Source organism: Leclercia sp. LTM14, from assembly GCF_023736175.1.
GTDB classification, from domain to species: domain Bacteria; phylum Pseudomonadota; class Gammaproteobacteria; order Enterobacterales; family Enterobacteriaceae; genus Enterobacter; species Enterobacter barmai.
This window is the reverse complement of record NZ_JAIKTT010000002.1, coordinates 457,145-571,062: the sequence shown is the minus strand read 5'-3', so window position 1 is coordinate 571,062 and position 113,918 is coordinate 457,145. Positions and strand designations below refer to the sequence as shown.

105 protein-coding genes, 4 pseudogenes and 1 riboswitch (1 of these 110 cut by a window edge) are annotated in these 113,918 nt (G+C 57.6%); of the genes and pseudogenes, 44 read left to right on the top strand and 65 right to left on the bottom strand.

Annotation, left to right across the window (positions count from 1 at the left end; translation table 11 throughout):
- Window positions 1–197, top strand: the end of a protein-coding gene (locus K5I40_RS07175; protein ID WP_138368827.1) for an MFS transporter. The gene continues 970 nt to the left of window position 1, outside the view; 197 of the gene's 1,167 nt are visible here — the last part of the coding sequence; its start codon lies beyond the left edge, outside the window; it ends in the stop codon at window positions 195–197.
- A gap of 38 nt (window positions 198–235) precedes the next feature.
- Here the strand turns inward: K5I40_RS07175 and sodB are convergent, their stop codons facing one another.
- Window positions 236–817: a superoxide dismutase [Fe] gene (gene sodB, locus K5I40_RS07170; RefSeq protein WP_223074178.1), complete on the bottom strand. Its 582-nt coding sequence runs from the start codon at window positions 815–817 to the stop codon at window positions 236–238.
- Window positions 818–939: 122 nt separating this feature from the next.
- Window positions 940–1,761: a C40 family peptidase gene (locus K5I40_RS07165; RefSeq protein ID WP_251931008.1), complete on the bottom strand. Its 822-nt coding sequence runs from the start codon at window positions 1,759–1,761 to the stop codon at window positions 940–942.
- A gap of 337 nt (window positions 1,762–2,098) precedes the next feature.
- Between K5I40_RS07165 and grxD the strand changes: the two genes are divergently transcribed.
- Window positions 2,099–2,446 (top strand): monothiol glutaredoxin 4, encoded by a 348-nt coding sequence (grxD, locus tag K5I40_RS07160; protein ID WP_032617810.1) that lies wholly within the window; start codon window positions 2,099–2,101, stop codon window positions 2,444–2,446.
- A gap of 45 nt (window positions 2,447–2,491) precedes the next feature.
- On the opposite strand, the gene rnt is transcribed toward grxD, so the two are convergent.
- The 5 genes from rnt to eptA all read right to left on the bottom strand — a co-directional run bounded on the left by rnt (window position 2,492) and on the right by eptA (window position 7,147).
- Window positions 2,492–3,142, bottom strand: a complete 651-nt coding sequence (rnt, locus tag K5I40_RS07155; RefSeq protein ID WP_138368829.1) for a ribonuclease T — start codon at window positions 3,140–3,142, stop codon at window positions 2,492–2,494.
- Between the two features lie 96 nt (window positions 3,143–3,238).
- Window positions 3,239–3,646, bottom strand: coding sequence for a lactoylglutathione lyase (gene gloA, locus K5I40_RS07150; RefSeq protein WP_138368830.1), 408 nt, complete (start codon window positions 3,644–3,646; stop codon window positions 3,239–3,241).
- 83 nt (window positions 3,647–3,729) lie between these two features.
- Complete coding sequence (locus K5I40_RS07145) at window positions 3,730–4,827, bottom strand: alkene reductase (protein ID WP_223074177.1); 1,098 nt, start codon at window positions 4,825–4,827, stop codon at window positions 3,730–3,732.
- 53 nt (window positions 4,828–4,880) lie between these two features.
- Window positions 4,881–5,480, bottom strand: coding sequence for a TetR/AcrR family transcriptional regulator (locus tag K5I40_RS07140; protein WP_039029296.1), 600 nt, complete (start codon window positions 5,478–5,480; stop codon window positions 4,881–4,883).
- A gap of 38 nt (window positions 5,481–5,518) precedes the next feature.
- Entirely contained in the window at window positions 5,519–7,147 is a 1,629-nt protein-coding gene (gene eptA / locus K5I40_RS07135; protein ID WP_223074347.1) for a phosphoethanolamine transferase EptA, read from the bottom strand.
- 149 nt (window positions 7,148–7,296) lie between these two features.
- Between eptA and K5I40_RS07130 the strand changes: the two are divergent.
- The 3 genes and pseudogenes from K5I40_RS07130 (at window position 7,297) to sodC (ending at window position 9,075) form a co-directional block, all read left to right on the top strand.
- A pseudogene (locus tag K5I40_RS07130) lies at window positions 7,297–7,532 on the top strand (DUF1289 domain-containing protein).
- Between the two features lie 48 nt (window positions 7,533–7,580).
- A complete protein-coding gene (locus K5I40_RS07125) occupies window positions 7,581–8,477 on the top strand; it encodes an aldo/keto reductase family oxidoreductase (protein ID WP_223074175.1) in 897 nt (298 codons plus the stop codon).
- 79 nt (window positions 8,478–8,556) lie between these two features.
- Entirely contained in the window at window positions 8,557–9,075 is a 519-nt protein-coding gene (gene sodC, locus K5I40_RS07120) for a superoxide dismutase [Cu-Zn] SodC (protein WP_139564881.1), read from the top strand.
- On the opposite strand, the gene K5I40_RS07115 is transcribed toward sodC, so the two are convergent.
- Genes K5I40_RS07115 through K5I40_RS07105 form a run of 3 tightly spaced genes read right to left on the bottom strand, consistent with a single transcriptional unit; the run spans window position 9,054 to window position 12,171 of the window.
- Complete coding sequence (locus K5I40_RS07115) at window positions 9,054–11,072, bottom strand: FUSC family protein (protein WP_138368834.1); 2,019 nt, start codon at window positions 11,070–11,072, stop codon at window positions 9,054–9,056. The genes sodC and K5I40_RS07115 overlap by 22 nt on opposite strands.
- Complete coding sequence (locus K5I40_RS07110; RefSeq protein ID WP_223074174.1) at window positions 11,069–11,926, bottom strand: HlyD family secretion protein; 858 nt, start codon at window positions 11,924–11,926, stop codon at window positions 11,069–11,071. Before K5I40_RS07110 ends, K5I40_RS07115 begins: the two co-directional genes overlap by 4 nt.
- Before the next feature lie 8 nt (window positions 11,927–11,934).
- The gene (locus tag K5I40_RS07105) at window positions 11,935–12,171 is read right to left on the bottom strand and encodes a DUF1656 domain-containing protein (protein ID WP_039029149.1); all 237 of its coding nucleotides are present in this window, start codon (window positions 12,169–12,171) and stop codon (window positions 11,935–11,937) included.
- A gap of 188 nt (window positions 12,172–12,359) precedes the next feature.
- On the opposite strand from K5I40_RS07105, the gene slyA reads away from it, so the two are divergent.
- On the top strand, window positions 12,360–12,800 hold the full coding sequence (gene slyA / locus K5I40_RS07100) for a transcriptional regulator SlyA (protein WP_223074173.1): 441 nt from the start codon (window positions 12,360–12,362) through the stop codon (window positions 12,798–12,800).
- Between the two features lie 36 nt (window positions 12,801–12,836).
- Here the strand turns inward: slyA and K5I40_RS07095 are convergent, their stop codons facing one another.
- Window positions 12,837–14,195: a GGDEF domain-containing protein gene (locus tag K5I40_RS07095; RefSeq protein ID WP_223074172.1), complete on the bottom strand. Its 1,359-nt coding sequence runs from the start codon at window positions 14,193–14,195 to the stop codon at window positions 12,837–12,839.
- 189 nt (window positions 14,196–14,384) lie between these two features.
- The gene (gene slyB, locus K5I40_RS07090) at window positions 14,385–14,852 is read right to left on the bottom strand and encodes an outer membrane lipoprotein SlyB (protein WP_039029152.1); all 468 of its coding nucleotides are present in this window, start codon (window positions 14,850–14,852) and stop codon (window positions 14,385–14,387) included.
- A gap of 285 nt (window positions 14,853–15,137) precedes the next feature.
- Here slyB and anmK point away from each other — a divergent pair, with 285 nt between their 5' ends.
- The 5 genes from anmK to pdxY all read left to right on the top strand — a co-directional run bounded on the left by anmK (window position 15,138) and on the right by pdxY (window position 19,720).
- The gene (gene anmK / locus K5I40_RS07085) at window positions 15,138–16,262 is read left to right on the top strand and encodes an anhydro-N-acetylmuramic acid kinase (RefSeq protein WP_139564884.1); all 1,125 of its coding nucleotides are present in this window, start codon (window positions 15,138–15,140) and stop codon (window positions 16,260–16,262) included.
- A gap of 95 nt (window positions 16,263–16,357) precedes the next feature.
- A complete protein-coding gene (gene mliC, locus K5I40_RS07080) occupies window positions 16,358–16,681 on the top strand; it encodes a C-type lysozyme inhibitor (protein WP_039029154.1) in 324 nt (107 codons plus the stop codon).
- Window positions 16,682–16,738: 57 nt separating this feature from the next.
- Window positions 16,739–17,395, top strand: a complete 657-nt coding sequence (gene pdxH, locus K5I40_RS07075; RefSeq protein ID WP_223074171.1) for a pyridoxamine 5'-phosphate oxidase — start codon at window positions 16,739–16,741, stop codon at window positions 17,393–17,395.
- Window positions 17,396–17,521: 126 nt separating this feature from the next.
- Window positions 17,522–18,796: a tyrosine--tRNA ligase gene (tyrS, locus tag K5I40_RS07070; protein WP_039029156.1), complete on the top strand. Its 1,275-nt coding sequence runs from the start codon at window positions 17,522–17,524 to the stop codon at window positions 18,794–18,796.
- Between the two features lie 63 nt (window positions 18,797–18,859).
- The gene (gene pdxY, locus K5I40_RS07065) at window positions 18,860–19,720 is read left to right on the top strand and encodes a pyridoxal kinase PdxY (RefSeq protein ID WP_139564886.1); all 861 of its coding nucleotides are present in this window, start codon (window positions 18,860–18,862) and stop codon (window positions 19,718–19,720) included.
- Between the two features lie 84 nt (window positions 19,721–19,804).
- Here pdxY and gstA read toward each other — a convergent pair whose 3' ends face one another.
- The 12 genes from gstA to blr form a co-directional block, all read right to left on the bottom strand.
- Window positions 19,805–20,410, bottom strand: a complete 606-nt coding sequence (gene gstA / locus K5I40_RS07060) for a glutathione transferase GstA (RefSeq protein WP_039029158.1) — start codon at window positions 20,408–20,410, stop codon at window positions 19,805–19,807.
- Between the two features lie 108 nt (window positions 20,411–20,518).
- The gene (gene dtpA, locus K5I40_RS07055) at window positions 20,519–22,027 is read right to left on the bottom strand and encodes a dipeptide/tripeptide permease DtpA (protein WP_039029159.1); all 1,509 of its coding nucleotides are present in this window, start codon (window positions 22,025–22,027) and stop codon (window positions 20,519–20,521) included.
- Between the two features lie 614 nt (window positions 22,028–22,641).
- On the bottom strand, window positions 22,642–23,277 hold the full coding sequence (gene nth / locus K5I40_RS07050; protein WP_039029160.1) for an endonuclease III: 636 nt from the start codon (window positions 23,275–23,277) through the stop codon (window positions 22,642–22,644).
- A complete protein-coding gene (locus K5I40_RS07045) occupies window positions 23,277–23,960 on the bottom strand; it encodes an electron transport complex subunit E (protein WP_039029161.1) in 684 nt (227 codons plus the stop codon). The genes nth and K5I40_RS07045 overlap by 1 nt, the downstream gene beginning before the upstream one ends.
- A 2-nt stretch (window positions 23,961–23,962) precedes the next feature.
- Window positions 23,963–24,583, bottom strand: a complete 621-nt coding sequence (rsxG, locus tag K5I40_RS07040; protein ID WP_223074170.1) for an electron transport complex subunit RsxG — start codon at window positions 24,581–24,583, stop codon at window positions 23,963–23,965.
- A 10-nt stretch (window positions 24,584–24,593) separates the two neighbouring features.
- The gene (gene rsxD / locus K5I40_RS07035; protein WP_039029163.1) at window positions 24,594–25,646 is read right to left on the bottom strand and encodes an electron transport complex subunit RsxD; all 1,053 of its coding nucleotides are present in this window, start codon (window positions 25,644–25,646) and stop codon (window positions 24,594–24,596) included.
- Window positions 25,647–27,764, bottom strand: a complete 2,118-nt coding sequence (gene rsxC, locus K5I40_RS07030) for an electron transport complex subunit RsxC (RefSeq protein WP_223074169.1) — start codon at window positions 27,762–27,764, stop codon at window positions 25,647–25,649. It lies immediately after the preceding gene.
- Entirely contained in the window at window positions 27,757–28,335 is a 579-nt protein-coding gene (rsxB, locus tag K5I40_RS07025) for an electron transport complex subunit RsxB (RefSeq protein ID WP_039029165.1), read from the bottom strand. The genes rsxC and rsxB overlap by 8 nt, the downstream gene beginning before the upstream one ends.
- Window positions 28,335–28,916 carry an electron transport complex subunit RsxA gene (gene rsxA, locus K5I40_RS07020; protein ID WP_039029166.1) on the bottom strand — a complete coding sequence of 194 codons (582 nt, stop codon included), beginning with the start codon at window positions 28,914–28,916 and terminating at the stop codon, window positions 28,335–28,337. Before rsxA ends, rsxB begins: the two co-directional genes overlap by 1 nt.
- 76 nt (window positions 28,917–28,992) lie before the next feature.
- The gene (locus K5I40_RS07015; protein WP_223074168.1) at window positions 28,993–29,433 is read right to left on the bottom strand and encodes a DUF2569 domain-containing protein; all 441 of its coding nucleotides are present in this window, start codon (window positions 29,431–29,433) and stop codon (window positions 28,993–28,995) included.
- A gap of 83 nt (window positions 29,434–29,516) precedes the next feature.
- Entirely contained in the window at window positions 29,517–29,732 is a 216-nt protein-coding gene (ydgT, locus tag K5I40_RS07010; RefSeq protein ID WP_039029168.1) for a transcription modulator YdgT, read from the bottom strand.
- Between the two features lie 202 nt (window positions 29,733–29,934).
- On the bottom strand, window positions 29,935–30,093 hold the full coding sequence (blr, locus tag K5I40_RS07005) for a division septum protein Blr (protein WP_171029932.1): 159 nt from the start codon (window positions 30,091–30,093) through the stop codon (window positions 29,935–29,937).
- Window positions 30,094–30,337: 244 nt separating this feature from the next.
- On the opposite strand from blr, the gene K5I40_RS07000 reads away from it, so the two are divergent.
- Window positions 30,338–31,378 carry an oxidoreductase gene (locus tag K5I40_RS07000; RefSeq protein WP_138368844.1) on the top strand — a complete coding sequence of 347 codons (1,041 nt, stop codon included), beginning with the start codon at window positions 30,338–30,340 and terminating at the stop codon, window positions 31,376–31,378.
- A gap of 31 nt (window positions 31,379–31,409) precedes the next feature.
- Here K5I40_RS07000 and add read toward each other — a convergent pair whose 3' ends face one another.
- From add to malX, 3 genes are all read right to left on the bottom strand, one after another.
- Entirely contained in the window at window positions 31,410–32,411 is a 1,002-nt protein-coding gene (gene add / locus K5I40_RS06995) for an adenosine deaminase (protein ID WP_223074167.1), read from the bottom strand.
- A 96-nt stretch (window positions 32,412–32,507) separates the two neighbouring features.
- Window positions 32,508–33,680 carry a MalY/PatB family protein gene (locus tag K5I40_RS06990; RefSeq protein WP_223074166.1) on the bottom strand — a complete coding sequence of 391 codons (1,173 nt, stop codon included), beginning with the start codon at window positions 33,678–33,680 and terminating at the stop codon, window positions 32,508–32,510.
- 46 nt (window positions 33,681–33,726) lie between these two features.
- Window positions 33,727–35,319: a maltose/glucose-specific PTS transporter subunit IIBC gene (malX, locus tag K5I40_RS06985; protein WP_138368847.1), complete on the bottom strand. Its 1,593-nt coding sequence runs from the start codon at window positions 35,317–35,319 to the stop codon at window positions 33,727–33,729.
- A 178-nt stretch (window positions 35,320–35,497) separates the two neighbouring features.
- Between malX and K5I40_RS06980 the strand changes: the two genes are divergently transcribed.
- Window positions 35,498–36,526, top strand: a complete 1,029-nt coding sequence (locus K5I40_RS06980) for a Mal regulon transcriptional regulator MalI (RefSeq protein ID WP_039029174.1) — start codon at window positions 35,498–35,500, stop codon at window positions 36,524–36,526.
- A gap of 8 nt (window positions 36,527–36,534) precedes the next feature.
- Here the strand turns inward: K5I40_RS06980 and K5I40_RS06975 are convergent, their stop codons facing one another.
- Complete coding sequence (locus tag K5I40_RS06975; RefSeq protein ID WP_223074165.1) at window positions 36,535–37,425, bottom strand: LysR family transcriptional regulator; 891 nt, start codon at window positions 37,423–37,425, stop codon at window positions 36,535–36,537.
- A gap of 117 nt (window positions 37,426–37,542) precedes the next feature.
- On the opposite strand from K5I40_RS06975, the gene K5I40_RS06970 reads away from it, so the two are divergent.
- Window positions 37,543–38,514, top strand: a complete 972-nt coding sequence (locus K5I40_RS06970) for an MBL fold metallo-hydrolase (protein WP_251929573.1) — start codon at window positions 37,543–37,545, stop codon at window positions 38,512–38,514.
- A gap of 15 nt (window positions 38,515–38,529) precedes the next feature.
- Window positions 38,530–39,384 (top strand): alpha/beta fold hydrolase, encoded by an 855-nt coding sequence (locus K5I40_RS06965; protein WP_223074163.1) that lies wholly within the window; start codon window positions 38,530–38,532, stop codon window positions 39,382–39,384.
- A 38-nt stretch (window positions 39,385–39,422) separates the two neighbouring features.
- Here K5I40_RS06965 and K5I40_RS06960 read toward each other — a convergent pair whose 3' ends face one another.
- Both K5I40_RS06960 and manA read right to left on the bottom strand, forming a co-directional pair.
- Window positions 39,423–40,985: a YdgA family protein gene (locus K5I40_RS06960; RefSeq protein ID WP_138368850.1), complete on the bottom strand. Its 1,563-nt coding sequence runs from the start codon at window positions 40,983–40,985 to the stop codon at window positions 39,423–39,425.
- A 101-nt stretch (window positions 40,986–41,086) separates the two neighbouring features.
- Window positions 41,087–42,259, bottom strand: coding sequence for a mannose-6-phosphate isomerase (gene manA, locus K5I40_RS06955; protein ID WP_039029179.1), 1,173 nt, complete (start codon window positions 42,257–42,259; stop codon window positions 41,087–41,089).
- A 199-nt stretch (window positions 42,260–42,458) separates the two neighbouring features.
- On the opposite strand from manA, the gene fumA reads away from it, so the two are divergent.
- The gene (gene fumA, locus K5I40_RS06950) at window positions 42,459–44,105 is read left to right on the top strand and encodes a class I fumarate hydratase FumA (protein WP_223074162.1); all 1,647 of its coding nucleotides are present in this window, start codon (window positions 42,459–42,461) and stop codon (window positions 44,103–44,105) included.
- Window positions 44,106–44,299: 194 nt separating this feature from the next.
- A complete protein-coding gene (gene fumC / locus K5I40_RS06945; RefSeq protein ID WP_138368852.1) occupies window positions 44,300–45,694 on the top strand; it encodes a class II fumarate hydratase in 1,395 nt (464 codons plus the stop codon).
- Here the strand turns inward: fumC and tus are convergent, their stop codons facing one another.
- The 6 genes from tus to rstA form a co-directional block, all read right to left on the bottom strand.
- Window positions 45,695–46,624 (bottom strand): DNA replication terminus site-binding protein, encoded by a 930-nt coding sequence (gene tus, locus K5I40_RS06940; protein ID WP_223074161.1) that lies wholly within the window; start codon window positions 46,622–46,624, stop codon window positions 45,695–45,697. It abuts the gene before it with no gap.
- 73 nt (window positions 46,625–46,697) lie between these two features.
- Complete coding sequence (rstB, locus tag K5I40_RS06935) at window positions 46,698–48,002, bottom strand: two-component system sensor histidine kinase RstB (RefSeq protein ID WP_309487354.1); 1,305 nt, start codon at window positions 48,000–48,002, stop codon at window positions 46,698–46,700.
- Between the two features lie 72 nt (window positions 48,003–48,074).
- Window positions 48,075–48,845 (bottom strand): ABC transporter ATP-binding protein, encoded by a 771-nt coding sequence (locus K5I40_RS06930; protein WP_039029184.1) that lies wholly within the window; start codon window positions 48,843–48,845, stop codon window positions 48,075–48,077.
- A complete protein-coding gene (locus K5I40_RS06925; protein ID WP_223074346.1) occupies window positions 48,842–49,888 on the bottom strand; it encodes an iron ABC transporter permease in 1,047 nt (348 codons plus the stop codon). The genes K5I40_RS06930 and K5I40_RS06925 overlap by 4 nt, the downstream gene beginning before the upstream one ends.
- A gap of 2 nt (window positions 49,889–49,890) precedes the next feature.
- Window positions 49,891–50,886, bottom strand: a complete 996-nt coding sequence (locus tag K5I40_RS06920) for an ABC transporter substrate-binding protein (RefSeq protein WP_223074345.1) — start codon at window positions 50,884–50,886, stop codon at window positions 49,891–49,893.
- 139 nt (window positions 50,887–51,025) lie between these two features.
- Window positions 51,026–51,742, bottom strand: a complete 717-nt coding sequence (gene rstA / locus K5I40_RS06915) for a two-component system response regulator RstA (RefSeq protein ID WP_039029186.1) — start codon at window positions 51,740–51,742, stop codon at window positions 51,026–51,028.
- A 128-nt stretch (window positions 51,743–51,870) separates the two neighbouring features.
- On the opposite strand from rstA, the gene K5I40_RS06910 reads away from it, so the two are divergent.
- Complete coding sequence (locus tag K5I40_RS06910; RefSeq protein ID WP_223074159.1) at window positions 51,871–52,206, top strand: GlpM family protein; 336 nt, start codon at window positions 51,871–51,873, stop codon at window positions 52,204–52,206.
- Here the strand turns inward: K5I40_RS06910 and folM are convergent.
- The 3 genes from folM to ydgH all read right to left on the bottom strand — a co-directional run bounded on the left by folM (window position 52,203) and on the right by ydgH (window position 55,487).
- The gene (gene folM, locus K5I40_RS06905; RefSeq protein ID WP_138368855.1) at window positions 52,203–52,925 is read right to left on the bottom strand and encodes a dihydromonapterin reductase; all 723 of its coding nucleotides are present in this window, start codon (window positions 52,923–52,925) and stop codon (window positions 52,203–52,205) included. The genes K5I40_RS06910 and folM overlap by 4 nt on opposite strands.
- 39 nt (window positions 52,926–52,964) lie before the next feature.
- Window positions 52,965–54,347, bottom strand: coding sequence for an amino acid permease (locus tag K5I40_RS06900; protein WP_039029189.1), 1,383 nt, complete (start codon window positions 54,345–54,347; stop codon window positions 52,965–52,967).
- Window positions 54,348–54,533: 186 nt separating this feature from the next.
- Window positions 54,534–55,487: a DUF1471 family protein YdgH gene (gene ydgH, locus K5I40_RS06895; protein WP_039029190.1), complete on the bottom strand. Its 954-nt coding sequence runs from the start codon at window positions 55,485–55,487 to the stop codon at window positions 54,534–54,536.
- Between the two features lie 536 nt (window positions 55,488–56,023).
- Here ydgH and pntA point away from each other — a divergent pair.
- The 3 genes from pntA to K5I40_RS06880 all read left to right on the top strand — a co-directional run bounded on the left by pntA (window position 56,024) and on the right by K5I40_RS06880 (window position 60,185).
- On the top strand, window positions 56,024–57,553 hold the full coding sequence (gene pntA, locus K5I40_RS06890) for a Re/Si-specific NAD(P)(+) transhydrogenase subunit alpha (RefSeq protein ID WP_039029191.1): 1,530 nt from the start codon (window positions 56,024–56,026) through the stop codon (window positions 57,551–57,553).
- 10 nt (window positions 57,554–57,563) lie between these two features.
- Entirely contained in the window at window positions 57,564–58,952 is a 1,389-nt protein-coding gene (gene pntB, locus K5I40_RS06885; RefSeq protein ID WP_039029192.1) for a Re/Si-specific NAD(P)(+) transhydrogenase subunit beta, read from the top strand.
- 114 nt (window positions 58,953–59,066) lie between these two features.
- On the top strand, window positions 59,067–60,185 hold the full coding sequence (locus K5I40_RS06880) for a mechanosensitive ion channel family protein (protein WP_223074158.1): 1,119 nt from the start codon (window positions 59,067–59,069) through the stop codon (window positions 60,183–60,185).
- 33 nt (window positions 60,186–60,218) lie between these two features.
- Here the strand turns inward: K5I40_RS06880 and uspE are convergent, their stop codons facing one another.
- From uspE to K5I40_RS06850, 6 genes are all read right to left on the bottom strand, one after another.
- Window positions 60,219–61,169: a universal stress protein UspE gene (uspE, locus tag K5I40_RS06875; RefSeq protein WP_039029194.1), complete on the bottom strand. Its 951-nt coding sequence runs from the start codon at window positions 61,167–61,169 to the stop codon at window positions 60,219–60,221.
- Between the two features lie 137 nt (window positions 61,170–61,306).
- A complete protein-coding gene (fnr, locus tag K5I40_RS06870) occupies window positions 61,307–62,059 on the bottom strand; it encodes a fumarate/nitrate reduction transcriptional regulator Fnr (protein ID WP_032617879.1) in 753 nt (250 codons plus the stop codon).
- Between the two features lie 182 nt (window positions 62,060–62,241).
- Window positions 62,242–62,757, bottom strand: a complete 516-nt coding sequence (gene ogt / locus K5I40_RS06865; RefSeq protein WP_139564950.1) for a methylated-DNA--[protein]-cysteine S-methyltransferase — start codon at window positions 62,755–62,757, stop codon at window positions 62,242–62,244.
- 10 nt (window positions 62,758–62,767) lie between these two features.
- Window positions 62,768–64,294 (bottom strand): p-aminobenzoyl-glutamate transporter, encoded by a 1,527-nt coding sequence (abgT, locus tag K5I40_RS06860; protein ID WP_223074157.1) that lies wholly within the window; start codon window positions 64,292–64,294, stop codon window positions 62,768–62,770.
- 39 nt (window positions 64,295–64,333) lie between these two features.
- Window positions 64,334–65,779, bottom strand: a complete 1,446-nt coding sequence (locus K5I40_RS06855; protein ID WP_223074156.1) for a M20 family metallopeptidase — start codon at window positions 65,777–65,779, stop codon at window positions 64,334–64,336.
- Window positions 65,779–67,089: a M20 family metallo-hydrolase gene (locus tag K5I40_RS06850; RefSeq protein WP_223074155.1), complete on the bottom strand. Its 1,311-nt coding sequence runs from the start codon at window positions 67,087–67,089 to the stop codon at window positions 65,779–65,781. Before K5I40_RS06850 ends, K5I40_RS06855 begins: the two co-directional genes overlap by 1 nt.
- A gap of 174 nt (window positions 67,090–67,263) precedes the next feature.
- On the opposite strand from K5I40_RS06850, the gene K5I40_RS06845 reads away from it, so the two are divergent.
- From K5I40_RS06845 to K5I40_RS06835, 3 genes are all read left to right on the top strand, one after another.
- The gene (locus K5I40_RS06845) at window positions 67,264–68,172 is read left to right on the top strand and encodes a LysR family transcriptional regulator (RefSeq protein ID WP_138368862.1); all 909 of its coding nucleotides are present in this window, start codon (window positions 67,264–67,266) and stop codon (window positions 68,170–68,172) included.
- Between the two features lie 356 nt (window positions 68,173–68,528).
- Window positions 68,529–69,092: a DNA endonuclease SmrA gene (gene smrA, locus K5I40_RS06840; RefSeq protein WP_223074154.1), complete on the top strand. Its 564-nt coding sequence runs from the start codon at window positions 68,529–68,531 to the stop codon at window positions 69,090–69,092.
- A gap of 12 nt (window positions 69,093–69,104) precedes the next feature.
- Window positions 69,105–70,049 carry a zinc-dependent alcohol dehydrogenase family protein gene (locus K5I40_RS06835; protein WP_223074153.1) on the top strand — a complete coding sequence of 315 codons (945 nt, stop codon included), beginning with the start codon at window positions 69,105–69,107 and terminating at the stop codon, window positions 70,047–70,049.
- A gap of 3 nt (window positions 70,050–70,052) precedes the next feature.
- On the opposite strand, the gene K5I40_RS06830 is transcribed toward K5I40_RS06835, so the two are convergent.
- Window positions 70,053–71,090: an AI-2E family transporter gene (locus K5I40_RS06830; RefSeq protein ID WP_039029202.1), complete on the bottom strand. Its 1,038-nt coding sequence runs from the start codon at window positions 71,088–71,090 to the stop codon at window positions 70,053–70,055.
- A 419-nt stretch (window positions 71,091–71,509) separates the two neighbouring features.
- Here K5I40_RS06830 and mdtJ point away from each other — a divergent pair, with 419 nt between their 5' ends.
- The 3 genes from mdtJ to K5I40_RS06815 all read left to right on the top strand — a co-directional run bounded on the left by mdtJ (window position 71,510) and on the right by K5I40_RS06815 (window position 74,437).
- The gene (gene mdtJ, locus K5I40_RS06825) at window positions 71,510–71,872 is read left to right on the top strand and encodes a multidrug/spermidine efflux SMR transporter subunit MdtJ (RefSeq protein ID WP_039029203.1); all 363 of its coding nucleotides are present in this window, start codon (window positions 71,510–71,512) and stop codon (window positions 71,870–71,872) included.
- Window positions 71,859–72,188, top strand: coding sequence for a multidrug/spermidine efflux SMR transporter subunit MdtI (mdtI, locus tag K5I40_RS06820; RefSeq protein WP_223074152.1), 330 nt, complete (start codon window positions 71,859–71,861; stop codon window positions 72,186–72,188). Before mdtJ ends, mdtI begins: the two co-directional genes overlap by 14 nt.
- 86 nt (window positions 72,189–72,274) lie before the next feature.
- Entirely contained in the window at window positions 72,275–74,437 is a 2,163-nt protein-coding gene (locus K5I40_RS06815; RefSeq protein WP_223074151.1) for a bifunctional diguanylate cyclase/phosphodiesterase, read from the top strand.
- A gap of 1 nt (window position 74,438) precedes the next feature.
- Here the strand turns inward: K5I40_RS06815 and K5I40_RS06810 are convergent, their stop codons facing one another.
- The 4 genes from K5I40_RS06810 to K5I40_RS06795 form a co-directional block, all read right to left on the bottom strand.
- Entirely contained in the window at window positions 74,439–75,260 is an 822-nt protein-coding gene (locus K5I40_RS06810) for a serine protease (RefSeq protein WP_039029206.1), read from the bottom strand.
- A gap of 280 nt (window positions 75,261–75,540) precedes the next feature.
- Window positions 75,541–75,861: an acid resistance repetitive basic protein Asr gene (gene asr / locus K5I40_RS06805; RefSeq protein ID WP_223074344.1), complete on the bottom strand. Its 321-nt coding sequence runs from the start codon at window positions 75,859–75,861 to the stop codon at window positions 75,541–75,543.
- 148 nt (window positions 75,862–76,009) lie between these two features.
- Window positions 76,010–77,494 carry a carboxypeptidase M32 gene (locus K5I40_RS06800; protein WP_223074150.1) on the bottom strand — a complete coding sequence of 495 codons (1,485 nt, stop codon included), beginning with the start codon at window positions 77,492–77,494 and terminating at the stop codon, window positions 76,010–76,012.
- Between the two features lie 208 nt (window positions 77,495–77,702).
- The gene (locus K5I40_RS06795) at window positions 77,703–78,956 is read right to left on the bottom strand and encodes an MFS transporter (RefSeq protein ID WP_223074149.1); all 1,254 of its coding nucleotides are present in this window, start codon (window positions 78,954–78,956) and stop codon (window positions 77,703–77,705) included.
- A gap of 122 nt (window positions 78,957–79,078) precedes the next feature.
- On the opposite strand from K5I40_RS06795, the gene K5I40_RS06790 reads away from it, so the two are divergent.
- The 3 genes and pseudogenes from K5I40_RS06790 (at window position 79,079) to bioD (ending at window position 82,145) form a co-directional block, all read left to right on the top strand.
- Window positions 79,079–79,978 (top strand): LysR family transcriptional regulator, encoded by a 900-nt coding sequence (locus K5I40_RS06790; RefSeq protein ID WP_223074148.1) that lies wholly within the window; start codon window positions 79,079–79,081, stop codon window positions 79,976–79,978.
- A gap of 126 nt (window positions 79,979–80,104) precedes the next feature.
- Window positions 80,105–81,323 (top strand): annotated as a pseudogene (gene mlc, locus K5I40_RS06785) (sugar metabolism global transcriptional regulator Mlc).
- A 126-nt stretch (window positions 81,324–81,449) separates the two neighbouring features.
- A complete protein-coding gene (gene bioD / locus K5I40_RS06780; protein ID WP_139564962.1) occupies window positions 81,450–82,145 on the top strand; it encodes a dethiobiotin synthase in 696 nt (231 codons plus the stop codon).
- Here bioD and clcB read toward each other — a convergent pair.
- The 7 genes from clcB to K5I40_RS06745 form a co-directional block, all read right to left on the bottom strand.
- Window positions 82,080–83,390 carry a voltage-gated ClC-type chloride channel ClcB gene (gene clcB, locus K5I40_RS06775; RefSeq protein ID WP_223074146.1) on the bottom strand — a complete coding sequence of 437 codons (1,311 nt, stop codon included), beginning with the start codon at window positions 83,388–83,390 and terminating at the stop codon, window positions 82,080–82,082. The genes bioD and clcB overlap by 66 nt on opposite strands.
- Window positions 83,391–83,481: 91 nt before the next feature.
- A complete protein-coding gene (gene osmV, locus K5I40_RS06770; protein ID WP_223074145.1) occupies window positions 83,482–84,630 on the bottom strand; it encodes an osmoprotectant ABC transporter ATP-binding protein OsmV in 1,149 nt (382 codons plus the stop codon).
- The gene (gene osmW, locus K5I40_RS06765) at window positions 84,630–85,277 is read right to left on the bottom strand and encodes an osmoprotectant ABC transporter permease OsmW (protein WP_039029215.1); all 648 of its coding nucleotides are present in this window, start codon (window positions 85,275–85,277) and stop codon (window positions 84,630–84,632) included. The genes osmV and osmW overlap by 1 nt, the downstream gene beginning before the upstream one ends.
- A 9-nt stretch (window positions 85,278–85,286) precedes the next feature.
- Complete coding sequence (osmX, locus tag K5I40_RS06760; RefSeq protein ID WP_039029216.1) at window positions 85,287–86,186, bottom strand: osmoprotectant ABC transporter substrate-binding protein OsmX; 900 nt, start codon at window positions 86,184–86,186, stop codon at window positions 85,287–85,289.
- A gap of 18 nt (window positions 86,187–86,204) precedes the next feature.
- Window positions 86,205–86,915: an osmoprotectant ABC transporter permease OsmY gene (gene osmY, locus K5I40_RS06755; RefSeq protein WP_039029217.1), complete on the bottom strand. Its 711-nt coding sequence runs from the start codon at window positions 86,913–86,915 to the stop codon at window positions 86,205–86,207.
- Window positions 86,916–87,174: 259 nt separating this feature from the next.
- Window positions 87,175–87,918: a YoaK family protein gene (locus K5I40_RS06750; protein ID WP_138368874.1), complete on the bottom strand. Its 744-nt coding sequence runs from the start codon at window positions 87,916–87,918 to the stop codon at window positions 87,175–87,177.
- A 169-nt stretch (window positions 87,919–88,087) separates the two neighbouring features.
- Entirely contained in the window at window positions 88,088–88,711 is a 624-nt protein-coding gene (locus tag K5I40_RS06745) for a glutathione S-transferase family protein (protein WP_039029219.1), read from the bottom strand.
- A 114-nt stretch (window positions 88,712–88,825) separates the two neighbouring features.
- On the opposite strand from K5I40_RS06745, the gene K5I40_RS06740 reads away from it, so the two are divergent.
- The gene (locus tag K5I40_RS06740; protein ID WP_039029220.1) at window positions 88,826–89,047 is read left to right on the top strand and encodes a hypothetical protein; all 222 of its coding nucleotides are present in this window, start codon (window positions 88,826–88,828) and stop codon (window positions 89,045–89,047) included.
- A gap of 79 nt (window positions 89,048–89,126) precedes the next feature.
- Window positions 89,127–89,630, top strand: coding sequence for a DUF1543 domain-containing protein (locus tag K5I40_RS06735; RefSeq protein ID WP_223074144.1), 504 nt, complete (start codon window positions 89,127–89,129; stop codon window positions 89,628–89,630).
- 124 nt (window positions 89,631–89,754) lie between these two features.
- Here K5I40_RS06735 and K5I40_RS06730 read toward each other — a convergent pair whose 3' ends face one another.
- Window positions 89,755–90,666, bottom strand: coding sequence for a LysR family transcriptional regulator (locus tag K5I40_RS06730; protein WP_223074143.1), 912 nt, complete (start codon window positions 90,664–90,666; stop codon window positions 89,755–89,757).
- Between the two features lie 162 nt (window positions 90,667–90,828).
- Between K5I40_RS06730 and K5I40_RS06725 the strand changes: the two genes are divergently transcribed.
- Window positions 90,829–91,926, top strand: a complete 1,098-nt coding sequence (locus K5I40_RS06725) for an NADH:flavin oxidoreductase (RefSeq protein WP_223074142.1) — start codon at window positions 90,829–90,831, stop codon at window positions 91,924–91,926.
- Window positions 91,927–91,961: 35 nt separating this feature from the next.
- On the opposite strand, the gene K5I40_RS06720 is transcribed toward K5I40_RS06725, so the two are convergent.
- Both K5I40_RS06720 and K5I40_RS06715 read right to left on the bottom strand, forming a co-directional pair.
- A complete protein-coding gene (locus K5I40_RS06720) occupies window positions 91,962–93,149 on the bottom strand; it encodes an MFS transporter (protein WP_223074141.1) in 1,188 nt (395 codons plus the stop codon).
- Between the two features lie 48 nt (window positions 93,150–93,197).
- Window positions 93,198–94,331, bottom strand: coding sequence for an alpha/beta hydrolase (locus K5I40_RS06715; protein WP_139564969.1), 1,134 nt, complete (start codon window positions 94,329–94,331; stop codon window positions 93,198–93,200).
- Between the two features lie 112 nt (window positions 94,332–94,443).
- Here K5I40_RS06715 and K5I40_RS06710 point away from each other — a divergent pair, with 112 nt between their 5' ends.
- From K5I40_RS06710 to K5I40_RS06700, 3 genes are all read left to right on the top strand, one after another.
- Window positions 94,444–95,328: a LysR family transcriptional regulator gene (locus K5I40_RS06710; RefSeq protein WP_223074343.1), complete on the top strand. Its 885-nt coding sequence runs from the start codon at window positions 94,444–94,446 to the stop codon at window positions 95,326–95,328.
- Between the two features lie 471 nt (window positions 95,329–95,799).
- Window positions 95,800–96,036 (top strand): ParD-like family protein, encoded by a 237-nt coding sequence (locus K5I40_RS06705; RefSeq protein ID WP_039029299.1) that lies wholly within the window; start codon window positions 95,800–95,802, stop codon window positions 96,034–96,036.
- Window positions 96,005–96,334: a type II toxin-antitoxin system RelE/ParE family toxin gene (locus K5I40_RS06700; protein WP_039029226.1), complete on the top strand. Its 330-nt coding sequence runs from the start codon at window positions 96,005–96,007 to the stop codon at window positions 96,332–96,334. The genes K5I40_RS06705 and K5I40_RS06700 overlap by 32 nt, the downstream gene beginning before the upstream one ends.
- Before the next feature lie 85 nt (window positions 96,335–96,419).
- On the opposite strand, the gene K5I40_RS06695 is transcribed toward K5I40_RS06700, so the two are convergent.
- From K5I40_RS06695 to K5I40_RS06685, 3 genes are all read right to left on the bottom strand, one after another.
- Window positions 96,420–96,659 (bottom strand): DinI family protein, encoded by a 240-nt coding sequence (locus tag K5I40_RS06695; RefSeq protein WP_039029227.1) that lies wholly within the window; start codon window positions 96,657–96,659, stop codon window positions 96,420–96,422.
- A 97-nt stretch (window positions 96,660–96,756) separates the two neighbouring features.
- A complete protein-coding gene (locus K5I40_RS06690; RefSeq protein WP_223074140.1) occupies window positions 96,757–97,545 on the bottom strand; it encodes a phosphotransferase family protein in 789 nt (262 codons plus the stop codon).
- A gap of 114 nt (window positions 97,546–97,659) precedes the next feature.
- Window positions 97,660–99,849 (bottom strand): TonB-dependent siderophore receptor, encoded by a 2,190-nt coding sequence (locus tag K5I40_RS06685; RefSeq protein WP_223074139.1) that lies wholly within the window; start codon window positions 99,847–99,849, stop codon window positions 97,660–97,662.
- Between the two features lie 364 nt (window positions 99,850–100,213).
- Here K5I40_RS06685 and K5I40_RS06680 point away from each other — a divergent pair, with 364 nt between their 5' ends.
- From K5I40_RS06680 to atzF, 8 genes and pseudogenes are all read left to right on the top strand, one after another.
- Window positions 100,214–100,804 carry a DUF4142 domain-containing protein gene (locus K5I40_RS06680; RefSeq protein WP_039029230.1) on the top strand — a complete coding sequence of 197 codons (591 nt, stop codon included), beginning with the start codon at window positions 100,214–100,216 and terminating at the stop codon, window positions 100,802–100,804.
- A gap of 194 nt (window positions 100,805–100,998) precedes the next feature.
- A riboswitch (guanidine-I (ykkC/yxkD leader) is annotated at window positions 100,999–101,097 on the top strand.
- Window positions 101,098–101,153: 56 nt separating this feature from the next.
- On the top strand, window positions 101,154–102,212 hold the full coding sequence (locus tag K5I40_RS06675; protein ID WP_039029231.1) for a putative urea ABC transporter substrate-binding protein: 1,059 nt from the start codon (window positions 101,154–101,156) through the stop codon (window positions 102,210–102,212).
- 17 nt (window positions 102,213–102,229) lie between these two features.
- Window positions 102,230–103,045 (top strand): ABC transporter permease, encoded by an 816-nt coding sequence (locus K5I40_RS06670; RefSeq protein ID WP_039029232.1) that lies wholly within the window; start codon window positions 102,230–102,232, stop codon window positions 103,043–103,045.
- Window positions 103,042–103,817 (top strand): annotated as a pseudogene (locus tag K5I40_RS06665) (ABC transporter ATP-binding protein). Before K5I40_RS06670 ends, K5I40_RS06665 begins: the two are co-directional and overlap by 4 nt.
- Before the next feature lie 4 nt (window positions 103,818–103,821).
- On the top strand, window positions 103,822–104,532 hold the full coding sequence (locus K5I40_RS06660) for an urea amidolyase associated protein UAAP1 (RefSeq protein WP_223074137.1): 711 nt from the start codon (window positions 103,822–103,824) through the stop codon (window positions 104,530–104,532).
- Between the two features lie 11 nt (window positions 104,533–104,543).
- A pseudogene (locus K5I40_RS06655) lies at window positions 104,544–105,175 on the top strand (urea amidolyase associated protein UAAP2).
- 152 nt (window positions 105,176–105,327) lie between these two features.
- On the top strand, window positions 105,328–108,930 hold the full coding sequence (uca, locus tag K5I40_RS06650) for an urea carboxylase (RefSeq protein ID WP_223074135.1): 3,603 nt from the start codon (window positions 105,328–105,330) through the stop codon (window positions 108,928–108,930).
- Window positions 108,927–110,726, top strand: coding sequence for an allophanate hydrolase (atzF, locus tag K5I40_RS06645; RefSeq protein WP_223074134.1), 1,800 nt, complete (start codon window positions 108,927–108,929; stop codon window positions 110,724–110,726). Before uca ends, atzF begins: the two co-directional genes overlap by 4 nt.
- Before the next feature lie 12 nt (window positions 110,727–110,738).
- On the opposite strand, the gene dmsD is transcribed toward atzF, so the two are convergent.
- The gene (dmsD, locus tag K5I40_RS06640; protein ID WP_223074133.1) at window positions 110,739–111,338 is read right to left on the bottom strand and encodes a Tat proofreading chaperone DmsD; all 600 of its coding nucleotides are present in this window, start codon (window positions 111,336–111,338) and stop codon (window positions 110,739–110,741) included.
- A 45-nt stretch (window positions 111,339–111,383) separates the two neighbouring features.
- A complete protein-coding gene (ynfE, locus tag K5I40_RS06635; RefSeq protein WP_223074132.1) occupies window positions 111,384–113,813 on the bottom strand; it encodes a selenate/tellurate reductase subunit YnfE in 2,430 nt (809 codons plus the stop codon).
- Between the last annotated feature and the right edge of the window lie 105 nt (window positions 113,814–113,918).

The following is a 113,918-nucleotide window of genomic DNA, read 5'->3' as shown; positions in this document are numbered from 1 at the left end:
GGTTATCCTCTTCCGTGAATATCGGGGCGTTTAACCTCGGGAATGCGCTGGGGGCGGCGGCCGGTGGGGCGGTGATCTCGGGCGGACTGGGTTACAGCTTCGTTCCGGTGATGGGGGCCATCATTGCGGCGCTGGGGCTTTTGCTGGTGCTGACTGCCGACAGAAAACAACCTGATCCGGTGTGTGCTACCGAATAAAACAGAAAAGCAGAAGGCCAGGCCTTCTGCTTTTTTCGTTATGCCGCGAAGTTCTTCGCAACAAACGCCCAGTTTACCAGCGCCCAGAAATGCTCAAGATAGTTCGGGCGCGCATTGCGGTAATCGATGTAGTAGGCGTGCTCCCAGACGTCCACCGTTAACAGCGGGGAGGCGTTGCTGGTCAACGGCGTGCCCGCGTTGGAGGTGGAAACGATCGCCAATTTGCCGTCCGCCTCTTTTACCAGCCAGGTCCAGCCTGCGCCAAAGTTCTTCACCGCCGCGTCGGTAAACTTCGCCTTAAACTCTGCAAAGCTGCCGAAGGTAGCGGTGATGGCATCTGCCAGTTCACCGGTCGGTTCGCCACCGGCCTGTGGTGCCAGGCAGTGCCAGTAGAAGGTGTGGTTCCATACCTGTGCGGCGTTGTTAAACACGCCGCCTTCGGAGCTGCGCACGATCTCTTCCAGGGTTTTCCCTTCAAAGGCGGTACCGGCGATCAGGTTGTTCAGGTTGGTGACGTAGGTCTGGTGGTGTTTGCCGTAGTGGTATTCCAGGGTCTCCGCAGAAATATGCGGGGCCAGGGCGTCTTTTGCATACGGTAATGCAGGTAATTCAAACGACATTGCTTCTCTCCTTATTATAGTGATCCATTCAATAACCATATTGAATGTAAGGGTAGAGTAGCAAATTGAAAGGGTATGCAAAAGAGGAACTTACCCCGCTGGCGATCCAGCGGGGCAGGGGATTAACGCAGGGTGTTGGCTTTCATCACGCGGCGCGCGCCGACGTAATGGCGCTGCCAGTAGTCTTCGCTCAGGGAGGTGATCTGAATGTCCTGGCCGGTACGCGGGGACTGGATAAATTTGCCGTTGCCCACGTAAACGCCCACGTGGTCGGCGGTGCCGCGACCCCGGGTGCGGAAGAAGACCAGATCGCCACTTTCGAGCTCACCGCGATCGACCGGAGAGGCGTCACGCAGGTGGTACATTTCGTTCGCGGTGCGCGGAATACGGAATTTAACCAGGTCTTTATAGGCGTAATAAACCAGGCCGCTGCAGTCGAAACCGGTACGCGGCGAGGAACCGCCCCAGCGATAGGGTTTACCAATCTGGCCCATTAGTTTATTTAACGCCGTTTTTTGCGCCTTTTGCACCCGGACTTTATGCGCTTCAGCAAGGGTCGTGGTTTTGCTGGTTTTGACGCACTGCGTTTTGCGTCCTTTACGGGTGGTGCATTTTTCTGTCACAGCGCGGGAGGCGGTTTGCGTGGTGCGGGTGGCGCTGCGGGAGGAATTTTTGCTTTTCTTGCTGGAGGTGGCTGGCTGTGTTTTAGCGAGGCTACTTTTTTTGCTGCTGCTCTTTTTGCTGGTAGTGCTTTTTTTCGTGCTCTCTTTTTTGCTGGTTTTGCTGGTGCTGCTTTTTTTCTTAGGTTCGGTTGCTTTCGCCAGATGCGTTTTATGGGCGGCAGAAGGCCGCGCCTGCTCTGAGGCGTTTGCCACCGGCGTGAAGGTGAGAGATGAAAACAGCAAAGCACAGAGCGTGATCGAGAATTTATTTATTCGCGCCACTGGGCATTCCCCTGGTAATCGCAGGATATAAATAACCCTGCGTATGATTTACAAAACTCGTCGATTCTAATCTATAAAAAGGCCCGACGTTAATAAACTTTTTGCATCTAAAACTGTGTTTCGTTAGCAAGTGCAAAAATATCAGAATTTCACAGGGGCATTCTGTACATTAGCTGTGCAAAACCGCAGCTAATCTCGCGATAAGGTATGTTGTGAATGCATCTTTAAAGGACGCGCGGTAAAATCATAAAGGTGACGAAAATGTTATTTTCCGTAGTCGGCCTGAAACGCTACAATGTCAGACTATTGCCGTAACAGAAGTAAAAGGAAGCAAAACATGAGCACTACTATTGAAAAAATTCAGCAACAAATCGCTGAAAACCCGATCCTGCTGTACATGAAAGGTTCTCCGAAACTGCCAAGCTGCGGTTTCTCCGCTCAGGCGGTCCAGGCGCTGTCTGCCTGTGGCGAACGTTTTGCTTACGTTGATATTCTGCAGAACCCGGATATCCGCGCTGAGCTGCCAAAATACGCTAACTGGCCGACCTTCCCGCAGCTGTGGGTTGACGGTGAACTGGTTGGCGGTTGCGACATCCTGATTGAGATGTATCAGCGCGGCGAACTGCAACAGCTGATCAAAGAGACGGCTGCGAAATACAAATCAGAAGAGCCAGGCGCCGAGTAATTCCGCGTCCCGGTAAATACAAAAGCGACCCTGCGGTCGCTTTTTTTATGCGTTGTTTTCGGCGTCCGGTAGCGGCCAGCCGCCAAGGCGTTTCCAGCGGTTAACGATTTCACAAAACAGCTCCGCCGTCCGCTCGGTGTCATAAAGCGCCGAATGCGCCTGGGTACCGTCAAAATCGATACCGGCGGTAATACAGGCTTTAGAGAGGACGGTCTGCCCCAGCGCCAGTCCGCTTAAGGCGGCGGTATCGAAGGTCACAAACGGATGGAACGGGTTGCGCTTGAGCGACGCGCGCTCGGCGGCAGCCATCATAAAGCTGTGATCGAAGGTGGCATTGTGCGCCACCATGATCGCGCGGTTACAGTTCTGGTCTTTCATTCCCTTGCGCACCATTTTGAAGATGGCATGCAGCGCGTCATATTCACTCACTGCCCCACGCAGCGGGTTATGGGGATCGATGCCATTAAACGCCAGCGCCTCAGGCTGCAGGTTCGCCCCTTCGAAAGGTTCGACGTGGAAGTGCAGCGTGGAGTCCTGCAGCAAATTGCCCTGTTCATCCATTTTCAACGTGATGGCGGCAATTTCCAGCAGCGCATCGGTTTTGGCATTAAATCCAGCGGTTTCGACATCTATCACGACAGGATAAAAACCACGAAAACGGTCGCACAGACCGGTAAGTTGAGCGTTATCGGACATCTGGATCTCTTACAAGGGGAAAAAAGCAGTGCGCATTATGGCAAATTTCGCAATGAGATGCAGTAAAACAACGGGCGCATTGCGCGCCCGTTACAATCAGTTGCCCAGACCGCGACCGGCGTCTTTGGCTTCAATCAGTTCGATTTTGTAACCGTCCGGATCTTCAACGAAGGCAATCACCGTGGTGCCGCCCTTAACCGGACCCGCTTCACGGGTGACGTTGCCGCCGTTGCTGCGAATGCGCTCGCAGGCTTCTGCGGCGTTATCCACTTCCAGCGCAATGTGACCGTAGGCGGTACCCAGCTCGTAGCTATCCACACCCCAGTTGTAGGTGAGTTCGATAACCGCTTCTTCGCTCTCTTCGCCGTAACCCACGAAGGCGAGGGAGTATTTGTACTCCGGGTTTTCGCTGGTGCGCAGCAGGGACATGCCCAGCACGTTGGTGTAAAACTCGATGGAACGTTGCAGATCGCCAACGCGCAGCATGGTGTGAAGTAGGCGCATATTATCCTCTTAGCTTTTTATCATCTTGAACAGAAACGATGTTTTAGTATAGCGGCGAATTGTCGCCGCTATCAATGAAGGGATTATAAAGAGGGATAATCGGTATAACCTTCCGCACCGCCACCGTAGAAGCTCTCCGGACGCTGCGGGTTCAGCTCGGCTTTGTGCTTCAGGCGGGCCACCAGATCCGGGTTGGCGATGTAGGCGCGACCAAAGGCCACGGCATCAATCAGCCCTTTGTTGATCAGATCTTCGGCTTTCTCCGGCGTGTACGCGCCCGCACCAATGATCACACCCGGGAAGCGGTCACGTACTTTCTGGCGGAACGCATCCGAGTAAGGTTCGCCACCGGCCCAGTCCGGCTCGGACATGTGCAGATAGGCGATGCCGCGTTTGGCCAGCTCTTCGATCAGGTACAGGGCGTCGGCTTCTTCGTTCGGGCCGTTGTCCACGTTCTGGAAAGAGCCAATCGGCGAGACGCGGATCCCGATGCGATCTGCGCTCCACTCTTTCGAGACGGCATCAACCACTTCCAGCACCAGACGGGCGCGGTTCTCAACGCTGCCGCCGTACTGGTCGGTACGCTGGTTAGAAGACGGCGACAGGAACTGGTGCAGCAGATAGCCGTGGGCAGAGTGCAGCTCAACCAGGTCGAAACCGGCTTCGCGGGCATTGGCTACCGCCTGGCGGAAATCGTTAACGATCCCCGGGATTTCGTCCAGCTCCAGTGCGCGCGGGGTGGTGGTATCCACACGGGTCGCATTGCCGTTTTCGTCACGCAGAGAGGTGCGGGTACCGGCGTTCAGGGCAGAGGCAGACACCGGCGCCTGACCGCCAGGCTGAAGGCTGCTGTGGGAGATGCGGCCGGTGTGCCACAGCTGCACCGCGATGCGGCCATCTTCGGCATGCACGCCGTCGGTAATTTTCTTCCAGGCGGCGATCTGCTCCGGGCTGTGCAGGCCAGGTGCGCCAGCATAGCCTTTGGCCTGGGCAGAGATCTGCGTGGCTTCAGAGATGATCAGGCCCGAGCTGACGCGCTGGCGATAGTATTCGCCCATCAGTGGGGTCGGGATGTCGCCCGGCTCAATGCTGCGCAGACGGGTGAGGGGGGCCATAAAGACACGGTTGGGTGCTTCGATCGCGCCCACTTTGAGCGGGGTAAATAATTTTTCGGCTGACATAGTGACTCCTGAGTAGACCGGTCGTCTAGTGATTCGATAAATAAAAACGCCTGTTAATTGCCAGGCGTAGCAATGATGTTCTTAACATGATCCAGCGCGCTCTCCAGCGGCAGCGCGCTGCGGGACATTTTGGCCTGCAGGTTGGCACCCAACCACAGGGAATAAAGTACCTGCGCCTGGGTGAGCGGTTCGCCGATGAAGGTCAGGGATTTTTCTTCCCGCCCCTTCGCCAGCGCCTGCGCCAGCAGGGTGATAACACCCGTGGCCCCTTTATCCATCGCCGTGCGCATATCTTCAGAGAGATCGCACACTTCGGCAGAAAGTTTCACCGTCAGGCAGCCGCTGATAATGCCCTGCGCGCAGAACTGGGTCAGCGTCTCCTGATAATAAGCCAGAACACGATCGCGACAGTTGCCCTTGCCGCTGGCGAAATGGCTGGCCAGACGCTGATGGTAGCCCGCATAGTGGCGCTCCAGCAGGGCCACGCCAAACGCCTCTTTGGAGCGGAAGTAGTGATAAAACGACCCCTTCGGCACATCGGCGGTTTTCAGCAGCTCGCTCAGACCCATCCCGGTAAACCCGCGGTGCATGCAAAGACGCTCGCCGGTCGCAAGGAGATGTTCGCGTGTATCGTGTTCAGTATGCTTGTTCATGTCGTCAATGTAGTAGACCAATCGGTCTAATGCAAGCCTTATGTTCGACGACAGTGGGTAAGCAGATCCATTTGCGGCTGATAAACCGAGGTCTGGATATTCATCATCCCCAGCACCGTGGAGAAGAGGTTGTCCTGCGACACCGCCTCTTTCGCCGCCTGGTCGCGCAGGCACTGCTCGTCCACGCCAAAGTTCTTTTTATAATCCTGCGACAGCCAGAACATAAACGGAATGTGCGTCTGCTGTTCCGGGGCCAGCATGTACGGCGTGCCGTGCAGATAGAGTCCGTTTTCCCCCAGCGATTCGCCGTGATCCGAGAGATAGACCAGCGCCGTATTCATCGTCGCCTGGCGCGCTTTCAGGGCGTCGATAGTTTTACTCAGCACGCTGTCGGTATACAGAATGGTGTTGTCATAGGTGTTTATCAGCGCCTGATGATCGCAGTCCTGGATCTGGTTGGTGTCGCAGGTCGGGGTGAATTTGCGGTACTGCTCCGGATAGCGCTCGTAGTAGGCCGGACCGTGGCTGCCCATCAGGTGGATCACCAGCACCGTATCCTGCTTCAGGCCATCAAGGGTGTCGTTCAGCCGATAAAGGTTAACGTCATCAATGCAGGATTTGTCCTTACAGAACTGATCCAGCTTCCACTGCGTCATATCGGTGTGCGGGATGCGATTACAGGCACCTTTACACCCGCCGTCGTTATCCCGCCACAGCAGGTTGACCCCGGCGTGGCCCAGCACATCCAGCAGCCCTTCCTGATGATGGGCAAGGTCGGCATCGTATTTTTTGCGCGGCATGCCCGAGAACATGCAGGGCACGGAGACGGCGGTTTCGGTACCGCAGGAGGAGGCCTGCGGGAAGTTAATCACGTTCTGCTTTTCAAGTTCAGGATTGGTATCGCGACCATAGCCGTTAAGGGAGTAGTTTTCCGCCCTGGAGGCTTCACCGACCACCAGCACCAGCACGGTCTTTTTCTGCTGCGCCATCAGCATCGGGCCTTTACGCGCGTCTTCACCGAGACGGATTAAGGTCTGGTCGCCTGCGAACCAGCGCGCCTTGCTGTACTTGGCGATGGCGCTGACGTAGTTGGCTGGCGTCACCATTTTGACGATGCCTTTGTTATTGCGAAACAGCGAGGCGTAGTCCTTATAGAAGACCGCCGCCACCAGAATAATCACCACCAGGCTTGCGAGGATAGCCGCCACGCGCATCAACAGCGTCTGCCACCACTTACCCGGACGGATGCGGATCATCGCCAGCACGACGGCAGGCACCAGACCGGCGACGGCCAGCCACAGCAGCAGCTGAGGCGTGATCAGCGCCGTCGCTTCCTGGGAGTTGGTCTCGAAGACGTTGACCATCATATTCTGGTCAATCACCGCCCCGTAGGTAAACATAAACCAGGTCGCCGCCGCGCAGCCGAGGGTGAGCACCACCAGCAGCGGTTTGCGGATCAACGGGATGTTCAGAATGCTGAAAACGATAACCCAGCCGCAGAACAGCACCAGCGGCACGGTAAGGGCGAAAAGAAAATCATGCAGCCGGGCCGGGGAGATCACCTGCCAGCTGCGGTGAATAAAGAGGGCGTTTAACAGGGTAAACAGGAGTGCGCAGCCCAGCGTAAATTTCGTATCGTTACACTGTAACTTTTTGAGGGTCAGCATCATCATTAAAACCAGGGATTATTTTGATGAGGCGAGTATAAAGAGCGAAGATTAGTGAAACCTTAATGCCACAATTCTGTGGTTGACCTCTTGCGTAACCCCGGCTTAAGGTCTTCACTTTACTAAATCTTGGGTCCGGGGAGGTGGGTGTGGCTGAACAACTGGAGTTCTTTCCTGTCCAGAGCCCGTGCCGGGGTATTTGCCAGTCGGACGAGCGCGGATTTTGTCGCGGCTGTATGCGCAGCCGGGAAGAGCGCTTTAACTGGCAGTCCATGAGCGACGCCCAGAAACAGGAGATCCTTCGCCTGTGCCGCCAGCGTCTTTTGCGCAAATTGCCAAACAAGCCCCCGAAGCCGAAGAACCGCAGCAGCCCTCACTGTTTTAGCCCCGTAAACGCGTATACTCTCCGCAGATTTTTTTAAAGGAAATAACTATGGTTCAGCGTATTACCCTTGCCCCGCAGGGCCCGGAGTTTTCCCGCTTTGTGATGGGCTACTGGCGTCTGATGGACTGGAACATGCCCGCCCAACAGCTGGCGAGCTTTATTGAAGAGCATCTGGATCTGGGGATCACTACCGTCGATCACGCCGATATTTATGGCGGCTACCAGTGTGAAGCGGCCTTCGGCGAGGCGATGAAGCTCTCCCCGGCGCTGCGCCAGCGGATGGAGATCGTCACCAAGTGCGGGATCGCCACCACCGCGAAGTCAGAGCATGCCCTCGGCCACTATATTACCGACCGCGACCACATTGTTCGCAGCGCCGAGCAGTCTCTCACCCATCTGGCGACCGATTACCTTGACCTGCTGTTGATCCACCGTCCCGACCCGCTGATGGATGCCGATGAGGTTGCTGAAGCCTTCCTCGCCCTGCATCAGAGCGGCAAGGTGCGCCACTTTGGCGTTTCTAACTTTACCCCGGCCCAGTTCGCGCTGCTGCAGTCGCGTCTGCCGTTTACGCTCGCGACCAACCAGGTTGAGATTTCGCCGGTTTATCAGCCGCTGCTGCTGGACGGCACCCTCGATCAGCTGCAGCAGCTGCGCATCCGCCCGATGGCCTGGTCCTGCCTCGGCGGTGGACGTCTGTTCAACGATGAATCCTTCCAGCCGCTGCGCGATGAGCTGGCGCAGGTGGCTCAGGAGCTGAACGCCGAAACCATCGAGCAGGTAGTGTACGCGTGGATTTTACGCCTGCCATCCCAGCCGCTGCCGATCATCGGTTCCGGCAAAATCGAGCGCGTGCGTTCGGCGCTGGCGGCAGAGCAGCTGAACATGACCCGTCAGCAGTGGTTCCGCATCCGTAAAGCCGCGCTGGGTTACGACGTGCCGTAATTCTCTATTTATCTGACTTTCCGGTTAAAACCTTGCCCCTGGTATAAACTTAAGGGGCAAAAATAACCAAGGAGGTCATATGAAGCGATTTACTCTGGCAGTGTTAACGCTGGTGGTGTGCGCAGGTGCGCAGGCCGCCAGCGAAGAAGTCAAGATGAACCTCGTCACCTCTCAGGGGATCGGCCAGTCCATCGGGACGGTGAAAATCACCGAAACCGATAAAGGGCTGGAGTTTTCCCCGGATCTCAAAGCCCTCCCGCCGGGCGAACACGGTTATCACGTCCACGCCAAAGGTTCCTGCGAACCCGCTATGAAAGACGGCAAACCCTCCGCCGCTGAGGCCGCAGGCGGCCACCTCGATCCTCATAACACCGGTAAACATGAAGGGCCGGAGGGCATGGGCCACTTAGGCGATCTCCCCGCGCTGGTGGTGAATAACGACGGTAAAGCCACCGACCCGGTCGTCGCCCCGCGCCTCAAAAAGCTGGATGAGGTGAAGGGCAAGGCGCTGATGATCCACGTCGGCGGCGATAATATGTCGGATCAGCCAAAACCGCTTGGCGGTGGCGGGGCGCGTTACGCCTGCGGGGTGATCTGATCGCTCAGGGTGCCCGGCGCGGGCGCCTGTTCCAGCTGGGATAGCGAGCAGTGCAGTCGCCAGATCAGGGCTGCCAGCTCCTGCCCGGCCGGTTGCGGATGATGGGCCAGGGCATCACAGATGCGCTGAAGCTCGTCCAGGGTGGTGGCAAGGGGGCGCTGCTGGACGCCGCGCTCGCTCATGATGTCACGCAGCAGCGATACCGCGACGTCACGCACCCGGGAGAGCGGATCTGAGCGTGTCTCCCAGTCGCGAAGCTGCCAGACCACGTGGCTGCAGTTGAGCAATACCACGCCCCAGCGCAGCAGCCAGCGTCGCGCGAGCGCGTCCTGGCTGGTATTGAGCTGGTTCACATGGTGATAGACCAGCGATTCGTATCCATTCTCGCTCAGCCGCGGCCTGCGGCTGAGCTGATCGACAAATCCCCGCCGCAGCTCCCGGATGTGACGACGGCTTTTCCGCGCGTCCGATCCCGGGCGCAGCACCGCGAAGGCCAGCCACGTCAGCCCCACGCCCAGAATTTTTGCCAGGTCGTCATTGAGGAAATCGGCAAAGTCATACACCGGCGGGTTGGTCACCGAAATAAATGACCCCATAAACACAATCAGCTGACCCCACAGACCGGCCATGGCGGGCATCTGCTGCTTCAGCAGCTGCATGGTGGTCAGGAGCGGGAACAGAAACAGCAGGAACAACCACAGATCCGAGATCTGCACCATCAGGCCAAACTTAACCACAAAGCTGAACAGCGACAGCAGAACCAGGGTACGCAGCAGCAGGGTGAGCGAGTTAAAAGGCGAGGCCGCCACCGAATAGAGCACGCTGCTGATCGCCGCCAGGGTCAGGGCCGCTCCCCCGGCATCCCACTGGGCGGCAATGGTCCAGGCCCCCACCAGACTCAGGGCGCAGAAGGTGCGAAAGCCGCTCCACAGCGCTTCAAGATTATCGGTATGGCGCGCCAGCGCCGGACTGCGGGGCACCGCAAACTCGGTAATCGGGGTAGCCGTTTCCACAGCTTTAATCCAGCGGCTGCTGCGCAAATAGAGGCGGCTAAAGTAAATCAACCGCTGCCAGAAGGCGCGATGGCGGTAATCGTCGCTATTTTCCGGCCTGAGCGGGGCGATAATCCGCGCCACGGTATAGAAGTCGGACTCTGGCCGGGCAAGGGCGGCGAGCAGCTGGTCGATGACCTCACGGGTGTGGGCGGGCGGGTTGGGCCAGTTCAACAGCATGCGGCGCAGGCTTGAGATGGCGCTGGTCATCCGCAGCTGCTGGTGAAGAAGATAGTTGAGCAGGGCATTCTGGCGGCGAAAACGGTAGTGGCTCCAGAAGGCCTGAATGCGCAGCAGGTTCATGGTCAGGATCTGGGCGATCACCTTCTCATGGGCCAGGCGAATGGCATCGTTGCTCTCGGGCTGCCACAGCAGGCTGGCGTGCTCCAGAAGCCTGCTGTGCATGGTTTTCAGGGCGGTAATCAGGGCGGTGCCGTCGGAGGTGCTGGGGAGGATCATCATCATCACCCCGCCGCTGAGAATACCGATAATAACTTCGCACACCCGGGCCTGGGCGATATCCCACAGCTGGGTGGTGTCGAGGATATCGATGACCGGGAAGGCGATGATCGCCGCGGTATAACCGGCAAGCTGGAAGGCGTAGGCGACGTTGTTGGTGAAATGGGCGCAGGCCCAGGTACAGACGGCGAGCCAGGCCGCCATGCTGAACAGAAACAGCCAGGGATCGTTGAGCGTATGCCCGGCAATAATCAGCGCCGCCGTTGCGCCAAGCAGGCTGCCCGCCACGCGGCCGAGACTTTTACTGATTACGCCGCCGACGGTCGGGAAGCTGACCACCGCCGCCGAGGTCATCGCCCAGTAGGGTTCATCCAGGTTGAGACAGTAGGCGACGGTCAGGGCCAGGCACATCGCTATCCCGTTGCGCAGGGCATAGCGCCACTGCGCCGGGGACGCTTTAAGCCACGGCAGGTTGTGCCAGTTCACGGCGCGGTGCCGATGGAAACGGTGCAGGTGGTGCCGGAGACTAGGGTCAGGTCCGCTGGCAGCTGGTCAAAAGCGATGCGCACCGGGATGCGCTGCGCCAGCCGCACCCACGGGATATTAGGCTTCACGTCCGGCACCAGGCCAGAGTCGGTCTCCACGCTCTGATCGTAGATGGCGCGGCCGATACTGGATACGTGACCCTGTAACCTTTGCGAACCGCTGTAGAGCACAATCCGCGCCGGCGCGCCCTCACGAATATGCCGGAGCTTGGTCTCTTCGAAATAGCCCACCACGTAAAAGGAGTGGCTATCGACCAGGGCAAACACCGGCTGGCCGGTGGTGGCATAATCGCCCACGCGGGTGGAGAGATTGGTCACCCAGCCGTCTACCGGGGCTTTAACCACCGTCTGGGTCAGCTGCCACTGGGCCTGTTTGAGGGTTGCTTCGGCTACCGCCACGCTGGCCTGCATCGCCTTGACGTTGATGTTGGCGGTATCCAGATCTTCTGCGGAGATATATTTTTGCGACAGATGGCGGCGACGGTTGGCTTCGTTATTGGCTTTTGCCTGGTCGGACTGGGCTTTTGCCAGCTGGGCTTCGGCGTTCAGCACCGCAATATGGTAAGGCGTCTCATCAATCTGAAACAGCACCTCACCCGCATGCACAAACTGATTATCTTTAATCTTAAGAGTGGTAATGGTGCCGGAGACCTGGGGCGTTACGCTGACCTGTTCGGCGCGCACTTTTCCGTCCCGGGTCCAGGGTGACTGCATGTAATAGTTCCAGAGCCACCAGCCGGCGATCAGCGCCAGGGCCAGAACCAGTAATGATGAAAAATATTTAATTGTTTTCATAATGTTAGTCACCACACAATCAACAGAACCAGTCCCAGGCATACTGCCAGGACAAACAGTGAAAGATCCATCAGCATGGGATGCCAGATTTCACCGGAATAGATCCAGTCGCGCAGCAAGCGGTGGGTGACAAGCCAGAGAACAAAACCCAGCATCACCGCTTTAAACAGGGGAGGAAAGTAAACCGAGGCACCCACTATCAGATCCTGAAGCGGTAACCCCGTGGCGTTAAGCGTGAAATTCACGTGCCGGTTCCTTTGCAAATGGGGTAGTGGCCAAAAAGCGCGGCCGCATAACGCGCTGGGGCGTCATAACAAAGTGTAAAACAGACTGTCGTCAAGGTTGAATGCAGTATTGCATTTGTTTTGGCAATATAAATGCTGCACACTATTCTAAAATCAGTATAATAACTTAGCAAGCTAATTATAAGGAGATGAAATTGGAATCGCCATTAGGTTCTGATCTGGCCAGGTTAGTACGCATCTGGCGTGCTCTGATTGACCATCGCCTGAAACCTCTGGAATTGACACAGACGCATTGGGTCACGCTGCATAACATTCATCAGCTGCCGCCCGACCAGTCACAGATCCAACTGGCAAAAGCGATAGGCATCGAGCAGCCTTCACTGGTACGTACGCTCGATCAACTGGAAGAGAAGGGGCTGATTTCACGCCAGACCTGTGCCAGCGATCGTCGTGCCAAGCGGATTAAACTCACTGAAAAAGCGACCCCCATCATCACAGAGATGGAGGCGGTTATCAGCAAAACGCGCGGTGAAATCCTCAGTGGGATCTCACCTGATGAACTGGAACTGCTGATTACGCTGGTTGCCCGGCTCGAGCACAATATCAATGAGCTACAGTCCCGCGACTGACCTTTAAAAAAGCCTTGCTGATGCAAGGCTTTTTCTTTACCCAAACACCACCACCCGGTTACGCCCGGTCTCTTTCGCCTCGTACATCGCCTTGTCTGCGCACCCGACGCACTCTTCAGCGCTGATTTTCGACGTGGCGGTAAACACCCCCATACTGATGGTGATGGGCTCGGGAAGCTGCCCGTCGGTACTGGCTTTATCAAAGCTGCTCAGTTTTAAGCGGATCCGCTCTGCCACCTGGCGTGCCGCCTCGGGAGGCGTATGGGTTAACAGCAGGACAAACTCCTCTCCGCCGATGCGTGCCGCAACGTCCTGCGGCCGAACCGAATCCATCAGCAGCTGAGCGACAAACTGCAACACCTTATCTCCCTGCAGGTGCCCGTAGCAGTCGTTGATGCGCTTAAAACGATCGAGATCGCTGACGATAACCGAGACCGGCTCCGTCGGTTTTACCGTGCGCAGGGCGTGATTGAGGGTGTCATAAAAATAGCTGCGATTATAAAGCCGCGTCAGCGGATCGCGAATGGAGTTCTGATAAGACTGCTGATACTTCAGATGCGACTCGCGATAAAGATTAAAGACGTCATACAGCAGAACGAAAATAATCAGCAGCGTGGCGACGGCTTCAAATAACCGGGCGCGATACCAGGAGAGATCTTCCGCGTGCCCACCTAAAAACAGCATCGCAAGCGTGGCGATATAACAGATACATAAGAAGTTACCGCCAATCCAGAACAGGTTACGCACCCGCGTAATACTCATCAGGGTTGCTAATGAAATAACCCAGAGCGCAATAAGCGTGATGTTCGTTGGCTTTTTCCACAGCAACATATATTGCCGGGTTTCATTGTCAACCAGGTCTAATGTTAATAAAGGCGAGTTGCTGGAATAGAGCCAGGCCAGGATCAATATCAGAGCCGTGAAAATAAACATCCCGGAAATGACTGCCACATGGAAAGTGCGTGACAGCGAACGGTTGCGGAGAGCGAAAAGCACGGCCGAGACGATAAACAGCACGGCCATCAGCAGATGGCGGAACGTAAAGTAGATCATGGCGTCGTTGTAGTTAACGACGTCAAACTGATACAGATCCAGCCAGGCCGGGTAACTGGAAAGAGTGCCCACCATCAGCAGAGCCGAACCGGCGAAGGCGAATGAAAAGGCCATCAGATATAACCGCATCCTGTCACACCAGTATTTCATCGCCATAAAACTGGCAATGAAAAGGTGGAATACCAGTAAAAAGATGGTGAGCATGGGAAACAAAAGCGGTGAAAACGAGGGGATCTTTTCCACCAGTTCATTAAACAGAGAATGTAAGATCCCGATGACAATAAAACAGCCCACAAAGAACTGAACATACTTGTTCTTAATATAATGATTTATCGCAAGCATATATAACTTTAAAATTAAAAATATCGAAGGATTTGCGAATAGTCTCATATGCGCAGGTGTAATACTTTGCGCAGGAACAAGAGATGGAAGTATTAAATATAAGTGCGGTGAATGTATTAAGTGAATATATTCACGTGAGTGCTACTAAAAGAGAACGGACGTGGTCAGGAGACCACGTCCATAACGTTATTAACGCGGAGAAACGGTAACCTGGCTGCCGTTGCTGGCCAGGACTACGCGTTGACCTGCCGCGAATCGGGTGTTGCCCTGCTTCTGGACCACCATAATGGTGCTGCCGTCGTCCTTGCGGATCTCCAGCTCAACGCCCTGGGATTTGTTCATCGCACCCTGGACGCCCTGACCTGCAACACCACCGGCTACGGCACCCGCAGCGGTTGCCAGAGAACGGCCTGTGCCGCCACCGACGGTGTTACCGAGGAAACCACCCAGTACCGCACCACCCAGTGCGCCGATCACGTTGTTCTCGTCACCGCCCTGAATCTGTACCGGGCGCGTGTTCACGATGGTGCCATAAGTGACATTCTGAACCTGTTTCGCCTCAGAGGCACTGTACACATCCCCGGAAAGGGAACTGTCATTCACACAGCCAGCCAGAGTAAATCCAACTAACGAAACGGCCAGTACACGTAAAATCATTTGAATCTCCTGTTCACCAAAAACGCTCTTTGAGCATCCGTTATGGCTAAATTATATGGCATCAATAGCCATAAATCCTATCTTTGCTCAAACACAATCAGAATGATACTCGAAACTCAATCAACCATAGCTATACAAGCGACGATATCACCCTGCGGGCGATGCGGATAATTCCTGGAATGATGCCCGGCGCCAGCTATTGTTAAAAAGTATTAGTCCGCCGTAGCATTGATAATCGGTTTATGGTGGAGTGAGTCATCAGCCCATACGGATAAAGGAAAACGGATGAAATCGGGTCGCTACATTGGCGTAATGTCAGGAACCAGTCTGGATGGTGTGGATGTCGTTCTTGCGGCAATAGATGAGAATATGGTGGCGCAGCAGGCAAGCCTCAGCTGGCCTATTCCTCAGCACATGAAACAAGCGATCCTGAATATCTGTCAGGGCCAACAGCTGACGCTGTCGCAGCTGGGGCAGCTGGATACGCAGCTGGGACGCCTGTTCGGTGATGCCGTGCAGGCGTTGATGGATCAGGAGAACCTGCGCCCTCAGGATGTCGTGGCGATCGGCTGTCACGGGCAAACGGTCTGGCATGAGCCGGGCGGCGAGGCCCCTCATACCCTGCAGATTGGCGATAACAACCAGATCGTCGCCAAAACTGGCGTGACGGTGGTAGGGGATTTCCGCCGCCGCGACATCGCGCTTGGCGGGCAGGGCGCGCCGCTGGTTCCCGCGTTCCACCATGCGCTGCTGGCGCATCCGACGGAGCGCCGCATGGTGCTGAACATCGGCGGCATCGCCAATCTCTCCTTATTGATCCCCGGCCAGCCGGTGCGCGGTTTCGACACCGGGCCGGGCAATATGCTGATGGACGCCTGGATCTGGCGTCAGGCGGGCAAACCCTACGATAAAGATGCCCAGTGGGCCTGCAGCGGCAAGGTCATTATCCCGCTGCTGCAAAGCATGCTGTGCGATCCCTATTTTGCCGCACCGGCGCCGAAAAGCACCGGCCGCGAATACTTCAACTACGGCTGGCTCGAACGTCAACTGGCGAACTTCCCGGGCCTGGCTCCTGAGGACGTGCAGGCCACGCTGGCGGAGCTCACTGCCGTTTCGGTGTCGGAACAGGTGTTGCTCAGCGGCGGCTGCGAGCGTCTGCTGGTGTGCGGCGGCGGCGGCCGTAACCCGCTGGTGATGACGCGCCTCGCCGGCCTGCTGCCGGGTACGGAAGTGACCACCACCGACAAGGCGGGGATCAGCGGTGACGATATGGAAGCGCTGGCCTTCGCCTGGCTGGCGTGGCGCACCGTGGCTGGGCTGCCGGGGAACTTACCCTCAGTGACCGGTGCCCGTGAAGCCAGCGTCTTAGGTGCTGTTTTTCCAGCGAATCCGCGGCAAAATCAGAGTTAACCGAATTTCGCTTAAGCACGCCGTGGGTAAAAATACCGAAAAAAACGGGAGGGCGTTCGCGCCCTCCGGGACCAAAAAGTCTTCGGAATTTACCCATGAAAAAACTGCTTCTTGCTTTTACCCCCTTCCTGCTGGCGAGCTGTAGCGTCTACAACCAGTTCGTCGAGCGCATGCAAACCGACACCCTGGCCTATCAGTGTGAAGAAAAACCGCTCACCGTTAAGCTCAATAATCCGCGCCAGGAAGTCAGCTTCGTCTATGACAATAAGCTGCTGACGCTGAAGCAGGGAATGTCGGCCTCCGGTACCCGTTACAGCGACGGGGTGTATGTCTTCTGGTCGAAAGGCGACAGTGCGACGGTATACAAGCGCGATCGCATCGTGCTGAACAATTGTCAGATCGAAAATCCGAAGCGTTGAGATTTTGCAGGGGGCGGCGCACAATAGCGTCACCCATTGTCAACGTCAGCTAACGCCATGTCAGATAACGATGAATTGCAGAAAATCGCGCACCTCCGGCGCGAATACACCAAAGGCGGCCTGCGTCGCCAGGATCTCCCCGCCGAGCCGCTGGTGCTGTTTGAACACTGGCTGAAACAGGCCTGTGAAGCAAAGCTGGCCGATCCGACCGCGATGGTGGTCGCCACCGTCGATGAAAAGGGTCAACCCTACCAGCGCATTGTCCTGCTCAAGCATTACGACGATAAAGGACTGGTGTTTTACACCAACCTCGGCAGCCGCAAAGCGCAGCACCTCGAACGCAACCCGCGTATCAGTCTGCTCTTCCCGTGGCATATGCTGGAGCGTCAGGTGATGGTCACTGGCACCGTTGAGCGTCTCTCCACGCTTGAGGTGGTGAAGTATTTCCACAGCCGACCGCGCGACAGCCAGATTGGCGCCTGGGTCTCTAAACAGTCGAGCCGCATCTCTGCCCGCGGTGTGCTGGAAAGCAAGTTCCTCGAGCTGAAACAGAAATTCCAGCAGGGCGAAGTGCCGCTGCCGAGCTTCTGGGGCGGTTTCCGCGTCCAGGTCCAGCAGATGGAGTTCTGGCAGGGCGGTGAACATCGACTCCACGACCGCTTTTTATACCAGCGCGATAACGATGCCTGGAAAATCGATCGTCTGGCACCTTAATCCCCGAAATTTGTTCTCTTAAGCGCTGGTACAACGGGTGTCAGCGCTTTATTCTATGTACCTTTCGCGTCTGGCGAAAAGTCGTGTACCGGCAAAGGTGCAGTCGTTTTATACATGGAGAATTTGATGGCAAGCAGTAACTTGATTAAACAATTGCAAGAGCGGGGGCTGGTAGCCCAGGTGACGGACGAGGAAGCGTTAGCAGAGCGACTGGCGCAAGGCCCGATCGCGCTCTATTGCGGCTTCGATCCTACCGCTGACAGCTTGCATTTGGGGCATCTGGTTCCTTTGTTATGCCTGAAACGCTTCCAGCTGGCAGGCCATAAGCCTGTGGCACTGGTCGGCGGCGCAACGGGTCTGATTGGCGACCCGAGCTTCAAAGCCGCTGAGCGTAAACTGAATACGGCAGACACCGTGCAGGAGTGGGTGGCAAAAATCCGCAAACAGGTTGCCCCATTCCTCGACTTCGACTGTGGTGAGAACTCAGCGATTGCCGCGAACAACTACGACTGGTTTGGCGGCATGAACGTGCTGACCTTCCTGCGTGATATCGGCAAGCACTTCTCCGTTAACCAGATGATCAACAAAGAAGCGGTGAAGCAGCGTCTGAACCGTGACGATCAGGGCATCTCTTTTACCGAGTTCTCCTACAACCTGCTGCAGGGTTATGACTTCGCCTGTCTGAACGAACTGCACGGCGTTGCCCTGCAGATTGGCGGCTCTGACCAGTGGGGTAACATCACCTCTGGGATCGATCTGACCCGTCGTCTGCACCAGAACCAGGTCTTTGGTCTCACCGTTCCGCTGATCACCAAAGCAGACGGTACAAAGTTCGGTAAAACTGAAGGCGGCGCGGTATGGCTCGATCCGAAGAAAACCAGCCCGTACAAGTTCTACCAGTTCTGGATCAACACCGCGGATGCTGACGTCTATCGCTTCCTGAAGTTCTTCACCTTTATGGACATCGACGCGATCAATGCCCTGGAAGAAGAAGACAAGAACAGCGGCAAAGCCCCACGCGCCCAGTACGTGCTGGCAGATGAAGTGACGAAGCTGGTTCACGGTGAAGAGGGCCTGGCAGCGGCGAAGCGTATCACCGCCAGCCTGTTTAACGGCACCTTAAGCGATCTGAGCGAAGAAGACTTCGAACAGCTGGCGCAGGATGGTGTGCCGATGGTTGAGATGGACAAAGGCGCCGATCTGATGCAGGCCCTGGTGGATTCTGAGCTGCAGCCGTCCCGCGGTCAGGCGCGTAAAACCATCGCCTCGAACGCCATCACCATCAACGGTGAAAAACAGTCTGACCCGGAGTACATCTTCACCGACAGCGATCGTCTGTTTGGTCGTTATACCTTACTGCGTCGCGGCAAGAAGAATTACTGTCTGGTTTGCTGGAAATAATCATAAAAGCACAGGGGCGTGGGAAACCACGCCCCTTTATTTTTTCAGGGTTGTGGTAAGAACATGAAGAATATCCTCGCCATCCAGTCCCACGTTGTCTTTGGGCATGCTGGCAACAGCGCCGCTGAGTTTCCGATGCGTCGTCTCGGGGCCAACGTCTGGCCGTTAAACACCGTTCAGTTTTCCAACCATACGCAATACGGCAAGTGGACCGGTTGCGTGATGCCGCCCGCCCATCTTACGGAGATTGTTCAGGGCATCGCCGATATCGACAAACTGAAAACCTGCGATGCCGTGCTGAGCGGCTACCTGGGTTCTGCAGAGCAGGGCGAGCATATTCTCGGTATCGTCCGCCAGGTGAAGGCGGCGAACCCGGCGGCGAAATACTTCTGTGACCCGGTGATGGGCCATCCGGAAAAGGGCTGTATCGTGGCGCCGGGCGTGGCGGAGTTCCACGTGCGTCACGCCTTACCGGCCAGCGACATTATCGCCCCGAACCTTATCGAGCTGGAGATCCTCTGCGAGCACCCGGTGAACAGCGTGGAAGAGGCCGTGGCGGCGTCCCGCGAACTGATTGCGATGGGGCCTGAGATCGTGCTGGTGAAGCATCTGGCCCGCGCCGGATTAAGCCCGGATCGCTTCGAGATGCTGCTGGTAACCAAAGATGAAGCCTGGCACATCAGCCGTCCGCTGGTGGATTTCGGCAGCCGCCAGCCGGTAGGCGTAGGCGATGTCACCAGCGGTCTGCTGCTGGTGAAACTGCTGCAGGGTGCAACGGTGCGTGATGCGCTGGAGCACGTCACGGCGGCGGTGTATGAGATTATGATCGCCACAAAAGAGATGCAGGAGTACGAACTGCAGGTGGTGGCCGCCCAGGATCGTATCGCGAAGCCAGAACACGTCTTTAGCGCAACTCAGCTGTAACATCAATGCCCGGCGGCGCTAGCGCTTGCCGGGCCTACAAAGCTCGTAGGCCGGGTTAGCGCTAGCGCCACCCGGCAACAAAACTTACTTCAACCCTTCAGCTTCCAGCGCTGCCGCCACGGCAGGACGCTCCGCCATACGCTGCATATAAGCGTCAATATGGCTTAACCCTTCCATGTTCAGCTTCACGGCGCGTGCCCAGCGCAGGACGGTAAACAGATACGCATCGGCGATGGTAAAGCGCTGACCGCAGATCCACTGTTCATCTTTCAGTGATTCGTTGACGTACTGCAGCTTTTTCTCCAGCAGGGCGCGGACGGTCGGCTTGTACTCTTCCGGGGTATCCGGGCGGAACAGCGGGGTAAAGCCCTTGTGCAGTTCGGTGGCAATGTAGTTCATCCACTCAATAGTCTTATAGCGGGCAATGCTGCCGGTAGGGGCCAGCAGCTGGCGGTCTGCCACGCTGTCGGCGAGGTATTGCATGATGGCAACCCCTTCGGTCAGCAGGGTACCGTCTTCCAGCAGCAGGGCCGGAACCTGGCCTTTAGGATTCACCGCGAAAAAATCATCGCCGTTTTCCAGACGCTTTTTCATCAGATCAACACCGTTAAGGGTGAAGTCTTTACCGCTCTCGCGCAGCGTAATATGGGAGGCAAGAGAGCAGGCGCCTGGTTTATAGAACAGTTTCATCGGTCACTCCTGTTTACGTAGGTTTACTCTATGTTAGTGCGCCACAAGGTAAAAAAAAAGCCGCTAACGCACAGTTAGCGGCTTCCGTTCAGTCGTTTCCCGATGACATTACGCGGTGGCGGTTTTGCTCGCTTTAGCGGTAGTGTCGTCGTCCTGAGTCATGCGGTTCAGTTTCGGCGCAGTCAGCATCATCAGCGCAGCGATGACCGCGGTGGCGATACCAATCTGCAGGAACACGTCGCCGTAGACATGCAGGGACTGCAGCGGATCGGTCACGTCAGATGGCACGGCCATCAGGTTCGCGATTTTACCGGCGATGATGGCAGCACCGGCAGTGGTCAGGAACCAGCTACCCATGATGAAGCCCATCAGACGCTGTGGAACCAGCTGTGCAACCATCGCGAGGCCCAGACCGGAGATCATCAGCTCACCGATAGACTGCAGCGCGTAGCTCAGGATCAGCCAGTTAACGGAGACGATACCCGCGTCGCTGGCGAACTTCGCACCCAGCGGCAGTACGAGGAACGCACCAGAGCACAGCACCATACCGACAGCAAACTTGTGCGGCATTGGCAGGCGGTCGCCCATCTTGTTGTAGATAGCAGCCAGAATCGGGCTACCAATCATGATCCAGAACGGGTTCAGGGCCTGGAACTGCTCAGGTTCGAACGCGATACCCAGGATAGAGTGCTCAACGTTACGGATCGCGAAGAAGTTCAGAGAAGTCGGCATCTGGCTGTAGAGCACGAAGAAGACAATGGCTTCAACCATCAGGATGAAGGCAACGATCATCTTACGGCGCGCGGCGCCCTGCATAGAGAAAGCTTCTTTCGCGAAGATGCAGACGATACCCAGCGCAACCACGCCCAGCACCGCACGTGCGATACCCTGGTTGTGCAGCAGCCAGGTCGCAATAGCAACCAGCACCACAACACCGACGATAGTTGCCAGCAGTTTGCCTTTCTGCACCGGGGCAAAGTCAGGTTTTGAACCGTAGTCTTTAACCCAGCTGCGGCAGAACAGGAAGTTCACCACGGTGATCAGCATACCGACGAAGCTCAGGGCAAACGCCACGCTCCAGCCGAATTTCGCTGCCAGCCACGGGGTTGCCAGCATAGAGAAGAAGGAACCGATGTTGATGGACATGTAGTACATGGTGAATGCACCGTCCAGACGTGGGTCATCTTTCTTATAGCAGGTAGAAAGCAGGGAGGACGGGTTCGCTTTGAACAGGCCGTTACCGACCGCGATGGTCGCCATACCCATATACACCACGCCGGCATCGTGACCGGACCATGCCACCAGACCATAACCGATAGCCAGAACGATGGCGCCCAGCAGGATGACACGTTTGGTACCCAGCACTTTATCGCCCAGCCAGCCGCCAATCGCGACCAGACCGTACACCAGAGCACTGAAGGAAGAGAACAGCGTGATGGAATCGGCTTCGGACATACCCAGTTGTTTAACCAGGTAAACCGCCATGATCCCTTGCAGACCGTAGTAACCAAAACGCTCCCACAGCTCAATAGAGAAAATGAGATAGAACGATTTCGGTTGTTTGAAAGCGTTAAGACTTACGCTCTCTTCAGCTGGTTTATTGTTTGCAGTAGACACATATACCTCTTTTTTTACATCCCATATTAACGGGGGTGTTCACAGCGTGATGACCGTAGTCCATCCGCTTTATAGTTATAGTGGGAGGGGAAACGGCGGGTAATGTTCACTATCCTGACCCATCTGGCAAGGTGTTTGTAATAGTCTGTTACATTTAACTCTTGCCCTATAATGCGCCAGAAACCTAAATGTTATTTAGCGTTAAATTTTACCGTTGCGTTGAAACTGGTTTTTTTCACTGTCAGTAAGGGGAAAAAATCGCCATGTGGCGATATGTTCTGCTGTAAAAGGTGTTAAGCAGTGATATGGCCTGCATTCTGAAAAATACCCGGACATATCTACGGGCATAAAGGGGATAATTCTTGATGCTGTAAGGCCTTGATAGCCTTTTTGACACATAAAATTAACAGCGTGTGAACAGGGTGATCGAGATCACATTTATATAGAAAATTTCGCTGACGAAAAAACAATTAACCTGTTTGATTGTTATATGGCCGCACAATGCGCGAAGCATGCACTTTAGCTCAGCTGGAAAAACTGCAAAAGGCGGGAGTAAAAGATAGTCATGCTTAGTGTAAGAGATTTACATCATGAAAAACCGTCGGATGACGGTTTCAGGCATCGGTTTTCTCTTTATATTCACAGAGATCTTCAATAATACAGGAGCCACAGCGGGGCTTGCGCGCAATGCAGGTGTAACGCCCGTGCAGGATCAGCCAGTGATGGCAGTCGACCTTAAATTCCGCCGGAACCACCTTCAGCAGCTTATCTTCAACCTGCTCCACGTTTTTGCCCGGGGCGAAATTCGTCCGGTTGCAGACGCGGAAGATGTGGGTATCCACGGCAATGGTCGGCCAGCCAAAGGCGGTATTCAGCACCACGTTGGCGGTTTTGCGGCCCACGCCGGGCAGGGCTTCCAGCGCGGCGCGATCTTCCGGTACTTCGCCGCCGTGCAGCTCAATCAGCATCCGGCAGGTTTTAATCACGTTCTCGGCTTTGCTGTTAAACAGGCCGATGGTCTTGATGTACGACTTTACCCCCTCGACGCCCAGCTCCAGCATCGCCTGGGGCGTGTTGGCTACGGGGTAGAGCTTGGCGGTGGCTTTGTTCACGCTCACGTCCGTAGCCTGCGCGGAGAGCAGGACCGCGATCAGCAGTTCAAACGGCGAGGTGAAGTTCAGTTCGGTCGTCGGGTGCGGGTTGTTATCCCGCAGGCGCTGCAAAATAGTTAAACGCTTCTCTTTGTTCATCAGGCCTTCTCAGGGATCCCTTCCTCTGCGCTGCGTGCAGCAGCGCGGCGTTTGCGTTTCTCATCAATCAGGTATTTCACCGCCAGCATCATGCCGAGGCCAATAAACGCGCCTGGAGGCAGCATCGCCAGCAGGAACGGCGTATCGGTGTGGAACACTTCAATGCGCAGGGCTTTGGCCCAGCCGCCCAGCAGCGCGTCCGCGCCGTCGAACAGGGTGCCGTTGCCGAGGATTTCGCGCATCGAGCCCAGCACGAACATCGCCCCGGTTGCCCCCATCCCGATGGCAAAGCCATCAAGGGCTGAAATCAGCGGATCGTTTTTCACCGCAAAGGCTTCGGCGCGTCCCACCACAATACAGTTGGTCACGATCAGCGGGATAAAAATCCCCAGCGACTGATAGAGGCCAAAGGCGTAGGCGTTGATCAGCATCTGCACGACGCTCACCACCGAGGCGATGATCATCACGTAGATCGGAATACGAATTTCTGACGGCGTCCAGCGGCGCAGGGCAGAGATCGACAGATTGGTCAGGGTCAGCACCAGCGTGGTGGCAAGGCCCAGACCCAGGGCGTTGGTGGCGGTCGAAGTGACGGCCAGCAGCGGACACATCCCCAGCAGCTGCACCAGGGCGGAGTTGTTCTTCCACAGCCCCTGGACAATAACCTCTTTAACCTGGCTCATGATCACTCCTCACAGGCGGGCAGATTGTTAATTTGCGCAGGCAGCGTTTGCGCGTAGACGCCCGCGCGCTTAACGGCATTCACCACCGCTCGCGGGGTAATGGTCGCACCGGTAAACTGATCGAATTCGCCGCCATCTTTTTTCACTGCAAACGCCGGATCGTCAATACCGTGGATGGTTTTACCAGCGAAATGCAAAATCCAGTCGCTTAAGCGGGTTTCGATTTTATCCCCAAGCCCTGGCGTTTCGTGATGCTGAGTCACGCGCGTGCCCAGCACGGTGCCGGAGAAATCGGTGCCGACCAGCAGCTGAATAGCGCCAGAGTAACCGTCCGGGGCCGTCGCTTCCATCACCACGCCGACCGGGGTATCGCCTTTACGGGCAATGTAAATACGGTGAGTGCCTTTGCCCAGCGCCGGAGCCTGAACAAGGTAGCAGCTCTTCTGCAGTTCGTTATCGTACAAATCGGCCGGAATAACCTGATCAAACAGCGCCTTCTGCTGACGAGCTGCCTGCTCATCAATGGTGGATTTGGTTAACCCGTTGACCAGCGCGGTCAGGCCAGTCAGCACCGCTGCGAAGATCGCCAGCGTCACGCCGTGTTTTTGCATCGTTTTTAACATGACGTATTCCTTAGCGATGGCCGTACACGCGCGGACGAGTGTAGTAGTCGATGAGCGGGACGGTAATGTTCGCCAGCAGCACGGCGAAGGCCACGCCGTCCGGGTAACCGCCAAAGCTGCGGATCAGCCATACCAGCAGACCGGCCAGCGCACCAAAAATCAGGCGACCACGGTTCGTGGTGGAGGCCGTCACCGGGTCGGTCAGAATAAAGAACGCACCCAGCATGGTGGCACCAGAGAGCAGATGGATCTGCGGCGAAGCCAGCGACTCAGGCGAGAACGCCCAGCCCAGCCCGGAACAGACCGCCAGAGTGACCAGGAAGCTCACCGGGATATGCCAGCGGATCGCTTTCTGCCACAGCAGAAACAGCCCGCCCGCCAGATAAGCGAGGTTAACCCACTGCCAGCCTGCGCCCGCCAGCACGCCGCTGTAAATCGGGTACTGCAGGATCTGCTCCACGCTATGACCCGCGTGCAGGGAGGTTTTGAAGGTATCGAGCGGTGTTGCCTGGCTGATACCATCCACGCCCATGCGCAGGCTGTTCATATCAGCGCCGCTGGCGGTATGGCCAGAGAAGATCACCTGCACGGCATCCATAAAACCTGGCACCGTTGCGGCGATGTCATGCGGCGGCAGCCAACTGGTCATCTGCACCGGGAAGGAGATCAGCAGCACCACGTAGCCAATCATCGCCGGGTTAAAGGGGTTGTGCCCCAGGCCGCCATACAGCTGCTTGGCGATGATCACCGCAAATACGGTGCCGAGCACCACCATCCACCAGGGGGCGAAGGGGGGAATACTGATAGCCAGCAGCAGACCGGTAAGCAGGGCGGAGTTGTCCGCCAGAATTTTGCTTACCGCCATTTTACGCAGCTTAAGCACCAGCGCTTCAGCCGCCAGGGCGCTGACACAGCCGAGGATAATTTGCAGCAGCGTACCCCAGCCGAAAAACCAGAACTGAACGGCAATGCCCGGCAGCGCGGCCAGGCAAACCAGCATCATAATGCGCGATGTCTGGCGCTGGTTATGGGTATAAGGGGAGCTTGCGATTCTGAAAACCATTTAATCCTCGTTAACTGCCTGCTGTGCGGCTTTCTTCGCCTGGACGCGCGCGATGGCGGCAGCAACTGCCGCCTTGCGTGGATCGTCATTGGCTGCCGGTTCTTCTTCCTGCTGCGCCGCCTTGCGTGCTTTGGCACGAGCGATGGCCGCCTCGACCGCGGCTTTACGCGGATCGACAGGGGATTTTTCTTCCGGGGTCGTTTCCGGCTGCGCCGCTTTACGGGCTTTCGCACGGGCAATCGCCGCTTCGACCGCGGCTTTGCGCGGGTCGACCGGCGTCTGTTCGATCTGAATGTCGTCCGGCTGCGCCGCTTTGCGGGCTTTCGCGCGGGCAATCGCCGCTTCGACCGCGGCTTTACGTGGATCGACCGGAGCCGGTTCGGCCTGGCTTTCTTCCGGCTGGGCCGCTTTGCGGGCTTTGGCGCGGGCAATCGCCGCTTCCACCGCCGCTTTACGCGGATCGGCTTCCGGCTGCGCTGCGGCTGCCTGGGCTTTTTCTGCCTGCCGCGCCCGGGCCTCGGCTTTACGCGCTTCGCGGGCGGCAATCATCTCGCTGTTATCCGGGCGCTGACCTGCCGGGATCACTACATCTTCGGTAGCGGTGGCTTTCTTCTCGCGCACGCGGGCCAGGGCGGCGTTGATGGCGTCCTGATCTTTCGCCGCAGGCTGAACCGCGGCTTTCTTGTGGCGCTCCTCGCGGGCGGCTTTCTCACGCTCAAGACGCTGCTGGCGCGCTTCAAAACGTGCTTTGGCTTCGGCAGCACGCTTCTCTTCCTGGGCGATGGCGTAAATTTCGGCTTTCTCGACGCGGAAATACTGCACCAGCGGAATATTGCTCGGACAAACCCAGGCGCAGGCACCGCACTCGATACAGTCGGCCAGGTTGTGGGATTTTGCTTTGTCGTGGATCTGCCCTTTGCTGTACCAGTACAGCTGCTGGGGCAGCAGATCTGCCGGACAGGCGTCGGCGCAGGCACTACAGCGAATGCAGCCTTTCTCTTCCTGCTCTTCGCCCATTTCGCTGGCGGACGGTGCAAGCAGGCAGTTGGTAATTTTCACGACCGGGACATCGAGCCACGGCAGGGTAAAGCCCATCAGCGGCCCGCCCATGATCACCATCTGCTCAGCGCTCGGGCAGAAACCGGCCTGATCGAGCAGGTGGCGGACAGGAGTGCCGAGACGCGCCCAGACGTTGCCCGGACGGCTGACGGCTTCACCGGTGAGGGTGACGACGCGCTCGGTGAGCGGTTCGCCGTCAATGACCGCACGTTTCACGGCATAGGCGGTGCCGACGTTCTGCATCAGCACGCCGATATCAGACGAACGACCGCCGTGGGGAACCTGCTTGCCGGTTAAGATCTGGGTCAGCTGCTTCGCACCGCCGGAAGGGTATTTGGTCGGGATGACGCGCAGGCTGATGTCGTGGCTACCTGCCAGCACCGCACGCAGCATGGAGATGGCCTGCGGCTTGTTATCTTCGATGCCGATCAGGACTTCCTGCGGCTGCAGAATGTGCGCGAGGATACGAATACCCTCGACGATCTGCGCCGCGCAGTCCTGCATCAGACGATCGTCCGCCGTAATGTAGGGTTCGCACTCGGCGGCGTTGATGATCAGGGTCTTAATCTTATCGCCGCCGCCCTGCAGTTTGTTGCCGGTCGGGAAGCCTGCGCCGCCCAGACCGGCGACGCCGGACTGATGGATGCGGGCGATCAGTTCTTCCCGGCTGTGGCTGCGGTAGTCGCTCCAGCCGTCGCGCTCGATCCAGCGATCTTCGCCATCGGCTTCAATCACGATGCACATTTCAGACAGCGCGGAAGGGTGGGCCACCGTATGGGGGGCAATCGCCACCACGGTGCCGGAGGTCGGGGCATGTACAGGCAGCATACGCCCGCGCCCGAAGGTCAGGGGCTGGCCGCGTAACACGCTGTCGCCAGGCTTCACGCACAGCTCACCCTCAGCGCCGATGTGCTGTTTCAGGGGGATAATAAAACGGTTGGCCAGCGGGATCTGGCGCAGCGGCGTGCCGCTGGACTGGGTTTTCATCTCCGGCGGGTGAATACCGCCGTCGAAATCCCAGATCTTCTCTTTTCTGAAGGCAGAAAATAACTTAAGCATGTTGTTCCACAGGAATAATGCGCACCGGAATGGTCTGAAGATCCCATTTCCAGCTGTCAGTTGTGGTTGCTACCGGGCGTAACTCAATGCACTGGGTCGGGCAGGGGGCAACACAGAGGTTACAGCCGGTACACAGATCTTCCATCACGGTATGCATGGCGCGCGTGGCGCCCACGATGGCATCCACCGGGCAGGCCTGAATACATTTGGTGCAGCCGATGCAGTTGGGCTCATCAATCACCGCCAGCATGCGCACCGGCTCCTGGGCGCTCTCGTCACCGTCGACCGGCTGGGGTTCCACGTTCAGCAGTCCGGCAATTTTGAGCATTACCGCTTCGCCGCCAGGGGCACAGCGGTTAATTTTCTCGCCGCCGGTGCCCACCGCCTCGGCGTAAGGGCGACAGCCAGGGTAGCCGCACTGCCCGCACTGGCTTTGCGGCAGCAGCTCATCAATTTTTTCGACAACCGGATCGTCCTCTACCGCAAAGCGGCGTGAGGCGTAACCGAGAATAACGCCAAACAGCAGTCCCAGAACGCCGAGGACAGCAATGGCAATCCAGATTGCATTCATTACAGCTTCACCAGACCACTAAAGCCCATAAAGGCCAGAGACATAAGACCGGCGGTAACCAGCGCGATGGCGTTACCGCGAAACGGTGCCGGGATATCGGCCGCCACCAGGCGTTCGCGGATCGCCGCAAACAGCACCATCACCAGCGAGAAGCCGACCGCGGCGGAAAAGCCGTACAGCGCCGACTGCAGGAAATTGTGCCCAAGGTTAATGTTGAGCAGCGCCACGCCGAGCACCGCACAGTTGGTGGTGATCAGCGGCAGGAAGATGCCGAGCAGGCGGTAGAGCGCCGGGCTGGTTTTACGCACCACCATTTCGGTGAACTGCACCACCACAGCGATAACCAGAATAAAGGCCAGCGTGCGCAGATAGGTCAGACCAAGGGGGATTAAGATCCAGGTATCTACCCACCAGGCGCAGATCGAGGCCAGGGTCAGCACGAAGGTGGTTGCCAGCCCCATCCCCATCGCCGTTTCCAGCTTTTTGGAGACGCCCATAAACGGGCACAGGCCAAGGAACTTCACGAGAACGAAGTTGTTTACCAGCACCGTGCCGACAAAGAGCAGTAAGTAATCGGTCATTATTTAGCCTGACATAAAAAAGCCGCCTATTATCGGATAAACCGCCGCAGGCGACAACAGGTTAACTGTAAGGTTATTACGGGTTCACAAAGGTGTTCTTCACGCGTGCCGAGCGCTTAAAGTAGGGCACAAACAGCGCGGTCACCAGCAGTGGGAAGAGAAGTTGTCTCAGCGCCAGCGCATCGGATACCGGCGAAAAAGCGAAGGCCTTCACGGCCAGCAATACGGAGACAAGCAGCCAGATAATATAGTGCTTAGGCACACTGCGGCGGCGTTTGAAAAACGCAATGGTCAGCCACAGCGTGTAGTACCACATGGCAATCGCGAAGGCGAAGGAAATAAACCACATGACAATAGCAGTCGTATTTTGCGCACCAAGCGTCTTTAACGCGTGCGGCGTAATTAACGCAGTAGAGTAAAGTACCAGGGCCAGCGAGGCACTTAATAATGCAACCAGCAGCCAGGCAAGCGGAGCAAGTAACCAGCCGCCAATTGTTTCTCCAGCCGTAGTGGTCATGTTCTCTCCCGAAGTCATTAAAGCGCGAACCGCAAATTAGCAGGGGCGAGAGTATATAACATTTCCGGGGAATGAGTATCCTTTTAGAGCACGTAACGCCACACTGACTTAGGCACTTCGCCGACGTTGAACAGGCGTCCACCAGAGACCAGCTCTGCGCGACGGTGATCGGCGGCGCGGTACATGCTGATAATCTCCTGATTATCATTCAGGGTATAATTCAGGTGATCAAAGAGCTTTTCCAGACTTTCAAGGGAATTAATTTTGCGAAACTTTAATAAATAGTCCTGAACTGTCATTTTAATAATTTTCCATATACGAGTGAGTAATACCAAAGGAGTAATTCGGTCGAATAATAAACGGTTCAAATAAGACGTAAACATTTTGCAGAAACGCATCGGCAAAATTAAGAATATTCTTTGCTGACGAAATCAGGCGTCGGCCGACGCCTGGCGAAGAAGGGTAACGCTGTTCATGACGGCTGGCAATAAGCAACTGACATCATATGTCACTATTTTTGATCAGTGCATGAGGCTTGGCTTGATTGACCGTATTCACCGGTTCTGGCGGCTGGTAGTTATCAATATGGCTGGCAATGCCCAGCAATATCACCGACACGCCCAGCACAATCCACCCTGCTAACTCGATAATTCGATTAATTATTGTCGTCATGATTCGTTATTTGTTTTATCCATAAATACAGATCCAGAATTTTACAGCGCGCTATGCCTTCCGGCAAGCGCTTTGCATTGATGTTTTACGATTGTATTCAGCGAGTTATAAATGTTAATCAGAAATTACTGATTGCTTGTGTTGCTTTAAAGCGAGGAGTGCCAGATTAATCTATTGTGAGGTGAGAAGAGATAGTGTGAAATATGAGTGTCAAAAGATGAGAGGCGATTTCATGAGCGACAAAATCCGTGTTGGATTAATAGGTTATGGTTATGCGAGTAAAACGTTTCACGCCCCGCTGATTGATGGCACTCCGGGGATGGAGCTGGCAGCAATTTCCAGCAGCGATGCGACAAAAGTCCACGCCGACTGGCCAAACGTGCCGGTGGTTTCCGAGCCGAAGCATCTTTTTAACGATCCGACTATCGATCTGATCGTCATCCCGACGCCGAACGACACCCACTTCCCGCTGGCGAAAGCGGCCCTGGAAGCAGGCAAGCATGTGGTCGTGGATAAACCGTTCACCGTGACGTTGTCACAGGCGCGCGAGCTGGATGCGCTGGCGAAAAGCCTGGGTAAACTGCTCTCCGTGTTCCACAACCGTCGTTGGGACAGCGATTTCCTCACCGTTAAGGCATTGATTGCCGACGGCTCCCTCGGAGAAGTGGCATTCTTTGAATCCCATTTCGACCGTTTCCGTCCCCAGGTGCGTAACCGCTGGCGTGAGCAGGCGGGCCCGGGCAGCGGCATCTGGTACGATCTGGCTCCGCATCTTCTCGACCAGGCCGTCAACCTGTTCGGACTGCCGGTGAGCCTTAATGTCGATCTCGCCCAGCTGCGCCCTGGTGCGCAGGCGACGGACTATTTCCATGCGGTGCTGAGCTACCCGCAGCGTCGCGTTGTGCTGCACGGCACCATGGTGGCCGCGGCGGAATCCGCGCGTTACATCGTCCACGGCACCCGCGGCAGCTATGTGAAGTTTGGTCTCGACCCGCAGGAAGATCGTCTGAAGAACGGCGAACGTCTGCCGCAGGAGGACTGGGGTTACGACATGCGTGATGGTGTGCTGACCCGCGTCGAAGGCGAAGAACTCGTGGAAGAGACCTGGCTGACGCTGCCGGGCAACTATCCGGCCTATTACGCCGGTATTCGCGATGCGCTGAACGGCGACGGGGAAAACCCGGTTCCGGCCAGTCAGGCGATTCAGATTATGGAGCTGATTGAGCTGGGTATCGAGTCGGCGAAACATCGCGCGACTCTCTGTCTGGCATAAAAAACAACGCCCGGCAGTGCCGGGCGTTTTCTTATCCGCGTGCGACCTTGTCGCGCAGCGCCTGCTTCTCGGCCGGCGTTAAAAATGCCATCTCCAGCCCGTTGATCTGCGCCTGGCGGATCTGCTCCCGGCTCAATCCTGCCAGCGAGGCAGCCACGTTGTACTCATGAATGATATCCACACCCTGAACCGCCGGATCGTCGGTGTTCAAGGACGCCAGTACCCCATGCTCGAGGAGGGTTTTCAGCGGATGGTGCGCCAGCGTCGCCACGGTGCTGGTCTGAATGTTGGAGGTTAAACAGGATTCGATCCCGATGCGCTGTTCGGCGAGGAAATCCATCAGAGCCCTGTCTTCCACCGCCTTCACGCCGTGACCGATTCGCTCGGCACCCAGCTCACGAATAGCCTGCCAGATGCTCTCCGGGCCCGCCGCTTCACCGGCATGCACGGTGATGTGCCAGCCAGCATCACGGGCGCGGTTGAAGTGGGAAAGGAACAGGCTGCCCGGGAAGCCCAGCTCATCGCCGGCCAGATCCACCGCGGTAATACCGTCCCGGTGCGCCAGCAGGGCTTCAAGCTCCTGCAGGCAGGCGGCTTCGCCGAAGGTGCGGCTCATGATCCCGATCAGACGCGCTTCAACGTTAAAGGTTTGGCACCCTTCGCGAACCCCTGCGATCACCGCTTCTACCACACCGTCGACCGGCAAGTTATGGGTCATCGCCATATAGCCTGGGGAGAAACGCAGCTCGACGTAGTGCAGACCGTTGCGCGCGGCATCTTCGATATTTTCAAAGGCGACGCGACGGCAGGCGTCCAGCGAGGCGAGAACTTTTACCCCCCAGTCGAGTTTGCTCAAAAAGCTGACCAGATCCGGCTCGTTTTCCGTAACCTGCACATGGGGGATCAGTGTCTCCAGGGTTTGTGCGGGCAGGGTTAAATTATACTGACGACCAAGGTCCAGAATGGTCTGGGCGCGGATGTTGCCGTCAAGGTGGCGGTGAACGTCAGTTAGCGGGAGGGTGGTATCAATCATGGTCGCACTCTTTATTAGTAGAAGTGCGACACATTATAAAAACAAAACCGATGATAAAGCTATTTGCGCAAGATAAATATCCGTTGCGCAACAAAATCACCGCAGGGCGTTGATCCCGGCAATCAGGCGTTCGACGCCTTGCTCCAGCTTGCTGCGCGGGCATCCGGCGTTAAGGCGGATAAAACCGTTACCCTCTTCGCCGTAAATATAGCCCGGCATAATCGCCACCTTTTGCTGCTCAATCAGCACCTTTTGCAGCGCCTTGTCATCAATGTTGAGCGGGCGGAGATCGACCCACGCCAGATAGGTCGCTTCCGGCGGCTGCCAGTTTAACGCGGGGAAGGCGGCGTTGAGCCTGTCGGCAACATACTGCAAGTTGGCCTCCAGATACCCGCGCAGCGCATCCAGCCAGGCCTCACCCTGCTCATAAGCGGCAATGTGCGCCACCAGTGCCAGCACCGACGGCGAAGAGAGCCCGTCGCGCCCCTTCAGCGCCTGTAAATACGCCGTGCGGCTGGCCTCGTCGCCAATAAGCCCGTAAGCCCCGGTAAGGGCAGGAATGTTAAAGCTCTTGGAGCCCGAGGTCAGCAGGGCCCATTTGCTGCGCGCCACCTCGCACCACGGGGTATGCCGGTGGTTGCCCAAGACCATATCCATATGGATCTCATCGCTGATCACCGCTACGCCGTGACGCGCGCACAGATCCGCCATGGTGTTCAGCTCATCCCGGGTCCAGACCTTGCCGGTGGGGTTGTGCGGGCTGCAAAGCAGTAAAACAGTGTTCTGCGGCTGGGCCAGCACCGCTTCCAGTTCCGCCATGTCGCACTGCCATCCCGCAGGCGTTTTATGCAGGCCAACGGAGACCACCTGACGCTGATTGCCCGCCACGGCATTGTAAAACGCGTCGTAGGCCGGGGTGTGGATCACCACGCCGTCGCCGGGCGCTGACCACTGGCGGATCAGCTCCGACACCATATAGATCACCGACGGGCCGTAGACGATGGCGTTGGTGTCGATGGTGCTGTTAAAGCGCTGGCGGAACCAGTGTGCCACCGCGGCAAGGAATTCGTCGTTTTTCCAGCGGCTGTAGCCAAACACCCCGTGGCCGATGCGCGATTGCATGGCCTCGATGATGCAGGGGGCGGTGGCGAAGTCCATATCCGAGATGGTAAAGGGCAGCAGATCGGCGGCGCCGAAGCGGTCCGCAATGTAATCCCACTGGGTACACCAGGTGCCGTGACGATCCACGACGGCTGAAAAATCAAACATAACGTGTCCTTAAAAGAAAACCCCCTCAGGTGAGGGGGCTGAGGCATCAGGCTTCTACTGTTCGCATCAGGGTCGCCAGCTCATCTTTCACTGACTGTACCTGCGGGCCGATCACCACCTGCAAATTGTGCTGGTTAAGCTGCACTACGCCGATGGCGCGGTTGGCCTTCAGGGCGTTGGTATCCACTTTGGACATATCCGCCACCGACAGACGCAGACGGGTGATGCAGTTGTCCAGCGAGGTAATATTATCCGCACCGCCCAGCGCCGCGAGGATTGCCGGGGTATTGTAGCCGGATTTGCCGGTGACGCCTGCCACGGCCTGTTCCACGCTTGCCGCGTTATCAATATCGCGTCCCGGCGTTTTCAGGTTAAAGCGGGTGATGGCGAAGCGGAAGATGCCGTAGTACACCGCAAACCAGATAGCGGCCACTACCGGTACCAGATACCACTTGGTCGACAGGCCATGAAGAATACCGAACACCACGAAGTCGATCACGTTGCCGTCGGTGTTGCCGATGGTAACGCCCAGCACCGCCATGGTGGTGAAGCCCAGACCGGTCAGCACGGCGTGAATCAGATACAGCACCGGTGCCACGAACAGGAACAGGAACTCGATCGGCTCGGTGGTGCCGCCTACCACGCAGGCGATAACGCCGGAGATCAGCAGGCCTTTAATCTTATGACGGTTTTCCGGACGGGCGCAGTGGTACATTGCCAGCGCCGCACCCGGCAGGCCGCCGAGGAAGGCAGGCATTTTACCCTGGGAGAGGAAGCGGGTGGCGCTCTCCGAGAAGCCGTGGGTGGTCGGGCAGCTCAGCTGCGCCTGGAAGATGGTCAGCGCGCCGCTCACATCGTGACCGCATACATCCATGGTGCCGCCCGCTTCGGTGAAGCGGATCAGGGCGACAAGAATATGCTGGAGTCCAAACGGCAGCAGCAGGCGTTCCCCGGTGCCGAAGATCATCGGACCGAAATCCCCCGCGCTGTTAATGATACGGCCAATGCCGGTAATGCCCATGGCAAAGACAGGCCAAATCAGCGGAATGATCAGACCAAACAGACCCATTACCACGAGGGTGATAATCGGCACAAAGCGGGTACCGCCGAAGAAGGCCAGCGCGTCCGGCAGGCGGATATTGTGGAAACGCTCGTGCAGCATCCAGATAATCACCCCTGCGATCACCGCTCCGAGGATCCCGGTATCAATAGACTGAATACCAATTACGCTCTGAATGTTGTTGGCTTTGAGCACCGCCGCGTCGGTGGTCGGCAGAATACCTTTCGCGGTCAGCCAGAAGTTGACCGCCAGGTTCATCACCGCATAGCCAACGAAGCCGGCAAACGCCGCCACGCCTTTGTTCTCGCGCGCCAGCCCCAGCGGGATAGCGATACAGAACATCACCGGCAGGAAGCTAAAGGCAAAGGAGCCGACCTTGCTCATCCAGATGAAGATCGCCTGCAGCACGGGGTTCCCCAGCGCCGGGATCAGGGTAACGACATCGTGACTGCTGAGCGAACTGCCGATCCCCAGCATGATCCCGCAGAAGGAGAGCAGAGCCACGGGCAGCATAAAGGTTTTACCCAGTTGCTGGAAAAACTCCCACAGCGAGATTTTTTGTGCTGCTTTCGCCGTCATAAAACGACTCCTTTATTGTTAAAATAAGTTTACCTGTCTCAGTGCTGCGAGAAGATAAAACGTTTTATCAAAGTTTAGTGCGCGCTAAATCACATTCTCAGGCTTTGGCAGAGAGTATAAAGATAACGTATTGATAAAACGTTTTAGCGATCTCATTATCAGGGAGTCACGCCACCACATGGCTGTAGCGAAAAAGATCACCATCAACGACGTCGCGCTGGCGGCGGGGGTTTCCGTCAGCACGGTTTCACTGGTTCTGAGCGGTAAAGGACGCATCTCTCCCGCAACGGGCCAGCGCGTCAACGAGGCGGTTGAGCAACTCGGTTTTGTCCGCAACCGCCAGGCATCCGCCCTGCGGGGTGGGCAAAGCGGGGTGATTGGCCTGATCGTCCGCGACCTCACGTCGCCGTTTTATGCTGAGCTCACCGCAGGCCTGACGGAAGCGCTGGAAGCCCAGGGGCGGATGGTCTTTTTGCTGGCCGGCGGGCGCGAGGCCGACCAGCTGCTCCAGCGTCTCGACATGCTGCTGACGCAAGGGGTGGATGGCGTGATTGTCGCCGGAGCCTCCGGGGTGAGTAATGAGCTGTGCGAGCGGGCCGCACAGAAGGGCGTTCCGCTGGTGTTTGCCTCCCGCGCCAGCTATCTGGACGAAGCGGATACCCTGCGCCCGGACAACATGCAGGCGGCACAAATGCTGACCGAACATCTTATTCATCGCGGCCATCAGCGCATTGCCTGGCTGGGCGGGCAAAGCTCGTCCCTGACCCGCGCCGAACGGGTGGGCGGCTACTGCGCGACCTTGATTAAATACGGGCTGCCGTTCCACAGCGAGTGGGTGGTGGAGTGCGGCTCCAGCCAGAAGCAGGCGGCAGAGGCGATAAATGCACTGCTGCGCGCCAGCCCGACCATCAGCGCCGTGATCTGCTACAACGACGTCATCGCCATGGGGGCCTGGTTTGGCCTGATCCGTGCCGGACGGCAAAGTGGGGAAGGCGGAGTTGAAACTTTCTTTGGTCATCAGGTGGCGCTCGGCGCCTTTGCGGATGTGTCAGAGAACGCGCTGGACGATCTGCCCATCGTCTGGGCGACCACGCCCGCGCGCGAAATGGGCTACACCCTGGCAGACCGCATTATGCAGCGCATCGAGAAATCCGACGTGCAGGCCGGGCACCAGATCGTTTCAGCCCGGCTGGTGACGGTGAAATAGCGTTACGCTTATGGCGTGAGCGGGTTAATCGCCAGCCGCGCCTCAAGGGCTTCAACAAACTTACGTACCTTCACCGGGATCAGTCGCGACGTCGGGTAGACGGCCCAGACGGCCAGGGCCTCCGGTTGGGCATCCTCCAGTACAATCCGCTCAAGCTGGCCCTGCGCCAGGGCGGGCTCAACGTACCAGCGGGAGAGGTTGGCGATGCCCATTCCCCCCAGACACGCCTCAAAGATCGCCTCAATGGAGTTCGCCGAAAATCGCCCGGATACCTTCTGTTTGCTGCGCTGCCCGCTCTCGTCAAACGTCCAGTGGGTAGTATCGGAGGTGGTTAAGCAGCTGTGCGTCGCCAGATCGCTGAGGGTTTTCGGATAGCCGTTCGCCGCCAGATACTCAGCGCTGGCGCACAAATCGCGGGGATTATCACAGAGGCGATGCGCCACCAGACGGTTGTCCCGCAGCGGGGCGATACGTAACGCCACGTCGATTCCTCTGGCGACAATATCAACCTGCTCATCGGTGGCGAGCAGATCCACCTGCAGGGCAGGATGCTGGCGCATAAAGTCGGGCAGCATCGGGGCGATGATCTTCCGCCCAAACGCGGCCGAGGCGGTGATGCGCAGCCGCCCGGTAAGGTGGGTGCCGTCAGGAAACAGATCGGCAAGAGCATTGGTTTTGTCCTCCAGCAGCGCCTGGGCATGGGGCAAAAATACCGCGCCGTCGCTGGTGGGGGAAAGGGAGCGCGTGGTGCGATGCACCAGCCTTACCCCAAGCTCCGCCTCCAGATTATTGAGGCACCGCGAAGCCGCCATGGCGCTCATCGACAGCCGACGCGCGGCGCCCGCCAGACTGCCCGCTTTGATCGCTTCCACGAACACTTCTACCTCTTCCAGTCTCATTATCTCGATTCTCGTTATGCTGGCCTATCAAATTACACATCTACACTAATTGTCGTTATAGCGCCATAGTCACTTCACATTCAGATTAACGGTGAATTCGGAGTGAAGATGAAAAAGATGACCGCAGTTTTAGCCCTCAGCAGCCTGTTTGTGGCCAGCGCCGTCCTGGCTGATGCGCCCGCCCAGATTAAACAGCAGGTGCCGGGATATTACCGCCTGGCTGTCGGAGCCTATGAAGTCACGGCGCTGTTCGACGGCTACAACGATCTCTCGCCCTCCTTATTAAAAGGGCTGTCGGCCAGCAAAATACGCGAGCTGCTGGCGCAACATAAGATTGATGCCGAGCGCATGCCCACCTCATTCAACGCTTTTCTGATCAATACCGGGAAACATCTGGTGATGATTGACAGCGGGGCGGGCCACTGTGTACCGCAAACCGCCGGACAGCTGATCCCCAATATGACGGCGTCCGGGTATCGCCCCGAGCAGGTTGACACCATCTTCCTGACCCACCTTCACCTGGACCATGTGTGCGGTCTGAGCGATGCCGCCGGTAAAGCGCTGTTCCCCAATGCCACGGTTTACGTGCCGCAGGGGGAAGCCGACTACTGGCTGGATCCGGCGAAAGAAGCCAGTGCCCCGGCGAATGCGAAGGAGTATTTCGCCATCGCCCGGGACGCCCTGGCAGCCTATAAAGCGGCCGGACTGCTGAAAACCTTTGTGCCGCCCGCCTCGCCCATTCCGGAGGTCCAGACCGCCTATGCCATTGGCCATACCCCTGGCAGCACCCTCTACCGCTTTGCCTCAGAAGGGAAGGCCGTTAACTTCATTGGCGATCTGATCCATGCGCCCGCCGTGCAGTTCCCGCACCCTGAAGTGACGATTCGCTTTGACGTAGACGCGAAGAAAGCCTCCGCGTCCCGTGAAAAAGAATTTAACGCCCTGGCGAAAGATGGCGAGTGGCTGGCGGCGGCGCATCTGGCCTTCCCGGGGATCGGCCAGCTCTCCACAATCCCGCAGGGTTACAGCTGGAATCCGGCGAACTACGGCCCCTGGCAGCGTGCGGCCGATGTACCACTGCTGAAATAAGGCGAGGGAATAAAGATGAAAAGTTATACCGTTATGGCAAACGGCATCCGTCAGTTTGTGGTTGAGGAGGGCGAAGGCGCCCCGGTTATCCTGCTGCACGGTTTTCCGGAAACCAATTACGCCTGGCGCTATCAGATCCCCGTTCTGTCAAAACACTACCGGGTAATCGCTCCGGATTTGCGTGGCTACGGGGAAACCGATAAACCTGCCTCCGGCTACGATAAACGCAATATGGCGCGGGATATTCGGGAGCTGATGCGCGCGCTGGGGCTGGAAAAAGTGGTGCTGGTGGGGCACGACCGTGGGGCGCGGGTCGCAACCCGCTTTGCGAAAGATTATCCGGAGCTGGTGGACCGTCTGGTGGTGATGGATAACGTTCCGACGCGTATCGTTGCGCGCGATTTAAATGCCTCCATCGCCCGGGCGTACTGGTTCTTCCTGTTCCACCTGGTGCCCGATCTGCCGGAAGCCCTGATTGCCGGTCGGGAGCATATCTGGCTGCGTCACTTCTTCTCGGACTGGACCTTTGATCCCTCAACCATCAGCGGCGAGGCATTTGATACCTATGTCCGGGCGTATCAGGCCCCCGGAGCCGTGCGCGGGGCCATGGCGGATTATCGCGCTAACGCGGAGGATGTGGCGCAGGATCTTGCCGACGCTGACGTCAAAATTGCCTGCCCGGTGATGTCGCTGTGGGGCAATGATTTCCACGCCGTCGGAAAGCTGTTCGATATGCAAAGCGTCTGGGCGGAAATGGCGGACGATCTCAGGGCGTATGCCATTGAGGAGTGCGGTCATCTGCCGCAGGAAGAGCAGCCGGAGAAGGTCAATGCCCTGCTGCTGGATTTCCTTACCGGCTGGAAAGGATAAGCGGCAATAAAAAACCCCTCCGAAGAGGGGTTAAACCGTTACTGCTGAGGAACAGCAGGTGCTGCCGGAGCGGCCGGAGCTGGCGGTACTGCTGGTGCCGCAGGCTCGGCCGGTGGCGCCAGGTTCAGGGCCGGTACGCCGAACATGCCAACGAACTCCTCCAGCGGCATTTTCTGACCGTTCAGCGTCACCTGACCATTGCTGTACTGCAGGCTGGTGCTGATGACGTTATCTTCCACGGTGGTGATGCGGAACATCTGTCCCATCGCCGCCAGGCCTTTCACCTGCTGGCTGGCCAGCTTCCCGGCGTCATCCTCGTTGTAGCCTTCCAGCTTCGCAATCTGGGTCATGAACTCGGTCGCCATGTCCATTGGGATGGTCAGCTTGCTCTCCAGCGATTTCACGCTGCGATCCACTTCCTGGGCCAGGGTCTGGGCTTCACCCGTCGCGGTGGCCGGATCTTTCATGAAGAGCGAGAGGTTAAAGTTGGTTTCGCCTTTGCTGTTTTTCCAGCTCAGCGGGGCGAGAGTGATTACCGGCTCGCCTTTAAGCAGGATCGGCAGATTGCCGAAGAACGCCTCGGCCACTTTCTGCTGGTAGAGCGCCGGGTTATTGGTCATCAGTTCTTTATCCGCCAGCAGCGCCTGGCTCTGGGCGCGGTACTGTTGGCTGAACTGGTGCCACGCCTGACCGTCGATATTGCCGATTTTCAGCGTCAGCTTGCCGGTACCCAGGTCCTGATTCTGCACTTTCAGGCTCTTCAGGCTGTAATCCAGCTGGCTGTTGATGCTCTTGCCATCTTTAGACAGATCCGCAGTCGCTTTCAGATCCGTGCCTTCCAGCACCGCCATCTCTTTGCCTTCGATGGCGATAGCCATTTTATCCAGGGTCAGTTTCTGATCGCCGATGCGTTCGTCAAAGCTGGTCAGACGGCTGTTGCCATCGATGTTCAGGTTATTGAAGGTCAGCTGGACTTTCTGATCGTACTCGTTCACCGCGTGGACCAGGCCGCTTGCCGCTTCGCCTTTCAGCGTGACGTTTTTGCCGTCGCGATCGGCATCAAGCTGGAAGTTGCCGCCGCTGAACGCCACTTTCTCGTCGCCATTCTCGTAATTCAGCGCTTTCAGGGCGATATCGGAACGGGTATCACCGGCATAGCTGATGCGGGTATTGATTTCGAACGGCGACTCATTCTTAGCCAGATCGAACAGCGGCTTAGAGGCTTCGTTGTTGACCAGGGTCGATTTCACCGAGGCCATAGAAGGGATCAGGTTGAACTTTTTCAGCTGGGCCAGCGGGAACGGGCCGTGGTCAACCTCTTCGTTCAGCACCAGGCTTTGACCCGGCTGCAGCCACGGATTTGTGCTGCCAGCAACCGGCTTAACGACCATCTGCAAATGGCTGCTGAACACGCCGCGCTGATAATCCTGATAGCTCAGCTCCAGCCCGGCTTCCGGTGCGGTACGCTTAAGCTCACCGTTCGCCTGCGCCACCATCTCTGACAGACGACTCTCCAGCTGTTTCCCTGTGTACCAGGCCGCGCCCGTCCAGACCAGCCCTAAAGCAACAATAACGCCTGCAGCTACAACCGATTTTTTCATCGTGATTATCCCTAAAATGAAACCGAGCGGTGAAAACCGCCCGGTGAGGTCATAAGATTACCAATAGCTTAGCAATAATTGTTAAAAAATTCAGCGGTTCACTAAAGCTTGTTGAAAACCCGCGCCAGACGACCCACGCCGCTGACGCTGACCGGAGAGTCATTCGCCGCAATAAAGGCTGACTCGCCAGGCTTCAGCACCAGGCGCTCGTCACCCTTGCTCAGCACGGCTTCGCCCTCAACGCAGAACAGAATGGCCGCGCTCTGCTGGGCGATACGGGTCTCGTCGCTGCCGAGGTCATGCAGCGAGAAAGCAAAGTCATCCACCGGGATCGGGAAGTCCAGCTCTGCGCCGTTTTTCACCGGTTGGGTAAGCAACTCAGCGGCCGGTTTGGCGACGAATTTGACGTTAGCCACCAGTTCAGGAATGTCGATGTATTTTGGCGTCAGCCCCGCACGCAGGACGTTATCGGAGTTCGCCATCACCTCCAGTGCCACGCCTTTAAGATAGGCGTGCGGCGTTTCGGCAAACAGGAACATCGCTTCGCCCGGCTCCAGTTTCACCACGTTCAGCAGCAGCGGAGAGAAGAGACCGCTGTCGTCCGGGTAAAATTCTGAAATGACGCGAATAGTCTCCCAGGGTTCCCCTTTCTGGCTGTTGAGGGCCGCTTTCAGCACCGCCAGGGCGCGAGATTTTTCGTCGCCCTGCATATTGAGCAGGCTGGCGAAGAGGTGGCTCAGGCGATCGGCATCCGGTTTTTCGAGGAAGTGGGCGATGGCGCTGTGCGCCCCGGCGACCGGCTGCAGCAGGGAGACGATCTCAGAGAACTCGCGGAAGGCGTTCATTGCCAGGAACGGAGTCAGGGCAAAAACCAGTTCCGGTTTGTGGTTGGGATCTTTGTAGTTACGCTCGGCGGCATCCAGCGGAATACCGGCCGCGTTCTCTTTCGCAAAGCCCTCTTCGGAGGCCTGCTTGTTCGGGTGAACCTGAATGGAGAGCGGTTGATCGGCGCAAAGCACCTTGAAGAGGAATGGCAGTTCGCCAAAACGTTCGGCGACGGCACCGCCCAACAGCGTGGTTTTATCGGCATCAATAACCTCACGCAGGGAACGCACGCCCCGGGCATCTTCAATTTTTGAGCTGCTCTTCGGGTGCGCCCCCATCCACAATTCTGCCATCGGCAGGTTGTCCGGGTTGGCGATACCGTAGAGATCCGTTAACGCAGTTTTACTTCCCCAGGCGTAGTTCTGCACTGAGTTGATGAGTTTTTGCATTATCAAGCCCTGTTTCATATGTGGAATTATCTGCCCGTATTAAAGCAATAAACCGCACGGATGTAACCTGCGCGCGGAAAAAGTCGTACTAGTCTCAGTTTTTGTTAAAAAATTGTGTAGGATAGGCTAACTCGCTTTTAAGCAGGGCAGCGGAACATCTGCTCTAAATAAACAGACCGAAGCAGTAAGTGAGAGATCAATGTCGAATAAACCCTTCCATTACCAGGATCCTTTCCCGCTGGCCAAGGATCAGACCGAATATTACCTGTTAACCCGCGACCATGTTTCTGTCTCCGAGTTTGAAGGACAGGAGATCCTGAAAGTTGAGCCGCAGGCGCTGACCTTGCTGGCGCAGCAGGCTTTCCACGACGCCTCGTTTATGCTGCGCCCGGCGCACCAGCAGCAGGTCGCGGATATCCTCAGCGATCCGCAGGCCAGTGAAAACGACAAGTACGTGGCCCTGCAGTTCCTGCGTAACTCCGATATCGCGGCGAAAGGCATTCTGCCGACCTGCCAGGATACCGGCACCGCGATTATTACCGGTAAAAAAGGCCAGCGCGTCTGGACCGGCGGCGGCGATGAAGCTGCCCTGGCGCGCGGCGTGTACAACACCTATATCGAAGACAACCTGCGCTATTCGCAAAACGCCGCGCTGGATATGTACAAAGAGGTCAATACCGGCACTAACCTGCCCGCGCAGATCGACCTCTACAGCGTGGATGGCGACGAATACAAATTCCTGTGCATCGCCAAGGGTGGCGGTTCCGCCAACAAAACCTACCTCTATCAGGAGACCAAAGCGCTCCTGACTCCAGGCAAGCTGAAGAACTACCTGGTGGAGAAGATGCGCACCCTCGGCACCGCCGCCTGTCCGCCGTACCATATTGCGTTTGTCATCGGTGGCACCTCGGCAGAAAGCACCCTCAAAACCGTGAAGCTGGCCTCCACCAAATACTACGATGGCCTGCCGACCGAAGGTAACGAGCACGGCCAGGCGTTCCGCGACGTACAGCTGGAGCAGGAGCTGCTGGTGGAAGCGCAGAACCTCGGCCTCGGCGCGCAGTTCGGCGGCAAATATTTCGCCCACGACATTCGCGTGATCCGTCTCCCGCGTCACGGCGCATCCTGCCCGGTGGGCATGGGCGTCTCCTGCTCGGCGGACCGCAACATCAAAGCCAAAATCAACCGCGACGGGATCTGGATTGAAAAGCTGGAAAACAACCCGGGCAAGTATATCCCTGAAGAGCTGCGTAAAGCGGGCGAGGGCGAGGCGGTACACGTTGACCTGAACCGTCCGATGAACGAGATCCTGGCCCAGCTTTCGCAGTACCCGGTCTCTACCCGTCTGTCGCTGAACGGCACCATCATCGTGGGCCGCGATATCGCCCACGCGAAGCTGAAAGAGCGTCTGGATAACGGCGAAGGGCTGCCGCAGTACGTTAAGGATCACCCGATCTACTACGCAGGCCCGGCCAAAACGCCGGACGGTTATGCGTCTGGCTCCCTGGGCCCGACCACAGCCGGTCGTATGGACTCCTACGTCGACCAGCTGCAGGCCAACGGCGGCAGCATGATCATGCTGGCGAAGGGCAACCGCAGCCAGCAGGTGACCGACGCCTGCCACAAACACGGCGGCTTCTACCTCGGCAGTATCGGCGGCCCGGCCGCGGTGCTGGCGCAGGGCAGTATCAAGAGCCTGGAGTGCGTTGAGTACCCGGAGCTGGGTATGGAGGCTATCTGGAAAATCGAAGTGGAAGACTTCCCGGCGTTTATCCTTGTGGATGACAAAGGTAACGACTTCTTCAAGCAAATCCAGTCGTCCCAGTGTTCGGCGTGCGTGAAGTAGTTTGAAAAACCTGCCGGGTGGCGGCTTCGCCTTACCCGGCCTACTGAACATGTAGGCCGGGTAAGCGCAGCGCCACCTGGCACAAGCCCGGCAACAAAAAGAGCGCACAAAGCGCCATACCCTTTTCCCGATCTCATCAATACTTGTTTCTTTGAGCTGTGAGCTACCCACTTCGTTGTTATCAAGGAGAAAGTATGACCACCTCACGCAGTGAGAAAGATTCGATGGGTGCCATCGACGTCCCCCAGGACAAACTCTGGGGCGCACAAACCCAGCGTTCGCTGGAACATTTCCGTATCTCCACTGAAAAAATGCCGGTCTCGTTGATCCAGGCCCTGGCGCTGACCAAACGCGCTGCGGCGAAGGTCAACCAGGATTTAGGCCTGCTGGCGGCGGAAAAAGCCACCGCCATCATCACCGCCGCCGATGAAGTGCTGGCCGGTAAACATCCCGACGAGTTCCCGCTCGCCATCTGGCAGACCGGCTCCGGCACCCAAAGCAACATGAACATGAACGAGGTGCTGGCGAACCGTGGGAGTGAACTGCTCGGCGGGGTGCGCGGCATGGAGCGCAAGATCCACCCGAATGACGACGTCAACAAAAGCCAGAGCTCCAACGACGTCTTCCCGACGGCGATGCACGTGGCAGCGCTGATCGCCCTGCGCGAGCAGCTGATCCCACAGCTGAACGTGCTGAAGCAGACCCTCCACGACAAATCCCAGGCCTTTGCCGATATCGTCAAAATTGGCCGTACCCATCTGCAGGATGCCACGCCGCTGACCCTCGGCCAGGAGATTTCCGGCTGGGTAGCGATGCTCGAGCACAACCTGCGGCACATCGACCACAGCCTGCCGCATCTGGCGGAGCTGGCGCTGGGCGGTACGGCGGTGGGGACCGGGCTTAACACCCATCCCGAGTACGCGGTGCGCGTGGCAAAAGAGCTGGCCTCCATCACCGGGCAGCCGTTTGTCACCGCACCGAATAAGTTCGAAGCGCTGGCCACCTGTGATGCGCTGGTGCATGCCCACGGGGCGCTGAAAGGGCTGGCGGCCTCGCTGATGAAAATCGCCAACGACGTGCGCTGGCTGGCCTCCGGCCCGCGCTGCGGCATCGGCGAGATCAGCATCCCCGAGAATGAGCCGGGCAGCTCCATCATGCCGGGTAAGGTCAACCCGACCCAATGCGAAGCCATGACCATGCTCTGCTGTCAGGTGATGGGCAACGACGTGGCGGTGAATATGGGCGGCGCGTCGGGCAACTTTGAGCTTAACGTCTACCGTCCGATGGTCATCCATAACTTCCTGCAGTCGGTGCGTCTGCTGGCTGACGGGATGGAGAGCTTTAACGAGCACTGCGCGGTGGGCATTGAGCCTAACCGCGAGCGCATCAGCCAGCTGCTCAATGAGTCGCTAATGCTGGTGACGGCGCTCAACACCCACATCGGCTACGACAAGGCGGCAGAAATCGCCAAAAAAGCGCACAAAGAGGGGCTGACCCTGAAAGCCTCCGCGCTGGCGCTGGGGTATCTCACCGAGGCCGAGTTCGACAGCTGGGTTCGCCCACAAGAGATGGTCGGCAGCCTGAAATAGTCACTCCGCCACGTACAGGTGCAGCCGCGGAATGATTAAGCGCAGCGGCTGCGCCTGGGGTTTATAACGATGCTGAACGTTGTCAGCATCGTAATTCAGCAGCTCGCCGATATCCGGGATCACCGCCCCCTGATCCGCATCGTACAGGGCGATCAGCGGCGTCGGGCAGGCGTACTGCACCTGCTTTTGCTGCCCGGTATACCAGACGCGGGCAATGGGCTGCACCTTTACCGGCCGTTTGATCTTGAGCCGGGCATCCGCGGGCAGCGCGTGGATGGCGGTGTACTCCGCTTCCAGACGTTCAACCCACTGATCCCGCGACCAGGGCGCCTGGGCGCGCGGCGATTTCAGGCTTTTCTCCAGCATCTCCAGCACCTCCTCCCGGGTGAAATTTTTGATGATGTGCTTGTTGGCCCAGCCGAAGCGCAGGGTGGCGGGGTGATTAATGACCGTCAGCGTGCGATAAGCGTTAAGGGTAATCAATCCCGGCAACTGATGGTGCACCCACTCGAAACGGGCGGCAGGGGCGAGGCCCGACTCTTCGGTTACGATTTTTTCAAATTCTGCTTTTAAGGCGTTAATGCTGGCGATGCGGGCGGTGAGTTGCTCCCGGTGCGCGGCATCGCTTTGCAGGCAGATCACCCCCGGCAGGCGCACGGCGGCTTTGCTGCTGCGGGTCTCGGATTGCTGCTGAATGAACAGATGCCGATAGTGCTGGAGGGCCATCGTCAGCGCCTCCTGACCGAGATGCTGCTTCACCGCGATGGCGTTGAGCGGATCGTGCTCGGCGCCTTTGGCGACGTCCGGCAGGGAGAAGACGCGCCCGGCCAGCAACCGGCAGGCCTGGAGTTCGGGCGTTAATTCCGCCAGCTCGTGCTCCATCTGGCGGAAGGTGGAGTTTAAGCGTTCGATCAAATCGTAAGTAGCCATTGCACACCATAATAGTTACAACATACTGAATTTATAGCACAGCACGCCGGGTCAGGCCAGCGTGCGATTTGGGTCAGTCAGGGATGGGAAGGGAGATGTGATGCCACACGGGCCAGTTAAAGCAGAAACGGGCTCCGCCGAGGTCGCTGGCATCACAGCTGACGTCGCCGCCCAGCGCCTGGGCGATGGAGTGAACGATCGCCAGCCCCAGGCCACAGCCGCCGGTGGCGCGGTCCCGGCTCGGGTCGAGACGCACGAACGGCTCAAAGACGCGCTGACGGGCCTCTGGCGCAATGCCCGGGCCATCATCTTCCACCATCAAACTGGCGCGGCTGCCGTCCAGCTGCAATGAAATCCGCAGCCGGTTATCGCTGTAGCGCAGGGCATTGTTGACCAGGTTATCCAGCACGCGCTCCATCAACCGCATATCCAGCGCGCCGTAATCGCCGTCCATGCTGTTGATCAGCAGCGTGCGTTGCGGGTTCACGCTCTGCACATCTTCAACGTAGCCGCGCAGCCAGGCGGGCAGGTCCAGGGTGGTGAGCTTCAGCTCGTTCTGCGGCCGGTCGAGGCGGGCGTAGGTCAGCAGCTCCTCAATCAGCGCCTCGAGCTGGCTGATATCGCGGTTCAGCGCCAGCGACTCCGCCTCGGTCAGGTTTTCGCTCATCTCGAGCCGGTAACGCAGTCGTACCAGCGGGGTACGCAGTTCGTGGGCGATGCCGTCGATCAGCTGTTTTTTGCTGGCGATCAGGGCGTTGATGTTGTCTGCCATCTGGTTAAAGGCCACCCCCAGGCGCTCAAAGCTGGAACCGCTGTCGAAATGGATGCGCTCGGTTAAGTGCCCGTCGCCAAAACGCTGGGCGGCTGCTTCCAGGCGCAGCATGTCCTGCCAGTGGGGGCGCATCCAGATAAACACCGGGAAGGCGAGGGAAATGGCGATAAAGGCCAGCAGGGCGATATCCAGCAGGCGCATCTGATGCAGGAAGTAGAGATAGGGCACCGGGCCGACCGCCAGCACATAATGGCTGCGCGGAATTCGCTGGATGAAGGTGTACTGATCGTCCAGAGCCACAATGTCGCCCTGACGCAGTCGCTGCATTGTCGGGGCATCCAGGGTGTATTTCTTCAGCGGTTCGATGCGCAGTTTAAATGACAGGTTCAGATCCAGCTCTTTGATGGTCCTCGCCCAGTCGTGAGGGGGGATCTCACGCAGTTCGCTGCGCATCAGATAGAGCGAGCTTTTCATCAAATCATCCAGCGATTGTCTGCCCGCCCGCTCGGCGGTGAATTTGTAGACCAGCCCGACCAGCATGGTCATCACCAGGAAGCAGACAAACAGCAGGAGGTAAAACTGTACGAACAGTTTTTCATGAAATATCACCCAAATACAACGCGTTAATAATGCCGCCCGGTCTTAAGAATCATTTTCTCTGAACGGGCATCGCATACTTTACGCAATGGGCTGCCTCATGGCATAGCGAATGTTGAAGGTTTCGTCTTGCTTCATCACGTTTGCCTGCACATGCCAGGCATTTTCAATCATATTTGGCGTCAGCACGGTATCCGGCGGCCCGCTGGCTATCACCTTGCCGGATTTCAGCAGGACCAGCCGATGGCAGTAGTTGGCGGCGAGATTAAGATCGTGCAGCGCCACCACCACCGTAATGGGCAACCGGGTGATCAACGTCATCAGCTCCAGCTGATGCTCGATATCCAGATGGTTGGTGGGCTCATCGAGGATCAACACGCGCGGCTGCTGGGCCAGGGCGCGGGCAATCTGACAGCGCTGCCGCTCGCCGCCTGAAAGCTGCCGCCAGAGCCGGTGACGCAGGGCAGAGAGCTTCATCTGATGGATGGCGTTCTCCACCGCCTGGTTGTCGCTCTCGCTCCAGCCAAAAAGTCCCCGGCGGTGCGGCGTGCGCCCCAGCCGGACAATTTGCTCCACGCTGAGATCGCCATCCACCCCGGCATGCTGGGGGACAAACGCCAGCTGTTTTGCCCGATCCCGCACGGAGATTTTATTGAGCGGAGTGCCATCAAACTGAATATGGTGCGCATGTCGCGGGATTAACCCGGCCAGACAGCGCAGCAGCGTTGATTTCCCCGAGCCATTTGGCCCCAGCAGGCCGACGATCTCGCCGCTCCCCAGCTCCAGATTGATATCCTGAAGCACCTTACGGGACTGCAGGGTAACCTGCAGCTCTCTCAATGAAATGGTCATACTCTTTTCTCCCGGCTGCGATAGAGCAGAACGACAAAGGCAGGCGCGCCCACTAGCGCAGTGACCACGCCAATCGGCAGCACCTGGTGGGTAATCAGCGTGCGGGAAACCACATCCGCGAGGATCATAAAGTGACTCCCGACCAGGAAGGTCAGGGGAACAGCGCGGCGGTGCCCGGGGCCGCACAGCATCCGGGTGATATGCGGGATCACCAGCCCGACAAACCCCACTGCGCCAATAATACTGACCATCACCGCCGTCACCAGGGCGCAGGTGAGCAGCAGGATGATGCGTACCAGGGTCACCGGCACGCCCAGGGTGGTGGAGACTTCATCGCCAAAGGTGAAGGTATCCAGCGAGCGTGAAAAGGCGATGATCACCATGAACCCGGCCAGAACCACCCCCAGTGCCAGCAGCGCATCCGGCCAGCGCACGCTGCTCAGACTACCCAGCAGCCAGAACATAACGCTACGCGACTGCTCGGCGTTGGCGGAGGTGCTGACAATGTACGCGGTCATGGCGTTGAAGAGCTGCGTCCCGGCAATACCCGCCAGCAGGATGCGGGGCGGGCTGTCGGTCATGCCGTGGGTGATCAGCATGATCAGCCCGAATGCGCAGCAGGCGCCGATAAAGGCCCCGCCGCTGATGCCCAGCGCGCCGCCGCCGATCCCGAGCAGCATCACGCAGACGGCACCCAGTGAGGCGCCGGAGGAGATCCCCAGTAAATACGGCTCCGCCAGCGGGTTACGCAGGATCGCCTGCATCACCAGGCCGCAGAGCGCCAGTCCGCCGCCGCTGCAGGCCGCCATCAGCGCCCGGCTCATGCGGTACTGCCAGACTATACCTTCCTCCACCTGAGGCAGGACATAGCTTCCCAGACCCAGGCCGTTAAGAATGGCTTTCCCCGCATTTCCATATGACACCGGCATATCCCCGACGGTGGCGGCGAAAACCAGCATCAGCGGCAGGGTCAGTAACCCGACAGCCAGCAGGCTACCCTGCCGCCAGCGTGGCAGGGTAAAGGGGGCGCGCAGAGTCAGCATGCTCATCGTTCAACCTGATAAGTCGCCAGTTTTTCGCCGATGGCCTCGACGGCATCGACATTACGCAGTGAAGGATTGAGTGACATCGCGGGCACCACAATGATATGACCTTTTTTTACGGCGGGGATGTTTCGGGTCACCGGATCGTCGTTTAAAAATGCCTTTTTAACCGCCACGTCATCGGCCGGGTAGAGCCGACGGGACATTTCGGCGATAACGATCACGTCCGGCTGCGCCTGGGCGATATGTTCCCAGGTGACGGCGGGCCATTCATCATGTGAATCAATAATGTTTTTCAGCCCCAGCGTGTTGCTGATCCAGCCCGGCGCGCCATAATCGCCCGCCACCCAGGGATCGCCTTTCAGACGGCTGCTGGAGAACCAGAACACCACTTTCAGAGGGCGGGTCTGCTGCGTAGCCGCCAGGGTCTGAGCTTTCGCAATACGCTGTTTCAGCGCCGCGTTAAGCGCTTTACCCTGGGCTTGAACATCGAATATTGCTGCCAGTTCGCTGATTTCACGCTCGATCTCCGCGATGGAGAAAGGCGTGCTGCGCGCTCCGTCGGCATTCGAGCTGTCGGTGACGCTTTTGCCGATGCAGTCGGCAGGGGAGATCCACGTCGAAATGCCAAGGGAAGCAAACTGTTCCCGGGTGCCGGTTTCCCCCTGCGGCCCGATGTGCCAGTGATATTGCGCCAGAACCAGATCGGGATTTTGCGCGGTGACCGCTTCAAAGGAAGGGGCGTTATCCGCCAGTTTTTTTATTCCCTTACCGCGCGCCGTCAGGGCATCCGGTAACGGGCCAAACCAGACCGACGTGGCGCTGATTTTCTTCTCAAGCCCCAGCGCCAGCAGCAGTTCCGTCTCGTGTTGCCCAACCGTCACTACCCGCTGTGGAGCCTGGGTAAAGGTCTCCTTTACCCCACAGTTTTCTACCGTCAGCGGATAAGTTGTTGCGGCGATCGCCGGTTGCGCCAGTGTCGTAAGCACTAATGCCATTGCGCTGTATTTGATAAACACGTTACCTTCCCCATAAATGTTATGTTATAACATAATACATATTATGAGGGCGGTAGCAAAAGGTTAATCACCAGGGGAAGGATAATGAATGAGGCCGCTTACCTTGGCGGCAGCCGCTTTACATGTCCCAGGCGTGGGGCGCGAAGAGATAGCCCTTGTTACGCACGGTTTTAATGCGGAACGGCTCGGTGGCGTTATCCAGCAGTTTCTTGCGCAGGCGGGAGATCGCCACGTCCACGCTGCGGTCCATGCCATCGTAGCTGACGCCGCGCAGGTTTTTCAGCAGCGCGTCCCGGTCCATAATCTGCCCGGCATGGGTCGCCAGCTCCCACAGCAGATCGAAATCCGCCGTCGACAATGCCACCTGCTCGCCGGAAAGCAGCACCTGCCGATTCACCGGGTCGATGGAAAGCGTGCCGAAACGCAGCGCTTTATGCGGAGTGAGTTGCGGGGCCGGGGTTTCGCTGGAGGTGGCAACATGCTGGCGCAGATGCAGGCGCACACGCGCCAGCAGCACTGCCGGAGGGGTAGTTTTCAGGATGTAGTCGTTGGCGCCCATTTCCAGAGACAAGATATGGTTCATGTCGCTGTCGAGGGAGGTGAGCAGCACAATCGGGCCCTGCCAGCGGGCGCGCAGATCCCGGCACAGGGTCATGCCGTCTTTGCCGGGCAACATAATATCCAGCAGCACCAGATCGGGTTTTTCCCGCGCCACCACCTCTTCAGCACGGTCGCCGCGCGGTTCGACGATGACTTCAATATCATGTTTACCCAGGTAAGCGGCTATCAGCTGGCCTACTTCGGGTTCATCCTCAACGTATACGATCTTGTTCATTCAAAGTCTGTGTCTGCAGAAAACGCCAACATACACCTCGCAACCTTAACCTTCCATTAATCATTCGCAAAATGTTGCCGTTCCGTTATGCTGCCCGGCACTGTTATTGAGTTGTTAAGGAGAAAGGGATGGGACTGCTGATTAAGGCGGCGATTGGCGCGCTGGTGGTGTTACTGATTGGAGTGCTGGCGAAAACCAAAAACTACTATATAGCCGGGCTGATCCCGCTGTTTCCGACCTTTGCTTTAATCGCCCACTACATTGTCGCCTCTGAGCGCGGCATTGAGGCGCTGCGGGTGACCATCGTCTTTGGCATGTGGTCGATTATTCCCTATTTTATCTATCTGCTCTCGCTATGGTATTTCACCGGAATAATGCGTTTGCCCCTGGCGCTGGGCGGAGCGGTTGTTTGCTGGAGCCTCAGCGCCTGGGTGTTAATCTTCTTCTGGAGCCGCTTTCACTAACGCAGCGGCCGTCCACCATCCACGCCGAACGAACGGCCCGTGACGTAGCAACTGGTCAGAATGTAGTCGATTAAATCAATCACCTCTTTTTCACCCGGGGCGATTTTCATCAGGGACTTGTTCAGCGCCTGCTGACGATAGTCGGCATCGTCGTGTTCGTTAAACATAATCAGCGACGGGGCGATGGCGTTAACTTTGACCTCCGGTGCCAGCTTGCGGGCAAAGGATCGGGTCATGTTGTCCAGGGCAGCTTTACTGGCGGCATAAGCAATGTGCTTATCGCTGCCGCGCTCAACCACGTAGTCGGTAAAGTGGATGATGTCGCTGGCGGCATGGCCGTGACCGCGCAGCAGCTCCTGTAAAGCGTGGTTCAGCAGGTAAGGGGCATGGACGTGGATCTGCAGCATGCAGGAGAGCGTTTCGCTGAGCGGCGTCTCAGGGCTCTCCGGCATCCATGCACTGGCATTATGGATGATGGCGCGTAATCCCGGAGTTTCCGCTTTTATCCGTTCGGCAAAGGCCATAATGCCTTCGTCGGTGGCAAAATCGGCCTGAACACAGGTCGCACCCGCCTCGCAAAGCGTCTCTATCGCCGGATATTTCGTGCGATAGCTGATAATCACCGGCTGGTGAAGATTCAAAAAATGGTGGGCAAGCGCGAGGCCAATACGACGGCCTCCGCCAGTAATCAGGATCGGGAGCGGTTTTGCCTGTCCCATCGTGTTCTCCTTATCCGTTCGACGATGGGACGCGGTCGCTTATCCCATCAACATCCACGTTGCCGGTAGTGCGGCAACCAGTAACAATCCAATCAGCACGATTTCACGACGCTTCAGCGCGTGCTGGAGCTGGTGCGTGCGACGGGCGTAAATAAACACCAGCAGTCCCGGCGCGTAGAGCACGACGGAGAGCAGCAGATGCATCGGTCCGGAGGCGTAGAGCAGCCATAAGCCGTAAATGCAGGCACCCATTCCCACGACAGTATGCATCGGTCGGGTCGCTATTTTTAACAAATATGCACCCACCAGGAAATAGGGTACCAGAATCATCTCAGAGGCGATGGTTAACAAGGTGTTATAGTCAGAACCTGTGAGCCAGATCAGCACCAGACAAACCTGCACGCTAATGTTGGTCAACCACAGCGACGCGGACGGGGCATTGTTCTTGTTCTGATGTCTGAAAAGACGCGGAAAGGCTTTATGGGTCGCGGCGAGGAAGGGCACTTCGGCCGCCATGATGGTCCAGCTCAGGTAAGCTCCACACACGGAGACGATCAGACCCGCAGCAATGACCACTTCGCCCCAGGAGCCCATCATCTTCACCATCAGGCCCGCCATTGACGGGTTACGCATCTCCGCCAGTTCAGGACGCGCCACCACGCCCAGAGACAGCAGCGTCACCAGCAGATAGACGCTCAGCGCGGCCAGCACCGCCAGCAGCGTGGCGCGGCCCACATCATGCTTATTGCGCGCCCGGGCCGAGACCACGACCGCGCCTTCCACCCCGATAAACACCCACAGGGTGATCAGCATGGTGTTTTTCACCTGCTCCCAGACCGGCACGCCCAGCGCCACGCCGGAAAAGTCCAGGCTGAAGAGATCGAGACGAAACGCGATGAACGCCAGCACGATAAACAGCCCCAGCGGCACCAGCTTCGCCAGAGTGGCGACCAGGTTGATGCTTGCCGCAGTCTGCACGCCCCGCAGCACCAGGAAGTGCACGACCCACAGCAGCACCGAGGAGCCCACAATGGATTGCCAGGTGTTGCCATCGCCGAACAGCCGCAGTTCAGGCGTATCGGTAAAGAAACTCAGCGCAGAAAAGACGATCACCAGATAAGAGACGTTGGCGATCACCGCGCACAGCCAGTAGCCCCAGGCGGAACAAAAACCTACCAGTTCACCAAAGCCTTCGCGGGCGTAGGTAAAAATGCCGCCATCAAGGTCAGGACGGATGCGCGTTAACAGCAGCATCGCGAAGGCCAGCAGCAGGATCCCGACGCCGGTGATCCCCCAGCCAATAAGCAGCGCAGACGGGCTGGCCACGGCGGCCATATTCTGCGGCAGACTGAATACACCCGCACCGAGCATGGAGCTTAAAACAAGCGCAGTTAAAGCGCTCAGGCCAAGTTTCTTTTCCATTGGCATCCTGTTTAAAAAGGGGTCAAAAGCAGAATAATTATTTTGTCGAAGCGCATAAAAATGGTGGATCACGCTAAGGCGCGGGATTTTACGGAGTGTCACGAAAGCATGCAATGAGGATGGGCCGAAATCTGGCTAAAAAGCAAAAAAAAGGCGGCACCAGGCCGCCTGAATGAAACACTTTACTTATTTGTACAGGTCTGCGCTGATGGTCATGTTATTACCGCGCTCCTGCCACTGGCGGGTGATGTGGTAATACTTGGCCCCTTTCTTCGCCGCCCGCTTCGCCACCTGATAGGAGACTTCGGTCATGTTGGAGTAGTTGCCGGTAAATTTAATGCTGTCAAACGGCACCATCTGCGCGGCAGTGGCGTTGTTCAGCTCTTCAATTTTAGTGCCGTCATTCAGCGTGACGCTGTAACGGCCACCTTTGGTGGATTGCGTTTCAAAGAATCGGCCTACGCCAGCAACGCTGGCAGCCGGTGCAGCGCTGGTCGCCACGCCCGGGATCTCAACTTTCTTCGCTTCTTCGCCACCTTTGGCGATAGCCGCACGGCCGGCATCAGAGTCAGCAGGGATAACGTCCGGGCTCTGGACGATACGTTTTTTCGCGTCTTTTTTGTAGATATAGGCAGTGATACGCTGGTTACCGCCCTGGTTTGCATCGATCTGGCGAACGATATAGAAGGCGTCAGCCCCTTTCGCTTTCGCGGCTTTGGTAATGGCATCGTTCACTTCAGGCTGGCTGCGGTAGAAGCCCTGAATGGTGACGGTATCGTAAGGCTCAAGGAGAACGGCCTGGTCTTTTGGCAGTTCCGTCACGCCATTAATAACGCGATTTTTCTCCTCGTCGGCTTTCGGGGCATTTTCTTTATACAGCGCAACGAGCACGCGCTGGTTGCCGCTGTCGCCGTAGTCAGAGTTATCAACCACGTAAAATGCAGCGGCGCCTTCTTTATCGGCGCGTTTTGATGCAGCGTTAACCGCATCGCCAATTGAGTTAAAACGACCTACGATCATAACGCGGTCGTAAGGTTTCGTTGCTGCCGCTTGCTCCGGCGTTAACTCTGTCGCCGCGTTGGCGGACAGGGCGGTCGCAGAAAGGAGTGCTGACGCCAGGAGAGTGTTCTTGAGCTTCATAAAAATAATCCTTCGCCTTACGCAAACCAGGTACTGGTGTAGTTGTTAATTTGAAAACGTTGACGATTATTGCATTTAACACCCTCTGCTGTCTGCGGCATTTTTTGTGGCCATGGCGATGGGGACGAACAATATCTATAACATTTAGTGATATGTTGAAAAAACACGCGTTTGACCAGTAAAACTAATAAAGCATATAACTTTCACAAGTTGATTTAATGTTAATAAGTTGTTTCTAGCTGGCGCTATATCGTGTTTTTCCCGCTTCGACTGAGCTAAACATCGGCCCTGGCGGATAAATAAAGGCAGATATGCCTGTCTGAGATGCCGATCGCTTATTTTTGACAGTTAAAGGCATAAAAAGTGTTTTCTTGCTGTGGATCACAGGCGGTATTTTCAGTAGGTTATAGAAAGTTTGTTACCGTTTTATTTTCTGCAGATATTGGTTAGCGGCAGGTTAACACCTGTCACTGTCGTTATATATCTGTGATGAATATTCGACAAACCATCATCAAAAACCGATGGAAGGGATTACTATGCGTATTGGGGTACCAAGAGAACGGTTTGCCAATGAAACCCGCGTAGCGGCGACACCAAAAACGGTGGAGCAGCTGCTCAAACTGGGTTTTACCGTCGCGGTTGAAAGCGGCGCAGGCAAGCTGGCAAGTTTCGATGACGAGGCGTTCGTTCAGACGGGCGCAGAGATTGTAGACGGCGCTAACGTCTGGCATTCGGACGTTATTCTGAAGGTCAATGCACCCGAAGAGGAAGAGATCGCGCTGCTGAACCCGGGCACCACCCTGGTGAGCTTTATCTGGCCAGCCCAGAACCCGGAGCTGATGGAGAAACTGGCGGCGCGTGGCGTCACCGTAATGGCAATGGACTCCGTACCGCGTATCTCGCGTGCGCAGTCGCTGGATGCCCTGAGCTCGATGGCGAATATCGCCGGTTACCGTGCCATCGTCGAGGCGGCGCACGAGTTTGGTCGCTTCTTTACCGGTCAGATCACCGCTGCGGGTAAAGTCCCGCCAGCGAAAGTGATGGTGATTGGGGCAGGCGTTGCGGGTCTGGCTGCCATTGGCGCGGCAAACAGTCTGGGCGCTATCGTCCGTGCTTTTGATACCCGTCCGGAAGTGAAAGAACAGGTGCAGAGTATGGGCGCCGAGTTCCTGGAACTGGACTTTAAAGAAGAAGCCGGCAGCGGCGACGGCTACGCGAAGGTGATGTCCGAGGCCTTTATCAAAGCCGAAATGGCGCTGTTTGCCGCTCAGGCGAAAGAGGTGGACATCATTGTCACCACCGCGCTGATCCCGGGCAAACCCGCACCGAAGCTCATCACCCGCGAAATGGTTGACTCCATGAAGGCCGGCAGCGTGATCGTCGATCTGGCCGCGCAAAACGGCGGTAACTGCGAATACACCGTCCCGGGCGTGGTCACTACCACCGCCAACGGCGTAAAAGTGATCGGCTATACCGACCTGCCGGGCCGTCTGCCGACCCAGTCTTCTCAGCTGTATGGTACCAACTTGGTCAACCTGCTGAAGCTGCTGTGCAAAGAGAAAGACGGCAACGTCACCGTTGATTTTGAAGACGTCGTTGTGCGTGGCGTTACCGTGGTGCGCGAGGGTGAAATCACCTGGCCGGCACCGCCTATTCAGGTTTCCGCCCAGCCGCAGGCCGCTGCTAAAGCCGCTCCGGCACCAAAAGAACCGGAAAAACCTGCCTCGCCGTGGCGCAAATTTGCCTTTATGGCGCTGGCCATTATCCTGTTTGGCTGGCTGGCAGACGTTGCGCCGAAAGAGTTCCTCGGTCACTTCACGGTCTTTGCGCTCTCCTGCGTGGTGGGTTACTACGTGGTGTGGAACGTCTCCCATGCGCTGCATACCCCGCTGATGTCGGTGACGAACGCTATCTCCGGGATCATCGTGGTCGGGGCATTGCTGCAGATTGGTCACGGCGGCTGGGTCAGCTTCCTCAGCTTTATCGCGGTACTGATCGCCAGTATCAATATTTTCGGTGGTTTCACCGTGACTCAGCGCATGCTGAAAATGTTTCGTAAGGGATAAGGGGTAACTTATGTCTGGAGGATTAGTTACAGCTGCATACATTGTTGCCGCGGTCCTGTTTATTTTCAGCCTCGCTGGGCTTTCAAAACATGAAACGTCGCAGCAGGGTAACAACTTTGGTATCGCCGGGATGGCGATTGCGCTGATTGCCACGATTTTCGGGCCGGACACCGGCAACGTTGCGTGGATCCTGGTGGCGATGATCATCGGCGGCGCTATTGGTATTCGTCTTGCTAAACGCGTTGAAATGACCGAAATGCCGGAGCTGGTAGCGATTCTGCACAGTTTCGTGGGTCTGGCGGCGGTGCTGGTTGGCTTTAACAGCTACCTGTATCACGAGCCGGGGATGGAGCCGATTCTGGTCAACATCCACCTGACCGAAGTGTTCCTTGGGATCTTCATCGGTGCGGTGACCTTTACCGGTTCTATCGTGGCGTTCGGCAAGCTGCGCGGCAAGATCTCCTCTAAACCGCTGATGCTGCCAAACCGTCACAAGATGAACCTGGCCGCGCTGGTGGTGTCGTTTGTGCTGATGGTGGTGTTCGTGCGTACCGACAGCGTGGGTATGCAGGTGCTGGCGCTGCTGGTGATGACCATCATCGCGCTGGCGTTCGGCTGGCACCTGGTGGCCTCCATCGGTGGTGCGGACATGCCGGTGGTGGTCTCCATGCTCAACTCCTACTCCGGTTGGGCGGCAGCGGCGGCGGGCTTCATGCTGAGCAACGACCTGCTGATCGTGACCGGTGCGCTGGTGGGCTCGAGCGGTGCGATCCTCTCCTACATCATGTGTAAGGCGATGAACCGTTCGTTCATCAGCGTGATTGCCGGGGGCTTCGGCACCGACGGCCAAACTTCCGATGGTGACGACGAGGTGGGTGAGCATCGTGAGATCAGCGCTGAAGATACCGCCGACATGCTGAAAAACTCGCACTCGGTCATCATCACTCCGGGCTACGGCATGGCGGTGGCGCAGGCTCAGTATCCGGTGGCGGAAATCACCGAGCGTCTGCGTGCCCGCGGCATCAAGGTGCGTTTTGGTATACACCCGGTTGCCGGGCGTCTGCCAGGCCACATGAACGTGCTGCTGGCTGAAGCGAAAGTGCCTTACGACATCGTGCTGGAGATGGATGAAATCAACGACGACTTTTCCGACACCGATACCGTGCTGGTTATCGGCGCCAACGACACCGTTAACCCGGCGGCGCAGGACGATCCGAAGAGCCCAATCGCCGGTATGCCGGTTCTGGAAGTGTGGAAGGCGCAGAACGTTATCGTCTTCAAACGCTCAATGAACACCGGTTACGCTGGCGTACAGAACCCGCTTTTCTTTAAAGAGAACACCCACATGCTGTTTGGCGATGCCAAAGCCAGCGTGGATGCGATCCTGAAAGCGTTGTAAGCAAGGCTTCACGACTGATAAAAAACCGCCCACAACAGGGCGGTTTTCTCATTTCTGCGGGCTAAACATTCTCACTGTCTATACTTTCCTTTTTATATTAAGGGAGGAGGGAGAATGCAGTTTTTGTCACGTTTCGATATTCTGACGTTAATGATGACCCCCACATTCTGGATTGGCTTCGCGACCGTAACGGTAGTGACGCTGTTGGTGTACTGGCTACTGAAACGCCTTATCACCTTTGTCCATAAGAGCATTACCAGCTGGGGCGATAAACATCCCGCCACAAATAAGATGCATTTTATCCTTACAGAGATGCTTAACCGCACCAGCCGGATCCTGCTGTTCGTGGTGGCATTCCTGTTTAGCCTGCGCTTTGTCGAACTGCCGGATCGCCTCTACGGTGCGCTCAGCCACGCCTGGTTCCTGGTGCTGGCGATTCAGGTGGCGCTGTGGATGGATCAGGGGGTGGTCTCCTGGCTTCGGCACGTCATGCTGTCGCCGGGGAGCCATAAAAACCCGGTCACCCTGGTCATAACCGGCCTGATCCTGCGGGCGATTGTCTGGTCAGTGATGCTGCTGTCAATTCTTGCTAACGCGGGCGTCAACATCACTGCTCTGGTTGCCAGCCTTGGGGTGGGGGGTATCGCTATCGCTCTGGCGGTGCAGACCATTCTCAGTGACGTCTTCGCCTCGCTCTCCATTGGGTTCGATAAGCCCTTTGAGATTGGCGATTTCGTGGTGTTCAACGACGTTGCCGGGACGGTGGAGCACATCGGTCTGAAAACAACGCGCATTCGCAGCCTGAGCGGGGAGCAGATTGTCTGTGGCAATGCGATCCTGCTTCAGCAGACCCTGCATAACTATAAGCGTATGCAGACGCGCCGCATCGTCTTTACCTTCGGCGTGGCCAGCGATACCCCGCCAGAGAAGCTGCGCGTGATTGGCGATAACGTGAAGAAGATCATCACCGATATCGGCGAAACGCGCTTTGACCGCGCCCATCTGCTTGGCTTTGATAAGGACAGGCTGACCTTTGAGGTGGTGCATATCGTGAATACTGCGGATTACAACAAATACATGGACATCCAGCAGGAGATTAACATCCGGATCCTCGAGAGCCTGAAAGAGGAGGGTGTCAAACTGGCCCTGCCAAGCATGGTGCTGCATGCCCCCTGGATGAAAGAGGGCGAGGGCGCACAGCCGCCGTCGCAGCAACCCGTTACCGAGAGCTAAAAAAAGCCCGCCAAACTGGCGGGCTTTTTACGTTTAGTCGTCTTCGTCGTCGTCGAGTTCGACCGGGGTCTGATACTGATCCGGCTTGATAACCAGCAGGTCACAGCGCAGATGGTCGATCACCTGTTCCGCCGTGTTGCCAAGGAAGGCTGCAGAAATACCGGTGCGGCCGATGGTGCCGAGTACCACGATACCGGCCTGCAGATGTTCTGACAGATCCGGAATCACCTCTTCCGGCAGCCCTTTCTCCACGTGGGTCAGTTTCTCATCGATACCAAATTTCTGCCGCAGGGCTTTCATCGCCAGCAGATGCTGTCCGCGGATGGCGTCGTTATAAACGGTAGGATCAAATTCCGGGAGTTCGATGGCAATGTTGATAGGGGTAATCGGGTAGGCGCCAACAAGATGGACTTCAGTATGGTTAACCTGCTCGGCGAGATAGACCGTCTCTTTGACCAGCTTCTCATTCAGGGCGTTGTGGTAGTTCTCTTCGCTGGCGAGATTGACCGCCACCACCGCTTTACCGCCTTCCGGCCACGGCTGGTCTTTGACCATCCACACCGGGCACGGGCATTTACGCAGCAGATGCCAGTCGGTCGGGGTGAAAATCACCGCCTCAAGCTTGTCGTGCTGGTGGGCCATTTTCAGCAGCAGATCGTGTTCGCCGCTAATCACTTCCTGGATGATGGCTTCAAACGGACGGTTGTGCCACACCACTTTAATCTCGATAGGCACGCCGGCATCAAGATAGAATTTTGCCTGTTCGCGTATCCACGCCGTACGCTGGCTGATCACTCCCTGACGCATAGCGGTGCGTTCGTCAGGCGACAGAAGGGTGGTCATTTCGTAAGAAAAGTCATATATCGGCAGAAACGCTTTGATTCTGCCACCAATCCGTTGATGTAAATAGACAGCTCGTCGTAACGCCGGTTGATCGTCCTGATTAGGATCGATGGCCACCAGCATGTTTTGATACTTTGCCATACAGGTCTCCTTACTACTGTCACCACAGTCTGTAATTAAAAGAGTAACCTATATATCTGAAATGAAACAGGGGGGAAGTTTTGCCAGATCAATAAATCAGTAAAATTACCGACCTGGCAAGCAGAAGTCAGATGAATTTATGCAACGTTGCGCGAGTGGCCCGCCAGCACCGCCAGCGCTTCACCGTTTTCAATGGTGATGTACTTGCCTTTTACCGCCAGCATGCCGCTTTTCTGGAAACGACCCAGCAGACGGCTGATGGTTTCAACGGTCAGGCCCAGGTAGTTACCGATATCGCCACGGGTCATGGTCAGACGGAACTCACGAGGCGAGAAACCGCGCTCGGCGAAACGACGGGAGAGGTTATAGATAAACGCGGCCAGGCGCTCTTCTGCATTCTTTTTGGAAAGCAGGAGAATCATATCCTGATCGCCTTTGATCTCACCGCTCATCAGACGCATCATCTGCTGACGCAGGTTAGGCATTTTGCCTGACAGATCGTCGAGGGTTTCAAACGGGATTTCGCAAACCATTGAGGTTTCCAGCGCCTGAGCAAAGCTCGGGTGGTTACCGGTGCCAATGGCGTCAAAGCCCACCAGATCGCCCGCCAGGTGGAAGCCGGTGATCTGCTCGTCGCCCTGTTCGGTGATGGTATAGCTTTTGATGGTGCCAGAGCGGATAGCGTACAGCGACTTCAGTTCGTCTCCCGCTTTGAACAGCGTTTGCCCTTTCTGAATCGGCTTCTTACGCTCGATAATATTATCAAGCTGATCAAGCTCGTGCTCATTCAGGGTAAACGGGATACAGAGCTGGCTGATGCTGCAGTCCTGACAATGGATAGCACAACCGCCAGACTGAATGCGTCGAATAATTCGCTTTTCCGGGATCATAGGTTTGCTCAAGCCTTAATTGATATTGGTCAATTTTAACATCTTTTTTGACCCCGCGTAAGCCTGGTAAACCATCAATAAGGACAAGTTACGTGAACATGCCAGCATCTTCTTGAAATTCCACAACTTGGCTGCGGATATTTCGTCTAACTTAAGGAATATTAAGCACTAAAAGCCTGGAGCTACAGCAGTAAATAGCCTTCGTGACGCAGTAACCACTCCTTGCGCTGGACCCCGCCAGCATAGCCGGTCAGGGTGCCGTTACGCCCGATTACGCGGTGGCAGGGCACTACAATGCTGACCGGATTGGAGCCGTTTGCCGCCCCAACGGCACGCGCCGCACCCGGGCGGCCAAGCTGCTCTGCCAGCTGCCCGTAATGCATCACCTGCCCGCAGGGAATAGCGCGCAACGCCTGCCACACTTCCCGCTGAAAAGGGGTGCCGCCGGTGGCGGTCGGCAGGGTATCGATAATGCTGAGATCGCCCTCGAACCAGGCGGAGAGCTTATCGCTCAGCCCGCCCGGATTGCTGGCGCTGATGCGCTCGTAGCCCTGCGCCCGGTAGTGGATATTCAGCAGTTCCACCATCCGGTTGCTGTGCTCCTCCCACTCGACGGCGCGCAGGTTGAATTGCTCATCGGCAATCACCCACAGCGGCCCGAGGGGCGTCGCAATTTTGTCTTCGAGTAATCTCAGCATCTGGCGTTCCTTAGTTCAGTCGCGGGTAGATCCCAGGCCCGATGGGCAGGCCGACAAGATACCACGCCACCAACATCAGCAACCATACCCCTAAAAAGATAAGCGGATAGGGTAGTACCAGCGAATAGTAGGTACCCAGCTTCGCCTCGGGTTTATAGCGCTGCAGGAAGCCCAGGAACAGCGGCACAAACGGCGACACCGGGGCCAGCGGGATCACCGACGAGTCCGCCACGCGGAACAGGATCTGGGCGAACGCCGGGTGGAAGCCGAGCAGCATAAACATCGGCACGAAGATAGGGGCGAGGATCGACCAGATAGCCGACCCGCTGGCGATAAACATGCACAGCAGGGACGACAGTAGCGCCAGACCAACGAACGCCGGCACGCCGCTCAGCCCGGCAGTTTCCAGAATGTCGGTGAGCCCCACCGCCATAAACTTGCCCATGTTGCTCCAGTTAAACATGGCAACAAACTGCGCCAGCGGGAACACCATCACAATAAACCCGGCCATCTCCTTCATCGGCTCAATCATCAGCTGGGGCAGATCCCCCTGGCGACGTATTTTGCCGGTGGCGATGCCGTAGGCCAGCGAGACCACAAAGAAGAAGAGGATGATCAGCGGCACGATGCCTTTAATAAACGGCGAAGGCAGGACGGTATGTTTCACCGGATCGCGCAGGATGCCGTTCTCCGGCACCACCATCAGCGCAATGGCGGCAATAAACAGCAGGGAGACCAACCCGGCCACGCGCAGGCCCCGGCGCTGTTCCGGCGATAACGAATCCAGCTTCTCATCGCTGCTGCCCTGCCATTTGCCGAGACGCGGCTCGACAATCTTATCGGTGATAAGCCCGCCCACGATGGTCAGCACAATCACCGAACTGGCCATAAAGTACCAGTTGTCGATCACGCTGACGTGCATCGCAGCATCAATGGATTTTGCCGCCTCGGTGCTGATGCCCGAGAGCAGCACGTCGGTAGTCACAATTAGCAGGTTGGCGGTAAAGCCGCAGCCGACACCGGCAATGGCCGCCAGCAGGCCCGCCACCGGATGGCGTCCTACCGCCAGGAAGATCAGCGCCCCCATCGGCGGCATGATCACCAATGCGGCATCCGAGGAGATATGGCTGAAGAAGGCGATAAACAGCACCATATAGCTGGCGTAGCGGGCGCTGACGTGAGAGGCCATTTTAACCATCAGCGCAGGCAGTAAGCCGGAACGCTCAGCCAGACCCGCCCCGAGAACCAGCGCGAGGATGGCACCCAGCGGAGCAAAGCCGCTGAAGTTTTTGATTACGTTTGGTAAAAACCAGTGCAGACCTTCGACGCTGAGCAGATTTTTCACCGCCACCATGCTGCCGTCAGCCGGGTTGCGGGCGCTGACGTCAAAAGCGGACAGAATTGCGGTAGCGACCATCAAAATCGCAATCAAATAGACAAAAAGCAGGAAAGGATGTGGCACTTTATTGCCGACCCTTTCAACCCAACCATAGAGCTTGCCGGATGGGGAATGCGAAGGTATGGATGACATACTCATGGGCGTTCCTCGGGAGTGTTGTGTTGTTATGTTGTTTTATTATTTTAAAGGTGACGGTGTCACGTTTTCTGGGATCGGACAGTGATACGGTTTGTCATTGAGTTGCTGAGTAAACTCCTCCCGGCAGGCGGCCAACAGCGCCGGGTCCTGCAACAGATTCAGGACGGTGGCGCCCATCACTTTACCGGCGTGCAGCATGCCTTTATGGGCGATGGAGGTGCGGCCCTGCGCCACCAGTTGCCAGGTATGCAGCGGCGTGCCCACGGTAAAGCAGGGGCTGAAGCACTGGGCCACCGGCATTTTCCAGCTGACATCGCCCACGTCGGTAGAGCCTGCCAGCACGTTATCGGTGATGGCGTAAGGCGCCACTTCGTCAATCAGCAGGGTCTGCTGGTGGCGGCGGGCAAACTGTTTACCCTCTTCACCCCCGGTTGCGGCAATGTTTTTCAGGCTGTTTTGCAGATCGTTGTCGCTCAGCGTGGCGCGGATCTCCCCGGCGAAGGCGCGTTCCTCATCGTTCCATGCCGGGGTGCCGTAATGCTGCACGGCGCTGTACATGGCCGCTTCCAGCGTGCGGTTAGGCAGGTAGCTGGAACAGGCTTTTTCAAAGCGTCGTTCCACGGTAGTTTCGGTCATCATTGCCGCGCCCTGGGCAATTTTTTCGATACGCTCATAGATCTGCTGCGCGTCGGCCATCTCCGGGGCGCGGATCAGATACAGCACCTCCGCCTGGGCCTGGACCACGTTCGGTGAGATCCCCCCGGTGTCGGTGATGGCGTAATGAACCCGGGCTTTTTCAATGATGTGTTCATTGAGGAAATTGGTGCCGGTGGTCATCAGCGTGACGGCATCCAGCGCGCTACGCCCCAGATGCGGGGAGTTCGCCGCATGGGCCGCGGTGCCGTGAAAACGCCAGGCGACCTGGATGTTGGCTAAGGTACTGACGTTAAACATGCCGGCGAAGGCTTCGGGATGCCAGGTGACGGCGGCGTCCACGTCATCGAACAACCCCTCGCGCACCATAAAGGTTTTACCCGAGCCGCCTTCTTCCCCCGGACAGCCGTAAAAGCGCACGGTGCCGCTCCCTCCGTGCTGCTCCAGCCAGCTTTTCACCGCCACGGCGCCCGCGAGGGCGGCAGTGCCGAGCAGGTTATGCCCGCAGCCGTGGCCGTTGGCCCCGGGCGTGTCGCTTTGCGGTGCGGCGCAGTGCGCCTGCTGGCTTAATCCCGCAAGGGCGTCGTACTCCCCGAGCAGGGCGATAACCGGTTTCCCTTCGCCGTAGCTGGCCATAAAGGCGTTCGGTATGCCACCAGCCTGACGTGTAAGTTTAAAACCTGCCTCTTCCAGGGCACCGGCCAGCCGTTCGGCAGACCAGAACTCTTCAAAACGGGTTTCCGGGTGATCCCAGATCTCATCGGCAATGGCGGTAAACTGCTGCGCGCGGGTGTCGATGGCATCCTCAACAAAACGGTAAATGGTCTGCATTACACACCTCGCGTCCACGGGAAGTTAAGCGCGGTACGCGCCAGGGTTTCGATGGCGATGAGCATCGCCGTCTCGTCAAAGTCGAATTTTTCGTTGTGATGCCCGGCGCTGAGGGTGGTGCCGAACACCATATAGGAGGCGAGCCCGCCGTTTTGCTGAACCCGAGCCATCATTAAGGTGGCGTCTTCAGAGCCGGCCGGGGCTTTCACCTTGTCGATGGCCTGTTCAACGCCGGGAACCTGCGCCGCCTGTTCGCGTAAGTAGCTTACCCACGCCGGGGACGGCTGGCTTGAGGTAGCCGCACCCATCAGGCGCAGCTTATGGCTGACGCCGTGCATCGCTGCCGCGCCCTCAATCACCGCTTTCGCGCGCCCAAAGACGTAGCTGTTAATGGCTTCGCTCTCGCCGCGGGTCTCCACCTTGAGCAGGGCGCTGGCGGGCACAACGTTACGGCCGCTGCCCGCCTGCATAACGCCGACGTTCACCCGGGAAGCCCCTTCGCTGTGCGGGGCGATACTGTGCAGGCCGATGGCGGCCTGGGCGGCAGCCAGCAGGGCATTGCGTCCCTCTTCAGGTTTGCCGCCAGCGTGCGCCGCCACGCCGGTAAAGCGGACGTCGAATTTGGTGGTGGCCATAAAGTTATCGCTGCCGCAGATCACGGTGCCCGCAGGCACGCCGGTGCCGATATGGATAGCGGTGAAATAGTCCACGCCGTCGAGCACACCTGCCGCAACCATCGCCCGCGCGCCGCGGGTGCCCTCTTCGGCAGGCTGGAAAATAAGTTTGATGGTGCCGTTCAGCTGCTCGCGGTACTGCATCAGCAGATGCGCCAGCCCAAGACCGATGGTGGTGTGACCGTCGTGGGCGCAGGCGTGCATCATGCCGTCGTTACAGGAGGCAAACCCCTCCCGGAAGGGAAGATGGTCATTGTCACGGGCTTCATCCAGATCCAGCGCGTCCATGTCCACGCGAAACGCCAGCGTTGGCCCCGGACGGCCAGTGTCCAGCGTGGCGACAATTCCGGTAAAGCCGCCTTCAAACGCGCCGAGCCATTTTTCAGGCGCGCCCTGCTGACGGGCACGGGCAAAGGCTGCTGCCAGGGTGGCATCGTCAGGCAGGCCCATACGGCTGTCTGCATCGACCACATCGCGCCCCATCGCCAGGTCGTAGCCCAGCTGGTCAAGCACCTCGGCGACCTTTGCCGCAGTGCGGAATTCCACCCATCCGGATTCGGCATAAAGGTGGAAATCGCGCCGCCAGGCGGTGAGTTGCGGGAAGAGGGCCTTCAGATGCTGCGCCAGATTATGCATATCGATTCCTGTATCATAAGAATATGTGAACTGCTTCACACTGTGATAGTTTTTACTTATCACTAACCGTTTTTTCACAGATTTAACCTTTCGTGGCTTACCCTCGCACATTCATTTCCATTACAGTAGATGACAGTTTCTTTTCTCTGATAAACAACGGTTATCGGTGCCGACATGACATTTCAGGTAAAATTTCATCAGTTGCGGGCATTTGTGGAAGTGGCAAAGCAGGGAAGCATTCGGGGGGCCAGCCGGGTATTGAGCCTGTCGCAACCGGCGTTAACCAAATCCATTAAAGAGCTGGAGGAGGGGATCTCGGCGCAGCTGTTTGTCCGGCGCAGTAAAGGGGTGACCCTCACCGAGTGCGGCGAGAGCTTTTACCAACATGCCAGCCTGATCCTCGAGGAGCTACGCAACGCGCAGGATGATATTCGTCAGCGGCAGGGCCAGCAGGCCGGGCAGATTAATATCGGTATGGGGGCCAGTATCGCCCGCATGTTAATGCCTGCCGTCATTACCCGCTTCCATCAGCAGCACCCGCAGGTCAAGGTGCGCATAATGGAAGGACAATTAGTTTCGATGATAAATGAATTACGCCAGGGCGAACTCGATTTCACGATTAATACTTATTATCAGGGGCCTTACGATCATGAATTCACGTTCGAAAAATTGTTTGAGAAACCCTTTGCGATATTTTGTCGGGAAGGGCATCCGGCCACTGGCGCTAAATCCATTAATGAGTTACTGAAATATAGCTGGACGATGCCAACCCCGCGCGGCAGTTATTATAAGCAGCTGGAAGAGATGTTTTCCCACCGGGAGCAGATCCCGCATATTGGCGTGGTATGTGAAACCTTTTCGTCAAGTATCAGTCTGATAGCGCAAAGCGATTTTCTCAGTATTCTGCCGCAGGAGCTGGGCTGCGACCCGCTTCTGGCGCACCGTCTGGTGATGATCCCGGTAAAAGAGCCGTTACCCAAAGCAACCTATTACCTTATACAAAGAAGGGATTCCCGTCAGACGCCGTTAACCGCGTCATTAATCACACAATTCAGACGTCACGCCCGGCAGGTTATTTCTTAATCAAGTTAAGGATAAAAAAATGGAGCCTGTCGACATCCAACAGACCCCACAGTACACACAGCATTGCTCCACATGCGACTCTGCTTATTGTTTCCTTAGTGCAGATACCTTTATATATAACATTTCCTGACGATAATACAGATAAGAAAGCGCCTGGTTTTAAAAAGTTTAATGTAAGTCATAAAGTTAAACATTCATAAAAATAATCTTAAGGACTGATTAAATATTAATTGCGTTAACTTTATCTATAATTCTTTTTTAAATGATGAGCAGGAACCCGTCCGGCAGGACAACACCGCATTGAGCCGGGAGTTGGGCGCAGGTATAGTAGCCTGCCAGCTAAGCAGGAGGATGCCATGAACCCAGACGATAAATCGCTTTTTCTTGATGCGATGGAAGAGGTCCAGCCTCTTAAGCGCTGCACTAATGTCCACTGGCAACCCGCCCGCACCACGCGCACCCGCCAGCCTGTGGATACCAGCCAGCTCGATAACTTTCTGACCACCGGTTTTCTGGACGTGATCCCCCTGGCCGAGCCGCTGGCTTTCCAGCGCGAAGGGGTGCAGCAGGGCGTTACCGACAAGCTGCGCTCGGGCAAGTATCCGCGCCAGGCGAGCCTGACCCTGCTGCGCCAGCCCGTTGAGCAGTGCCGCCAGCAGCTGTTTACCTTTATCCGCCAGGCGGAGCGCGACGGCCTGCGTAACCTGATCATCATTCACGGTAAAGGGCGCGACGATAATTCCCACGCCAACATCGTGCGCAGCTATCTGGCGCGCTGGCTGACGGAGTTCGACGCGGTGCAGGCGTTTTGCGTTGCCCAGCCGCACCACGGCGGCAGCGGTGCCTGTTACGTAGCGTTGCGTAAATCCGGCGAGGCGAAACAGGAAAACTTTGAGCGACACGCCAAACGCAGCCGCTAAAACATAATGTCCATGGAAAACACCGCATTATGCTACCGCCAGTTTGGTGAGCCTGAGTCTGTCCTGCAGCAGGAGACCGCGATAAAAGCTCCGCTGCAACCGGGGAATCTTCGGGTGCAGATGCTGGTGGCCCCGGTCAACGCCTCCGATCTGATCCCCATTACCGGTGCCTACCGCCATCGCATTACCTTACCGGCCATCGCCGGATACGAAGGCGTAGGCCGCGTGATTGCCGCCCCCGACAGCGCCGCCTCTCTTCTCGGTCAACGGGTTTTGCCTCTGCGTGGAGAAGGTACCTGGCAGCAGTACGTGGATTGCCCGGCATCTATGGCGATCCCGGTGCCCGATACCGTTGCCACACCGCTGGCGGCGCGAGGGTTTATCAACCCGATGGCGGCCTGGCTGATGCTCAGCCTCTACCCCGTGCAGGGCAAACAGGTGCTGCTGACCGCCGCCGGTTCGGACTGCGGCATTTTGCTGGGGCAGTGGGCGCTACGGCAGGGGGCAACGGCGGTGTACGGCATTCACCGTTCGGCGATCCATGCGGAGCGACTGCGGGGGATGGGGATTACGCCCGTCGTCCAGCAGGACATCGACAGCGTTCGCGCCATCGCGGCGACCAGCGATCTGGCTTTCGACGCCACCGGCGGCGAGCTTGCGCAGACCATTCTGGGCGCGATGGACAAACGCGCAGCATTTATCTGCTACGGGTTGCTCTCCGGTCAGCCCTTTACGTTACAACGTCACTTCCCACCCATGCACTGGTTCCATATCCGTAACCACTTCGAGGCCCTGAACCCGCAGGCGTGGCAGGCGGCGTTCCGTGAAATCTGGCCCTTGCTGGCCGCCAGCCAGTACAGTGACGCCAGGTTACTGCCGTTCACCGACTGGCAGTCGGCACTGGCCCACTACCGGCAGGCGGGGCGTACCTGCAAGCCGGTGCTGGCGTTTGAATAATGCTTAACGGGACTGGCTCATATCACTGAGCAGCAGGGCAATGCTTTTACCGCCTTCGGTCTGCTCCAGCGCAATTTTGGCGATAATGGTCAGGGGCACCGAGAGCAGCATTCCCACTGGCCCCAGCAGCCAGCCCCAGAATATCAGCGACAAAAAGACCACCAGCGTGGAGAGGCCCAGCCCGCGCCCCATCAGGCGGGGTTCAAGGATGTTGCCGAAGATCAGGTTCACCAGCAAATAGCCGGCCAGCAACACCAGCGCAGAGTAAAAGCCGCTGAAAACCAGCACCTGGGCAATGGGCGGGATGGCGGCAAGCACCGAGCCGATGTTGGGGATATAGTTCAGCGCAAAGGCCAGCAGCGCCCAGACAAAGGCAAACCGCACCTCCAGCGCCGTCAGCATTCCCCACACCACCAGCCCGGTCACCAGACTGATGGCGGTTTTCAGCACCAGATAGTGCGAAACGCTGTCCAGCGCGCGCTGAATGGCGGCCATCCCTTCCACCGGGCGGGTCATCATGGGCTGGAGCTTCGCCGGCAGCTGCGGCACCTCCAGCAGCATAAACACCACCGTCAGCAGCAGTAAAAAGATGGAGGTCATGGCGCTGGAGAGCTGTGACAGCAGGGCGGTCACCAGGGTCATGGCGGCATTGGGATCGATGTACTTCAGCAGCTCTTCCATCGACACTTCAATCCCGGCCCGCTGCAGCCAGGGTTCCAGATGCAGCAGCGGCACGGCAAGCGAGGTGCGATAGTGCGGCAGGGTGCGGGCCAGCTCATTCAGCGAGGTGCCAAGATAGGCCACCAGTAACGCCATCAGCACCACGATAAGTACGATCGGCAGGGTGATAGCCAGCACCCGCGGCAGGCGCAGGCGCATCAGACGCCGTACAACGGGCTGAAGTATCACCGCGATAAACAGCGCCAGGATAAAGGGTACGATAATATCCGCCGCAAAACGGATCCCGGTCAGGACAATCACCAGCATGCCAAGCATGATGACTATTTTTAATCCGTTGAGGGTAATAATGGGTTTCGCCATGCTGGCTCCTGATGCTGTCCTTTTTATATATTCTAACGGCGCAGCGCCTTTAATAAATTAACCAAACGCAAACGGCGAGGGTAAAGAAATGAAAAGGCTTTGAGTAAAATCCTGGCTTATGGTAAAAATCAGCTGTGTTTAACTACCGGAGACAATTTTCATCTGCACTGACGAGAAGCAACACCGCAGATAATTGTAATTTTATGGACAATTTGTTCAGCATCGTTTTATCAAATCTCAGTTCCGCTCTGTACTCCTCTTTTTGCCTGCTTTCTGGCGAGCAACACTGGCGCAACGCGCTGTAGACCCTCTCTCTGCCTGAGCTGGCGCATCGCGCCCGGCCAATCTGTTGTATTTTTTTACCCGGCTGCCGCTAACGGCGAGCCGCGAAGGATTATATTCTCAAGCAGGAGAAAAACATGTTTTACTGGATCCTCTTAGCCCTTGCTATTGTCGCTGAAATAACCGGCACACTCTCCATGAAATGGGCCAGCGTCACGGGCAGCCACAGCGGCTATATTTTAATGCTGTCAATGATTGCGCTGTCCTATATTTTCCTCAGTTTTGCGGTTAAAAAAATCGCACTGGGCGTGGCGTATGCGTTATGGGAAGGCATTGGTATTCTCTTAATTACCCTGTTCAGCGTTATGCTGTTTGATGAGTCGCTTTCCGCAATGAAAATTGCCGGTCTGACGACGCTGGTGGCGGGAATAATATTAATCAAATCCGGAACCCGCAAACCGGCAAAACCACGCGGGGAGGTGTCCCATGCAACAGTTTGAGTGGGTGCATGCTGCCTGGTTAGGTCTAGCTATCGTGCTGGAGATTGCCGCCAACGTTTTGCTGAAGTTTTCCGACGGTTTTCGCCGCAAAATCTATGGTCTGCTCTCCATTGTCGCGGTACTCGGCGCGTTCAGCGCCCTGTCGCAGGCGGTAAAAGGCATTGATCTGTCGGTTGCCTATGCCCTGTGGGGCGGGTTTGGTATTGCGGCCACGCTTGCTGCGGGCTGGATCCTGTTTGGTCAACGACTGAATCATAAAGGGTGGATGGGGCTGCTTCTGCTGCTCGCCGGAATGATCATGATAAAACTGGCCTGATAACGTCGCTGCCTGTCATTACAGGCAGCGAAATCCATGTCCTGTATTACGCTTAAACTGAGGGCATAAAACAGGACGGCCAATGCATGTATAACCCATTAAGCTGGCGTAAAATTCCTTCTGCCAGGACCTTGTTTGTTATGATCTTCATGGCAGGGGTCGGCTTAATTTTCTCTGTTGTCGCCTTGTTGTACCTCTCCCTCAACCTCATCAGCAGTAAAGCCAACGAAATCGACGAACAGCGCACGGCGCTCTCGGTGCAGGGCGCGGTACAGACCTCGGTAAACCGGGTCTGGTCGCTGGTGATTGATAATGCCGTCTGGGATGACGCGGTGCGTGAAGCCTATCGCCCGGCGCTCGACATCGACTGGCTCTACAACACCTGGGGCGCGGGCTACAAGGTGAATAACCTCTATGACGGCACCTTTGTGCTCGATGAGCGATTCCAGGTGCTGTGGGGATCGTTCAAAAGCCAGCCTTTCGCGGAGAAAAATCTCGATTTCTTTGGCGACGGCTTAAAGTCGCTGATCCTGATGCATACCAACTCCCTGCGATCGGATAAAAACATCTACGCCGGGATCACCCGCACCCGGGCGGGAATCGCTTTTGTTGGCGTGGGGCTGATCCGACCGACGATCGGCAGTCTGAGGGCAGGAGATAATACCCGCCGCTATCTGGTGATCACCCGGCATATTAACCCGCAGATCCTGCGCGACCTCGGGAATACCTTTCAGATCGACAACCTGACGTTTACGCCGGAGCGGGTTAGCGACGTCAGCGTGCCGCTGAATAGTTCATCCGGGGAAGTGCTGGGGTATCTCTCGTGGCAACCGCGCCTGCCGGGGGCGGCTGCGGCGAAAGCGGCCTCCCTCGATATCACCCAAATCGTGCTGCTCACGGCGGCGCTGATATTACTTTTTATCCTCTTCAGCAGCGTGGGGCTGTATAAACTGGCGCGCGGTGAGACGCTGGCAAGATCGGTGGCGCGCACCGACTGGCTCAGCCATTTGCCCAACCGCCGGGCGCTGATTGAAGAGCTGGAGCGGGTGAGCCAGCGCGGCGATACCGATCGCAAAAGCGTGGTGTTTATCGATCTCGACGGCTTTAAGGACGTCAATGATATCCATGGCCATGAGGTGGGCGACGAGCTGATTGTCACCATCGCAGGCGCGCTGCGCGACAATGTCCCCAAAGACGGCATGCTGGCCCGGATGGGCGGGGATGAGTTCGCCATGACCATCGGCGGCGACAACGCCGAAGCGCTGGCCTCGGCGTTTGCAGGCTTTGTTCTTGATTACCTTCACTCACCGATTACCGTCGGTGAGCGTTCGATCCACATAGGCGCCAGTATCGGCATCGCCAGCGACACGCTGGTGGACTGCACCAGCAACGAGCTGTTCCGCCGCGCCGATATCGCCATGTACCACTCCAAAATCACCGGCAAGGGGCGGGTTACGCACTATGACGTCGAGCTGAACAACGAGCGCGAGAGGCGGCTGGCAATTGAAGAGCAGATCCGCCATGGCCTGGAGCATAACGAGTTTGATGTCTGGTATCAGCCGATCATCGATGCCCGCAGCCAGAAAATGGTCAGCGTGGAGGCGCTGGTGCGCTGGCCGCGGCGACCGGAAGGGCCGCTGGCGCCGGATGAGTTTATTACCATCGCCGAAACCAGCGGGCTGATTTACGGCCTGGGGCAGTTTGTTCTCAGCCGGGCCTGCCAGGATCTGGAGCCGTACAGGGATCTGAAGTTGTCGGTCAATATCTCCCCGGCGCAGTTTCGCGACCCCGAGTTTGAAGCCAAAGTGGAGGGGGCGCTGGCGCTCAGCCGTTTTCCGGCAACCCGCCTGCAGCTGGAAGTGACCGAAACCTATGTGCTGGAGAACCCGGAGCGGGCCCGCTCGGCCATCAACAATCTCAAGGCGCAGGGCATTGCGGTGGCGCTGGACGACTTCGGCACCGGCTACTCCAGCATCGGCTATCTGCGCCGCTTTAACTTCAATACCATCAAGATCGATAAGTCGCTGGCCGGGCTGGTGGATCACGACGAGCAGGCCTCGGCGCTGGTGAGCGGCACGGTGCGCATTGCCAGCGCGCTGGGGATGACGGTAGTGGCTGAAGGGGTGGAGAACGAAAAACAGATGAAGCTGCTGCGACTGGCGGGCTGCGATCAGCTCCAAGGTTACTGGTACAGCCAGCCAATGCCGATAGAGGCGATTATGGCGCTACGCCAGCAGCGCCAGTGCTGAGTTACTGCTGGGCCAGTTCGGCCAGCTTGTCACGAAAGCCGGTGACTGACAGGGCCCGGTTATCGGCCCGCCAGCGATCTTTCGCCGCCGGTGCCGAGCTCTGAACGCCGATAAGCTGCCAGCCCGCAGCGGTTTTCAGCATCAGCGGTGAACCGCTGTCGCCTGGCAGGGTGTCGCACTGATGGGACAGCACGCTGTTTTGTGCCCAGCCGGTGACGATGCAGTCCTGATGGGTATAGAGCACATCCAGATGATCTTCCGGATATCCCGCCTGGCTCACCTTGCGATCGGCCTGTTTCAGGGCAGCGGTCAGCTCTTCTTTGGTACCGGCAAACAGCGGCAGCGGGGTAATGCCCGACGGCGGATTGCGCAACACCACCAGACCAAAATCCCACGACGCGGCGGAAGGCGGCACGATCCAGCCATCGCCGTCGGCCTTTAACCTTCGGCCTAATGATGCATCAACCCGGCCTTCAATGCCGTGGATTTCGTAGCGCCAGCTCCCTTTTTGCGATACGAAGCGCAGGGCAACGGCGGTATCGGGTTTGCCTTTTGGCGGCACCAGCAGGCAGTGTCCGGCGGTCAGCGCCAGCTGAGGAGTAATGAGGGTTGCAGTGCAGAGGTTTCCGCTGGCCGTTTCCAGCTGGCCAATGGCATCCCACGGCGCGCGGGAGGGGTCAGCGACACGCGTGCGATCGTCATGCCCAAAAAACAGCGTTTGTACCTCTTTTGCGTTCGCGGCCTCGTCGTCGCCATTGTCCGCATGACTTAACCCAGAAAAGAGAAAAAACGTTCCCAGTACAATCACAACAGATTTACGCATATCACACTCTGAAGGGAATAATTATGATTATTAAATATGAACCCTGGTAATTAACTATAGACGGGACAGCGCGAAAGTGGGAGTAAAATCAGCGTGCTACACTCAGGAAATATAAAACACACCTGCAACAAGTGCGCATAAAATAAGCGTGATGAGAATCACCTCAAACCGATAGCGCTGCAACATAACGCCCTCCGGATAAAAAAACGGCGCTGACACCTTGCCGGTTCAGCGCCGGATGACTAACGTACCCGCCAGGGGCACGGTAGGTTAAGTTGGCTTATGCAGCCGGTTTAGCAGCTGGAGCGGCTGCTTCGTGTTTTACTGCTTTTTTATGGTGTTTTTTAGCTGCCTGGGCTTTCTGGGCAACCGGCGCTGCGTCTTCTTTCTTCACGGCTTTTTTGTGGTGCTTTTTAGCAGCCTGCGCTTTCTGCACAGCGGCTTTCTTGTGTTTTTTGTGGTGCACAGTTTTGGCAGCCGGTGCCGGGGTGGTGGTTGCGGTCGCAGCAGGTGCAGCGGTTTTCGCGACAGTGTCAGCAGCGAATGCAGCAGAAGAGAGACCCATAGCAGCGGCAACAACCAGAGCTAATACTTTTTTCATCATCTTACCCTCGAATTGGTTTTTTCATTTAACCCCACTGCGGGGCCGTTGAAAGAACTATATCCCTGAAAATCCGGGGCTTCCGTGAGTGATTGGTATCGGCGTGTAACCTAATGTACAACGCCGGGCAGAAGCCCGGCGTGATGAGTTAAAGATAGCGAGAGGTCAGATGGTCGCGGAAGTAGCGGCTGTTAAGATCTTCTCCGGTCGCCTGCTCAATCAGCTGGGCGGTGGTGAAGCGGCTGCCATGCTGCCAGATGTTCTGGCGCAGCCAGTCGAACAGGGCGCTGAAATCCCCGGCGGCGATGGAGGCGTCCAGCCCCGGCAGCGCGTTTTTTGCCGCACTGAACAGCTGAGCGGCGTACATGGCACCTAAGGTGTACGACGGGAAGTAGCCGAAGCCGCCGTCTGTCCAGTGGATATCCTGCATACAGCCGTTGCGGTAGTTGTCTTTTGTCGACAGCCCCAGCCACGCCTGCATCTTCTCATCCCACAGCGCCGGGATGTCCTCCACCTCGATATCGCCATTGATCAGCGCCCGCTCGATCTCGTAGCGCAGCACCACGTGCGCCGGATAGCTCACCTCGTCGGCATCCACGCGGATATAGCCGGGCTTCACCCGCTGGTTCCAGGCGACGAAATTCTCTGGGGTGAACGCCGCCTGGCTGCCGAAACGTTCCTGAACCGCCGGCAGCAGATGGTTGAGGAAGGCCTTGCTGCGCCCGAGCTGCATTTCAAAGAACAGGCTCTGTGATTCGTGGATGGCGGTGGAGCGAGCCAGGGCGATGGGCTGACCGAGCCAGTTGCGGGGCAGGTTCTGCTCATATCGCGCGTGGCCGGTTTCGTGGATCACGCCAAACAGGGCGCTCAGCAGTTCGTCTTCGTCGTAACGGGTGGTGATGCGCACGTCTTCCGGCACGCCACCGCAGAACGGATGGGCGCTGACGTCCAGACGGCCCGCGTTAAAGTCGAACCCGAGGGTCTTCATCGCCTCCAGCCCCAGCTCACGCTGGATAGCGGTAGGGAACGGGCCCTGCGGCGGCACGAAGGACTGCTGCGCCTGCTTCTCGACTACCTGCGCCAGCAGATCCGGCAGCCAGGTTTTGAGATCGCCAAACAGATCGTCCAGCCGGGCGCTGGTCATGTCCGGCTCGAAGATATCCAGCAGCGCATCGTACGGGGTGCAGCCTTTCGCCCCGGCACGCAGGTGAGCCTCTTCCCGGCTCAGTTTCACCACCTCTTTCAGGTTGGCGGAAAAACCCTGCCAGTCATTCGCCGGACGCTGGGTACGCCAGGCATGCTCGCATTTACTGCCCGCCAGGGATTTCGCCTCAACCAGTGATTCCGGCAGCAAAGCCGCCTGCTGATAGTGGCGAGCCATCTCCCGCAGGTTGGCCTGTTCAACGTCGTTAAGATCTTCGCTTTCGGCGTTACGCAGCCAGTCGGCTACGTTTTTGTCGGTCAGGATTTGATGCTGCAACACGCTCAGTTCCGCCAGGGCTTCACCCCGGGCGGCGCTACCGCCTGCAGGCATCATGGTGAACATGTCCCAGCTGGCGATAGCGGAGAGATGGGAGAAGCGGGAAAGGCGCTGGAAGGTACGGGTGAGTTGCTGATAGTTATTCTTTTTCATTAAGACCTCGTGTCTGCATCAACTGAGAGCTAAAAGTACCATCAGGTCGGGCGAAACACGAGGCCACGTAACATTATTGCAAGCGTGCAGATCGGTTTTGTAGGCCTGATAAGCGTAGCGCCATCAGGCATTTGAGCTGTTAACCTTTGAAAACCTCGGTTTGCGATAAATGAATTTACAGTCCGGTGAGAATGTAGTGAAAAAAATCTTATTGCAAACGACGATGAAGGCTCCGTCCCACCAGCAATGCCGCACACAGCATCAGCGCAATAAACCCGCCGACGCCGTTCCAGCCGTACTGGTGCCAGAACACGCCGCCGAGCGTCCCGGCGATGCTGGAGCCCAGATAGTAGCTGAACAGATACAGCGACGAGGCCTGGCCTTTTGCGCGGCGGGCGCGCGGGCCGATCCAGCTGCTGGCGACCGAGTGGGCGGCGAAGAAGCCGGCGGAGAAGAGCAGCATCCCGGCGAAAATCAGCCACAAACTGGAGAGCAGCGTCATCAGTACGCCTGCCAGCATTACGCCGGTGGAGACCAGCATCACCGGGCCGCGCCCGAAGCGGGTGGTCATGGCCCCGGCTTTCGGGGAGCTCCAGGTCCCGGTCAGGTAAGCCACCGACAGCAGGCCGACCAGCGCCTGGCTCAGATGCCACGGCGAAAGCATCAACCGGTAGCCGATGTAGTTAAAAAGAGTCACAAACGAGCCCATCAGCAGGAATCCGGTGAGAAACAGCAGGGGCAGCCCTTTATCGCGCCAGTGCAGGCGGAAGTTAATCAGCAGCGTTTTTGGCCGCAGCGCGGTAGGGCGGAAATGACGCGATTCTGGCAGGATTTTCCAGAACATCAGCGCCGAAGCCAGCGCAAAAAAGCCGATCGCCGCCAGCGCTATCCGCCAGCTGAAGAAATCGGTAAAGACCCCGCTCAGCAGGCGTCCGCTCATGCCGCCAATGGAGTTCCCGCTGATGTAGAGCCCCATGGAGAACGCAACGAAGCTGGGGTGGATCTCCTCGCTGAGGTAGGTCATCCCCACCGCCGCCACGCCGCTAAGCGAGAGCCCGATCAGCGCGCGCATAATTAAAATCCCGTGCCAGCTGGTCATCATCGTCGACAGCAAGGTACAGACCGACGCCAGCAGCAGCGCGGTGACCATCACCGGTTTACGCCCGATAGCGTCCGAGAGTGGGCCGGTAAACAGCAGGCCGACCGCCAGCATTCCCGTGGAGATCGACAGTGAAATACTGCTGCTGGCCGGGGAGACGCCAAACTCCTGGGACAGCACCGGCAGGATCGGCTGCACGCAGTAGAGCAGGGCGAAGGTGGCAAGGCCGGCGGAGAAGAGCGCCAGGGTGACGCGCATAAACTGCGGGGTGCCGCGTTTGATTCGCTGTGCCGGTAAGGCTTTGTTCGGTAAGAGATCGATATCATTGCTGGGGGCGATATCAGCCGTTGTTGTACGACTCACGTAAGTTCCTTGCTTCAACATCCCCGTGATTTCTGGTGACGGGTATGACCACAGGGATCAGGGTAGGAAATTGTAAATATTCTGTCTAATATATTAATAATCTCAAATGATACGTTAAAAATATGAATATCGAACTGCGTCATCTGCGCTACTTTGTTGCCGTCGCCGAAGAACTGCATTTTGGTCGCGCGGCTCAGCGGCTTAATATTTCGCAACCGCCGCTGAGCCAGCAGATCCAGGCCCTGGAGCAGCAGGTTGGGGCCCGCCTTCTGGCCCGAACTAATCGCAGCGTCGGGCTGACGGCGGCGGGGCGTCAGTTCCTCGCCGACAGCCGCCAGATCCTGAGCATGGTGGACGAGGCTGCTGCCCGGGCAGAACGCCTGCACCAGGGTGAAACCGGCGAGCTGCGCATCGGGTTTACCTCCTCCGCGCCGTTTATTAGCGCTATCTCGCACACCCTGTCGTCGTTTCGCCGCCTGTCGCCGGATGTGCATATCCAGACCCGGGAGATCAATACCCGGGAGCAGATCGTCCCGCTGAACGAAGGTTCGCTCGATCTGGGCCTGATGCGCAATACCCAGTTGCCGGACACCCTGGCGTGGCAGCGGGTGCTTCGCGAACCGCTGCTGGCGATGATCCATCGCGACCATCCCCTGGCGGCAAAACCTGAAATCTCCGTCACGGAACTGGCGCAGGAGCCGTTCGTCTTTTTTGACCCCCACGTCGGCACCGGCCTGTACGACGATATCCTGGGATTACTGCGCCGCCATGGGGTGAACCCGGTCATTACCCAGGAAGTGGGCGAGGCGATGACCATCATCGGCCTGGTGGCGGCGGGGCTCGGCGTGTCGATCCTTCCGGCTTCCTTCAGGCGGCTTCAGCTACATGAAATGCGCTGGGTGGCGATTGCCGAAGTGGACGCGGTTTCAGAGATGTGGCTGGTGTGGTCCCGGCATCATGAACTGAGCGCAGCGGCACAACGGTTTAAGGATCTACTGATTAGCGCCTCATCGGGCCGCTGACCGGAAAAAAAGCGGGTAAAAATGTGCTGTAAATCACAAGGCTAAGTAAAAATTTGACGATTACTGTAGAAGTGCTTCACCATAGCCCACAGTTTATTTCGAAGCGCGAAAATAAGGGAGTACGTGGTGGTTGCTGATAGTCAGCCAGGGCATATAGATCAGATTAAGCAGACCAATGCGGGCGCAGTCTATCGCCTGATTGATCAGCTTGGGCCGGTCTCGCGCATCGATCTTTCCCGTCTTGCGCAACTGGCACCCGCCAGTATTACCAAAATTGTGCGTGAGATGCTCGAAGCGCATCTGGTGCAGGAAACAGAAATTCAGGAGCCGGGCAGCCGTGGCCGTCCGGCCGTCGGGCTGGTGGTGGAAACCGAGGCCTGGCACTACCTCTCATTACGCATCAGCCGCGGTGAAATCTACCTTGCGCTGCGCGACCTCAGCAGCAAACTGGTGGTGGAGGACAAGCTGCCGCTTGAACTTGTCGCTGCTGAACCGCTGGAAGTACGGATCACAGCCCTTATCGATCGGTTTTTTATTGATCATCAGCAGAAGCTGGAACGTCTCACTGCCATCGCCATCACTATGCCGGGGATCATTGATACCGAAAATGGCATCGTGCACCGCATGCCGTTTTATGAAGACGTTAAAGAGATGCCGCTCGGCGAGGTGCTGAAAAATCACACCGGCGTGCCGGTCTATATTCAGCACGACATCAGCGCCTGGACGATGACCGAGGCGCTGTTCGGTGCTTCTCGCGGCGCGCGCGACGTCATTCAGGTGGTGATCGACCACAACGTGGGGGCCGGGGTGATCACCGATGGCCGCCTGCTGCACGCGGGCAGCAGCAGCCTGGTGGAGATAGGCCACACCCAGGTCGATCCCTACGGTAAGCGCTGTTACTGCGGTAACCACGGCTGCCTGGAGACCATCGCCAGCGTCGACAGCGTGCTGGAGCTGGCCCAGCTCAGGCTCGGCCAGTCGATGAGTTCGACGCTGCACGGCCAGCCCCTGACGGTGGAGTCGCTTTGCGCGGCCGCGCAGCAGGGCGATCTGCTGGCAAAAGATATCATTACCGGCGTCGGCATCAACGTCGGGCGCATTATCGCCATCATGGTTAACCTCTTTAACCCGCAAAAATTCTGATTGGCTCGCCCCTGAGCCAGGCGTCTGACGTTCTCTTCCCGGCGATCGCGACTCGATCCGCCAGCAGTCTTTACCGGCCTACAGCAAGCACATCGTGGTGGAAAGCACCCAGTTCACCAATCAGGGCACGATGGCCGGGGCGGCGCTGGTAAAAGATGCGATGTATAACGGCTCACTATTGATCCGTCTGCTGCAGGGTTAACTGTTTTTTTACAGTCTTACCAAAAATTGCGCTATCTCAAACCGGTCAGATAGCGCATGCCTTAGACTTCCTCCACTGAATTATTACCTTCATTTATATTTTCAGAGCATAACGGTGGAGTAAGTGATGCTTAAGCGTTTCTTTGTAACGGGTACTGATACCTCTGTCGGCAAGACGGTGGTATCCCGCGCCTTGCTGCAGGCCATGATGGCCAGCGGAAGGAGTGTTGCAGGGTACAAACCGGTAGCCAAAGGGAGTAAAGAGACGCCGGAAGGATTGCGCAATAAAGATGCGCTGGTACTGCAAAGTGTCTCCTCTTTAGAACTGCCTTATCACGCGATCAACCCTATTGCCCTCAGCGAAGATGAGAGCAGCGTGGCGCACAGTGGTCTGGTGAATTACACCCTGTTGTCGAACGGGCTTGCCAGCCTGAGCGAGAAGGTCGATCACGTGGTGGTCGAAGGCACCGGCGGCTGGCGCAGCCTGATGAATGATTTGCGTCCGTTATCAGAGTGGGTGGTGCAGGAGCAACTCCCGGTGCTGATGGTGGTGGGCATTCAGGAAGGCTGTATCAACCACGCCCTGCTGACGGCGCAGGCCATAGCCAATGACGGCCTGCCGCTGGTGGGCTGGGTGGCGAACCGCATCAATCCGGGTCTGGCGCACTATGCCGAAATTATTGAAGTGCTGAGCAAAAAGCTGCCCGCTCCGCTGGTGGGTGAACTGCCGTACCTGCCGCGCGCCGAACAGCGCGAGCTAGCGCACTACATCGACCTCTCGGCTTTCGGCAGCGTGCTCTCCGTAGATCGAGTCGTGGCGTAACGTCCGCGACAGCACCGACGCCACCACACAGGCAATCAATAAACCGGGCAGCAGGAAATACTGCCCGGTCATTTCACAAACCATCAGCGCCGACATGATTGGCGCGTGCGTCGTGGCGGCGAGCAGCGTCGCCATCCCTGCCAGCCCTAGTAAAATCGCCGTTTCGGAGCCGGGCAGCCACAGCATAAACAGCTGGGCGAAGAGCATTCCGGTTGCCATGCCGACAAACAGCGTTGGGGTGAATACCCCGCCCGGCGCGCCGGAACCGCTGCTGGCCAGAACGGCCAGCAGCTTGCAGATGAATACCCCCGCAATCACCGACAGCAGCGGCGGCGCGAGCAGGAACCCCTGCAAAACGCTGTAGCCATTACCCCAGACCTTAGGCGTCAGCAGCGACAGCAGCCCGACGATGAGCCCACCCAGCGCCAGCTGCCACGGGGGAGAGAGCTTAAGGCGCAGGAAAAGGGAATGGCTGAAGGTCATGAGCCACATCAGCGCCGGGCCGCAGAGGCCCGCCAGCAATCCCATTCCCACAATCAATGAATAATCCACCGCGGTCAGCGTTTCGCTGAGATGCACCTCGTACAGCGTGTTCGCGCCGGGGCTGAGCAGGCGGGTGGTGAGCAGCGCCACTACGGCGGCAATCACCACCGGGCCGAGCGACGCCAGCATCAGCGTGCCGAACAGAATCTCGGCAATAAACAGGCTGCCGGCTAATGGGGCATGATAGGCGCTGGCCATCCCGGCGGCGGCCCCGCAGGCGATCCACAGCTTCCATTCGGTTTTAGGCGTAAAGCGTTGGGCGAAAAAGGAGGCGGCGAGGGCGGCCAGCAGGATCATCGCCCCTTCGCGGCCAATGGCGCTGCCGCTGGCGACCACCAGCAGCGACGCCAGGGATTTCACCAGGCTTGCGGCGTAGTCAAACTGCCCGTCGCCCGTATCAAGCGCTTCCATATAGTCTGTGGGCGCATGCGGACGCTGGGCGGTCATCCGCTGCCATCCCCAGAGCAACAGTCCGGCGGCCAGCCCGCCGAGAGCAGGCGTCAGCGCGCGTCGCCAGGGCGAAAGGCCGCTGGCGGCATTGACCAGGCTGCCGCTGTCGTTACTCAGAAACAGCCACTCGAGCAAATACAGGGCATGACGAAACAGGGCCACGGCCAGCGCCGCCAGCACGCCGGTGATGCTGGCAATCAGCAACCGGCGAAACATGGCCCGGATATCGGGGTAAGCATGAAGTCGATGCATGGGTTACGCACAAACAGGGAAGATACAATATTCTGGCGGGAAAACGCGGGGTTAGCAATGTGAAGAGCCGGGCAATGCCCGGCTCATAAGATTAACTTTCGCTGTGAATATTCAGCGCCCGGCGCGTGCGGCCGGAGCTTAAGTATTCCGCGATATAGTCCTGAGAAATTTCGCCGTTGTAGCGGCCTTCCTCATCGACAATCGGCATCCAGCTGGTGTTGCTCTCATACAAACGCGAAAGTACCACGCGCAGGTTATCCTCGGCTTTACCGGTCATGCGGAATGGATGCAGCAGATCGCCGCAGGTGCCGCTGGCATTGCGCGCTTCACGGCGCTTCACGAAGCCCAGCGGTTTGCCGTTCTCATCCACCACGGTGACGGCGCGAATGTCGTTGTCATCCATAATCCCAAACGCCTCGGTCAGCGGCGTGGCCGGACGCACGGTCAGGGTAGGCTGCTGATCCGTGACGTCGCCTGCGGATACCAGCAGCAGACGCTTCAGGGTACGGTCCTGGCCGACAAACGAGCCGACAAATTCGTTGGCCGGTTTCGCCAGCAGCTCGTCCGGGCTGGCGCACTGGACAATTTTCCCCTGGCGGAAGACGGCGATACGATCGCCCAGCTTTAGCGCTTCGTCGATGTCGTGGCTGACCAGCATCACGGTCTTTTTCAGCTTGCGCTGCATCTCGAGGAACTGGTTCTGGATCACCTCGCGGTTAATCGGGTCCACCGCACCGAAAGGCTCATCCATCAGCAGGACCGGAGGATCCGCCGCCAGCGCGCGGATAACCCCGATACGCTGCTGCTGGCCGCCGGACATCTCGCGCGGATAGCGGTTAAGGAACTTATGCGGATCCATCGCCACCATATCCATCAGCTCTTCGGCGCGGGTTTTACACCGGGCTTTGTCCCAGCCCAGCATGCGCGGAACCACGGTGATGTTCTCTTCGATGGTCATGTTCGGAAACAGACCAATCTGCTGGATCACGTAACCGATGTTGCGGCGCAGGGTCACGGTATCCATGTCAGTGGTGTCCTGACCGTTAATCTGGATGGTACCGCTGCTCGGCGTGATGAGCCGGTTAATCATCTTCAGGGTAGTGGTTTTACCGCAGCCGGATGGGCCCAGCAGGACGCACATCTCCCCTTCAGGCACGTTCAGGTTGACGTTGTCGACGGCCTTGAAAGTCTGGCCGTGCTTCTGTGAAAATTGTTTGGTGAGGTTTTCCAGTTTTATCATTATCGAATCCCCTTTGGAGTCAGTACGATCTGCAGACGGTGCAGTAACCAGTCGAGCACAATCGCTAAAAGACAAATCATCAGCGCGCCCGCAATCAACATACGAATATCGCTTCCGCCAATGCCGTTAAGCAGCAGCAGACCCAGCCCGCCGGCGCCGATCACGGCGGCAATGGCCATCACGCCGATATTCATCACCACGGCGGTGCGGATGCCGCCGAAAATTACCGGCAGCGCCATTGGAATTTCTACCCAGCGCAGACGCTGCCAGAAGGTCATGCCGATCCCGCGACCCGCTTCGCGCAGGCCGGGCGGCAGGCTGTCCAGCGCGGTATGGGTGTTACGCACAATCGGCAGCAGCGAGTAGAGGAACACCGCCGTAATCGCGGGCAGGGCGCCAATACCCTGACCGATCAGCGAAAAGAGTGGGATCATCAGGCCGAACAGGGCAATGGACGGGATGGTCAGTACGATGGTGGCAATCCCCAGCACCGGCGTTGCCAGCCATTTGTGGCGCACAATCAGAATGCCGAGCGGCACGCCGATAATAATGGCAAGGCCCACGGCCAGCGCGACCAGCCACAGATGTTGCAGCGTCAGGCTTAACAGATAGCCCCAGTTATCAATGATGTAGTGAACGGTTTCCATAGTGCCTCCTTACAGCAGCTGCTTGCTACGCAGGAAATCACGGGCGACCTGCTGCGGTGACTGATGATCGATATCCACTTTCTTATTCAGTTCGGTGATAACGTCGTTATTGAGCTGGGCGGAGAGGGTGTTCAGCGCCTCTTCCAGCCCCGGATTAGCCTCCAGCGTGTCTTTACGCACCACCGGGGTCACCGCGTAGCTCGGGAAGAAGCCTTTATCATCTTCCAGCACCTTCAGATCGAAGCCTTTTACGCGCCCGTCGGTGGTGTAGACAAGGCCCGCATCGACAAAGCCGTCGCGCACCGCGTTATAGACCAGACCGGGGTCCATCTGGCGGATCTGCGGGCGATCCAGCTCCATCTGATAGGCGGCCTGCAGCGGCTTCATGCCGTCGCTGCGCCCGGAGAATTCGAGATCGAGGCCCAGCATCCAGTTGTTGTCCGGATCGGTTTTACGCACCTGCTCAATCTTCGCCACCAGCTCCGACATGGTGTTGATGTGCTCCGCTTCGGCACGCTTACGCTGCATGGCAAAGGCGTAGGTATTGTTCATGTTGGCAGGTTTGAGCCACACCAGGCCGTGCTTCGCGTCCAGGCGTTTCACCGTCTCGTAAGACTCCTCCGGGGACATGCGTTTGTTGATGTGGTTAAAGATGATCAGCGACGTGCCGGTGTACTCCCAGGTCATATCGATCTGCTTGTTGATCATCGCGTTACGGGAAATGACGGTAGCGATGTTGGTCTGCGGTTTAACCTCAAACCCTTTCTTCTGCAGATACTGCACGGTCATGGCCGAAAGAATATGCTGCTCGGTAAAACTTTTGGTCGCAAGGATCAGGGGCGCAGCAAGCGCCTGGCTGGTAAAGAGCGCGGCGGTACAGAGCGCCGCCAGGCCGGTAAACAGTCTCATAGAAGCTCCTTGTTATAATTATCGCGCGATATGCGGGCTCATCAGACGGCCCAGCGCCGCCAGCAGCGTATCCAGGATCAGGGCAAACAGGGCGGTAGCCGCCGCTCCCAGGATCAGCGTCGGGAAGTCGTTCAGATAAATGCCGGGGAAGATCAGCTCGCCGTAGCTGCTGGCGCCAATCAGGAAGGCCAGCGGTGCGGTACCCACGTTAATGGCGGTGGCGATGCGGATCCCGGAGAGCATTACCGGCCAGGCGTTTGGCAGTTCCACTTGGCGCAGGCGCTGCCATTTGGTCATCCCGATGCCGTTTGCTGCTTCCAGTAACGACGCCGGAACCGAGCACAGCCCGGCGTAGGTATTACGCACAATGGGCAGCAGCGAGGCGAGGAACAGGGCGATAATGGCTGGCGTATCGCCGATGCCAATCACCACCATCGCCAGCGCCAGAACCGCCAGCGGAGGCAGGGTGTTGCCGACGTTAAAGATTTGCATCACGTATTCGGCGATACCGCGTGCAGCGGGGCGGCTCAGCAAAATACCGCTGGGAATACCGACCAGCAGGGCGAAGAACATCGATGAGAAGACTAAAATCAGGTGCTGTTGCCCGAGATAGACCAGATCGACCTGGCGCGCTTTAATCGTCTCGAGCCCAATCCCCCAGACGAGGAGGGCGACAACCACGATAATGGCGCCGACAAAAAGCAGCGAACGTTTGAGTAATGGGTGCATTGCGGTGTGTCTCCCTGTGCGCATGCGTTATAGCAACCACCAGTTGCCTGTTGTTATGCCATGTTTTGGCAGGGGTATTTGAGCTATAGCAAGGGATCGGGAAGGGTTCCAGCGAAGCGGGAAAATTCGTAACCCTATGAAACTTGGGGAAACCCGGAGTTAAGCCTTATGGGGTAAGGCCTGGTCAGGGGGCGGGCAGAATAGTCTTAAAGATGATTTCGTTAAGTGACAACGTCACTTAACGAAAGGGCGGTATCTGTTATTTCCCAAGTGCAGCGCGAACTTTTCGCACCCGCAGCGAGGTACTGATGATGGAGAAGGCGGCCACCAAAACCAGCATGAGCCCCAGGGCCAGCATCGCATGAAAGCCAAACCACCTGAACAGGATTAGCCCGGCAATTCCCCCGCTGATAAACGAGAAAAGGGTGGTGAGATGGGTTTTAAGCTGACTTCTTTGAGCTGCCGTATCTTTCGAGTAATCCCGGCGTAGCATCGCCACCACCACGGAGGCCAGCGAAATACCCGCGTCGGTTAACGTGCCGGTGATGTGGGTGGATCGTACCCGTCCGCCGGAGAGTTGTGTGGAGGTGGAATTATGGATCCCCATCAGGCCGCAGAGAAAAACAATAATTTCACGATTGGTGGTGAAGGTATGAAAAAACAATTCATACAGGGAGACGCCGGCCAGTAATAATCCCTCTATTAATAAAACCTGACAAAAAATCAGCCGCACATTCTGAATAATGCCCCATAAAACGATAATCCGCGCAATGATTGCGCCCGTCACAAACGACAGAATAATGGTGGCAAAGAAAATAATATCGTTCAGATCCGTTGAGGAGACTTCGCTGGAAAATTGCGAAGTGTTGCCCGTCATATGGGAAGGAAAGAAGCCAAATGCCCCCAGCGCAATGGCGTTCAGCAATCCTGCGGAGGTGGCCAGCCAGAGGGCAAGGCGACGATCCTCCTGATGGGTTCGTTCTTTCTTCAGTTTAATCAGCAAAGAATACCTCCGGTTTGAGCTTTGCCTGAATAATCAGGCTAGCAAAGGCAATTCCCGGGTTGTCCAGGATAGTGCTTAATTATTAAAGCTGCACCGGAGGGTATGGATTTAGTAATTAATTAAAATAACCTTGATAAGAAAGTGATTATTAATCTCCTGAGCTTTCAGCTCACAGCATGCCATTATTGCCGTGGCGTAGAAACGCCGGGCGCTGGTTTAAACGTTCAAACCAGGCCTCAATCGCGGGCACGTCCGGATGCTCAAAAGGCGTCATCTTCCAGCGGTTCACCGACAGCCCCAGCACCACGTCCGCCAGAGTAAAGGTTTCGCCTGCCACCCAACAGCCGGTTTTTTGCAGCTGCCGTTCAAGGATCATAACGCAGTGGTTCCACTCCTTGATCCCCGCCGCAATACGGGCCGGATCGTTATAGTCCGGGTTTTTGCGCCCCAGCGCCGGGAAGACGTAGCGCCAGGCGTTGTTGAATTCCGAGGCCTGCCAGTCCATCCAGCGTTCGACGTTGGCACAGGCCTGCGGTTCTACAGGAAGCAGGTCGTCGCGCCCGGCCTTGCGCGCCAGATAGCGGCAGATGGCGTTGGATTCCCACAGCACGAAATCATTATCGATTATCACCGGCACCATGGCGTTCGGGTTCAGTTTGCGAAATGCCTCGGTTTCCGTGGAGGCAAAGCCGCTGCCGTAATCCTCCTGCTGATAGTCCAGGCCCGCTTCTTCGCAGGTCCAGAGCACTTTGCGCACGTTGATGGAGGTGGTTTTGCCAAGAATTCTGAGCATTGTTTTTACGCCTTTGGGTTGAGTGCGGAGCCCCGTCCGGATGAGTGTTAACGACTTTGGAACTATGACTGTCAATGATACTGTGGCATGCAAACATATTAGGGGATTATAAGAATGAAGATTGTTTTTGTGCCCGCATTAATCGTAGTCCTGATTGATAAAGAACAGGAGATGGGGCGGGAATTAACCCGGCAGGACGTTGAATCCATCCGCGATGGCGCCACGGCCATTCGTCTGCCGGACGAGGCTGCTGAGGAGATGATCAGAGAGCGCGGCTACCGCGATATTGATCCAGAGAATGTGTGGGGCGAGTGGCAGGCGTACAAAGCTGGCTGAATGACGCCCGACATGTGAGTTGCATCCATAATCGTTATATAGTCAAATATATAGCGATTAACATGCTTAGAGGGTATCAATGAATCTGTATATGTTTTATATCGGTGGCAACGCCGGTAAATCGAATATTGAAGTGCATGACATTCAGTTTGTCGCCGCCAACCAACCGAAAGATGCCTGGCCTGCGCTACGTGAAGCCTGGTTTGGGGATAGCGATAAAATTCATATCGATGGCTACAGCCGCATCACCTGGGCCGATGGCTATTCCGTCTCGCTTTCCCCTGAGCCATCGCCGTCTGCGCAGAAACTGTTTTTCGTCAACGCGGGTGGTTACAGGCCGGATACCCTTGCCGAGTTGCATGAATACGATCTCTTTGTCGCCGAAAATGCGCAGGGTGCGAAGAAAAAGGCGATGAAAACGCTGCTCTGTGGCGTCGATCAGCAGCATAAAGACAACCTGAAAGAGGTTGATGATTGCCTGTTGCTTGAAAAGATCGGAGATCTGTTTATTCATCTGACGCCCCGCGAGACAGGTGTCCGCGACCGACCGGAATGGCAGGGCTATCAACCGATAGGGGTGTAAGACCTCAGGGACAGCCGCACATTTCAGGCGGCGTCCTGTTCTGAAGACATTATGCTGTTGTTGACCGCTACTCAGCCTGAGCCTGCAAAACACACTCCTTGCGCGCGGGCCATCGCCGGATTAACTATGATCGCCCCGGCAGGACAAATTCAGCCTGGCTGCCAGGCACCAGCGATGACCTCAATTTTTCAATAAACGTGCTGACCCGCAGGGGAAGGTAACGTGTTGTTGGCAGCACCGCCCAGACTGACAACGCCTGAGGGTTGGCATCAACGAAATTAATCTCAACAAGCGTCCCGTTGCGGATCTCTTTCATGACATCCCAGCGGGTCAGCTGCGCAATGCCCAGACCCTGGGTACACAACTCTCTTACCCCTTCGACGTTATCGGAGCTGAAGCGTCCATCAACACCGACCCTGAGGAGTTCGCCATCACGTTCGAACATCCATTGAGGAACGCTGCTGAGCCTGAGGCAATGATGCTTCAGTAAATCATCAACACGATGCGGCATACCAATCGTCTTCAGATACTCGGGTGAGGCGCAGACTATTCGCGGATTGTCAGCAATTTTGCGGGCGATGAGCGTGGAGTCCTTCAAGGGGGCGATACGTATGGCGACATCGAACCCTTTCCCTACAATATCAACCACATCTTCGGTAAATCGCAGGTCGATACGTAACGTTGGATTTTCTGATAACAGTTCTGATATCAGAGGCAAAATATGACGTCGCCCGAATCCCGAAGGGGCGGTTACCCTCAATAATCCGGTCGCGCCTTGAGTTGAAGGCGAAAACAGCGCCCGGGCTCCTGACTCTGCCTCAATAAGCGCCCGGGCATAAGGCAGAAATTCCATACCCTCCTGCGTTAATGAAACAGACCGGGTCGTCCTTTGTAAAAGACGCGTTCCCAGCTCGCTTTCAAGCGAGGCGAGGCGTCTTGAAACGGCCATGGCTGAAATACCCTGTCGTTTCGCCGCCTGGGTCAGACTGTGCGTTTCGGTTATAACGAGAAAGAGGGCAACGTCCTGCAAATTCATAATCACTCCGGTATTTGCATCGTCGAAAATGTCATTAACAGGCTAACAAAAATCACTCGATTATAACCATAATCGTTATACAGCCTTATCATTTTGCCCCGTTTAAGCCTGAATAAACAGTGATTATAGTGTGTTCACGATTTAATTTATCAGGAGCACATCATGAACACATTACCTCTTTTTACGCCGGGCAAAATTGGCACGATTGATTTAAAAAACCGGCTGGTCGTTGCGCCCATGACCCGGGTCACCGCCTCAGAGGACGGTATCGCCAGCGATCGTATGAAGGTTTACTACGAGAGTTTTGCCCGCGGTGGTTTCGGCCTGGTGATATCAGAAGGCATTTATATTGATCAAAAATGGTCCCAGACCTACGCCTTTCAGGCAGGGTTAACCAGCCCGGAACAGATGGCAGGCTGGCGCAACGTTACCGACGCAGTCCACCAGCAGAACGGGCGAATTTTTGCCCAAATCCAGCACGCTGGCGCACTCTCCCAGGGAAACTATTTCAGGGAGGGTACTGTGGCACCCAGCGCCGTTCGTCCGGCAGGCAAGCAGATGACGTTTTATCGGGGTGAAGGGGAATACCCTGTGCCACGTGAACTCGCTGAAGACGAAATAGAGGACATTATTAACAGCTTTGCCGATGCGGCTGCGCACGCCGTTTTCGAAGCAGGCTTTGATGGGGTGGAGATCCATGGTGCCAATGGCTATCTTCTCGATCAGTTCTTCACGGATTATACCAATCAGCGGACCGATCGCTGGGGCGGGGATATCGCTGGCCGCCTTCAACTCAGCCTTGACGTTATTCAGTCTGTCAGACAGCGGGTAGGTCATGATATTCCGGTAGGGATCCGTATCTCGCAGGGGAAAGTAAATGACTTTTTCCATAAATGGGCCAACGGCGAGGACGATGCCCGTGTGGTATTTTCGCTGCTTGCTCAATCGGGTATCGATTACCTACACCTGACGGAATACGAAGCCTGGCAACCCGCATTTCCTGATAACCCGCTCTCATTGATTGAGCTGGCGCGTAAATATGCTCCACAGCTAACGCTTATGGCTAATGGCAGCCTCCATGATGAGGCGCGGGCGACAGAGGTGATGGAGAAGGGGGCGGATTTCATTGCGCTTGGCCGTGGCGCACTGGCAAATCATGACTGGCCTGAACGCGTTGCTGCGGGCGGCACGATACGGGAATTTGATAGCGCGATCCTCGGACCCATCGCCACTATTAAAGATTCCGAACTTTCTCTCTGATGCTTCAGCCCCGAATCATTTTCCGGGGCTTTTCACTAACACACCACAGCGCTCTTTCGCGAAGTCCAGAACGTCAGCACAACCGCGCTCAGCAGTAAAATGCTGCTCATCGCAAAGGTGCTCTGCCAGCCAATATGATCAAAAACCATGCCGCCCGCCGTGGAACCCAGGGCAATCGACAACTGGATCACCGCCACCATCAGCCCACCGCCTGCTTCTGCATCGTCGGGCAGAGTACGGGCGATCCACGACCACCATCCCGTAGGTGCCGCTGTCGCCAGCAGTCCCCAGAGCCCCAATAGCAGGGCCACGATCCAGAGGCTGTGTCCGGCCAGGACCAGCATTCCGGCGATGGCGGCCATCAAGAGCGGGATTGCCATTAAGGTCTGATAAAAGCGCGCGTTCAGAAAAGTGGCGATAATCAGCGTGCCCACAAAACCGGCGATGCCGATGGTGAGCAGGATCAGTGATAAACCGTAGGCGCTGACTTGGGTGACGGTCTCCAGGAACGGACGCACGTAGGTGAATAATGCAAACTGCCCCATAAAGAACAGGCCGCAGGCGAACAGGCCCACGGAAACCACCGGCTGACGGAACAGGCGCAGTACCGTACCGCGTGACGGCTGATTATTCTCCATCTTCGGCAGGCTGAAGCATTGCCAGATGAAGGCCACAACCGCAACGGGAACCAGACACAGGAAGGCGCCGCGCCAGCCAATGGTAGCCCCGAGATAGCTGCCGAGCGGGGCGGCAACCACCGTCGCCAGGGCGTTACCGCCGTTAAAAATCGCCAGCGCGCGGGAAACCTGATGCGGCGGCACCAGACGCATGGCCGTTGCCGCAGAGAGCGACCAGAAGCCGCCGATGGCAATGCCAATCAGCGCTCGCCCGGCCATATAGACCAGATAGCTGGAGGCGAGGGCGATAATGAGCCCCGACAACGCCATCAGGATCGTCATGCCCAACAGGAGCATTTTACGGTTTATGCTCCCGGCAAGTTGCGGGAGGCTCAGGCTGGTCAGAACCGCCAGCGCGCCGGAGATGGCAATGCCCTGGCCCGCCATCCCCTCGGTGACGCCGAGATCTCCGGCGATGGGCGTAAGCAGGCTGACCGGCATAAATTCCGAGGCGATCAGCACGAACACGCACAGGGTCATGGCAAAAATACCGCCCCAGTATGCGTGCGGAGTTTTATGATGTGTGGTTTGGCTCAGTGGTGACATATTCAGATTTCATAAAGGCCACCTGTAAGACACAGGTGGCGCAGAGGGTTATTTCAGACTGGTTTTGAAGAACTGCTCAAACTGACCGAACGGGATCTTACCGGCAGCGTTGTCGTATAAGTCGACGTGGTTGGCACCCGGGACAATCACCAGCGCTTTCTGTTTGCTGCCGACGGCCTTATAGGCGTCTTCAGCAAAGTAGCGTGAGTGGGCTTTTTCACCGGTGACGATAAGCGTCGGAATAGCGATTTCGCTGGCGTAGCTCAGCAGCGGCATATTCATGAACGACAGCGGCATGGTCGCGGTCCAGGCGCCGGTAGAGTTCACTGAACGTTCGTGGAAGCCGCGCGGCATCCGGTAGTAATCGAAGAACTCTTTCAGGACCGGGTGCGGATCGGCAGGTAACGCCTCTGGCAAAATACGGTCAGCCGCGCTCGCTTTGCCGTTCTCGACATAAATATCATGCCCGGCATGGGCAAAGGTGCCGCTCTCGGCGTCCTTCCAGCGCTGTTCGTTCAGGTACTGCAATACGGCATGGCGATCGGCAGCAGAGTAACGGTCTTTGCCATCACCCACGCCGTGGCCCATCGCCCGGCTCATGTCATACATCACGCTGGTGGCGACCGCCTTCACGCGGGTGTCCATGGACGCCGCGTTCAGCGCCATTCCGCCCCAGCCGCAGATGCCAATAATGCCGATCCGGTTGCGATCCACCTCTTTCTGTAATCCCAGGAAATCCACTGCCGCGCTGAAGTCTTCGGTGTTGATATCCGGGGAGGCGACATTGCGCGGCTGGCCGCCACTTTCCCCGGTGTATGAGGGGTCGAAGGCCAGGGTCACAAAGCCTTTCTCCGCCAGGGTCTGCGCATACAGGCCGCTGGACTGCTCCTTCACCGCGCCAAACGGTCCGCTCACGGCAATCGCGGCCAGCTTGCGGTTGCCCCGGTCTTTCGGCAGATAGAGATCGCCCACCAGGGTGATGCCGTAGCGGGTCTGGAATGTCACCTTGCGGTGATCCACCTTCTTGCTTTCGGCAAAGGTCTTGTCCCATGTCGTCACCATCGACACAGGAGCGTTCGGATTGGTTGTTTCTGCATAACTCATCGTCGTTACTCCACTTAAAGATGCACATAGCAGCATTGCAGGCAGGGCCGCCGTCAGTTTTTGTGTGAACGTTTTCATAAGAGGTACCGGGCTGTGTTGGGGTGAGGCCAGTATAGTTAGCAGAAATAGTGCTGATTAGAGGGTGAAAACTGCTAGGATTCATACCAAATTGTTCTGAATTGAGGGCGTGATGGCCAAACGGGAAAATTACAACGAGCTGTACCTGTTTATGCAGGTGGTGCGGGAGGGGAGCTTTACCGCTGCAGCCCAACGGCATGGTCTGGCCCAGTCCGGGATCAGCCGTTCCGTACGCGAGCTGGAGGAGCGGCTCGGCGTGCAGCTGCTGGTGCGTACCACGCGCAGGCTGTCGCTGACGCAGGCAGGGGAGCAGCTCTATCAGGCGACGGAATCCGCTTTTGACGCGCTGGACAGCGGGCTTGCCACATTGGCGCACTATCGCGAGACCCCCTCCGGCAGGGTACGCATCAATGCCAGCCAGCATGCCATCGATAAATGTCTGTTGCCGAAGCTGGCGGTATTCAAACAGCGCTACCCGGATATCCGGCTGGAACTGATGAATGAGAGCCGTTTCGTTGACATCATCGCCGAGCGATTCGATGCCGGTGTCCGGCTGGGACCGGAAGTCGGGCCCGGCATGGTCGCCACGCGTATCACTCCTGACATGGAGATGGCGGTGGTGGGCACGCCCGACCATCTTCGCCGCTACGGATTCCCCCAGACGCCCGCAGATTTAGCCGCTCATTCCTGCATTGCCTATCAGTTTGCTGACGGCAGCCTTTATCATTGGGAACTGATTCAGGACGAGAAAAGCATCAGGCATCGCCCCGAGGGGCAGTGGGCGCTCTCCGACAGCTATATGGAGGCCGAGGCCGCCCGCCTGGGTCTGGGGCTGGCTTACGTTCCGGTCGAGCTGGTGGAGAATGATTTACAGCGCGGGACACTGATCCGGGTGTTGCAGCGTTACAGCCTGCGTATGGACGGGTTGTTCCTCTATTATCCCCATCGCAACGTGTCACCTGCTCTGAGAGCGGTAATCGATACGCTGAAAATTTGAGGGTGAATTTTGTAGGCCGGGCAAGCGCAGCGCCTCCGGCAAGCCCTTTCTGGAAGACGCCTCGCAAACCACAAAGTAACCCTGTGTAAATCAGGGTTAACGCTTTTCTTCGCAGTTTCAGGGTCGTAAAGTCAATGCGTTGCGGCACCTGATAGCCCAACTCATCGTGGGAGAAAAGTTCACCTCCTGTGTGCCTGATTGCTGGCGGAGTTTGTGAAAGAACCCTATATCACTGCGCATTGAGTGCGGGTGTAATCATTCAGGGGCTCATTGGCCCCTTTGCTTTTTTTAAAGAAAGAGGGGGAGTGGATACAACCCAATAACCAGGCAGCACTCTATTTCCTCGCGTCACTAAATTGCATTACGCGACAATTTGTCGCATAATTTTAATCGTAATGCGTCAAACTGGCGTAACGATTGAAACCATCCCAATACCTTACTGGCGCGGGTGACTAAATGATGAGGTTTAAAATGGCAACAAGCATTCGATTGGATGATGATTTCGTTGAAGAAGTGAAAATTCACGCAGAAGCGATGAGCCGTAGTGTACCCAAGCAGATTGAGCACTGGGCTAAGATTGGGCGTATTGCTGAGGATAATCCAGATCTGCCGTTTTCCTTTATTAGCGAAATTCTGCTGGCGAAATCAGAAATGGATAACGGGAGAATGAAGAAATATGTGCGCAGAAAAGACAGATCGGGAAATTGAGGTCTACCAGTCAAGTCGCTTTGAAAAAGTCTTTAAACGCCTGACCAAAGAGGAGCAGGATAGCGTTGATGTAGAGATTGAACACATCATTGAAAACCCGGAAATAGGCGAAAAGAAGAAGGGGGATCTCAGTTATCTGTGGGTGCATAAGTTTTACATGGGGAAACAGCAATACCTGCTCGGTTATACCTGGCTTGAACATAAGCTGGTGATCTACCTCCTGAGTTTGGGCACTCATGAGAATTACTATGATGAGCAAAAGCGGCACCGCAAAGCCGACCTGAAACTACTTGGTTAAGATCAGCGAGCACATTCAGAGCGGTAAAACAGTTAGTTACCCCATGATTCCCTCACCAATGAGGGAACCGTTTATCATTTTGGCATCATTCCGAAACCAGCCACATATCCGCTTCTTCAAACATCTCTTCCAGCATGCGGTTCAGCTTTTCCCGATCGCTTTTACTGGCATCGCTGTTCAGGCCGTTTGCCTGCATCGGCTTAACCTTCACTTCGGCTTCCGGAAAGATGCGGTGCACGCGCTTAGTTAATTCTTCCAGGATGATTTCCCGGGCACCTGCGAGTCCCGCAACGTTTCTTTTGTCGTAAACCAGTTCAACGAACATAACAGATCCCTATAAATACTGTTTTAATGTACAGCATTTTCACCGCGGCAATAAAATCTGTCAAGGCAATCGGCTGCCTCTGTCAGCGCCCGCATCTTCAAAGCATTTTCACGGTGTCGTTTAACCACTCGGGAAGATGTTCCTGATACCAGTTGAGATAAAGGGGAAATGCACGCTTTTGCCGCGCATCCAACAACACAATCACCTCGGTGACAATCCACGCTTTGGCAATGGCTATTTCCCGCGCCAGGTCATGGACATTATGCTGACCGGACAGCTGGCAGTAGCGTTCAGCGAGATCGATAAAGGTTTGCTTCGTTCCCATCCCCTTTATAAGAGGGGCGAGGTCGATACCAGGGCTCCCTTGTCCGAATCTCTCCCAGTCAAAAAGAACCCATTCACCGTTCTCTCTTCTTCCCCAGTTGCCAGCGTTGCTGTCACCCGAAACCAGTCCCTGGCCGCTAAACAGCACATCGCTGCACTGCTGAAATCGCCGTAGCTGCTGCGCGCATTTTTCAGGTATGGCCAGGAGCAGGAGCGATTTTTGCAGCGCTGATGCTGACCACTGGTGAGTGTGGTAGCGCCAGGCACTATTTACCGGGTAACGATGCAGACGTCCCAGCATACGGATAGCGTTATCACTTGCGACAAACGACTGTTCAACCGGGTGAGGAATAAACTCCAGGGTTAACTTGCGCATGGTGGCATCAGAGGACCAGAGCGTTGGCGTCGCGATGCCTGCCTGTTTAAGCTCCGTTGCGGCGGAGTGATAAAAAGCGTATTCCACGTCGCCAACCGGGCACTTCTCAATAACGGTATGGCCGTCGTCATTGACCTTTTTCGCCACGCTGGCGATGCCCATCTGGGATAAATCGCTGGCAGACATGCATTATCTCTTCAAAATTCGCAGGTGTGTTGGTCTGGTTTATGAGTGTAATGTAAACGGGGAATTGCGCTATGGCGGTTAAACTGCCGCCCGCTTAGCGGGCGGCATTCACTGTCAGAACAGAACCGAGTAGTTCAGGCCGAAGGTACGGCCGCGGCCTTTATAGGTATAGAGGTTCTCAGCACCGTAGGTTGGGCTGTACAGACCCGGTGCGCGCTGGCCCCATGCGGTGGTGTAGTCTTCATCCAGCATGTTTTCTACGCTGAAGCTCAGCTTGCCCACCGGCAGCAGGTAACTGCCAATGAAGTCAGCGGTGTTGTAGCCCTCAATCTTCTTGCCGGCTTCATCAGAGAGATCGAACGTCTGGGTACTTTGCAGACGCAACGTCCAGTCGCCCGGCGCCCAGGTAACCCATGCGCTCATTTTGGACGGGCTGGCGCTGTCGACCGTCAGCTTCTCCCATTTCCCATCGACGCGGGTTTCCGATTTGATGACGTTGAAGTTTGTACCGGTGCTCCACTCGCTGTCGGTGAAGAAATAATCGATCTGGCCTTCAACGCCGTAGATACGACGTTCGTCATCTTCGACGTTGATAGTCATGTCGCTTTTATTGATGTTGATGGTCTTGTCGGAAAGGGAATAGTACCCGGCGATCTGCGTGCGCAGATTATCCCCGGTGTAGCGCCAGCCCAGCTCGTATGCATCAACTTTAATCCCGTCGAGTTTTGAGTCGTTCACGTTAACGCTGTTGACCAGACGATAATGGCCATTCACCAGCTGGTAGGTGCCGGAACCGTAGTATTTCGCCAGATCCGGGATCTCAAAGCCCTGGGAGAAGTTAAACCACAGCTGCTGGCGTTCGGTCAGATGCCCCAGAATGCCGGCGTTAAACAGCACGTTGTTGTAGTCAGTTTTCCCGCCCGGAACCGCGTCTGCGGAGGTGGCTCTGCCCGTGGCAATCGCCTGCTGTTGCGCGTAGCCAACAAAGTCATCCACCTTGTTTTCGGTGTACTGATAGCGCACGCCGCCGCTCAGGGTGATGGCGGAGAAGTCGTAACTGCTCTGCAGGAAAGGCGCGAGGTTGGTGATGCTGTAGCCCGGATAGCGGCCGACGTTATAGGCGTTGTCCAGCTTCATGCCGCCGCTGGCAGCCGCCTTGTTGAGGTCAAAGAATTGCTGGTTGGCGTCGAAAGTTTCATGCTCCGCATCCATACCCCATGTCAGGGTCAGATTATCCAGCGGTTTGCTGTTAAGGGTGAGCTTGCCGCCGTAGAAATCGGTTTTTTGCTGTGACGCCCCAATGCTGGTGACCCGGCCGCCGGAAAGCGTAGGGAAGGGATAGTAGGTCAGGCTTTCATCGCGATAGTAAATCTGCGCGAGCAGATCCTGGCCCCAGAAGTCGGTGTTGGAATATTGCAGGTTGATCAGGTGGCGTTCGGTGCCCGGAATACGATCGGAGTCGAGATTATTTTTGTTGTACGCGTTGCCATCGCCCGTCACCGCTGAGAAGTTCTCGCCCAGATAGAGGCCGTGCTTGCCGTCGGATTGACTTTTGTAATACTGGGTGGTGAGCTGCAGCTGCTGGTGATCGTCAATATTCAGCGTGCCGGTGCCCATCACGTCCAGACGGTCGGAGTATTGCAGGCCGGTCTGGGTGTTATCGATGATCACCTCGTCGCCGTTGCCGTCATACCAGCCGCCAAAGCGCTGATACGCCACTGACAGACGACCGGAGGCGTTGTCGTTACCACCGCTGACAGCCGCAGCTACGTTCTCATCATTATCGTTATGGCTGTTAAAGCCGGTTTTCATGCCGGTCTGGAACTCGACTTCCGTCTCCGGCTGGCCTTTTTTGGTGACGATATTGATTAAGCCGCCGGTACTGCCGCCGCCGTAAAGGGAGGTTGCCCCCGAGATAACTTCAATGCGGGAGATATTAAAAGGATCGATAGAATCCAGCTGGCGGCTGTCGCTGCGCGAGGAGTTCAAACGCACGCCGTCGACCATCACCATCATAGAACGACCACGCATATTCATGCCGTAGTTAGTGCGTCCCTGGCTGCTGACATCCATGCCGGGGATCAGCTGCGCCAGCACCTCCTTGATCTCTTTCCCACCCTGAACCTGCTGTTCAATTTCAGCCTGTTCAATGACCCAGGTGGTTTGTGCCATGTCGGTGATGCTGTGATTCGTACGGCTGGCGGCGACCACCAGCGTGTCATCTTTTTGTACTTCAGCAGAGGCATTGGCGGCTAATGTCATAAATAAACAAGAGCTTAGCGCGCGATAACTGTGCGATTTCATTATTGTGATCATCCTGATTTTTTAAAGTGCCGGTGGCCTGGACGCCCCGTAACGCAAGAACATCACCTTCAGAGGTGATAGTGATTATCAAGATGATATGAATAATCATTACAATGTAAACAGGTTGTGTTAAAAAATGTTTCTATAAAGGCATGATATTAATGTGGTTTTTAGTGGGGCTCATCACTGCGGTCACAAATAAAACGCGCCGTGCTGAATAAAACCGCGATGGGTAAAAACTCCCAAAGAATCATGATTCAGGTGTCTGCCCCCTATACTGACAACTGCACTGATCGCTTATACAGGAGACGAAGCGCGGTTAACGACCGGATAAAACCTCATCCCTTACTGGCAGGAGAACATTATGCAAAAGCCTAACACCTTTAAAACGCTGCTGGCCGCATCGGCAGTAGCCGCACTGTTCTGCACCGTCGGCGTACAGGCGCAGACGACGAGCGCCGCGCAGTCCAGCGCCGCAAAACCAAGCGCCTCCGGCGAGAAGCTCAGCGCCAGCGATGAAAAAGCGTTAAAAGATATGGCGCAGGCCAATATCAATGAAGTCGCCGCCGGGAAGCTCGCCCTGAGCAAGGCCGAGAGCAGCGACGTCAAAGCCTTCGCCCAGAAGATGGTTGATGACCATGGTAGCGCCCTGACCAAAGTTCAGGCGGTTGCCGAGAAAAAAGGCGTAACGCTGCCGACCGAACCGGATGCCAAACATAAGGCGATGGCCGATAAGCTGGAAAAAGCGAGCGGTGCCGAATTTGACAAAATGTATATGGAAAACGCCGGCACTAAAGATCACGAGATGGTGCTGTCTAAGCTGAAAAGTGATGCTAAAAACATCAAGGATGCGGACGTGATGGCGCTGGCCGACGCGCATACCCCGGTGGTTGAGCAGCACCTCAAGTCAGCCGAGCAGATGACGATGAATTCAGACAAGAAAGAGAACAAGTAATCCGGTTGTCCGGCGGGCGCTGGAAAGCCAGCGCCCTTCAGGGCACCACTACAGTGCACCATCCTCGTTCCCCCTCACCAAAACGGTGAAAACCCACCGCTGAAAAATCCCAATGTACTGACAAACCTCATAAAAATTTTCTGGCACACCCCTTGCAAAGCTAAACCTGAAAGGGCAGTGCACCACACAATCTGAAAATAGCTGGCTAGGGTTCCGGTCCACGCAGGTGGATGACTGGTCCAAGAGCTGGCGACCTCTGAGAGGTTACACGGCGGGACAAAAGCCCGGGAGACAGCAGCACCCACGGTGTCGCGCTGCCCCCTAATTTTGTGCCACTCAGAGGTCAAGCATGAAGAAAACGCCATTACTCCGCTCACTTGTACTGTCTCTGGCGATGCTGGTCAGTCTCCCCACCTTTGCCGCCGTCAAAAAAGAGTTCAACGTCTGCTGGACCATCTACGCCGGGTGGATGCCCTGGGGCACTATCAGCACCAGTAAAATCATCGATAAATGGGCCGACAAGTACGGTATCAAAATCAACGTTGTACAGCTCAACGACTACATCGAATCGATCAACCAGTACACCGCAGGCCAGTTTGACGGCTGCACCATGACCAACATGGATGCGCTGACCATTCCGGCGGCGGGCGGGGTCGACACCACGGCGCTGATCCTCGGCAGTTACTCCGAAGGCAACGACGGCGTGGTGATGAAAGGCGAGGGCAAAACCCTCACCGACCTGAAAGGGATGAAGATCTACCTGCCGGAGCTATCGGTTTCACACTATCTGCTGGTGCGCGGGCTGGAGAAGGCCGGACTGGCGGAGAAAGACGTCACCGTGGTGAACACCTCCGACGCGGATATCGTCTCCGCCTTCGGCACCGACAGCGTTAAGGCCGCCGTGGCCTGGAACCCGCAGCTGTCGGTGATTAAAGCCACGCCGAAAACCACCGAAGTGTTCAGCTCCTCGCAGGTGCCGGGCGAGCTCATCGACATGATGGTGGTCAACAGCGAAACCCTGAAGGACAACCCGGCGCTCGGCAAAGCGCTTACCGGGGCCTGGTACGAAATGATGGGCCTGATGAAAGCCCAGGACGCCAGCGCCCTGAACGCGATGGCGGCAGCGTCCGGCACCGATCTGGCGGGCTATCAGGCGCAGCTGAAAACCACCCATCTGTTCTACACCCCGCAGGACAACCTGGCGTTTGTCACGTCAGCGGAGCTGGCAAAAACCATGCAGCGCGTGGCGGCGTTCTCCTTTGATAAAGGGCTGCTGGGCGAGGGGGCGCAGAGCGCCGATTTCATCGGCATGAGCTTCCCGGGCAAGGTTACTCAGGGTGATGCCGGCAACGTGAAACTGCGCTTTGACGACAGCTTCGTGAAAATGGCCGCTGCAGGCCAGCTGTGATGAGTGACGGAGTCTCCATGCGACAGATTAATCGCCATCCCACCTCAGGTATGCGGCTGATGCTGGTAATGCTGCCGTTTGTCCTCCTGCTGGCCGCATACTTCTTTGGCTCGGCGGTGCGGCTGGACGCCAACCCGCATGACAAGCTGCTGCCCGGCCTGCAACAGATGCTGGATGCCCTCTCCCGGATGGCGTTCACCCCGGACAAACGCAGCGGCGAGTATCTGTTCTGGGTCGACACCCTGGTGAGCCTCGCCCGGCTGCTGGTGGGGCTGGCGATCGCCTCACTGATTGGCCTGTGCATCGGCATCACCTCCGGGGTGTTCCCGATGTGGCGCGCGTCGCTTTCGCCGCTGATGACGGTGCTGTCGATGATCCCGCCCCTGGCGATCCTGCCGGTGCTGTTTATCGTCTTCGGGCTGGATGAGCTGTCGAAGGTGATGCTAATTGTCATTGGCATCACGCCGATGCTGGCCCGGGATCTGGAGCATCGCGCCTGCGAAATCCCGCAGGAGATCCTGATTAAGGCACAGACGCTGGGCGCCAACAGCTGGACGCTGGTGCTGCGGGTGGTTCTGCCGCAACTGCTGTCGCGCCTGCTCACCTCGCTGCGCCTGCTGCTGGGGTCAGCGTGGTTATTCCTCATCTCGGCGGAGGCCATCTCTTCCACCGCCGGGCTCGGCTACCGCATTTTCCTCGTGCGCCGCTATATGGCGATGGACGTCATCATCCCGTATGTCCTGTGGATCACGCTGCTGGCCTGGCTAATGGATCTGGCCCTGCGCCAGCTGCACAAGCGCTGTTTCCCGTGGGCTGAAGGAGGCAAAGCATGAGTTTTATCACCATCGACAATATCTGGCAGGAGTACGGCGACCACGTGGTGCTGGAGCGGCTTAACCTGCAGATCAAAGAGGGCGAGTTCTGCTCGATGGTCGGCGCGTCCGGCTGCGGCAAATCGACCTTTCTGCGCCTGCTGCTCGGTCAGGAGCGTCCCAGCCGGGGCGTCATCACCCTCGACGGCAAACCGCTGGTCGCCGAGCCGGACAGCCGTCGGGGCGTGGTGTTCCAGCGCTACTCCGTTTTCCCGCATCTCAGCGTGCTGGATAACGTGGCCATCGGCCTCGAACTGCCGCAATCCCCGCTCCTGGGGCGTCTTTTTGGCGCCAAAAACGCGCCGCCCGGGAGCAGGCGGCACAGATGCTGACAAAGGTCGGCCTCGGCCATGCCCTGGATAAATACCCGGCCCAGCTCTCGGGCGGGATGCAGCAGCGTCTGGCCATTGCCCAGGCCTTCATCATGCAGCCGCGCGTGCTGCTGCTGGACGAGCCGTTTGGCGCACTCGATCCGGGGATCCGCAAGGACATGCATGCGCTGCTGCTGCAACTGTGGGGCGAAACCCGCATGACGGTCTTTATGGTCACCCACGATCTATCCGAAGGCTTCAACCTCGGCACCCGCCTGCTGGTGTTCGACAAAGTGCGCCTCGATCCCCAGGCCCCTAACGCTTACGGGGCGCGCATCACCTACGACATTCCGCTCAACGAGACGCGGCTCTCGGCGATGAGCGGGAAGGTTTCCGACAACGTTTATGCATTAAGAGGGTAAACCTGTGAATACGACAACTTTACGCGACGAGATCCTGCCTGGCGGCGGCCATCTCTCCTTTGTGCTCAAGCGCGGGCAGGCTCTGCGAATTATCGATATCGAAGGCGGAGCCAACGTCAGCCTGATGATGCTCAACGCCCATGAGAAGAGCGAGCGCCTGAACCTGCCGGACACCCTGAAAGGCCAGCACACCGCGCGCCTCACCGCCGGGCACTGCTTCTACTCCGATATGGGCCGCGTGCTGGCGGGCATCACCGCCGACACCTGCGGCTGGCACGACCCCTTTGGCGGGGTGCTCAATGCGACGGAAGCCATGGAGAAATACGGCCAGGGGCGCTATCAGGAGCTGCGAAACGGCTTCTTTCGTAACGGCACCGACAACCTGCTGGTGGAGATGGGCAAGTGGGATCTCAACCTTGAAGATCTGCTGATGGTGGTCAACTTCTTCAGCAAGGTCACGGTGGATGAGCAGGGCCAGTTCAGCTTCCACAGCGGCTACTCACAGCCGGGCAGCTACGTGGAGCTGTTCGCCCCGATGGACACCCTGGTGGTGATGACCGCGCTGCAACACCCGATGGACCCCTCCAGAGAGTACGCCCCGCGCCCGGTGCAGCTGAGCTGGCGACAGGCGGACGAACAGGCGGCGATCAACGCCCTGCTGACACGCCCGGAAAACGAACGCGCCATCACCAACACCCAACTTTTCGCCCTGTAAGGAGCCACACAATGACCGTAGCCAGCGAAAAACGTGCCCAGGACGCCAGCTTCCGCCATGTGATCCCGGCGGGAGAGCCGTACCTGTTTGAAGTGAAAAAGGCCAGACCCTGCGCCTGCTGGATCTGGAAGGCAACCAGGCGGTGGACACTCTGTTTTACAACGCCGACAACCCACGGGAGCGCTACGACGCCCAGCGCACCCTGCGTCGCCAGAACAATGCCTATCTCACCAGCGGCAGCGTGCTTTACTCCAGCCTCGGCAACCCGCTGCTGACTATTGTGGCGGATACCTGCGGACGGCACGACACCCTCGGCGGCGCCTGCGCCCAGGAGAGCAACACCGTGCGTTACGCCCTCGATAAACGCCACATGCACAGCTGCCGGGATAACTTCCTCTGCGCCTGCCTGCACGATGGCCGCCTGCAAAAGCGCGACATCGGGGCCAATATCAACTTCTTTATGAACGTGCCGGTCACGCCCGAGGGCGGCCTGACCTTTGCCGACGGCATCTCCGCACCGGGCAAATACGTCGAGCTGCGCGCGGAGTGCAATATCATCGTGCTGATCTCCAACTGCCCGCAGCTGAACAACCCCTGCAACGGCTGGAACCCGACCCCTGCGGAGGTGCTGGTATGGAACTGACGCCGACACGCTGGCAGCGCCTGCGCCAGATGCTCTACCGCCTGTTTGAAGTCCGTGCCGGACGGATCCTGCCGTAAACCTTTTTTCCCCGTGGACGACCATGCGGTGAGCCAGTTTCCGGCGGGACGACCCGCCACGATTGAGTCTGAACTATGTTGACGAAACTCCTGATTGCTAACCGCGGGGCGATTGCCTGCCGCATTCTGCGCACCCTGCGCGCCATGAACATCGGCGGCGTGGCGGTCTATTCCGAGGCGGATATCAGCAGCCTGCATATCCGCGAGGCCGACGAAGCCATCAGCCTGGGCGACGGCCCGGCGGCGAATACCTATCTGGTCAGCGATAAAATCATCGCCGCAGCGCGTGCTACCGGCGCGCAGGCCATCCACCCCGGCTACGGTTTTCTCTCGGAGAACGCCGCCTTTGCCGAAGCCTGCGAAGCGGCGGGCATCGCCTTTGTCGGCCCGACGCCGGAGCAGCTGCGCCTGTTTGGCCTGAAACATACCGCCCGCGCGCTGGCGAAAACGCACGGCGTGCCGATGCTGGAAGGCACCGAACTGCTGGCAGACGTCAACGAGGCGCTGCGGGCGGCACAAGAGGTGGGCTATCCGGTGATGCTGAAAAGCACCGCAGGCGGGGGCGGGATCGGTATGCGCGTCTGCTATAGCGCGGCGGAACTGAATGACGCCTTCGACGCGGTGGTGCGTCTGGGTAAAAACAACTTCAGCGATGCGGGCGTCTTTATCGAGAAGTACATCGAGCGGGCGCGCCATCTGGAGGTGCAACTTTTCGGCGACGGCAACGGAGAGGTGATTGCCCTCGGCGTGCGCGACTGCTCCGTACAGCGCCGCAACCAGAAGGTGCTGGAGGAGACCCCGGCGTCCAACCTGCCGGACGGCATGGCGGAGGCGCTGTGCCAGGCGGCAATCAAGCTGGGCAAAGCGGTCAACTACCGCAGCGCGGGCACCGTGGAGTTCGTCTACGACAGCGACGCCGCCCGGTTCTACTTCCTTGAGGTTAACACCCGCCTGCAGGTGGAGCACGGCGTCACCGAGCAGGTGTGGGGTGTGGATCTGGTGCGCTGGATGATTGAGCTGGCCGCCGGAACATTGCCTGCGCTGGCGACCCTGGCGGAAAGCCTGACCCCTACGGGCCACGCCATTCAGGCGCGGGTGTATGCCGAAGATCCAGGCCGTCAGTTCCAGCCTTCTCCCGGCCTGCTCACCGAGGTGGCCTTCCCGGCGGACGACCGCCGCACCCTGCGCATCGACAGCTGGGTGGAATCCGGCTGCGAAGTGCCGCCCTTTTTTGACCCCATGCTGGCGAAAATCATCGCCTGGCAGCCGACGCGTGAAGCCGCCATTGACGCCCTGCACGCCGCGCTGGGGGACACCCGCCTGTACGGCGTGGAGACCAACCGCAGCTACCTGCAGCAGATTTTAACCTTCACCCCGTTTGCCAGCGGCGAGCCCTGGACCCGCTGCCTGGAAGGGCTGGTTTATCAGGCCGCGACCCTTGAGGTGCTCAGCGCCGGAACGCAAACCACGATTCAGGACTACCCGGGCCGCACCGGCTACTGGGCGGTGGGCGTACCGCCATCAGGCCCGATGGACAGCCGCGCGTTGCGTCTTGGCAACCGCCTGCTCGGCAATGACGAGGGGGCAGCCGCGCTGGAGATCACCCTCAGCGGCCCGACGCTGAAATTTAACTGCGATGCCCAGCTGGCGGTGACCGGGGCGGAAATTGCCCTCACCCTGGACGGCGAGCCGCTGGAGAACAACCGGGTCTATCGGGTGCAGAGCGGCATGACCCTGCGGATGGGCGATATTCGCGGCGACGGGGTGCGCAGCTATCTGTGCCTGCGCGGCGGGTTTAACGTGCCGGATTATCTCGGCAGCAAAAGCACCTTTACCCTGGGGCAGTTTGGCGGCCACGCCGGGCGCGCGCTGCGGACCGGCGACGTGCTGCATCTCACGCCCTTGACCTCATCGTGCCCCGAGCAGTCGCTGCCTGAGGCCCTCCACACCAGGCTCGATGCGGTGCGTACCCTGCGGGTGATCTACGGCCCGCACGGGGCGCCGGAGTATTTCACCCCTGGCTACATGAACACCTTCTTTACCACCGACTGGGAAGTGCATTTTAACTCCAGCCGCACCGGCGTGCGCCTGATTGGGCCGAAACCGGAGTGGGTGCGCGAGAGCGGCGGTGAGGCGGGGCTGCATCCGTCGAACATTCACGACAACCCGTATGCCATCGGCGCGGTGGATTTTACCGGCGACATGCCGGTGATCCTCGGCCCGGACGGCCCAAGCCTGGGCGGGTTTGTCTGCCCGGTCACCATCATCGAAGCCGATCTCCACGCGGTGGGGCAGCTGAAGGCGGGGGATAAAGTGCGCTTTGTGCCCGTGGATATCGCTACCGCCCGGCAGCTGGCTCAGGGGCAGGCCGCGCAGATTGCCAGCCTGCAGCCGCTGGACGTGGCGTGGCAACCCGTGGAACCGGCCTCGCCGGTGGTGCTGGAGCAGGGGCAGGCTGATAAGCGGCTGGTGGCCCGGCTTTCGGGCGATACCCATCTGCTGCTGGAAATTGGCGATCCGGAGCTGGATCTGGTCCTGCGTTTTCGCGCCCACGCCTTGATGCAGGCCCTTGAGGCGCGGGCGCTGGACGGGGTTATCGATCTGACGCCGGGGATCCGCTCCCTGCAGATCCACTATCAGCCGGAGGCGCTCACGCTGGCGAGCCTGCTGGATACCGTGGCCGGGCTGTGGCAGGCGGTCTGCGAGCAGGACGCGCTGGAAGTGCCGTCGCGCATCGTCTGGCTGCCGCTCTCCTGGGACGACCCGGCCTGCCAGAAGGCGATCGACAAATACATGACCACCGTGCGCCGGGATGCGCCCTGGTGTCCGAGCAACCTGGAGTTTATCCGCCGGATTAACGATCTGGCGAACGTTGATGAGGTCTACAAAACGGTGTTTGACGCCAGCTATCTGGTGATGGGGCTGGGAGATGTCTATCTCGGGGCGCCGGTGGCTACGCCGCTGGATCCACGCCATCGTCTGGTCACCACCAAGTACAACCCGGCCCGCACCTGGACGGCGGAAAACTCGGTGGGCATCGGCGGAGCCTATCTGTGCGTCTACGGCATGGAGGGGCCGGGCGGGTACCAGTTTGTCGGGCGCACGCTGCAGATGTGGAGCCGCTATCACGCGGTGGCGGATTTTGACGGCAAGCCCTGGCTGCTGCGCTTCTTCGACCAGATCCGCTTCTACCCGGTCTCGGCCGACGAGCTGCTCACCATTCGCCGCGATTTCCCGCTGGGCCGCTATCCGCTGCGCATCGAGCACACCAGCCTGAAGCTGGCGGAGTACCAGCAGTTCCTCGCCGACGAAGCTCAGGAAATCGACGCCTTCCGCACCCATCAGCAGGAGGCCTTTAACGCCGAGCGCGAGCGCTGGATCGCCAACGGCCAGGCCCATTTCGACAGCAGCGACGTGCTGGCGGAGGAGGGCGACGATGCGCCGCTCCAGCCGGGGCAGGAGGGCATCGACAGCCCGGTCTCCGGCAACCTGTGGCAGGTGAGCGTTGAGGTGGGCAAAGCCGTCCGCGAGGGCGATGTGCTGGTGGTGCTGGAGTCGATGAAGATGGAGATCCCGCTGCTGGCCACGCAGGACGGCATTGTCAGCCAGGTGCGCGTCCAGCCGGGTTCCCCGGTGCGCGCGGGTCAGTGTGTGGTGGTTCTGGAGAAAACAGCATGAAGCATCCTTATGATTTGCGCCTCGACGTTCTGACGCAGGCCTACCGCGACGGCCGCCTGACGCCGCGCGAAGTGATTAACACTCTGCGCGAGCGGGCGCTGGCCCTGAACCCGGAGTTCAACGCCTTTATTTATCTGCTCACCCCGGAAGAGCTGGAGCCCTATCTGGCCGCGCTTGAGGGCGGATCGCCCCAGACGCTGCCGCTCTACGGTGTGCCGTTTGCCATTAAAGACAATATCGATCTGGCGGGCGTTGCCACGACCGCCGCCTGTCCGGCCTATGCTTACCAGGCCCGTGAGGATGCGACCATCGTCCGACAACTGATCGCGCTGGGGGCTATTCCGCTGGGCAAAACCAACCTCGACCAGTTCGCTACCGGCCTGAACGGCACTCGCTCCCCCTATGGCGCGTGTCGCAACAGCGTCCATGCGGACTATCCGTCGGGGGGCTCCAGCGCGGGTTCATCGCTGGCGGTGGCGCTGGGGCTGGCGAGCTTTGCCCTCGGGACCGACACTGCCGGGAGCGGGCGCGTGCCCGCCGCGCTGAACAACCTCGTCGGGCTGAAAGCGACCAAAGGGCTAATTTCTACCGCCGGAGTAGTTCCGGCCTGCCGCACCCTGGACTGCGTGACCTTCTTTACCGCCACCGCGACGGAAGCCAGCCAGCTGCTGGCCCTGACGGCGGTTCAGGATCCGCGCGACGACTACAGCCGCGCCAACCCGGCGTGGAACGGGGCGCAGGCGTTTGGCGTGCCCGCAGCAGGCTTCCGTTTCGGCGTGCCGGACCGGCTGGAGTTTCTTGGCTGCACAGAGAGCGAAGCGCTGTACCACGCGGCAAAAGAGCGTTTGATCGCCCTGGGTGGCGTGCCGGTGACCATCGATTTTTCGCCGTTTCTGGCGGCGGCGTCGCTGCTCTATAACGGCCCGTGGGTGGCGGAGCGTTATCACGTGGCGGGCAAACTCATTGAACAGCAGCCGGATGCGGTTTTGCCGGTGATTCGTGACGTGCTGAGCAAAGCCCCCGGGACCGATGCGGTGGCGGCCTTTGACGCGCAGTACAAACTCCAGGGCTATAAACGGGCATGCGATGCCATTATGGCGGAGCTGGACTGCGTGCTCACGCCAACCTATCCGCGCCCGGTGACCCTGGCAGAACTGGCGGAGGAGCCGGTGAAGCGCAACTCCGATCTTGGGGTCTATACCAACTTTATGAACCTGCTGGACTATGCCGCCGTGGCGGTGCCGGCCGGGCATATGGCGAACGGTCTGCCCTCGGGAGTGACCCTGTTTGGCCGGGCGTTTACCGACCAGTATTTGCTGAGCCTTGCCGATGCGTTACAGCGTCAGCAGAATCTGGCCTTGGCGGGGGATCGCGCCCTCCACGAGACGGCACCTGCGACAGCGGCCAGTCACGATCGTCTGCCGGTTGTCGTTTGCGGGGCGCATCTGGACGGGCTGGCGCTCAATCACCAGCTGCGCCAGCGCGGGGCCACCTTGCGCGAGACAACCCGCAGCGCGCCGCACTATTGTCTGTATGCCCTGGCCGACGGCAAACGGCCCGGCATGGTGCGCGACCGCGAACGCGGGGCGGCGATTGCCGTGGAGGTGTGGGAATTGCCGCACGCCGAAGTGGGATCCTTTCTGGCGGGCATTCCTGCCCCGCTGGGGCTTGGTAAAGTGGAGCTGGAGGACGGGCGCTGGTTAACCGGGTTTATCTGCGAGAAGTACGGCCTGCAGGGGGCGAAGGATATTACCGCGTTCGGGGGCTGGAGAGCCTGGCTTACTCAGCAAAAGTAAGCCAGGGAAAGGTTAACGGTAGAGCGGCTTTTCGGCCACCGGTATCAGCAGGCCGGACTGCCACTCTGCCAGCGTCAGTTGGGTCAGTTTGCCCAGCGCGCGGTAGAAGGGGTGGCCTGCGTTTTCGGTGAACACGGTAAGAAAACGGCTGCTCCAGGGCAGCAGATGCCAGGCCAGCAGCTGGTCGCACTCTGCGTCACGGCCGGTTTCCGCCAGCCATGCCGCCATCAGCAGCAGGGCGCCAAAGTGATCTTCCGGCTCGTTTTGCGCCATCTCAAACACGATGCCATTGTCGCGCATCCACTGGCGCAGCGCGAGGGTGGAGTCGCCGAACAGCACCGATTCGCGATCCAGCCACACCGATCCCCACGGCGGGGCTGGCAGCGCCCAGGGGCCAACAAACAGACGCTGCCAGGCGGTGCGCAGGGGCTCATCGCAAGGCTCGCGCAGTTCGTCGGCGACGGCGGCCAGCCGCTCGTTATCCAGCGGCCAGTCGTGCAGCCAGTCGGTCTGGGTCAACGCCGTGACCAGCGGCGCGGCCTCGGGGCTGTCCGGCGCGTAGTAAAACAGGGCGCCCAACACGCGGGCAGTAAAAGCAAACGACTCTCTCATACTTCATCCTTCAACTGCGCGGGTTGCCCCGCGCTGACTCATTATTTACGCTTTTTCAATCTGCACCAGGTTGGTGTGCTGCGGATTACCCTTCGCCAGCGGGGATGGACGATGGGTGGTCAGGGTGTTGATGCACGAACCGTGGTCAATGCGATCCCCGGTCATGTTGGCATCGTGCCACGCCCCCTGGCCCATGGCGCTGACGCCCGGCATGATGCGCGGGGTCACTTTCGCCGGAATGCGCAATTCGCCCCGGGCGTTCCAGACCCGCACCATGTCGCCGTTTGCTATCCCGCGCGACGCGGCGTCCACCGGGTTGAGCCACACCTCCTGACGGCAGGCGGCCTGCAGCACATCCACGTTGCCATAGCTGGAGTGGGTGCGGGCCTTGTAGTGGAAGCCAAACAGCTGCAGCGGGAACTGGCTGCGCTCAGGATCGTCCCAGCCTTCAAAGGTGGAGGCATAGACCGGCAGCGGGCTGATGGTTTCGTCTTTCTCCAGCTGCCAAGAACCAGCAATGTCGGCCAGCCTGCTGGAGTAGATCTCGATTTTCCCCGACGGCGTTTTCAACGGGTTAGCCGCCGGATCGTCGCGGAATTTCTTGTAGGCAACGAAATGGCCGTTCGGATCTTTACGTTTATAGATGCCCATCGCTTTTAATTCTTCATAAGAGGGGAGCTGCGGATCTTTAGCCACCATCTTAGCGTAGAGGTACTGCAACCATTCTGCCTGGGTCCGGCCTTCGGTAAAGCGCTGATGCACGTTCGGGCCGAGGCGCTTCGCCACTTCGCTCATGATCCAGTAGATGGGCTTGCGTTCAAATTTTGGCGCGGTCACCGGCTGGAGGAAGATCAGATACCCCATGTTTCCGGCGTAGTCGTTGGGAATGATGTCCTCCTGTTCGACGGTCATCAGATCCGGCAGCAGCAGATCGGCATATTTCGCCGAAGAGGTCATAAAGTTGTCGATCACCACAATCATTTCGCACTTGCTCTCGTCCTGCAAAATGTCGTGGGTTTTGTTGATATCCGAATGCTGGTTGATGATGGTGTTACCGGCATAGTTCCAGATGAACTTGATCGGCACGTCGAGCTTATCTTTGCCGCGCACCCCGTCGCGGGTGGCGGTCATCTCCGGACCGCGGGCGATAGCGTCGGTCCAGCTGAAGCAGGAGATTTGGGTTTTGACCGGGTTCTCCGGCAGCGGCATGCGTTCGATGGTGATGGTGTAGGTGGATTCACGCGCGCCGCTGTTGCCGCCGTTAATGCCGACGTTACCGGTGAGGATCGGCAGCATGGCGATGGCGCGGGAGGTCAGCTCGCCGTTGGCCTGACGCTGCGGCCCCCAGCCCTGGCAGATATAAGCCGGTTTCGCGGTGCCGATTTCACGGGCCAGCTTAACGATCCGATCGACAGGAATACCGGTGATGCGTGAGGCCCACTCCGGCGTTTTGGCGGTGGCATCATCGCCCTGGCCCAGAATATAGGCCTTGTAATGCCCGTTGGCGGGCGCGCCTTCCGGCAGGGTGGTTTCGTCGTAACCCACGCAATATTTATCGAGGAACGGCTGATCGACGAGGTTTTCGTTAATCAGCACCCAGGCGATGCCTGCGACCAGGGCGGCATCCGTACCCGGTCGAATCGGGATCCACTCATCTTCACGCCCGGCGGCGGTATCGGTGTAGCGAGGATCGATGACGATCATGCGCGCATTCGAGCGTTCCCGCGCCTGTTCAAGGTAATACGTGATCCCGCCGCCGCTCATGCGTGTTTCCGCCGGGTTATTACCGAACATCACCACCAGCTTGCTGTTTTCAATATCCGAGGTGCTGTTGCCCTCGTTACTGCCGTAGGTGTAAGGCATGGCGCAGGCGATCTGCGCGGTGCTGTAGGTGCCGTAATGGCTCAGGAAGCCGCCGTAGCAGTTCATCAGCCGGGCGACCAGAGAGGCGTAAGGCGAGGAGCGGGTAATATTTCCACCGACAATTCCGGAAGAGTAATTAATGTAGACCGCTTCGTTGCCATATTTAGCCACCACGTCGCGCAGGCTGGCAGTGAGCAGATCCAGGGCTTCATCCCAGGTGATGCGCTCGAACTTGCCTTCTCCGCGTTTGCCCACGCGCTTCATGGGATAGTTCAGACGGTCAGGGTGGTTGATGCGTCTACGGATCGAGCGTCCGCGCAGGCAGGCGCGCACCTGATGGTTGCCATAGATGTCGTCGCCGGTGTTGTCGGTTTCTACCCAGTAAACTTCATCGTCACGCACGTGCAGGCGCAGGGCGCAGCGGCTACCGCAGTTGACCGAACAGGCGCCCCAGACCACTTTATCTTCGCGCGCCTGCTGCACGGCGGCAGCGGCAGGGCGTAAACCAAAGGGCAATGACAGGCCGCCCGCGGCAAGCGCAAGGGATCCGATGGCGGTCGATTTGACAAGGGTACGGCGGCTGATCCCGCCGCTTGGCTCATTATCTGACATGACTCACTCCATTAGGTTCGTCGTTGAGAACTGATTTCAGCCGTGATGACGATCTGGCTAATGGAGGGGAGTGTTACCCATTAAGGGGGAGTTAATATTAATGTA

Bases quoted from the DNA above. Each gene is read 5' to 3' on its own strand.
- sodB (WP_223074178.1), bottom strand. From the start codon at position 817: ATGTCGTTTGAATTACCTGCATTACCGTATGCAAAAGACGCCCTGGCC.
- grxD (WP_032617810.1), top strand. From the start codon at position 2,099: ATGAGCACTACTATTGAAAAAATTCAGCAACAAATCGCTGAAAACCCG.
- rnt (WP_138368829.1), bottom strand. From the start codon at position 3,142: ATGTCCGATAACGCTCAACTTACCGGTCTGTGCGACCGTTTTCGTGGT.
- gloA (WP_138368830.1), bottom strand. From the start codon at position 3,646: ATGCGCCTACTTCACACCATGCTGCGCGTTGGCGATCTGCAACGTTCC.
- K5I40_RS07145 (WP_223074177.1), bottom strand. From the start codon at position 4,827: ATGTCAGCCGAAAAATTATTTACCCCGCTCAAAGTGGGCGCGATCGAA.
- K5I40_RS07140 (WP_039029296.1), bottom strand. From the start codon at position 5,480: ATGAACAAGCATACTGAACACGATACACGCGAACATCTCCTTGCGACC.
- eptA (WP_223074347.1), bottom strand. From the start codon at position 7,147: ATGCTGACCCTCAAAAAGTTACAGTGTAACGATACGAAATTTACGCTG.
- K5I40_RS07125 (WP_223074175.1), top strand. From the start codon at position 7,581: ATGGTTCAGCGTATTACCCTTGCCCCGCAGGGCCCGGAGTTTTCCCGC.
- sodC (WP_139564881.1), top strand. From the start codon at position 8,557: ATGAAGCGATTTACTCTGGCAGTGTTAACGCTGGTGGTGTGCGCAGGT.
- K5I40_RS07110 (WP_223074174.1), bottom strand. From the start codon at position 11,926: ATGAAAACAATTAAATATTTTTCATCATTACTGGTTCTGGCCCTGGCG.
- slyA (WP_223074173.1), top strand. From the start codon at position 12,360: ATGAAATTGGAATCGCCATTAGGTTCTGATCTGGCCAGGTTAGTACGC.
- K5I40_RS07095 (WP_223074172.1), bottom strand. From the start codon at position 14,195: ATGCTTGCGATAAATCATTATATTAAGAACAAGTATGTTCAGTTCTTT.
- slyB (WP_039029152.1), bottom strand. From the start codon at position 14,852: ATGATTTTACGTGTACTGGCCGTTTCGTTAGTTGGATTTACTCTGGCT.
- anmK (WP_139564884.1), top strand. From the start codon at position 15,138: ATGAAATCGGGTCGCTACATTGGCGTAATGTCAGGAACCAGTCTGGAT.
- mliC (WP_039029154.1), top strand. From the start codon at position 16,358: ATGAAAAAACTGCTTCTTGCTTTTACCCCCTTCCTGCTGGCGAGCTGT.
- pdxH (WP_223074171.1), top strand. From the start codon at position 16,739: ATGTCAGATAACGATGAATTGCAGAAAATCGCGCACCTCCGGCGCGAA.
- tyrS (WP_039029156.1), top strand. From the start codon at position 17,522: ATGGCAAGCAGTAACTTGATTAAACAATTGCAAGAGCGGGGGCTGGTA.
- pdxY (WP_139564886.1), top strand. From the start codon at position 18,860: ATGAAGAATATCCTCGCCATCCAGTCCCACGTTGTCTTTGGGCATGCT.
- gstA (WP_039029158.1), bottom strand. From the start codon at position 20,410: ATGAAACTGTTCTATAAACCAGGCGCCTGCTCTCTTGCCTCCCATATT.
- nth (WP_039029160.1), bottom strand. From the start codon at position 23,277: ATGAACAAAGAGAAGCGTTTAACTATTTTGCAGCGCCTGCGGGATAAC.
- K5I40_RS07045 (WP_039029161.1), bottom strand. From the start codon at position 23,960: ATGAGCCAGGTTAAAGAGGTTATTGTCCAGGGGCTGTGGAAGAACAAC.
- rsxG (WP_223074170.1), bottom strand. From the start codon at position 24,583: ATGTTAAAAACGATGCAAAAACACGGCGTGACGCTGGCGATCTTCGCA.
- rsxD (WP_039029163.1), bottom strand. From the start codon at position 25,646: ATGGTTTTCAGAATCGCAAGCTCCCCTTATACCCATAACCAGCGCCAG.
- rsxC (WP_223074169.1), bottom strand. From the start codon at position 27,764: ATGCTTAAGTTATTTTCTGCCTTCAGAAAAGAGAAGATCTGGGATTTC.
- rsxB (WP_039029165.1), bottom strand. From the start codon at position 28,335: ATGAATGCAATCTGGATTGCCATTGCTGTCCTCGGCGTTCTGGGACTG.
- rsxA (WP_039029166.1), bottom strand. From the start codon at position 28,916: ATGACCGATTACTTACTGCTCTTTGTCGGCACGGTGCTGGTAAACAAC.
- K5I40_RS07015 (WP_223074168.1), bottom strand. From the start codon at position 29,433: ATGACCACTACGGCTGGAGAAACAATTGGCGGCTGGTTACTTGCTCCG.
- ydgT (WP_039029168.1), bottom strand. From the start codon at position 29,732: ATGACAGTTCAGGACTATTTATTAAAGTTTCGCAAAATTAATTCCCTT.
- K5I40_RS07000 (WP_138368844.1), top strand. From the start codon at position 30,338: ATGAGCGACAAAATCCGTGTTGGATTAATAGGTTATGGTTATGCGAGT.
- add (WP_223074167.1), bottom strand. From the start codon at position 32,411: ATGATTGATACCACCCTCCCGCTAACTGACGTTCACCGCCACCTTGAC.
- K5I40_RS06990 (WP_223074166.1), bottom strand. From the start codon at position 33,680: ATGTTTGATTTTTCAGCCGTCGTGGATCGTCACGGCACCTGGTGTACC.
- malX (WP_138368847.1), bottom strand. From the start codon at position 35,319: ATGACGGCGAAAGCAGCACAAAAAATCTCGCTGTGGGAGTTTTTCCAG.
- K5I40_RS06980 (WP_039029174.1), top strand. From the start codon at position 35,498: ATGGCTGTAGCGAAAAAGATCACCATCAACGACGTCGCGCTGGCGGCG.
- K5I40_RS06975 (WP_223074165.1), bottom strand. From the start codon at position 37,425: ATGAGACTGGAAGAGGTAGAAGTGTTCGTGGAAGCGATCAAAGCGGGC.
- K5I40_RS06970 (WP_251929573.1), top strand. From the start codon at position 37,543: ATGACCGCAGTTTTAGCCCTCAGCAGCCTGTTTGTGGCCAGCGCCGTC.
- K5I40_RS06965 (WP_223074163.1), top strand. From the start codon at position 38,530: ATGAAAAGTTATACCGTTATGGCAAACGGCATCCGTCAGTTTGTGGTT.
- K5I40_RS06960 (WP_138368850.1), bottom strand. From the start codon at position 40,985: ATGAAAAAATCGGTTGTAGCTGCAGGCGTTATTGTTGCTTTAGGGCTG.
- manA (WP_039029179.1), bottom strand. From the start codon at position 42,259: ATGCAAAAACTCATCAACTCAGTGCAGAACTACGCCTGGGGAAGTAAA.
- fumA (WP_223074162.1), top strand. From the start codon at position 42,459: ATGTCGAATAAACCCTTCCATTACCAGGATCCTTTCCCGCTGGCCAAG.
- fumC (WP_138368852.1), top strand. From the start codon at position 44,300: ATGACCACCTCACGCAGTGAGAAAGATTCGATGGGTGCCATCGACGTC.
- tus (WP_223074161.1), bottom strand. From the start codon at position 46,624: ATGGCTACTTACGATTTGATCGAACGCTTAAACTCCACCTTCCGCCAG.
- K5I40_RS06930 (WP_039029184.1), bottom strand. From the start codon at position 48,845: ATGACCATTTCATTGAGAGAGCTGCAGGTTACCCTGCAGTCCCGTAAG.
- K5I40_RS06925 (WP_223074346.1), bottom strand. From the start codon at position 49,888: ATGCTGACTCTGCGCGCCCCCTTTACCCTGCCACGCTGGCGGCAGGGT.
- K5I40_RS06920 (WP_223074345.1), bottom strand. From the start codon at position 50,886: ATGGCATTAGTGCTTACGACACTGGCGCAACCGGCGATCGCCGCAACA.
- rstA (WP_039029186.1), bottom strand. From the start codon at position 51,742: ATGAACAAGATCGTATACGTTGAGGATGAACCCGAAGTAGGCCAGCTG.
- K5I40_RS06910 (WP_223074159.1), top strand. From the start codon at position 51,871: ATGGGACTGCTGATTAAGGCGGCGATTGGCGCGCTGGTGGTGTTACTG.
- folM (WP_138368855.1), bottom strand. From the start codon at position 52,925: ATGGGACAGGCAAAACCGCTCCCGATCCTGATTACTGGCGGAGGCCGT.
- K5I40_RS06900 (WP_039029189.1), bottom strand. From the start codon at position 54,347: ATGGAAAAGAAACTTGGCCTGAGCGCTTTAACTGCGCTTGTTTTAAGC.
- ydgH (WP_039029190.1), bottom strand. From the start codon at position 55,487: ATGAAGCTCAAGAACACTCTCCTGGCGTCAGCACTCCTTTCTGCGACC.
- pntA (WP_039029191.1), top strand. From the start codon at position 56,024: ATGCGTATTGGGGTACCAAGAGAACGGTTTGCCAATGAAACCCGCGTA.
- pntB (WP_039029192.1), top strand. From the start codon at position 57,564: ATGTCTGGAGGATTAGTTACAGCTGCATACATTGTTGCCGCGGTCCTG.
- K5I40_RS06880 (WP_223074158.1), top strand. From the start codon at position 59,067: ATGCAGTTTTTGTCACGTTTCGATATTCTGACGTTAATGATGACCCCC.
- uspE (WP_039029194.1), bottom strand. From the start codon at position 61,169: ATGGCAAAGTATCAAAACATGCTGGTGGCCATCGATCCTAATCAGGAC.
- fnr (WP_032617879.1), bottom strand. From the start codon at position 62,059: ATGATCCCGGAAAAGCGAATTATTCGACGCATTCAGTCTGGCGGTTGT.
- ogt (WP_139564950.1), bottom strand. From the start codon at position 62,757: ATGCTGAGATTACTCGAAGACAAAATTGCGACGCCCCTCGGGCCGCTG.
- abgT (WP_223074157.1), bottom strand. From the start codon at position 64,294: ATGAGTATGTCATCCATACCTTCGCATTCCCCATCCGGCAAGCTCTAT.
- K5I40_RS06855 (WP_223074156.1), bottom strand. From the start codon at position 65,779: ATGCAGACCATTTACCGTTTTGTTGAGGATGCCATCGACACCCGCGCG.
- K5I40_RS06850 (WP_223074155.1), bottom strand. From the start codon at position 67,089: ATGCATAATCTGGCGCAGCATCTGAAGGCCCTCTTCCCGCAACTCACC.
- K5I40_RS06845 (WP_138368862.1), top strand. From the start codon at position 67,264: ATGACATTTCAGGTAAAATTTCATCAGTTGCGGGCATTTGTGGAAGTG.
- smrA (WP_223074154.1), top strand. From the start codon at position 68,529: ATGAACCCAGACGATAAATCGCTTTTTCTTGATGCGATGGAAGAGGTC.
- K5I40_RS06835 (WP_223074153.1), top strand. From the start codon at position 69,105: ATGGAAAACACCGCATTATGCTACCGCCAGTTTGGTGAGCCTGAGTCT.
- K5I40_RS06830 (WP_039029202.1), bottom strand. From the start codon at position 71,090: ATGGCGAAACCCATTATTACCCTCAACGGATTAAAAATAGTCATCATG.
- mdtJ (WP_039029203.1), top strand. From the start codon at position 71,510: ATGTTTTACTGGATCCTCTTAGCCCTTGCTATTGTCGCTGAAATAACC.
- mdtI (WP_223074152.1), top strand. From the start codon at position 71,859: ATGCAACAGTTTGAGTGGGTGCATGCTGCCTGGTTAGGTCTAGCTATC.
- K5I40_RS06815 (WP_223074151.1), top strand. From the start codon at position 72,275: ATGTATAACCCATTAAGCTGGCGTAAAATTCCTTCTGCCAGGACCTTG.
- K5I40_RS06810 (WP_039029206.1), bottom strand. From the start codon at position 75,260: ATGCGTAAATCTGTTGTGATTGTACTGGGAACGTTTTTTCTCTTTTCT.
- asr (WP_223074344.1), bottom strand. From the start codon at position 75,861: ATGAAAAAAGTATTAGCTCTGGTTGTTGCCGCTGCTATGGGTCTCTCT.
- K5I40_RS06800 (WP_223074150.1), bottom strand. From the start codon at position 77,494: ATGAAAAAGAATAACTATCAGCAACTCACCCGTACCTTCCAGCGCCTT.
- K5I40_RS06790 (WP_223074148.1), top strand. From the start codon at position 79,079: ATGAATATCGAACTGCGTCATCTGCGCTACTTTGTTGCCGTCGCCGAA.
- bioD (WP_139564962.1), top strand. From the start codon at position 81,450: ATGCTTAAGCGTTTCTTTGTAACGGGTACTGATACCTCTGTCGGCAAG.
- clcB (WP_223074146.1), bottom strand. From the start codon at position 83,390: ATGCATCGACTTCATGCTTACCCCGATATCCGGGCCATGTTTCGCCGG.
- osmV (WP_223074145.1), bottom strand. From the start codon at position 84,630: ATGATAAAACTGGAAAACCTCACCAAACAATTTTCACAGAAGCACGGC.
- osmW (WP_039029215.1), bottom strand. From the start codon at position 85,277: ATGGAAACCGTTCACTACATCATTGATAACTGGGGCTATCTGTTAAGC.
- osmX (WP_039029216.1), bottom strand. From the start codon at position 86,186: ATGAGACTGTTTACCGGCCTGGCGGCGCTCTGTACCGCCGCGCTCTTT.
- osmY (WP_039029217.1), bottom strand. From the start codon at position 86,915: ATGCACCCATTACTCAAACGTTCGCTGCTTTTTGTCGGCGCCATTATC.
- K5I40_RS06745 (WP_039029219.1), bottom strand. From the start codon at position 88,711: ATGCTCAGAATTCTTGGCAAAACCACCTCCATCAACGTGCGCAAAGTG.
- K5I40_RS06740 (WP_039029220.1), top strand. From the start codon at position 88,826: ATGAAGATTGTTTTTGTGCCCGCATTAATCGTAGTCCTGATTGATAAA.
- K5I40_RS06735 (WP_223074144.1), top strand. From the start codon at position 89,127: ATGAATCTGTATATGTTTTATATCGGTGGCAACGCCGGTAAATCGAAT.
- K5I40_RS06730 (WP_223074143.1), bottom strand. From the start codon at position 90,666: ATGAATTTGCAGGACGTTGCCCTCTTTCTCGTTATAACCGAAACGCAC.
- K5I40_RS06725 (WP_223074142.1), top strand. From the start codon at position 90,829: ATGAACACATTACCTCTTTTTACGCCGGGCAAAATTGGCACGATTGAT.
- K5I40_RS06720 (WP_223074141.1), bottom strand. From the start codon at position 93,149: ATGTCACCACTGAGCCAAACCACACATCATAAAACTCCGCACGCATAC.
- K5I40_RS06715 (WP_139564969.1), bottom strand. From the start codon at position 94,331: ATGAAAACGTTCACACAAAAACTGACGGCGGCCCTGCCTGCAATGCTG.
- K5I40_RS06710 (WP_223074343.1), top strand. From the start codon at position 94,444: ATGGCCAAACGGGAAAATTACAACGAGCTGTACCTGTTTATGCAGGTG.
- K5I40_RS06705 (WP_039029299.1), top strand. From the start codon at position 95,800: ATGGCAACAAGCATTCGATTGGATGATGATTTCGTTGAAGAAGTGAAA.
- K5I40_RS06700 (WP_039029226.1), top strand. From the start codon at position 96,005: ATGTGCGCAGAAAAGACAGATCGGGAAATTGAGGTCTACCAGTCAAGT.
- K5I40_RS06695 (WP_039029227.1), bottom strand. From the start codon at position 96,659: ATGTTCGTTGAACTGGTTTACGACAAAAGAAACGTTGCGGGACTCGCA.
- K5I40_RS06690 (WP_223074140.1), bottom strand. From the start codon at position 97,545: ATGTCTGCCAGCGATTTATCCCAGATGGGCATCGCCAGCGTGGCGAAA.
- K5I40_RS06685 (WP_223074139.1), bottom strand. From the start codon at position 99,849: ATGAAATCGCACAGTTATCGCGCGCTAAGCTCTTGTTTATTTATGACA.
- K5I40_RS06680 (WP_039029230.1), top strand. From the start codon at position 100,214: ATGCAAAAGCCTAACACCTTTAAAACGCTGCTGGCCGCATCGGCAGTA.
- K5I40_RS06675 (WP_039029231.1), top strand. From the start codon at position 101,154: ATGAAGAAAACGCCATTACTCCGCTCACTTGTACTGTCTCTGGCGATG.
- K5I40_RS06670 (WP_039029232.1), top strand. From the start codon at position 102,230: ATGCGACAGATTAATCGCCATCCCACCTCAGGTATGCGGCTGATGCTG.
- uca (WP_223074135.1), top strand. From the start codon at position 105,328: ATGTTGACGAAACTCCTGATTGCTAACCGCGGGGCGATTGCCTGCCGC.
- atzF (WP_223074134.1), top strand. From the start codon at position 108,927: ATGAAGCATCCTTATGATTTGCGCCTCGACGTTCTGACGCAGGCCTAC.
- dmsD (WP_223074133.1), bottom strand. From the start codon at position 111,338: ATGAGAGAGTCGTTTGCTTTTACTGCCCGCGTGTTGGGCGCCCTGTTT.
- ynfE (WP_223074132.1), bottom strand. From the start codon at position 113,813: ATGTCAGATAATGAGCCAAGCGGCGGGATCAGCCGCCGTACCCTTGTC.